107 protein-coding genes, 3 pseudogenes, 1 riboswitch and 3 other annotated features (2 of these 114 only partly in view) are annotated in these 115,343 nt (G+C 25.9%); of the genes and pseudogenes, 26 read left to right on the plus strand and 84 right to left on the minus strand.

The features are described 5' to 3' along the window. The 3 genes in view from BN1711_RS09095 to BN1711_RS09105 are tightly spaced (at most 12 nt apart) and all read left to right on the plus strand, a layout consistent with a single transcriptional unit that may run on beyond the window. Nucleotides 1-680, plus strand: the 3' portion of a protein-coding gene (locus tag BN1711_RS09095) for a COG1361 family protein (RefSeq protein WP_050607841.1). 139 nt of this gene lie to the left of the window's left edge; only the last 680 of its 819 coding nucleotides appear in the window; its start codon lies beyond the left edge, outside the window; it ends in the stop codon at nucleotides 678-680. A 1-nt stretch (nucleotide 681) separates the two neighbouring features. Next, a complete protein-coding gene (locus BN1711_RS09100) occupies nucleotides 682-1,962 on the plus strand; it encodes an ABC transporter permease (RefSeq protein WP_050607842.1) in 1,281 nt (426 codons plus the stop codon). A gap of 12 nt (nucleotides 1,963-1,974) precedes the next feature. Beyond that, on the plus strand, nucleotides 1,975-2,664 hold the full coding sequence (locus BN1711_RS09105; RefSeq protein WP_050607843.1) for a Yip1 family protein: 690 nt from the start codon (nucleotides 1,975-1,977) through the stop codon (nucleotides 2,662-2,664). Nucleotides 2,665-2,766: 102 nt separating this feature from the next. On the opposite strand, the gene BN1711_RS09110 is transcribed toward BN1711_RS09105, so the two are convergent. Beyond that, nucleotides 2,767-4,260 carry a BCCT family transporter gene (locus BN1711_RS09110; protein WP_050607844.1) on the minus strand — a complete coding sequence of 498 codons (1,494 nt, stop codon included), beginning with the start codon at nucleotides 4,258-4,260 and terminating at the stop codon, nucleotides 2,767-2,769. A 353-nt stretch (nucleotides 4,261-4,613) separates the two neighbouring features. Here BN1711_RS09110 and BN1711_RS09115 point away from each other — a divergent pair, with 353 nt between their 5' ends. After that, nucleotides 4,614-5,582, plus strand: coding sequence for a dipeptidase (locus BN1711_RS09115; protein ID WP_050607845.1), 969 nt, complete (start codon nucleotides 4,614-4,616; stop codon nucleotides 5,580-5,582). 78 nt (nucleotides 5,583-5,660) lie between these two features. Here the strand turns inward: BN1711_RS09115 and BN1711_RS09120 are convergent, their stop codons facing one another. From BN1711_RS09120 to BN1711_RS09150, 7 genes are all read right to left on the minus strand, one after another. After that, nucleotides 5,661-6,242 carry a 5' nucleotidase, NT5C type gene (locus BN1711_RS09120; protein ID WP_050607846.1) on the minus strand — a complete coding sequence of 194 codons (582 nt, stop codon included), beginning with the start codon at nucleotides 6,240-6,242 and terminating at the stop codon, nucleotides 5,661-5,663. 190 nt (nucleotides 6,243-6,432) lie between these two features. Next, nucleotides 6,433-7,323, minus strand: a complete 891-nt coding sequence (sdaAA, locus tag BN1711_RS09125) for an L-serine ammonia-lyase, iron-sulfur-dependent, subunit alpha (protein ID WP_050607847.1) — start codon at nucleotides 7,321-7,323, stop codon at nucleotides 6,433-6,435. Between the two features lie 14 nt (nucleotides 7,324-7,337). After that, a complete protein-coding gene (gene sdaAB, locus BN1711_RS09130; protein ID WP_050607848.1) occupies nucleotides 7,338-8,012 on the minus strand; it encodes an L-serine ammonia-lyase, iron-sulfur-dependent subunit beta in 675 nt (224 codons plus the stop codon). Nucleotides 8,013-8,238: 226 nt separating this feature from the next. Then, complete coding sequence (locus BN1711_RS09135; RefSeq protein WP_050607849.1) at nucleotides 8,239-9,495, minus strand: sensor domain-containing protein; 1,257 nt, start codon at nucleotides 9,493-9,495, stop codon at nucleotides 8,239-8,241. 140 nt (nucleotides 9,496-9,635) lie between these two features. Beyond that, on the minus strand, nucleotides 9,636-11,150 hold the full coding sequence (locus tag BN1711_RS09140) for a LysM peptidoglycan-binding domain-containing protein (protein ID WP_050607850.1): 1,515 nt from the start codon (nucleotides 11,148-11,150) through the stop codon (nucleotides 9,636-9,638). Nucleotides 11,151-11,226: 76 nt separating this feature from the next. Continuing rightward, nucleotides 11,227-12,597, minus strand: coding sequence for a hypothetical protein (locus BN1711_RS12600; protein ID WP_164995941.1), 1,371 nt, complete (start codon nucleotides 12,595-12,597; stop codon nucleotides 11,227-11,229). 64 nt (nucleotides 12,598-12,661) lie between these two features. Beyond that, nucleotides 12,662-13,489 carry a CsxC family protein gene (locus BN1711_RS09150; protein ID WP_279233076.1) on the minus strand — a complete coding sequence of 276 codons (828 nt, stop codon included), beginning with the start codon at nucleotides 13,487-13,489 and terminating at the stop codon, nucleotides 12,662-12,664. Between the two features lie 208 nt (nucleotides 13,490-13,697). On the opposite strand from BN1711_RS09150, the gene BN1711_RS09155 reads away from it, so the two are divergent. Together BN1711_RS09155 and BN1711_RS09160 are read left to right on the plus strand one after the other, a co-directional pair. Then, nucleotides 13,698-14,225, plus strand: coding sequence for a 2'-5' RNA ligase family protein (locus BN1711_RS09155; RefSeq protein ID WP_050607852.1), 528 nt, complete (start codon nucleotides 13,698-13,700; stop codon nucleotides 14,223-14,225). Between the two features lie 81 nt (nucleotides 14,226-14,306). After that, complete coding sequence (locus tag BN1711_RS09160; protein WP_050607853.1) at nucleotides 14,307-14,681, plus strand: hypothetical protein; 375 nt, start codon at nucleotides 14,307-14,309, stop codon at nucleotides 14,679-14,681. Between the two features lie 32 nt (nucleotides 14,682-14,713). On the opposite strand, the gene tyrS is transcribed toward BN1711_RS09160, so the two are convergent. The 21 genes and pseudogenes from tyrS to BN1711_RS09250 all read right to left on the minus strand — a co-directional run bounded on the left by tyrS (nucleotide 14,714) and on the right by BN1711_RS09250 (nucleotide 35,549). Then, complete coding sequence (gene tyrS, locus BN1711_RS09165; RefSeq protein WP_050607854.1) at nucleotides 14,714-15,913, minus strand: tyrosine--tRNA ligase; 1,200 nt, start codon at nucleotides 15,911-15,913, stop codon at nucleotides 14,714-14,716. Nucleotides 15,914-16,053: 140 nt separating this feature from the next. Next, nucleotides 16,054-16,319, minus strand: a binding site (T-box leader). Nucleotides 16,320-16,403: 84 nt separating this feature from the next. Further along, nucleotides 16,404-17,135 carry a hypothetical protein gene (locus tag BN1711_RS09170; protein WP_050607855.1) on the minus strand — a complete coding sequence of 244 codons (732 nt, stop codon included), beginning with the start codon at nucleotides 17,133-17,135 and terminating at the stop codon, nucleotides 16,404-16,406. Nucleotides 17,136-17,220: 85 nt separating this feature from the next. Beyond that, nucleotides 17,221-18,024 (minus strand): Cof-type HAD-IIB family hydrolase, encoded by an 804-nt coding sequence (locus BN1711_RS09175; protein ID WP_050607856.1) that lies wholly within the window; start codon nucleotides 18,022-18,024, stop codon nucleotides 17,221-17,223. 126 nt (nucleotides 18,025-18,150) lie between these two features. After that, nucleotides 18,151-18,294: a hypothetical protein gene (locus BN1711_RS12605; RefSeq protein ID WP_163249068.1), complete on the minus strand. Its 144-nt coding sequence runs from the start codon at nucleotides 18,292-18,294 to the stop codon at nucleotides 18,151-18,153. A 60-nt stretch (nucleotides 18,295-18,354) separates the two neighbouring features. Then, nucleotides 18,355-19,206: a bifunctional 5,10-methylenetetrahydrofolate dehydrogenase/5,10-methenyltetrahydrofolate cyclohydrolase gene (locus BN1711_RS09180; protein ID WP_050607857.1), complete on the minus strand. Its 852-nt coding sequence runs from the start codon at nucleotides 19,204-19,206 to the stop codon at nucleotides 18,355-18,357. Next, on the minus strand, nucleotides 19,206-19,838 hold the full coding sequence (locus tag BN1711_RS12445; RefSeq protein WP_050607858.1) for a cyclodeaminase/cyclohydrolase family protein: 633 nt from the start codon (nucleotides 19,836-19,838) through the stop codon (nucleotides 19,206-19,208). Before BN1711_RS12445 ends, BN1711_RS09180 begins: the two co-directional genes overlap by 1 nt. Nucleotides 19,839-19,889: 51 nt before the next feature. Continuing rightward, nucleotides 19,890-20,807 carry a ketopantoate reductase family protein gene (locus BN1711_RS12450; RefSeq protein ID WP_050607859.1) on the minus strand — a complete coding sequence of 306 codons (918 nt, stop codon included), beginning with the start codon at nucleotides 20,805-20,807 and terminating at the stop codon, nucleotides 19,890-19,892. A 144-nt stretch (nucleotides 20,808-20,951) separates the two neighbouring features. Beyond that, a pseudogene (locus BN1711_RS09195) lies at nucleotides 20,952-21,755 on the minus strand (pseudouridine-5'-phosphate glycosidase). Then, nucleotides 21,749-21,904 (minus strand): hypothetical protein, encoded by a 156-nt coding sequence (locus tag BN1711_RS12755; RefSeq protein ID WP_243128245.1) that lies wholly within the window; start codon nucleotides 21,902-21,904, stop codon nucleotides 21,749-21,751. The pseudogene BN1711_RS09195 and the gene BN1711_RS12755 overlap by 7 nt, the downstream one beginning before the upstream one ends. Before the next feature lie 255 nt (nucleotides 21,905-22,159). Continuing rightward, complete coding sequence (gene aspD, locus BN1711_RS09200; protein ID WP_050607860.1) at nucleotides 22,160-23,800, minus strand: aspartate 4-decarboxylase; 1,641 nt, start codon at nucleotides 23,798-23,800, stop codon at nucleotides 22,160-22,162. Nucleotides 23,801-24,194: 394 nt separating this feature from the next. Further along, on the minus strand, nucleotides 24,195-24,989 hold the full coding sequence (locus BN1711_RS09205) for an ABC transporter ATP-binding protein (protein WP_050607861.1): 795 nt from the start codon (nucleotides 24,987-24,989) through the stop codon (nucleotides 24,195-24,197). Then, nucleotides 24,952-25,854 (minus strand): ABC transporter permease, encoded by a 903-nt coding sequence (locus BN1711_RS09210; RefSeq protein WP_050607862.1) that lies wholly within the window; start codon nucleotides 25,852-25,854, stop codon nucleotides 24,952-24,954. Before BN1711_RS09210 ends, BN1711_RS09205 begins: the two co-directional genes overlap by 38 nt. Continuing rightward, on the minus strand, nucleotides 25,855-26,862 hold the full coding sequence (locus BN1711_RS09215; protein ID WP_050607863.1) for an ABC transporter substrate-binding protein: 1,008 nt from the start codon (nucleotides 26,860-26,862) through the stop codon (nucleotides 25,855-25,857). It abuts the gene before it with no gap. A gap of 374 nt (nucleotides 26,863-27,236) precedes the next feature. Beyond that, nucleotides 27,237-27,653, minus strand: coding sequence for a HutP family protein (locus BN1711_RS09220; RefSeq protein WP_050607864.1), 417 nt, complete (start codon nucleotides 27,651-27,653; stop codon nucleotides 27,237-27,239). Between the two features lie 234 nt (nucleotides 27,654-27,887). Next, nucleotides 27,888-28,202 (minus strand): annotated as a pseudogene (locus BN1711_RS12305) (cytosine deaminase); the annotation flags it as partial. 71 nt (nucleotides 28,203-28,273) lie between these two features. After that, nucleotides 28,274-28,405, minus strand: a complete 132-nt coding sequence (locus tag BN1711_RS12865; RefSeq protein ID WP_279233077.1) for a hypothetical protein — start codon at nucleotides 28,403-28,405, stop codon at nucleotides 28,274-28,276. A 230-nt stretch (nucleotides 28,406-28,635) separates the two neighbouring features. Continuing rightward, a complete protein-coding gene (gene rpsA / locus BN1711_RS09230; RefSeq protein ID WP_050607866.1) occupies nucleotides 28,636-29,799 on the minus strand; it encodes a 30S ribosomal protein S1 in 1,164 nt (387 codons plus the stop codon). 302 nt (nucleotides 29,800-30,101) lie between these two features. Continuing rightward, a complete protein-coding gene (locus BN1711_RS09235; RefSeq protein WP_050607867.1) occupies nucleotides 30,102-31,841 on the minus strand; it encodes a phosphoenolpyruvate carboxykinase in 1,740 nt (579 codons plus the stop codon). Nucleotides 31,842-32,037: 196 nt separating this feature from the next. Beyond that, the gene (locus BN1711_RS09240) at nucleotides 32,038-33,747 is read right to left on the minus strand and encodes a methyl-accepting chemotaxis protein (protein ID WP_050607868.1); all 1,710 of its coding nucleotides are present in this window, start codon (nucleotides 33,745-33,747) and stop codon (nucleotides 32,038-32,040) included. A 161-nt stretch (nucleotides 33,748-33,908) separates the two neighbouring features. After that, nucleotides 33,909-34,490: a DUF3867 family protein gene (locus BN1711_RS09245; protein WP_050607869.1), complete on the minus strand. Its 582-nt coding sequence runs from the start codon at nucleotides 34,488-34,490 to the stop codon at nucleotides 33,909-33,911. Nucleotides 34,491-34,628: 138 nt separating this feature from the next. Next, nucleotides 34,629-35,549 carry a tetratricopeptide repeat protein gene (locus BN1711_RS09250; RefSeq protein WP_050607870.1) on the minus strand — a complete coding sequence of 307 codons (921 nt, stop codon included), beginning with the start codon at nucleotides 35,547-35,549 and terminating at the stop codon, nucleotides 34,629-34,631. 189 nt (nucleotides 35,550-35,738) lie between these two features. On the opposite strand from BN1711_RS09250, the gene BN1711_RS09255 reads away from it, so the two are divergent. Further along, nucleotides 35,739-36,665 (plus strand): DMT family transporter, encoded by a 927-nt coding sequence (locus BN1711_RS09255; RefSeq protein WP_050607871.1) that lies wholly within the window; start codon nucleotides 35,739-35,741, stop codon nucleotides 36,663-36,665. Between the two features lie 30 nt (nucleotides 36,666-36,695). On the opposite strand, the gene BN1711_RS09260 is transcribed toward BN1711_RS09255, so the two are convergent. The 11 genes from BN1711_RS09260 to BN1711_RS09310 form a co-directional block, all read right to left on the minus strand. Further along, entirely contained in the window at nucleotides 36,696-37,169 is a 474-nt protein-coding gene (locus BN1711_RS09260; RefSeq protein ID WP_050607872.1) for a ferritin family protein, read from the minus strand. A gap of 173 nt (nucleotides 37,170-37,342) precedes the next feature. Further along, nucleotides 37,343-38,176 carry a methyl-accepting chemotaxis protein gene (locus BN1711_RS12870; protein WP_050607873.1) on the minus strand — a complete coding sequence of 278 codons (834 nt, stop codon included), beginning with the start codon at nucleotides 38,174-38,176 and terminating at the stop codon, nucleotides 37,343-37,345. Nucleotides 38,177-38,484: 308 nt separating this feature from the next. Continuing rightward, a complete protein-coding gene (locus BN1711_RS09270) occupies nucleotides 38,485-39,177 on the minus strand; it encodes a hypothetical protein (RefSeq protein WP_050607874.1) in 693 nt (230 codons plus the stop codon). Continuing rightward, on the minus strand, nucleotides 39,167-40,543 hold the full coding sequence (locus tag BN1711_RS09275; RefSeq protein WP_050607875.1) for an AAA family ATPase: 1,377 nt from the start codon (nucleotides 40,541-40,543) through the stop codon (nucleotides 39,167-39,169). Before BN1711_RS09275 ends, BN1711_RS09270 begins: the two co-directional genes overlap by 11 nt. 283 nt (nucleotides 40,544-40,826) lie before the next feature. Next, nucleotides 40,827-42,071: a DUF1015 domain-containing protein gene (locus BN1711_RS09280; RefSeq protein WP_050607876.1), complete on the minus strand. Its 1,245-nt coding sequence runs from the start codon at nucleotides 42,069-42,071 to the stop codon at nucleotides 40,827-40,829. Beyond that, a complete protein-coding gene (locus BN1711_RS09285) occupies nucleotides 42,049-42,993 on the minus strand; it encodes a D-2-hydroxyacid dehydrogenase (protein WP_050607877.1) in 945 nt (314 codons plus the stop codon). The genes BN1711_RS09280 and BN1711_RS09285 overlap by 23 nt, the downstream gene beginning before the upstream one ends. A 23-nt stretch (nucleotides 42,994-43,016) precedes the next feature. Next, nucleotides 43,017-44,087: a pyridoxal-phosphate-dependent aminotransferase family protein gene (locus tag BN1711_RS09290; protein WP_050607878.1), complete on the minus strand. Its 1,071-nt coding sequence runs from the start codon at nucleotides 44,085-44,087 to the stop codon at nucleotides 43,017-43,019. 211 nt (nucleotides 44,088-44,298) lie between these two features. Next, nucleotides 44,299-44,508: a binding site (T-box leader), on the minus strand. Nucleotides 44,509-44,605: 97 nt separating this feature from the next. Then, on the minus strand, nucleotides 44,606-45,937 hold the full coding sequence (gene mgtE, locus BN1711_RS09295) for a magnesium transporter (RefSeq protein WP_050607879.1): 1,332 nt from the start codon (nucleotides 45,935-45,937) through the stop codon (nucleotides 44,606-44,608). A gap of 265 nt (nucleotides 45,938-46,202) precedes the next feature. Then, nucleotides 46,203-47,027, minus strand: coding sequence for a hypothetical protein (locus BN1711_RS09300; protein ID WP_050607880.1), 825 nt, complete (start codon nucleotides 47,025-47,027; stop codon nucleotides 46,203-46,205). 238 nt (nucleotides 47,028-47,265) lie between these two features. Beyond that, entirely contained in the window at nucleotides 47,266-49,215 is a 1,950-nt protein-coding gene (locus BN1711_RS09305; RefSeq protein WP_050607881.1) for a sensor histidine kinase, read from the minus strand. Nucleotides 49,216-49,422: 207 nt separating this feature from the next. Beyond that, entirely contained in the window at nucleotides 49,423-49,833 is a 411-nt protein-coding gene (locus BN1711_RS09310; protein WP_050607882.1) for a CBS domain-containing protein, read from the minus strand. 237 nt (nucleotides 49,834-50,070) lie between these two features. On the opposite strand from BN1711_RS09310, the gene BN1711_RS09315 reads away from it, so the two are divergent. Then, nucleotides 50,071-51,057 (plus strand): biotin--[acetyl-CoA-carboxylase] ligase, encoded by a 987-nt coding sequence (locus BN1711_RS09315; protein ID WP_050607883.1) that lies wholly within the window; start codon nucleotides 50,071-50,073, stop codon nucleotides 51,055-51,057. Nucleotides 51,058-51,123: 66 nt separating this feature from the next. Further along, the gene (mscL, locus tag BN1711_RS09320; RefSeq protein WP_050607884.1) at nucleotides 51,124-51,579 is read left to right on the plus strand and encodes a large conductance mechanosensitive channel protein MscL; all 456 of its coding nucleotides are present in this window, start codon (nucleotides 51,124-51,126) and stop codon (nucleotides 51,577-51,579) included. Between the two features lie 173 nt (nucleotides 51,580-51,752). On the opposite strand, the gene BN1711_RS09325 is transcribed toward mscL, so the two are convergent. From BN1711_RS09325 to BN1711_RS09395, 15 genes are all read right to left on the minus strand, one after another. Continuing rightward, nucleotides 51,753-53,228, minus strand: coding sequence for a hypothetical protein (locus BN1711_RS09325; protein ID WP_129582154.1), 1,476 nt, complete (start codon nucleotides 53,226-53,228; stop codon nucleotides 51,753-51,755). 390 nt (nucleotides 53,229-53,618) lie between these two features. Then, nucleotides 53,619-54,326 carry a hypothetical protein gene (locus BN1711_RS09330; RefSeq protein WP_050607886.1) on the minus strand — a complete coding sequence of 236 codons (708 nt, stop codon included), beginning with the start codon at nucleotides 54,324-54,326 and terminating at the stop codon, nucleotides 53,619-53,621. Between the two features lie 34 nt (nucleotides 54,327-54,360). Next, nucleotides 54,361-55,257 carry an ABC transporter ATP-binding protein gene (locus BN1711_RS09335; protein WP_050607887.1) on the minus strand — a complete coding sequence of 299 codons (897 nt, stop codon included), beginning with the start codon at nucleotides 55,255-55,257 and terminating at the stop codon, nucleotides 54,361-54,363. 378 nt (nucleotides 55,258-55,635) lie between these two features. Next, nucleotides 55,636-56,232: a LysO family transporter gene (locus tag BN1711_RS09340; protein ID WP_050607888.1), complete on the minus strand. Its 597-nt coding sequence runs from the start codon at nucleotides 56,230-56,232 to the stop codon at nucleotides 55,636-55,638. Between the two features lies 1 nt (nucleotide 56,233). Then, complete coding sequence (locus tag BN1711_RS09345) at nucleotides 56,234-56,515, minus strand: LysO family transporter (RefSeq protein ID WP_050607889.1); 282 nt, start codon at nucleotides 56,513-56,515, stop codon at nucleotides 56,234-56,236. A gap of 73 nt (nucleotides 56,516-56,588) precedes the next feature. After that, nucleotides 56,589-56,909, minus strand: coding sequence for a thioredoxin family protein (locus tag BN1711_RS09350; protein ID WP_050607890.1), 321 nt, complete (start codon nucleotides 56,907-56,909; stop codon nucleotides 56,589-56,591). A 33-nt stretch (nucleotides 56,910-56,942) separates the two neighbouring features. Further along, nucleotides 56,943-57,962 carry an ABC transporter ATP-binding protein gene (locus BN1711_RS09355; protein WP_050607891.1) on the minus strand — a complete coding sequence of 340 codons (1,020 nt, stop codon included), beginning with the start codon at nucleotides 57,960-57,962 and terminating at the stop codon, nucleotides 56,943-56,945. An 11-nt stretch (nucleotides 57,963-57,973) separates the two neighbouring features. After that, nucleotides 57,974-58,780 carry an ABC transporter permease gene (locus BN1711_RS09360; RefSeq protein ID WP_050607892.1) on the minus strand — a complete coding sequence of 269 codons (807 nt, stop codon included), beginning with the start codon at nucleotides 58,778-58,780 and terminating at the stop codon, nucleotides 57,974-57,976. A 21-nt stretch (nucleotides 58,781-58,801) separates the two neighbouring features. Further along, nucleotides 58,802-59,662, minus strand: a complete 861-nt coding sequence (locus BN1711_RS09365; protein ID WP_050607893.1) for an ABC transporter permease — start codon at nucleotides 59,660-59,662, stop codon at nucleotides 58,802-58,804. Nucleotides 59,663-59,664: 2 nt separating this feature from the next. Next, the gene (locus BN1711_RS09370; RefSeq protein WP_423243710.1) at nucleotides 59,665-60,864 is read right to left on the minus strand and encodes an ABC transporter substrate-binding protein; all 1,200 of its coding nucleotides are present in this window, start codon (nucleotides 60,862-60,864) and stop codon (nucleotides 59,665-59,667) included. Between the two features lie 479 nt (nucleotides 60,865-61,343). Beyond that, nucleotides 61,344-61,754 carry a tetratricopeptide repeat protein gene (locus BN1711_RS09375; RefSeq protein ID WP_050607895.1) on the minus strand — a complete coding sequence of 137 codons (411 nt, stop codon included), beginning with the start codon at nucleotides 61,752-61,754 and terminating at the stop codon, nucleotides 61,344-61,346. A gap of 15 nt (nucleotides 61,755-61,769) precedes the next feature. Beyond that, nucleotides 61,770-62,765 carry a DUF2971 domain-containing protein gene (locus tag BN1711_RS09380; protein ID WP_082174100.1) on the minus strand — a complete coding sequence of 332 codons (996 nt, stop codon included), beginning with the start codon at nucleotides 62,763-62,765 and terminating at the stop codon, nucleotides 61,770-61,772. A 104-nt stretch (nucleotides 62,766-62,869) separates the two neighbouring features. After that, entirely contained in the window at nucleotides 62,870-63,394 is a 525-nt protein-coding gene (locus tag BN1711_RS09385) for a tetratricopeptide repeat protein (protein WP_082174101.1), read from the minus strand. A gap of 98 nt (nucleotides 63,395-63,492) precedes the next feature. After that, nucleotides 63,493-64,854, minus strand: coding sequence for an MATE family efflux transporter (locus tag BN1711_RS09390; protein WP_050607896.1), 1,362 nt, complete (start codon nucleotides 64,852-64,854; stop codon nucleotides 63,493-63,495). A 2-nt stretch (nucleotides 64,855-64,856) separates the two neighbouring features. Further along, the gene (locus BN1711_RS09395) at nucleotides 64,857-65,303 is read right to left on the minus strand and encodes a MarR family winged helix-turn-helix transcriptional regulator (RefSeq protein ID WP_050607897.1); all 447 of its coding nucleotides are present in this window, start codon (nucleotides 65,301-65,303) and stop codon (nucleotides 64,857-64,859) included. A gap of 375 nt (nucleotides 65,304-65,678) precedes the next feature. On the opposite strand from BN1711_RS09395, the gene BN1711_RS09400 reads away from it, so the two are divergent. Further along, nucleotides 65,679-67,064, plus strand: coding sequence for an alanine/glycine:cation symporter family protein (locus BN1711_RS09400; protein WP_050607898.1), 1,386 nt, complete (start codon nucleotides 65,679-65,681; stop codon nucleotides 67,062-67,064). 42 nt (nucleotides 67,065-67,106) lie between these two features. Here BN1711_RS09400 and BN1711_RS09405 read toward each other — a convergent pair whose 3' ends face one another. The 5 genes from BN1711_RS09405 to gap form a co-directional block, all read right to left on the minus strand. Beyond that, entirely contained in the window at nucleotides 67,107-68,177 is a 1,071-nt protein-coding gene (locus tag BN1711_RS09405; protein ID WP_050607899.1) for a glycoside hydrolase family 113, read from the minus strand. Between the two features lie 26 nt (nucleotides 68,178-68,203). After that, nucleotides 68,204-69,574: an aldehyde dehydrogenase gene (locus BN1711_RS09410; RefSeq protein ID WP_050607900.1), complete on the minus strand. Its 1,371-nt coding sequence runs from the start codon at nucleotides 69,572-69,574 to the stop codon at nucleotides 68,204-68,206. Nucleotides 69,575-69,607: 33 nt separating this feature from the next. Next, nucleotides 69,608-70,237, minus strand: coding sequence for an HD domain-containing protein (locus tag BN1711_RS09415; RefSeq protein ID WP_050607901.1), 630 nt, complete (start codon nucleotides 70,235-70,237; stop codon nucleotides 69,608-69,610). A gap of 71 nt (nucleotides 70,238-70,308) precedes the next feature. Continuing rightward, nucleotides 70,309-70,455 (minus strand): hypothetical protein, encoded by a 147-nt coding sequence (locus BN1711_RS12610; protein ID WP_163249102.1) that lies wholly within the window; start codon nucleotides 70,453-70,455, stop codon nucleotides 70,309-70,311. Nucleotides 70,456-70,776: 321 nt separating this feature from the next. Next, on the minus strand, nucleotides 70,777-71,793 hold the full coding sequence (gene gap, locus BN1711_RS09420) for a type I glyceraldehyde-3-phosphate dehydrogenase (RefSeq protein ID WP_050607902.1): 1,017 nt from the start codon (nucleotides 71,791-71,793) through the stop codon (nucleotides 70,777-70,779). A gap of 474 nt (nucleotides 71,794-72,267) precedes the next feature. On the opposite strand from gap, the gene gltX reads away from it, so the two are divergent. Next, on the plus strand, nucleotides 72,268-73,725 hold the full coding sequence (gene gltX / locus BN1711_RS09425; RefSeq protein WP_050607903.1) for a glutamate--tRNA ligase: 1,458 nt from the start codon (nucleotides 72,268-72,270) through the stop codon (nucleotides 73,723-73,725). Between the two features lie 181 nt (nucleotides 73,726-73,906). On the opposite strand, the gene BN1711_RS09430 is transcribed toward gltX, so the two are convergent. From BN1711_RS09430 to BN1711_RS09440, 3 genes are all read right to left on the minus strand, one after another. Then, complete coding sequence (locus BN1711_RS09430; protein ID WP_050607904.1) at nucleotides 73,907-74,122, minus strand: hypothetical protein; 216 nt, start codon at nucleotides 74,120-74,122, stop codon at nucleotides 73,907-73,909. Between the two features lie 158 nt (nucleotides 74,123-74,280). Beyond that, complete coding sequence (locus tag BN1711_RS09435) at nucleotides 74,281-75,156, minus strand: YitT family protein (RefSeq protein WP_050607905.1); 876 nt, start codon at nucleotides 75,154-75,156, stop codon at nucleotides 74,281-74,283. Between the two features lie 76 nt (nucleotides 75,157-75,232). Further along, entirely contained in the window at nucleotides 75,233-75,928 is a 696-nt protein-coding gene (locus tag BN1711_RS09440) for a FadR/GntR family transcriptional regulator (RefSeq protein WP_050607906.1), read from the minus strand. A gap of 141 nt (nucleotides 75,929-76,069) precedes the next feature. On the opposite strand from BN1711_RS09440, the gene BN1711_RS09445 reads away from it, so the two are divergent. After that, a complete protein-coding gene (locus BN1711_RS09445) occupies nucleotides 76,070-76,594 on the plus strand; it encodes a TetR/AcrR family transcriptional regulator (protein ID WP_050607907.1) in 525 nt (174 codons plus the stop codon). Between the two features lie 71 nt (nucleotides 76,595-76,665). Here BN1711_RS09445 and BN1711_RS09450 read toward each other — a convergent pair whose 3' ends face one another. After that, on the minus strand, nucleotides 76,666-77,295 hold the full coding sequence (locus BN1711_RS09450; RefSeq protein WP_243128306.1) for a ribonuclease H-like domain-containing protein: 630 nt from the start codon (nucleotides 77,293-77,295) through the stop codon (nucleotides 76,666-76,668). Between the two features lie 58 nt (nucleotides 77,296-77,353). Continuing rightward, the gene (locus tag BN1711_RS09455; RefSeq protein ID WP_050607909.1) at nucleotides 77,354-78,079 is read right to left on the minus strand and encodes an HAD-IB family hydrolase; all 726 of its coding nucleotides are present in this window, start codon (nucleotides 78,077-78,079) and stop codon (nucleotides 77,354-77,356) included. 290 nt (nucleotides 78,080-78,369) lie between these two features. Here BN1711_RS09455 and BN1711_RS09460 point away from each other — a divergent pair, with 290 nt between their 5' ends. The 3 genes from BN1711_RS09460 to BN1711_RS12310 are packed head-to-tail and all read left to right on the plus strand — an operon-like array spanning nucleotide 78,370 to nucleotide 80,566. Then, nucleotides 78,370-78,591, plus strand: a complete 222-nt coding sequence (locus BN1711_RS09460; RefSeq protein WP_050607910.1) for a FeoA family protein — start codon at nucleotides 78,370-78,372, stop codon at nucleotides 78,589-78,591. Nucleotides 78,592-78,605: 14 nt separating this feature from the next. Next, complete coding sequence (gene feoB / locus BN1711_RS09465) at nucleotides 78,606-80,375, plus strand: ferrous iron transport protein B (protein WP_050607911.1); 1,770 nt, start codon at nucleotides 78,606-78,608, stop codon at nucleotides 80,373-80,375. A 14-nt stretch (nucleotides 80,376-80,389) separates the two neighbouring features. Next, nucleotides 80,390-80,566, plus strand: a complete 177-nt coding sequence (locus BN1711_RS12310; RefSeq protein ID WP_082174102.1) for a FeoB-associated Cys-rich membrane protein — start codon at nucleotides 80,390-80,392, stop codon at nucleotides 80,564-80,566. Nucleotides 80,567-80,623: 57 nt separating this feature from the next. On the opposite strand, the gene BN1711_RS09470 is transcribed toward BN1711_RS12310, so the two are convergent. The 6 genes from BN1711_RS09470 to BN1711_RS09495 all read right to left on the minus strand — a co-directional run bounded on the left by BN1711_RS09470 (nucleotide 80,624) and on the right by BN1711_RS09495 (nucleotide 87,904). Then, nucleotides 80,624-81,019 carry a CBS domain-containing protein gene (locus tag BN1711_RS09470; RefSeq protein WP_050607912.1) on the minus strand — a complete coding sequence of 132 codons (396 nt, stop codon included), beginning with the start codon at nucleotides 81,017-81,019 and terminating at the stop codon, nucleotides 80,624-80,626. A 220-nt stretch (nucleotides 81,020-81,239) separates the two neighbouring features. Further along, complete coding sequence (gene argS / locus BN1711_RS09475; protein ID WP_050607913.1) at nucleotides 81,240-82,931, minus strand: arginine--tRNA ligase; 1,692 nt, start codon at nucleotides 82,929-82,931, stop codon at nucleotides 81,240-81,242. 58 nt (nucleotides 82,932-82,989) lie between these two features. Continuing rightward, nucleotides 82,990-83,201, minus strand: a binding site (T-box leader). A gap of 172 nt (nucleotides 83,202-83,373) precedes the next feature. Next, the gene (locus tag BN1711_RS09480) at nucleotides 83,374-83,742 is read right to left on the minus strand and encodes a DUF1667 domain-containing protein (RefSeq protein ID WP_050607914.1); all 369 of its coding nucleotides are present in this window, start codon (nucleotides 83,740-83,742) and stop codon (nucleotides 83,374-83,376) included. A 2-nt stretch (nucleotides 83,743-83,744) separates the two neighbouring features. Then, entirely contained in the window at nucleotides 83,745-85,001 is a 1,257-nt protein-coding gene (locus tag BN1711_RS09485) for an NAD(P)/FAD-dependent oxidoreductase (protein ID WP_050607915.1), read from the minus strand. A gap of 14 nt (nucleotides 85,002-85,015) precedes the next feature. Beyond that, entirely contained in the window at nucleotides 85,016-86,434 is a 1,419-nt protein-coding gene (locus tag BN1711_RS09490) for an NAD(P)/FAD-dependent oxidoreductase (protein WP_050607916.1), read from the minus strand. A 255-nt stretch (nucleotides 86,435-86,689) separates the two neighbouring features. After that, on the minus strand, nucleotides 86,690-87,904 hold the full coding sequence (locus BN1711_RS09495; protein WP_050607917.1) for a CD0519/CD1768 family membrane protein: 1,215 nt from the start codon (nucleotides 87,902-87,904) through the stop codon (nucleotides 86,690-86,692). A gap of 572 nt (nucleotides 87,905-88,476) precedes the next feature. Here BN1711_RS09495 and BN1711_RS09500 point away from each other — a divergent pair. Next, complete coding sequence (locus BN1711_RS09500; protein WP_050607918.1) at nucleotides 88,477-90,399, plus strand: ABC-F family ATP-binding cassette domain-containing protein; 1,923 nt, start codon at nucleotides 88,477-88,479, stop codon at nucleotides 90,397-90,399. Between the two features lie 98 nt (nucleotides 90,400-90,497). On the opposite strand, the gene BN1711_RS09505 is transcribed toward BN1711_RS09500, so the two are convergent. The 4 genes and pseudogenes from BN1711_RS09505 to BN1711_RS09515 form a co-directional block, all read right to left on the minus strand. Further along, a complete protein-coding gene (locus BN1711_RS09505; RefSeq protein ID WP_050607919.1) occupies nucleotides 90,498-91,082 on the minus strand; it encodes a protein kinase in 585 nt (194 codons plus the stop codon). A gap of 105 nt (nucleotides 91,083-91,187) precedes the next feature. Beyond that, nucleotides 91,188-93,248, minus strand: a pseudogene (locus BN1711_RS09510) (thioredoxin domain-containing protein). Between the two features lie 250 nt (nucleotides 93,249-93,498). Beyond that, complete coding sequence (locus tag BN1711_RS12875) at nucleotides 93,499-93,621, minus strand: hypothetical protein (RefSeq protein WP_279233078.1); 123 nt, start codon at nucleotides 93,619-93,621, stop codon at nucleotides 93,499-93,501. A 3-nt stretch (nucleotides 93,622-93,624) separates the two neighbouring features. Continuing rightward, nucleotides 93,625-93,960: a sulfurtransferase gene (locus BN1711_RS09515; RefSeq protein ID WP_050607920.1), complete on the minus strand. Its 336-nt coding sequence runs from the start codon at nucleotides 93,958-93,960 to the stop codon at nucleotides 93,625-93,627. 629 nt (nucleotides 93,961-94,589) lie between these two features. Between BN1711_RS09515 and BN1711_RS09520 the strand changes: the two genes are divergently transcribed. Then, nucleotides 94,590-96,476, plus strand: a complete 1,887-nt coding sequence (locus tag BN1711_RS09520; protein WP_243128246.1) for a methyl-accepting chemotaxis protein — start codon at nucleotides 94,590-94,592, stop codon at nucleotides 96,474-96,476. A gap of 98 nt (nucleotides 96,477-96,574) precedes the next feature. Here BN1711_RS09520 and BN1711_RS09525 read toward each other — a convergent pair whose 3' ends face one another. Then, nucleotides 96,575-97,099: a PepSY-associated TM helix domain-containing protein gene (locus BN1711_RS09525; RefSeq protein ID WP_050607922.1), complete on the minus strand. Its 525-nt coding sequence runs from the start codon at nucleotides 97,097-97,099 to the stop codon at nucleotides 96,575-96,577. 204 nt (nucleotides 97,100-97,303) lie between these two features. Beyond that, nucleotides 97,304-97,768, minus strand: coding sequence for a methylated-DNA--[protein]-cysteine S-methyltransferase (locus BN1711_RS09530; protein WP_050607923.1), 465 nt, complete (start codon nucleotides 97,766-97,768; stop codon nucleotides 97,304-97,306). A gap of 170 nt (nucleotides 97,769-97,938) precedes the next feature. On the opposite strand from BN1711_RS09530, the gene BN1711_RS09535 reads away from it, so the two are divergent. The 3 genes from BN1711_RS09535 (at nucleotide 97,939) to BN1711_RS09545 (ending at nucleotide 101,038) form a co-directional block, all read left to right on the plus strand. After that, complete coding sequence (locus tag BN1711_RS09535) at nucleotides 97,939-99,369, plus strand: TldD/PmbA family protein (protein WP_050607924.1); 1,431 nt, start codon at nucleotides 97,939-97,941, stop codon at nucleotides 99,367-99,369. Then, the gene (locus BN1711_RS09540) at nucleotides 99,369-100,667 is read left to right on the plus strand and encodes a metallopeptidase TldD-related protein (RefSeq protein ID WP_050607925.1); all 1,299 of its coding nucleotides are present in this window, start codon (nucleotides 99,369-99,371) and stop codon (nucleotides 100,665-100,667) included. The genes BN1711_RS09535 and BN1711_RS09540 overlap by 1 nt, the downstream gene beginning before the upstream one ends. A 137-nt stretch (nucleotides 100,668-100,804) precedes the next feature. Further along, complete coding sequence (locus tag BN1711_RS09545) at nucleotides 100,805-101,038, plus strand: alpha/beta-type small acid-soluble spore protein (protein WP_050607926.1); 234 nt, start codon at nucleotides 100,805-100,807, stop codon at nucleotides 101,036-101,038. Nucleotides 101,039-101,100: 62 nt separating this feature from the next. Here BN1711_RS09545 and BN1711_RS09550 read toward each other — a convergent pair whose 3' ends face one another. The 3 genes from BN1711_RS09550 to recQ all read right to left on the minus strand — a co-directional run bounded on the left by BN1711_RS09550 (nucleotide 101,101) and on the right by recQ (nucleotide 104,748). Then, nucleotides 101,101-101,871 carry a polysaccharide deacetylase family protein gene (locus BN1711_RS09550; RefSeq protein WP_050607927.1) on the minus strand — a complete coding sequence of 257 codons (771 nt, stop codon included), beginning with the start codon at nucleotides 101,869-101,871 and terminating at the stop codon, nucleotides 101,101-101,103. A 235-nt stretch (nucleotides 101,872-102,106) separates the two neighbouring features. Continuing rightward, the gene (locus BN1711_RS09555; RefSeq protein ID WP_050607928.1) at nucleotides 102,107-102,538 is read right to left on the minus strand and encodes a ferritin-like domain-containing protein; all 432 of its coding nucleotides are present in this window, start codon (nucleotides 102,536-102,538) and stop codon (nucleotides 102,107-102,109) included. A 71-nt stretch (nucleotides 102,539-102,609) separates the two neighbouring features. Continuing rightward, complete coding sequence (recQ, locus tag BN1711_RS09560) at nucleotides 102,610-104,748, minus strand: DNA helicase RecQ (RefSeq protein WP_050607929.1); 2,139 nt, start codon at nucleotides 104,746-104,748, stop codon at nucleotides 102,610-102,612. Nucleotides 104,749-104,958: 210 nt separating this feature from the next. On the opposite strand from recQ, the gene BN1711_RS09565 reads away from it, so the two are divergent. Continuing rightward, on the plus strand, nucleotides 104,959-105,165 hold the full coding sequence (locus BN1711_RS09565; RefSeq protein ID WP_050607930.1) for a DUF1657 domain-containing protein: 207 nt from the start codon (nucleotides 104,959-104,961) through the stop codon (nucleotides 105,163-105,165). Nucleotides 105,166-105,210: 45 nt separating this feature from the next. Here the strand turns inward: BN1711_RS09565 and BN1711_RS09570 are convergent, their stop codons facing one another. Continuing rightward, the gene (locus BN1711_RS09570; protein ID WP_050607931.1) at nucleotides 105,211-105,906 is read right to left on the minus strand and encodes a DUF421 domain-containing protein; all 696 of its coding nucleotides are present in this window, start codon (nucleotides 105,904-105,906) and stop codon (nucleotides 105,211-105,213) included. 210 nt (nucleotides 105,907-106,116) lie between these two features. Further along, a riboswitch (purine riboswitch) is annotated at nucleotides 106,117-106,220 on the plus strand. A 66-nt stretch (nucleotides 106,221-106,286) separates the two neighbouring features. On the opposite strand from BN1711_RS09570, the gene ade reads away from it, so the two are divergent. After that, entirely contained in the window at nucleotides 106,287-108,077 is a 1,791-nt protein-coding gene (ade, locus tag BN1711_RS09575) for an adenine deaminase (RefSeq protein WP_050607932.1), read from the plus strand. 214 nt (nucleotides 108,078-108,291) lie between these two features. Continuing rightward, nucleotides 108,292-108,996 (plus strand): tetratricopeptide repeat protein, encoded by a 705-nt coding sequence (locus BN1711_RS09580; RefSeq protein ID WP_050607933.1) that lies wholly within the window; start codon nucleotides 108,292-108,294, stop codon nucleotides 108,994-108,996. Nucleotides 108,997-109,079: 83 nt separating this feature from the next. On the opposite strand, the gene BN1711_RS09585 is transcribed toward BN1711_RS09580, so the two are convergent. Both BN1711_RS09585 and BN1711_RS09590 read right to left on the minus strand, forming a co-directional pair. Then, nucleotides 109,080-109,994, minus strand: a complete 915-nt coding sequence (locus BN1711_RS09585) for a patatin-like phospholipase family protein (RefSeq protein ID WP_050607934.1) — start codon at nucleotides 109,992-109,994, stop codon at nucleotides 109,080-109,082. 276 nt (nucleotides 109,995-110,270) lie between these two features. Next, nucleotides 110,271-110,573, minus strand: a complete 303-nt coding sequence (locus BN1711_RS09590) for a DUF3784 domain-containing protein (RefSeq protein ID WP_050607935.1) — start codon at nucleotides 110,571-110,573, stop codon at nucleotides 110,271-110,273. Nucleotides 110,574-111,324: 751 nt separating this feature from the next. On the opposite strand from BN1711_RS09590, the gene yfcE reads away from it, so the two are divergent. After that, nucleotides 111,325-111,867 (plus strand): phosphodiesterase, encoded by a 543-nt coding sequence (yfcE, locus tag BN1711_RS09595; RefSeq protein WP_050607936.1) that lies wholly within the window; start codon nucleotides 111,325-111,327, stop codon nucleotides 111,865-111,867. A gap of 71 nt (nucleotides 111,868-111,938) precedes the next feature. Here the strand turns inward: yfcE and BN1711_RS09600 are convergent, their stop codons facing one another. Further along, entirely contained in the window at nucleotides 111,939-113,393 is a 1,455-nt protein-coding gene (locus BN1711_RS09600) for a cell wall-binding repeat-containing protein (protein ID WP_050607937.1), read from the minus strand. 182 nt (nucleotides 113,394-113,575) lie between these two features. Here BN1711_RS09600 and BN1711_RS09605 point away from each other — a divergent pair, with 182 nt between their 5' ends. Further along, nucleotides 113,576-114,076, plus strand: a complete 501-nt coding sequence (locus tag BN1711_RS09605) for an amidase domain-containing protein (RefSeq protein ID WP_050607938.1) — start codon at nucleotides 113,576-113,578, stop codon at nucleotides 114,074-114,076. A gap of 338 nt (nucleotides 114,077-114,414) precedes the next feature. Further along, nucleotides 114,415-115,343, plus strand: partial view of an ABC transporter substrate-binding protein gene (locus BN1711_RS09610; RefSeq protein WP_050607939.1) — the 5' portion only. Its footprint extends 97 nt past the window's final position; 929 of the gene's 1,026 nt are visible here — the first part of the coding sequence; it begins with the start codon at nucleotides 114,415-114,417; the stop codon falls past the right edge of the window.

The following is a 115,343-nucleotide window of genomic DNA, read 5'->3' on the forward strand; positions in this document are numbered from 1 at the left end:
TTAAAATTAACTTTTCTATAAAAAATAATAAAGATTCTAAATTAAAAGACGTAATAATTACATTAGTAGGATTAGAAGGCAAAAATACTTTAACTGGATTTTCTCCTGTAGGAACCACTAATGAAATTTATGTGGGGGATATTTCAAATTACTCTACTAATAGTAATTCGATAAACATGATTTGTGATCCTTCTCTAAAAGCTGGTAGCTATAATCTTACAGTAAAAATTAGCTATAAACTTTATGGACAATATAATGAAGAAACTAGAGTTATAGGAATAGTTTTAGGTAATAAACCTAATTTAATTATAACTTCTGTTAATAATAAGGATTCCGATAATGGCAAAAAACTCAATGTGAACTTTATAAATAGTGGTAGAGGTACATTAAAAGATGTTATGGTAAATGTTACTGCAAAAGATAAACACTTTTCAAAATTCTTTGGAACTATGGAATCTGAGGATGAGAATGAATTCTCACAGGAATTAAATTTATCTGGTAATATTAATGGTAAAATTGAGATTTCTTATAAAGATGAATTAAATAAAGAAGGTAAAATAATTCAAGATTTTAATATCAAAGGTGAAAAAATTGATACTAATTCTAATAATAAAAATAAAAAAGGTGTTTTAAGCCACATTGGTTCTTTCTTTAAAGCTTTATTAGGAATAGGTGATTAATATGAAACTTAATGACCTTATAGAAATTATTTGGAATAATCTCTGGAAAAGAAAAGCTAGAACTTTACTAACTATGTTAGGTGTAGTTATTGGAAGTATAGCTATATATGTAATTATTTCTTTGGGAAATGGATTCCAAAAATACATGTCTAGTCAATTAAATTCTTTAGGAGATATAAACACTATAACAGTTTCTCCTTATAATGACTCTATGGCTATGTATGATAATTCTAAGGGTAAAAATAAGAAAAAAATTTTAAATAAAAAAAATATAACTGAATTAGAAAAATTAAATTATGTCAAATATGTAGTTCCTAAACTATCTGAAGATATATCTCTATCTTACAAAAAAAATGATATTAATTCTGCTATGCTTCAAGGTATGACTATGAAAAATTATAGTAAAGATCATGAATTGCTATTAGGAAAATTTCCTAAGGACTCAAAAAATGAAGTAGTTTTAGGATACAAAATTGCAGCTTATCTTTTAAATATTAAAGATACTAAAAACATAAAAAATGAAGACTTAGAAAAAATCCTTAGAAAAAAAATCAAAATTAAAGTTTCTACAGTAAATGACAAAGGTGAAGATGAATGGAAAACCTATTCTGTTAGGATAACTGGTATTTGCAAGGAAAACTTTTCTGATGACTTCAGTATAAAATCTCCTATAAACTTCGCCAAAAATATAGTAGAATACAAAAACAAGGATAATAATTTTCTTAAAAATAAAGGTTATAACAATATAGATTTAGTGCTTAAAAATCAAGATGATAGTTCTAAAGCTGAACAATATCTAAAGGACCATGGATATTTATACTCTTCATTTAAACAAATGCAAGATAGTATAGGAAAAACCCTAAATGGTATTAAATTAATACTAGGTGCTATCGGTGGTATATCTCTATTAGTTGCAGCCTTTGGAATAGCTAATACTATGAATATGTCTATATTAGAGCGAAGAAAAGAAATTGGTATTATGAAAGTCGTTGGTGCATCAATTGGAGATATAAAAAGAATTTTTATAGGAGAAGCTACTGCTATTGGTTTTATGGGTGGAATAATAGGCATAGTAATTGGAAGCCTAATAGGATTTATTATAAATCTTGCATTAAAATCTAAACTTTCATCATCTGGTGGAAGCGTAAAAGTAGCTGTTTCTAGTTTAGGACTAGTATTATTCGTTTTATTATTTTCATCTTTAGTTGGATTTTTATCAGGATTATATCCTGCCACTAAAGCTTCTAAATTAAATGTTATAAATTCTATAAAAGATGAATAGGAGGAATTTAAAATGGAAGAAAATCAAACTAATACTATAGAAAAATTAACTTTTAAAGAAAAGGTAACTTATTTCTTTAAATCACCATCAAAATTATTTAAGGCTACAGCAACTGAAAAGCCTAAAATTTGGCCATTACTTTTATTCGTATCTTTGTGTACTTTAATAAATGCTCTAGCCTTTTCCAGTACTTCAAAGACTGTTAGGGATGAACTAATAAAGAAAGGCACTAAAGGTATGGATATAAAAACGGCAGAAATAACTAAAAATATTATGACCAAAATTATGAGTCCTACTTATCATTGCATCTCCTCTTTAGTAGGAGTAATTATAGGTACATTCTTTATAGCATTCCTTATATTTATATTATTTAAAATTTGTAAGACTCATATAAATTATAAACAAACTGTATTTATATGTTTAGTATCTTCTGTAGCTACATCTATTGGGCTTGTATTTAAAGCTATATATATGTTCATATCCAAAAGACCTGTAGGGGTGGAAGCTATTACAAACCCTTCTGTTAAATCCGCTTTAATGAGTTCTTTAGATATATTTTCTATATGGTATTATGTCATTTTAGGAATAGGAATATATACTGTAGGAAAAACTTCTAAAAGGAAAGCTACAATTATAACTATAATATTAGCTGCGATTACTGTAGGTTTTACACTTTTATCTGTTAAATCTAAAATGCATTAATTAAACATATTTTAAATGAATAATAAGGTTCCCTTTTTAACAAATAAAAATGGGAACCTTTTATTAATAAACACAAAAAACTACTATATCTTTTATTGCATATTACAATGAAACATCTTCTTGCATTGAAATATCTTCTTCCATTAAACTTTTTCTAAAAGATATCATGGAAAGTATCATTATAAAAACAAATGGAAAAGCTGCTAATATAGACGCTGTTTGTATCATTTTTAATCCGCCTGCTAGTAAAAATGATATAGTTAAGCCCCCTTGTAATATTCCCCATACAAACTTTTTAGTATTTGGTGGATTTAAACTTCCATTTGATGATAACATAGCTAAAACAAAGGTTGCAGAATCTGCTGATGTTATAAAAAATATTAAAGATAAAATCATTATAAGAATATTTATCAATAATCCACAAGGATATTTACTCATAATAACAAAAAATGCTGTATCAACCTTTTGTATTGCAGTTAATATTGTGGCTTTATCCATATTAAATCCCATTGTCCCAAACATAGCAAACCATAAGAAAACCATTAGACTAGGAATTATTAAAACCCCTAGCAAAAATTCTCTTATAGTTCTTCCTTTTGAAATTCTAGCTATAAATATTCCGACTGGTGGAGTCCAAGCTATCCACCAACCCCAATAAAATAAAGTCCAGTCTTTATACCAATTACCATGCAAAAATATATTATTATTAGTTGTAACTAAATCTTTACTATAATATATAATCCCTTTAAATAGATTCTTAAAGATCTCTGATGTAGGTCCAACTATTAATACAAGTATTACAACAAAAATAGCAATAAATATGTTAAGATTAGATAAGGTTTGTATTCCTTTATCAATTCCTGACATAGCCGAACTCATATAACATATAGTTACTATTGATACTATAAGTAATTTAACTTTTATATTTTCAGGTATATTAAATAAATAATTTAATCCCGCATTTATTTGTAATGTCCCCATTCCAAGAGAAGTTATTATTCCTGCTACTGTAGCAAATATAGTAAAAATATCAACTATGCTACCTATTAATCCATTGGCTCTTTTTTCTCCTATAATAGGAATAAGTATACTACTCATTAAAGCTGGTTTCTTCTTTCGAAATTGCATATATGCTAGAACTAATGCTAATATGGCATAACAAGCCCATGCGGATATCCCCCAATGTAAGAACACCTTTTTTAAAGCAAACATTTTAGATTTTTCTGTAAAACCTTTTTCTCCTAAGGGATGTACATAATGAATTAATGGTTCTGCTACAGACCAAAATACTAGACCCATCCCCATGCCTGCACAAAACAACATTGATAACCATGATATAAAACTATACTTAGGTTTTTCATTATCATTACCTAATTTTATTTTTCCATATCTACCTAATGCAGCCCAAAGACAAAATATAAAAAATGAAAGTATTGCACCTGAATATAACCAATAAAAATTATCCAGCAAAAAATTAAGAACATTTGTTGTAATATATCCAAATGCCTTTACATTTAAAAATACAAATATCATTATAGCCATTAATACTATAGTAGATATTAGAAAAACCTTTTCACTTTTAAGCTTATTTATCATAAAACATCTCCCTTTAATATAACAACTTATTTATATAATGATATCAACAACCCTATTATAGCATTGAAGTTGTTAATTGTAAAATATTCCTTTCATATATTCTTTCATTTATAAAAACTCATCATAAACTAACATAAATTAAATAAGGCTTCCTTACTTAAATACAATATCTTTTACTAATAATATTTAGATTTTAAAATTCATATATATAATTACATTATAATGATTTATTTAAATAAACTATTTTTGTATAATTTGTTATAATTAACTGTAATAAGATATAGTAATATAAAAGTAATTGAGAAATTTATCTGTTATAATAATATAAATAAATTGAGAAGTGAGGAATTATAATGAATTTTATTGATTTACACTGTGATACAATTTATGCCCTTATGAATAAAAAAACTTGCCTAAATAAGTCTGTTACTATAAAGGAAGGGGAAACTTTATATGAAAATACTTTAGGTGTGGATTTAAAAAAACTAAATTCTGCTCATTCATTAGCTCAATTTTTTGCCCTTTTCATAGATAAAAGCGAAACTAAAACCCCTTTAAAAACTTGCCTTAAAATGTTAGACTTTTTTTATAATGAACTAGAGAAAAATAAAAACTATATCCGTATAGCCAAAAATTATCAAGATATTGTTAAAAACAATAATGATAATAAACTCTCCGCCTTATTAACCATTGAAGAGGGTGGAGTATTAGAAGGAGAACTATATAATTTAAGAAACTTTTATAGATTGGGAGTCCGACTTATAACTTTAACTTGGAATTTTCCAAATGAAATAGGGTTTCCAAACTGCAAACAAAAATACATGGATAAAGGCCTAAAACCTTTTGGTTTTAAAGTGATAGAAGAAATGAATAAATTAGGCATGTTAATAGATGTGTCTCATTTATCCGATGCTGGTTTTTGGGATGTAGCCAATAATAGTAAAAAGCCTTTTATAGCGTCACACTCTAATGCTAGATTTATAACTAATCACCCTAGAAATTTGACTGATCCTATGATAAAATCCTTATCTGAAAGAGGAGGAACTATAGGTATTAATTTTGAAAGAACATTTTTAGGTGAAAATGATTATGGTAAAATTGCAGATATGATAACTCATATAAAACATATAAAAAAAGTTGGTGGTATAAATTGCATATCCATTGGTTCGGATTTTGATGGTATAGAAGTTCCTAGTGAAGTAAAAAACTCCAGTAAAATATATAAACTAATAACTACGCTGCAAAAAGAAAATTTTACAGAAAATGAAATTGAAAAAATACTTTATAAGAACGCCTTAAGAGTTATACAAGAAATTTTATAAATTTAAAGCTACTATGTGGAAAACTTATATATAAATACATTTACACATAGTAGCTTTTATAATACTGTACTGAACCCTTTATATAGCTTTGTCTTCCATATAAATTTCTTTTACTATATTATAAACTTCCCTCCAATTATAAACCCTTATTATATTATAACCATGAATATTTTTATTGTAATTTGTATCTATCAAAATAACCTTGAATCCAGCCTCTGAAAGTTCCAAAGCATTATTAGGATTATCTTCAATAAATATATCACACTTCAATTCTATGGCCTTTTTTACTTTATAGTGACTACCCAAAACATAAAGTTCATTATAGTTTATTCCATTATTCTCTAGATAACATCTAGTTAACATTTCTAATGATTTATCTCTAGCTGTAACGAAATATATGTTATTGTATTCTTTCAAAATATTTAATACATCTTTTGCATCTTTTCTTACTTTTTCCTCTACAGTATGAATTCTTACTTTATGTTTTTCATAAAATTCATTATACTGCTCCTCCGTAATTCCCATAACCTCGTCTATATTATATTTAGTAACCTCAGAAGGTTTTATATTCTTTTTAAAATGTTTATTAAATATATTTAGCCAATAATAGGGTTCCGTAACAGTTCCATCGATATCTATACAAATATTTAATTTATCCACTATGCCATCCCCTTTCACTTTTGCCTTAACCTTTACTACATTCTATCATATTTAAAATATTGTATATAATCATTTTATTGTAATGTAATATTTATGATACCATAATAAATCATTTCATTCTATTAATAACAATTATTTTTTATATAATATATTTTTGGTATAAAAAAAGGAACTTATTATAAAGTTCCATCTATTTTTTACAATTTGCACATCCAAATACTTTTTCCTTAAGTTTAATGCCAGAACAAGTAGTTGCAACTCCTCCTAAAGCTGTTTCTCTTAAAGCCTCTGGAAGCTGTTTCCCCACTTTATACATAGCTTCTACCGCATCATCAAAGCATATATGACTTTTAACCCCTGCCATTACCAAATCTGCTGTAGTTAACGCACTTACTGTGCCTGCTATATTTCTTTTAGCACAAGGAACTTCTACAAGTCCTGCTACAGGATCACATACAAGACCTAGAACATTTTTAATAACTATGGCTGCTGCATCCAAAGCCTGATCTACTGTTCCTCCCATCATTTCTACTACAGCTGCTGATGCCATAGCCGCAGCTGATCCACATTCTGCTTGACATCCTCCTTCTGCTCCTGCTGTAGTAGCATTTTTTGTAATAAGTATACCAACTCCTGCTGCTGTGAATAATGCTTTTACTAACTCATCACTATCTTTTTTTAATTTTTCCCCTGCAGATATTATTACAGCCGGAAGTATACCTGAAGAACCTGCAGTAGGTGATGCTACAATCTTACCCATAGCTGCATTAACCTCTGATGTTGAAATAGCCCTTGCCATAGCCTTTACCATAAATTCTCCTGTTAATGTATTTTCATTTTTAGAATAAGTATAAAGTTTAACTCCATCTCCTCCAATTAATCCACTAACGGATTTAACCTCTTTTTCACAACCCACCTTAGAAGAATGTTTCATTACTTCAAGGCTTTTTTTCATAGAGTTAAATATTTCTTCTTTACTTAATCCATTATTTTCTGATTCTGTTTCTAAAGCATATTCCCATATATTACAATTTTTAATATTGCAAATATCTATAAGCTCTTTACCACTATTTACAAACATCCTATTTATCCTCCTTATTTAATTGGATTTATAACTTTTACATTTTGTATGTTAGGAATAGTTTTTATCTTATCTATTATACCTTTTGGTATAGGAGCATCCGTTTCAAAAGTCATAGTGGCCTGAAATCCCTTACTTTGTCTGAAAACCTTCATAGTAGCTATGTTTATCTCCTCTGCATACATCATAGTACTGATTTTAGATATAATTCCCGGCACATCTTTATGATGAGTTATAATTGTAGGGTTGTTTCCAGTAAATTCTATCGGTTGTCCATCTATTTCTGTTATTATTATATTTCCTCCACCTATAGAAGATCCTACAATTTCTGATATTTTTCCATCTTCTTTTTTTATTATAAATTTAACAGTATTAGGATGAACATCTCCTAAATCCGATTCTATAAATTCATATTTTAACCCACTATCTTTTGCTATACTAAAAGAATCTCGAAGTCTATCATCCCAAGGATCCATGTTTAATATACCTGCTATTAATGCCTTATCTGTACCATGACCTTTGTAAGTTTTGGCAAATGATCCATGAAGTAAAAATTTAACCTCTACAATCTTTTTATCTCCTACTATAGAACTTGCAACCTTAGCAAGCCTTGCAGCTCCTGCTGTATGAGAACTTGAAGGACCTATCATAACTGGACCTATTATATCAAATACACTATAGTCTTTCATATTTTCCTCCCATTCCTTAGATGTTTTATAATTTATTTTTATTATAAATATTATTCATATTAGTGATTAAAATTTCACTTTTTTGAATTCAATTCTTAATTTTAGTATACTGTATTTATATTTTTTTTCAATAAAATTTCTAAGTTATTATATAATTTTTTTAATGTAAAAAATAACAGTAGCTAAATGAAACTTACTACTGCATTATACCTATAGTATATTTTTGTTAATATAAAGTTTGATTTTTACTATAAATTACAAACTTATCTTTTCCTAATTTTTTAGCCTTATACATAGCCTTGTCTGCATTATCAATTAATGTCTTAATATCTTGTCCATCATCAGGAAAGAAACTTATGCCAATACTAATTTTAACATTTATATTTTCACCATCTAGGTTAATGTCTTCCTTAAAAGATTCTAAAATTTTTAAAACTACTTTTTTAACTTTACATTTATCTTTAATATTTTTTAATAAAATAATGAATTCATCTCCTCCAAATCTAGCTATTATATCTCCTTTTTTTAAAATATTCTTAATTCTGCTGGAAACTACACATAAAATTTTATCTCCTATACAATGACCATACATATCATTAATATTTTTAAATTTATCTAAATCTAAAAATATTATAGCAAAACACTTATTTTCTTTTAACTCATTATTAATCTCCCTATAAAATCTGTTTCTATTAGGTAAATCTGTAAGTCCATCAAAATAAGCCATATGACTTGTTTCATCTCTAAATTTTTTTATTTCAGTTATATCTTTTATATAGGATATTATGGCTACTTCCCCTTCCATATTTATAAACTTACATACTTCTTCTGTATAAAAATTTGTACCATCTTTTTTTCTATATACTTTCTCTAAAAACTTATCCTCTATAGGATAGTACATTTCTATATTTTCATTATAAGGTATAATATCTCTTACATTTAATCTTCTCATTTCCTCTTCAGTATATCCAAATAAATTACAAGCTGAATTATTAAAATACAAAAATCTCCCATATATATTTCTTATGATAACTGCATTACTACTAGATTCAACTATGGATTTATATATTTTTTCCTTACTTTTTAATACTATTTCTCTAATTTTATATTCACTTATATTATTAAGAATTAAGAAAAAATATTTTCTTTTATACTTTCTCAAATAAACTTTAATCCAGTTATTCTTTTCTATAAAATAATATTCAAATTCAGTGTCAGACAGTTTATTATTCCACATATTATTTAACTCTTTTAATATAAACTCTCTATAATTATCTAAATACCCTATTTCACTGGCCCTTCTATTTTCTATTTTTTCTTTTAATATACCTATGAATTTTTCAAAGCCTTTATTTATCTTAATAAAAATCCAATCACATATTTTTCTATTATCACTTAGAACAATTTTACAGTAACTATAAGCTATTCCCAACTCTTCTATTACATATAAATCAGCTTTATTCTCATAATTTTTATTTTCCAAAACCTACTCCTCCTCATCTATTGCTACATTATGGAGTATGTATTTTTAATTAAATTTAACCCAGGACATACGTACTGGGTAAATCTTTTATATCCTTATATAATTTTATTATATTTTAGTTTAAGTTATTAATAAAAAAACTAATATCTTTCCACTACTACATCATTTCTTATCATATTCCAAATCTCAGGATCCTCCATACCCAATCTCCAAAGTGCTACTCCTCTTATACCTTTTTGGAAAGCTAACTGTATTTTCGCGTATATACTATCCTTATCTTCAAACCACACCTCATGTTTATCTCCACTCTCACTTATATAACTAAACATAGGAGTCTTAGTTGTCTCATCAAATATAATTTCCTTATTATACTTTCTTGCCAAATCTACTGCCATTTCATAAGTTACATAAGTATTACCTCCTGTTGTTAAATTGAAATCAAATCCAAATACAGAAACAGCCCCTACTACTTTTTTTCTTGAAACTCTTGTTATAGTATAATTTAAAACCCTATTCATCCAACCTATAGATACTACAGGTCCTGGCCCACTTCCTGGCCATCCATGTTCATTGTATAGCATAACTATAAATTGATCTACAGTAGATCCTATCACACTATAATCAAAAGGATCAGAAAATGGATTAAAAGGTTCATCACTTACTCTAGCAGGTATAGATACTGAAAAATAATATCCATTTTTTCGTAATGCTGCACCTAATTCTAAATATAATAATGATAATTTTTCTCTATCTTCTATATGAACATCTTCTATATCAATATTTACACCATCAAAATTATATCTTCTAATTAATTCTATTATATTATTTATAAATATGGCTCTATTTTCTTTGGTGCTTACTAATTCTTTTACTAAATTTTTAGCAAAATTTACTCCTCCATTTTTATAGAGAAGATTATGAACTAAAGCTAACATTTTTAAATTATTTTTATGGGCTATATTAACTAAATTACTAATCTCATCATCTGTAAATTGTCCAAACTTTTCAATTTGTGTAGCATTATTTTCATCTATTCTAAAAATAAACATAGCTACTTCTGATAGGGAATTTATGTTATTAATAAAAGAATTATATGATGATGGTAGTGTAGGACCCTCTGATAAAGTATAAAATCCATCTATAGCTGATACTGGTTTCATAGTGCCATAAGTTTTAAATTCCGTCACTGTGGATGATACAAAAGCCTCATTTCCATTAAATAATCTCACTTTATACCATTGACCTTGCACTTTTAATATAGGCAATTTTGCACCCTTTACCATTCTGTATAAAATATCTGAATTCAAAGAATCTTCTCTTCTTATATTAGCTATATCACTTCTAACTATAGCTTCTGTATATAGTGGTATTTGCAATATTTGCCCTATATCTAGATTAGTAGATGGTAAATTATTTAATACTACCAGACTTTTTACAGTAGTATTAAATTTTTCTGCAATTAGATACAAACTATCTTGAGGCTTTACCATATATACTGATACCGGTATGAAAAGCTCTTGACCTATATATAATTCATTACTAGTAAGTCCATTATATTGTTTTAATTCTTCCACAGAAATACCATAACTTCTTCCAATATTAAATAAAGTATCTCCTTTTTTTACTCTATAAACTACGTTAGGTTGTCTCCACATAAATTTATCTCCTTTAAATCTATTGCTATAATTTATATTATTCTAATTAACACAAAAGTTGATTAATGCAGTAGATTTAATTTTTATATTCTGTATACTTATTTTGTAAAAAACTAATATTTAAATTTATAACCATGCTCTCCTTTAAACTATAAAATATATTTTCCCTTTTCAAATTACAACTAGCATCTTTATGTTCATATTTTAAATGGCATTTAACTGCAAACTTTTCCAATCTTCCATATAATATATTATTATGTTTAAAATCATTATTATCAAATACTATAGGTAGATATTTATCATTTTTATTAAATATATCTATATCAAATTTTAGATTACTAGTAATTTTAAAATCTTTATATGCTATTAAGCCTTTTTTACAGGTTAATATTTTATCTCCATCTATTGAATCTAAAATACTATACTCTATAAAACTTCTTACATAACCTTTTATAAAAACTGTAGAATTATTTTTATAACTTAACTTTACTAATGTTCCCTCCTCAACAAATACTCGATTTTCAACATTGTGAATTTCTATAAATCCATCTTTTATTTTAATATCATTAATTAAACTTATTTGTGTCTCTAAAGACTTAACAATAACTGGAACATTAATTATAATACTTTCATTTTTTTTATCTACTCTATCTTCTTTATCTATATTCTTTGCCTTAACTACTTCTTTTACTTTATCTATATTTTCTTCTTTATTTATAATCTTTTCTTTATCTACACATATTTTTTTGCCCATAACATATTCTTTATCTACATTCTCTACCTTACTTACTTCTTCTCTACTTATATTCTCTCCTTTGTTTATAGTTTTTTCTTTATCTATACGCTTTTTTTTATCCATAACATATTCTTCATCTACATTCTCTACATTACTTACCCCTTCTCTACTTATATTCTTTCCTTTGTTTATAGTTTTTTCTTTATCTATACGCTTTTTTTTATCTATAACATATTCTTCATCTACATTCTCTACCTTGCTTACTCCTCTTCTACTTATATTTTCTCCTTTATTTATAGTTTTTTCTTCATCTATACACTTTCTATTATCTATACTATTTTCTTTGGCTATATCTTCCAATTTATTTATACTTTTTTCTTTATGTATATTTTTTACTTTATCTATAACATTTTTTTTATGTGAATCTTCTCCTATATATATATCTTTACTCTTATCTATTATCTTTTTTTTATTTATATTCTTTTTATCATGGCACATTTTTTCTTTATTTGTAATATTATAATCTATTTCTTTTCCTTCTAAGGTCAAATTATTATTAACATCTTTTTTGATAATATTTTTGTGGTTGGTTTCTCTATTTTGTACATTTTGCACAAAATATAAAATCCATTGATTTTGCAAACTAATTTTTTCATTGTATAAAATTAAAAATAAAAAAAGTAGTCGTTGGAAATTCATCATATTTTTCACCTACAAATAATACTATGTAAATTATCCACACCTTACTTTTATATAAGGTGTGGATAATTAATATTTAACAGTCTATAGATACTTGTTGTACTTGTAATACTTTAATTCTTACATAAACTACCATTTTTTGTAACAGTTCATCATATTTTTTTACTCCTGCAAATTCGCAAGGTTCCTGCTGAATATCAGCTTGAAATATTCGAGATCCTTCTAATTCGCAATAAGGTTTTTCTGTAAATCTTACTTCATCTTCTAAATATTCTTCACAATCCATTTTACCTATTCTTTTTTTCTTACAATTTTCATTACATGGTCTATCATCACAATATAAATCCGTTCTATTTTGAGGTAATCTTTCAAATAATATTGGTGGATTTACATAATCAACTTCTGTAACACAATTAAATGGAATCTTTTCTGTAGTATGGTTTATATCTCCACTAACTGCATATTTACTAACACAATCAGCTGAAGCATATTCTATATTTTCTCTCACATAACCACTTATAAATAACTTTCCAGTAGTAGGAACTCCATTTTCCGTAATTCCTATATTTGGTATCAATTCACATTGAGTTAAATATACATCTTTTTTTATTCTTTTAATTTCATAATATTTTCTTTTTAATTTTAATCTAGCTTCTACATCTATTTGTACATTTTTTTCTGCTAAAACTACTGGTGTTTTTACAACCACAGGTCCATTTATTCCTTGTGGAGTAAGATTTGTTCCATTGGATAAACATAAAGTTTTACTACTTAATACCTTACCACAACCAAAATTGCATTTACCATTACCTGTATTAGGATTGTTATCTGTATTAGAAGTGCTATCTACACTAGAAGTATTATCTATTGTTTCGCAATTTTCATTATATTGTTCTATATCCAATTAAAATTCCCCCTGGTTTTTTTGTTTTATATTTTTTATTTTTTACTCTTTTGTTTTACACTTTTTTGTTTTTATTCTTTTGTTTTATACTATATAATATGGTGGACATACTATTTTGCTACTATAAATCAAAAATAAAATATTTTTAAATGATTAAAATATATTTATATTCATCTATATTATTAAAATACTGAAAGGGGATTTTACTATGGAACGTTATGTTATAGTTTGTTTAGTAAAAGGAGAAGCTTTAAAATTTCATGAAAGCTTAGTTGGAAATGTATGCTTTAAATTTAAAGTTAATAGACAAAAACTTCCTTGTCACTTTACTATAAAAGCTCCTTTTGAAACAGATAATATAAAAAAAGTAGAAAATTTAATAGAGGAATTCACTAAAGATAAGACTAAAGAAGACCTAAGAATTAAAGGCTTCAATCATTTTGGAAATAGAGTTGTATATATGGAAGTTAATCCTTCAAAAAATGCAATAGATCTCCATAATAATTTTATATATAAACTTAAAACTTTAAACGAAATCTCTTTTAAAGCAAATGAAAACAAAAATAAAGTTTTTCATTGTACTATTGTAACTAAATTTCCTCAAGAGAAATTTTCTCCTATATGGGAATATATAAATAATTTTTATCCTAATTTTAATACTTATTTTGATAATATATCTATACTTAAATGGAATAAAAATAAATGGATAACTTATAAAGAATTTAAATTAAAATAATACATTATTTAATTTAAAATATTAGCATTTATAAAATTTAAGAATAGTATGGTAATGTAATTACTTTTTAGGAGTTAAAAAATGTGTCCTTATCTTTATTATTTGCTCTACAATAACAATTATATGATGAGAGGTTATAGGCAAACCCCTATAGGACCTCCTCCTAGTTGGTCTCCAATGAATTCGCCTGGATCATCTGGGCCTCCAACTTCTCCTCCACCAAATATCACTCCTTCTAAATCAGAAAATGAACTTGGAGTTAAAGCTGTTGATCCTGGCTCCATAAGATTTTGCAGGTATAAATTTACTTATATCTGGCCAAGTAGAGGTAGACCTTTCTGGGCTTGGATTGTTTTTATAGGAAGACGTTCTATATCAGGTTGGAGATGGACTGGTTGGAGATGGGTATATTTTGGTATGGATCTTAGACAAATTGATAGTTTTACATGTTTTTAAAAATATAGAGCCTTTTAAAGGCTCTATATTTACTATTTTATTATTATTTTTATAAATTTTTTCTTTCCTACTTGAAGTATGTCTTCACTTTTTATTTCTGTATTATCATCTGATTTTTCACCATTTATTTTTACTGCATTTTGTTTTACAAGTCTTCTTGCTTCATTTCTACTTGGTGCAAAATTAGCCTTACATATTAAATTTACAAGATTAAGTTCATCTTGTGCTACTTCTAAAGTTTTTATATCTTCTGGAATATTTCCTTTTTGGAATATATTTTTAAAGTTATCTTCTGCTTTTCCTGCTTTTTCTTCTCCGTGATATAATCTAACAATTTCCTTAGCTAACTGCATTTTTATATCTCTTGGATTTATCTTATCACTTTCTAATTCCTCTTTTATCTTTTCAACTTCATCTGGATGTACATCTGTAGCTAATTCATAATATTTTATTATCATATTATCTGGTATAGACATAACCTTACCATATATATCATTAGCTTCCTCATTTATTCCTATATAGTTTCCTAGACTCTTACTCATTTTATCTTTTCCATCTGTACCTTCCAATAAAGGCATAAATATAGCTATCTGACTTTCTTGTTCATAATCTTTTTGAAGTGTTCTTCCCATAAGAACATTAAACTTTTGGTCTGTTCCCCCAAATTCTATATCAGCTTTTAAATGAACTGAATCATATGCTTGAAGTAATGGGTAAAAGAACTCATGTATTCCTATACTTGAATGATTTTGGAATCTCTTTTTAAAATCTTCTCTTTCAAGCATTCTTGCTACAGTGTATTTTGAAGTTAACTCTATAGTATCTCTTAAAGTTAATTTACTAAGCCATTCGCTATTAAATCTTAATTCTGTTTTTTCTCTATCTAATATTTTAAACATTTGCTCTTCATAAGTCTTAGCATTTGTTAATACTTGTTCACGTGTTAAAGGCTTTCTAGTTTTTGATTTTCCTGTAGGATCACCTATCATGCCTGTAAAATCTCCAATTAGTATAACTGCCTTATGACCTAAATCTTGAAGTTGCTTTATTTTTCTTAAAACTACTGCGTGACCTATATGGATATCTGGTGCTGTTGGATCCAATCCTAATTTAACTGTTAATGGTTTTCCTGTTTCTTTAGATTTTTCTAATTTCTTTTTTAAATCCTCTACGTCAATAATTTCGTCTGCTCCCTTAGCTATTATCTTTAATTGTTCTTCTACAGATTTCATAATTACTAATTCCTCCTTAATTTTTCTTTATAAATATAACTCGAGAAATGTACATTTTCATATTTTTAATTTTTTATTAAATAAAAGCTAGCTTTTTAATATTATCTATAATAAATAAAAAATCCCGTCTCTAGATAAATCTAGAGGACGGGAGTTATACTCACGCGGTACCACCTCGTTTTATTAAATACATTACTGTATTTAACCTTAGAAAGTACGATACTAAAAAGTATTTATACTTTAGCACTATAACGGGTGCAATTAACCGAAAACAGCCTACTACCTAAAAAGGGTTTGGTGATTAGCTCAGAGATGTATTCAAAATAGCTTTCTATACTCTTTTCCAGCAACTAGAGCTCTCTTTAAAAGAAAATCCATTTTTACTCTTTCTCTTCATAACTTTCAATTTAGTATTTTAGTGAATTATAGCATAGCATTTATATATTGTCAATTTGTTTATAATAATATTTTTGTAAAATTAGATAAATTATTATCTCCTAAAAATTTTATTTACGTTATTATAACCACTTAAACTTAAAAATATTTGGCTTGGAAGATAAAATATCCAAATTAAAGAATTACTTATATTTTCAAAACCATTATATTTTAATACTAAATAATCATCAATATTATATAGTGCTACATTAACATCACAAAATAAAAATAAGATTAATCCTAAAATTATTAGAATACATGTTTTCTTTGAAAAAAATTTCCTTTTAAAAGTACCTAAAGAAATTATTAAACTATGGATTAATATTAATCCATAAACTAATGAAATAGAAATTATAAAATTATTATCATGAAATAAATTTATATAATTTAACAACAGAAATAAAATTATATAAATCATTAATATAAAAAAATAATTATATGTTTTTATATTCTTTCCCCTATTGTGTCTTATTATATAAGTAAATTGTACTAAACAAAAAAATAATATACCTAGTACATAATTATTTATAATAAGAAAATTGAAATCTGCTATAATCGTAAATAATAACGCTATTCTAACAAGATTTTTATCTAAAGAATCATATTTGTCTTCCCCAATCAATAAGGTTATTATAAAACATATTAATATTCCTATATATTTTAATAAATTAGAACATCTCCATAAATTACTTTTATTAAAAAAATCTATAGTAATAAATGTGCAATAGTTTATAATATTTAACCATGTTAAAAATCTTATAAATTTATATTTATAATTTTCAATCACAAAAATTATCCTCCGAAGCTTTCAATATAATTTATTACTTATATTATTGCCAAAGCTTCTTAATAATCTTCGAGTTTCTCTTTTTTTATACAATCTGAAGCTTATTTATATAATCATTAATTACATTATAAACTCCATTGTTATTATTACTTTCAGCTATAAAATTAGCATTTTGTTTTACATCCTCTGGAGCATTTTCCATAGCATAGCTATAATAGGCCTTTTTAAACATAGCAATATCATTATAATAATCACCAAAAACCATGGTGTTTTTTTCAGAAATGTTAAATTTCTCTTGAAGTATTTTTATAGCATTTCCTTTACTTACTCCCTTGTTCATTATATCTATCCAACAATCGCCAGATACTACAAATTCCAAATTAGGACTTAAATTTTCTTCTAAATATTCAAGGGTTTCTTTTCTTACTTTTCTATGACAATAATATGTTAATTTATATATAGGTTCTTCTACCTCATTAAAACACTTTACTTTTTCTGACTCTACTTTAAAATAATTAAATCTTTCTAATAAATTATTAGAAGGTTTTACTGTATAAGCTTTGCTTTCTCCAGCTAAAAATAATTCCTCTTGAAATTGTAATTTTAAATTTTTTACGCTTTCTATATCTTCTTTACTTATAATACTTGAATACAATGTTTGTCCATCTTTATTATATTTTATAATAGCTCCATTATGAGCAATAAATATCATATTTTTATCAGCTTTATCAAAATTATTTACTAATTGGGAATAAAATCTCCCACTAGCAGCTACAAATTTTATATCCTTCTTATATAAAATATTTATTAAATTGAATATTTTTTCACATATTATTCCCTTATCATTTATTAAAGTTCCATCTAAATCTGTTGCTATAAGCTTTATCATTAAATTTCCTCCCTGTACTTATAATTACTACATTATAATAACATTTATTTTATAATTCTCCAACAAATTAAACATAAATAGAAAAGAAGCACATCAAAATGTTTTGAAATGCTTCTTTTTTGCGTATTAACACTTGTTTCTTGTACCCTGTCTTGCTGCTATTTTACTAGAATTTCCTGTATCCATAAAACCTGTTTTAGAATTTCTACTATTTTCAGTACTATCTATAGCCTTTTTGTTCTTATCTTCTATATTATACTTCCTACTCATAACTTCACCTCTTACTTTATAGTACATAAAGTATTATCTGCAAAATTTAAAATAATATTATTAATTATTTTGTTTTTCTGAAGCATCTACTATATGTTTCAATAAAAGAGAGGTAGTTACAGCTCCTATCCCCCTTGGCACAGGGGTTATAGCTTTTAATTTTGTATTTACATTATCAAAATCTACATCTCCACATAAGTTTCCTTCTTCATCCACATTAATGCTTACATCTACAACAATAGAATTTTCATTAAAATATTCTTCCCCTAACATTTTAGCCCTTCCTATAGCTGTAATTACTATATCTGCATTCTTTGTTATAGAAGATAAATTTTTTGTTTTTGAATGAGCTATAGTAACAGTAGCATCTTCAGACAAAAGCATCATACTTAATGGCTTTCCAACTACCATACTTCTATTTATTATAACTATATTACTTCCTCTAAGTTCTATATTGTAATATTTTAAGGTTTCAATGGCTGCTTCAGAAGTACACGGAATAAATCCATTTAACTTACCTTCAAATATTTTTTCTAAGTTTAGTGGATTCATACAATCCACATCTTTGCTTAATTCTATAGAAGAATTTATTACATCTTGATCTAAATGTTCTGGAAATGGCCTAAATACTAAAATACCATTAATTTTTCTATCCTTATTTAATTTTTGTATTAAACTTAAAACATCTCTTTGAAGTACATTGTCCTCTAATTCATATACATTAGTATCTATACCTAAACTAGTGCAATTTTTCATTATACTCTTTTCATAAGATATGTCATCTTCCTTATTTCCTATACGTACAATAGCAAGCATTGGGGTTATATGTTTTTTATTTAATTTTTGTACTTTTAATCTAATATTATTTTTTATATTTAAAGCTATATCTTTTCCATATAATATTTTAGTCATTATTTTCCCCCTTTTATTAAATTTTCTACATGCTCTTTTACATCTTCTGCTCTTTTTGAGTACTCTAAAACTAAATCATCTATCTGCTTTTCTAAAGCATTCTTCATATTTTTATTTTTCATCATATTAGTATTTATATAAACATTTAATCTTGAAGCTTCTAAAGCAGATTTACAAAATAAAACCCCTACTGCTACGTCGCTTATTGCAATTTTGGTTCCTTTTTTTGATAATTGTTCATGGAGTTCAATTGCTCTACAACAAGTTTTTGCAACTTCCAATGGTACTAGACTAGCCTTTTCCAATACCTCCTCCATAACCTTTTCTTTGTATTTTATTTCTGTATCAGTATTTTTAGGAAGTGAATACGCTTTTGATAATGGATAAAAAACATCTGCATCCTTTTGAACTAAAGTTTCTAATTTTTTTATTAGCTCTTCTCCTTCCTCTAATATAGATTTTATGTCCTTTTCCACATCTTTATATTTTTTCTTTCCTACTGTAAGATTTCCTACCATATTTCCAAGAGCCATACCTAAAGCTCCAACATAGGCACAAGCTCCTCCACCACCAGGTACTGGACTTTTTGAAGCTAATACATCTATAAAATCCTTACAACCTTTTTCTAACATAAAATACCTCCTAAAACTAATATATAAACATTACTTCATCTTTGCATATAATTATTTAAGTTTAAATTCTAAAGCTTTTACTAAATTAGTTAACATCTCATTTACTGGTGTAGGTATTAAATATTTTTTTCCTTCTTCTACTATAGATTTATTTATAGTATCTATTTCAGTTCTTCTTTTATGTAAAATGTCTTGTAACATTGATGATTCATTTTCACTAGTATTAAATGCTACTTCCTTTACTTTTTTTATACTATGTTTTAAATTAAAATTAAAACCTTTTGCATTGGCTACTTTGACCGCTTCTTCAACTGCCTTTTCCATAATATCTAATGCATATTGATTTTTTAACAAGTATCCATTTTTTATGTTTAATATAGCTGTTATAGCATTAATACCTACATTTATAACTAACTTATTCCAAATTATTTTTATAGGCTCTTCACAAATTTCTGTTTTAAATCCTGCCTCATTTAATATATTATAAATTTCATACAACTTGTCTTTATTTTTCTTATCTATAATTCCTATATGTGTATCCCCACATCCCCCATGCTTAATATAACCTGATTTAATTCTTGTACAGCCATGAGATGTAGTTCCAAAAATTATATTTTCTATAGACACATATTTATTTATTTTTTCTACATTACCATAACCATTTTGTAAGGTCAATACCATAGTATCTTTTCCTATTAAAGTTTTATTTTCTTTTATAACTCTCTCAGTATTTGTAGATTTTACAAATACAATAACTAAATCTGCAATACCTATACTATCCGAATTTAAAATAGCCTTAGGATAGGTTTTTACACAACCTGTATTTTCTTCAATTATTAAACCTTCTTCATTAATCTTATTTACATGCTCTATCCAAGGATCTATTAAATATACTTTTTTATTATTTTTAGATAAATATCCCCCATACAAACACCCCATGGCACCTGCACCAATTATAGCTATCTTCATAAAATTCTCTCCTCAATAATATAAATCTATTAACTACTATTTTACACCTTTAATAGAAATCCTTCCAAAAACAAAAATAAGCCTAACTTTTGAATAAAGTTAGGCTTATTTTTATTATGCAAATTACAAATTTTAACCTGTTAATTATAATCTAGCTAATTCTATAGCTAAATCAGATGCTACAGCTACATTATTATAAACTAATTTTATATTAGATTCAAGGCTTTTTCCTTTAGTTATTTCTTTTACTTTGGCAAGTAAAAATGGTGTAGTTTCTTTTCCCTTTATTCCTTTTTCATTAGCTTCATTTAAGGCATCTTCTATAGCTTTATTTATAACATCATAACTCATTTGATATTTTTATGGTATTGGATTTGCTACAACCATTCCCCCTTGTAGATTTAAATCCCATTTAACCTTTAATGCTTTTGCAAAATCTTTTGCTGTATCTATCCTATAGTCTACCTTAAATTCACTTTTTCTAGTATAGGAGGCTGGTAATTCCTCTGTTCCAAAACCTACCACAGGCACCCCTTGGGTTTCTAAATATTCTATCCTAAATCTAGTATAGATTTAGCACCTGCACAAACTACTGCTAAATTTGCAATAATCATAGTAGATGAAACTGTAGTTGCTCCATCTAAATTTTTTAGATATTATAAATGGTATATCTCTTCTACTTGTTTTAATAACTTCTGTTCCTTTTTTTCCTAGGTATTCTATTTCATCTTTTGTTAAGCCTACTTTTAATTTTCCATTTAATATAGCTATAGTTGCTAGTATTGCTCCCTTATCCCTTACTATTTTTTCTACACTTAAAGCCGTTTCTACATTTTGTGGATATGACATTCCATGGGATATTATAGTAGATTCTAATGCTACTACTGCTTTGTTTTCCTCTAGAGCTTTTTTAACTTCTTCATTAATTTCTAAATATTTTTCTAACATAATCCAATCTCCTTCATCTTATTATTTATATTCTCAACTGATATATTAGAATTAATAGTCTCTTCATGAGATAAAGCTAGTATAGAAGCTACCATTGAAAACTTTGTAATATTTTCTATAGAAAAATCATTTAAGTAACTATAAACCATTGAAAACGTCTCTTTTACTTTTTATAAAATCTAATGGTATTTTATCAAATATATCCATGTGAGCTATAGCCACTATCATATATCCTGTTTCATTTAATATAGATAGCTAGGTAGACGTAGCATTTTCTTGCATTATTATTTAATATTTCTTTTTTATAATAATCTAGCGTAATATAAAAAACTATCATCTACAATTTAAGTCTTGTAAATGATAGTTTTCTATTAATTTTTTGATTACTCGTTAATAATTTTAAGTTATTTTTTTGCGGAAGTATGAAGTTTCCATTCCTTTACATATTCTTCTAAAACAGTATGCAGTACAGTTCCTATTTTTGAATATGCCTCATCATTAAGATTTGCTAGTGATATTCTAATAGACCATTCTGGTCCATAGAATCCTCCACCACCTAATAAAACTATAGAAGATTTTTCGGCTAATCTTAATAATATATCTATAGGCTTATAATTTTTTTCTAAATAACTACTAAATTTCTCCCCATAATAGCAATTTGCCCACTCTAAAAGATCAAATTCAGTATAGTAGGATGCATCATATTTATCTTCTTCTAATTTTAATCCTAACCCCTCAAATAATAATCTTTTACGACGTCTACATATGTTCTTGGTTAGGTTTTTATATTTTTTTTCTTTATCTAACACATCAAATATTGAGAAAAAGGCCATCTGTACTTGTTGAGGGGTAGAGAGTCCCGCTGTATGATTTAAAGCCACCTGTCTACTATCTGCTACAATTCTATCTATAAAAGGAATATCTTCTGGATTAGTAGATAATGCTTCATAACGTTTCTTTAATGCTTCTTTTTTATCTGAAGGAAGTTCCTTTATCAATTTATCAAATACATTTTCTTCATAAAGAGCAATAGTACCAAGTCTCCATCCAGTTACACCAAAGTATTTTGAAAAGGAATAAACACCTATAGTATTAAAAGGTAAATCTGCTACTAAAGAAGTAAAACTATCTACAAAAGTTCCATATACATCGTCAGAAATTATCATTAAATTAGGATTATTATTCTTAACTATTTCAACTATCTTTTCTATGGATTCTGGCTTTATTGCAACAGATGGTGGATTACTTGGATTCACTAAGAATAAGGCTTTAATATCTGGATCTTTAAGCTTTTCAATTTCACTTTTGGGATATTGCCATGTATGTGTGCCATCCTCAGTGGTCTCTGATGCTCTAATTTTTACAACATTAAAATCATAACGAGGTATTAAAGGTATCTCTAAATAAGGTGTAAATATTGGTGTCATTAATGCAATTTTATCTCCTCGATTTAATAGTTCATTTGCAATTAATGAATCAAATATATAACACATAGCTGCAGTAGCTCCTTCTACAGCAAATAAATTGAAGTTACCTTTTAATTGTTTATTGTAACATATTTCCTCCATTAAATAATCTTGTACTACTTTTTCTATATGTGTAAGCATTCTATCTGGTACTGGATAGTTATCTCCTATAATAGCATCTGCTAATTCATATACCCAATCATCCTCATTAAACCCTTTAACCTTTATACCATAATTTATTATGTTATTTAAAAGTTCAATTGAAATTTCACCTTTATGTTTTTCTATATAATTATTAAACCTTTTATAAATACCATCTTTTTGAGGCATTCCAGCTAAATCTCCATCATTCCATACTCTACGAGATTCTTCTACTGCAAATTGACCAAATGAAAAAAAAGCTTCTCGAGGAGTTGCTGCAATCCAGTTGGGATTTCCTCTTCCTGCATCTAATAATACATGAGCACTTTTTTCTCTTGGTCCTTTTGCAAAACTTATTAATTTATTTTTTAATTCAAAAGGACTAACTTTTCCATAGATTTTTTCTAGTTCCATACGTTGAAGATTATACTTATCCATTATAAAAACTCCTCTCTAGTTATAAGAAGTTACTGTAATTATGAAAATTTTACATAATTTAAGTTTATGTTATGCAAGTCTTCTTAAAAATATTCTTACATTAACTTCTATCTTTTATATAATATTTTCCAGTTTCATTGTCTACTATTTCTTTTTAATTCTGAAAATAATCATACATTCTAAACTAAAAACAAAATTGTTTTAACTCTATAAATAATATATCAAAAAATACCAGTACATGTAACATCTTGTTATCAATTTTACATTTTTATAATATATATATAACTTAAAATAGATATATTAATAATAAACAAGCTATAATTTTCACAAAATAATAAATATAACCTCAATACTTTACCATTAAGTATCGAGGTTATATTTAAATTATATATAGTTAGGAAAATAGTACTCTATCGCTTAAATTATCACCTAATTTTATTTCTTCAAAACATTTAAATAATTTTTCTTTATTTAAATGCTCTTTACTTTCTCCATTTATGTCTAAAACTATGTTACCTTTGTGCATCATAATAAGTCTATTACCATAATTTATAGCTACATTTAAATCATGAGTTATCATTAATGCAGTCATTTTATGTTCTTTAACTATTTTATTGGTAAAATTCATTATTATTTTAGAAGTTTTAGGATCTAACGCAGCAGTGTGTTCATCAAGCAATAATAATTTTGGTTTTTTCATTACTGCCATTATTAAAGATAAGGCTTGCCTTTGGCCTCCTGATAATGAACCTACTTTTACATTTAATTTATCTTCTAGTCCTAAATTTATCTCCTTTAGCATTTCTATAAATAAAGATATATTTTTTTTGTCTATAGCTTTAGTAAGTCCAAATCTATGACCTTTATTATAAGCCATAGACATATTTTCTAATATAGTCATAGAAGGAGCAACTCCTTTTGATGGGTCTTGAAATACTCTTGCTATATACTTAGAATTTTCATATTCTTTATTAAAAGTTATATCTTTATTATCTAATAGTATCTTCCCTTTATCTAGTTTTATATTACCAGATATCATATTTAATATAGTAGACTTGCCTGCCCCATTACTACCTATTATGCTTATAAAATCTCCTTCATTTATATTTATATTAAAATCTTTAAATAACTTATTTTCATTTACTGTATCCCTATTGAATACCTTGCATAGATTGTTTATCTGTAACATTTAAATCCCCCTCTTTTCTAGCTTTTTTATGTGTTAGTGTAAAAGGTTTATTATTTATGCTTAAAGCTATAACTACAATAACTGCAGTAACTAGTTTTAAATCTGTAGGTGCTAATCCTACCACTAATGCAAAGGCTACAGCTAATTTATAAACTAAAGCTCCTAAAATTACTGTAGTAGTTTGTTTTAAGAATTTTATATCTTTAAATACAGATTCACCTATAATTACAGATGCAAGGCCCATTACTACTATACCAGTTCCCATACCTACATCACAAAATCCTTGATATTGAGCCATCAAAGCCCCTCCTAAAGCTACCATACCATTAGATATCATTAAGCCTAATATTTTTATCGCATCTTTATTAACCCCTAGAGATGTAACTAACTGTTCATTATCCCCTACCGCCTTTAATATAAATCCTGTGTTTGTACTTAAAAATAAGTCCATAGATATTTTAACTATTAAAAGAATAACTGTAATTATGATTATAGGATACATAGTCTTTGAAAATAAATGAGTTCTATCAAATAAAGGTATATTAGATTTTTTCATTATTCTTAAATTAACAGAATATAAACCCACCATAACTAATATGCCTGAAAGTAAGTTACTTATTTTAAACTTAACATGAAGTATTCCTGTAGCTAATCCTGCTATAGCCCCTCCAATTATAGCTAAAGCACATCCTATTATGGGATTCATTCCTTTAACTAAGCATATCCCTACTATAGCTGCTCCTAATGGGAAAGTTCCATCTACAGAAAGATCTGGAAAATCTAAAATTTTATAAGTTATATAAACTCCGAAACATACAATAGAAAATATAAATCCTTGTTCTAAAACACTTAATAATATATCCATCTATTTTACACCATCCTTAACTTTTTCTGATTTTTCCTCTATATTCTTAGGAATATTTATATTAAGTTTCTTAGCCATTTTTTCGTTTACTACAAGCTGAGTATTTTTCATGAACTTAATGTTCATATCCTTAGGATTTTCGCCATTTATTATTTTTAAAGCTAAATTAGCTGATTCCTCACCTAACTTATAATAATCTATACCACAAGTTGCTAAAGCTCCTCCTTGTACGTGTGCCTTTTCTGAGCCCATTATTGGTATATTTTTTTTAGTGCACTCACTACTTATAAACGGCATAGAAGATGCCACTGTATTATCTGTAGGTATAAACATTATATCTACTTTATTTAAAATTGAAGCTAAGGATTGGTGAATATCATTCACATTAGTTATACCTTGTTTAACAATTTTAAGTCCAAACCTTTTAGCAGATTTTTCTGCCTCTTTAACTTGAATCTCTGAATTTTTTTCACTGGTATTATATAAGATACCTATAGTCTTTTTCCCAGGCAATATTTCCTCAATAAGTTTAAAATTTTCATCTATAGATATTTTATCGGAAACTCCCACTACATTAGTTCCTGATTTATCCACAGATTTTACAATACCTGCCTGTACAGGATCTGTAACCGCAGTCATAACTATAGGAATATTCTTTGTTGAATTGAAAGCTGCTTGCGCAGATGGTGTGGCTATAGCAAAAATTATGTCTTTTCTTTTGGCTGAAAATGTTTGAGCTATAGTTTGAATTGTAGTCATATCTCCTTGTGCATTTTGAAAATCAATTTTTATATTTTCTCCATCTTTGTGACCTTTTTTATTTAAGGTATCTACAAAGCCTTTTCTTGCTAAGTCCAATGCAGGATGTTCTAAAATCTGCATTATACCTATATTAATTACTTTTTTATCCTTTAAATTTCTAGAGCTATTAATTTTTAAGCAAACTCCTAAAATTACTAAAGATAAAATTATAGATATAAAAATACCTATGTTTTTTCTTTCTACCATGCTACCATCCTCCTAATGTATTAAATTTTATATTTTGAAAGCTTAATAAATTTCAACCTTTAATTTAGACAATAAAAAATCTCTTCCTGTAGAAGAGTACAATTAATAAGCCTTTTAAATAAAGGTTAAAAAATATCTACTACCAAACTACCATGCTACAATTTTTCACTACCATACTACTTTTATAAATCAATACCAATTTGATTTATAACCACTATACTACTTTTAAATTTATAACTACTACACTACTATTTTAATCATCTTAAGTTTTAAATTATTATGCCAATAAAAAATATTTTAGAACTATTATACATATTCTCAAAATTTTTGTCAACTAATATTTAATTTTACAGTAATAAAATTAAATAAATACTTTATAAATCTGGAATAGAACGATGACCTAAACCTATTACAACTTCATTTAAATGTAAAAGTCCTATACTCATAAATATACAAACACTTAAATGTTCTCCTGATTTGGCTATACCTATCTTTCCACCTACATTTAATCCGTTAGCTTTTTCCATAACCTGAAATAGAGCCTCCCTTGTAGCTCCTGCTACAGCACCATCATGTACATGACATTCCTTGGTTAATCCTGATCTTTTAGCCGCTACTAAAGCTCTTTCTATTATTTTACTCATAGATACATTTATATTCCCACCTACATCCACAGCTGTTGTTAATATACCTTCTTTTTTATATTTATTCATTAATACTTTTTCTTCTTCTCTCGAAGATATGGACATTTTTACAGAAGCCTTAGCTACTTTTTCACTTTCTATTTTCAAAATAATACCTCCTATTATGTTTTATAAAAGAGATTTATCATAAAATTAAGCATTGCCCTGAAAATTCACAATTCACTTAAAATCAGTTTAATTATAACATATAAATATCAATATAAACATTTTTTATTTATAATAAAATGAAGGTAGTAAATTTACTACCCTCATTTCAAATAATTAATTTAATATTATTTATTAAATTGCACTATTTTTAGTTATTAAGTCTAAATATTTATTTATTTCATCATATCCCATAAGTTCCTTAATCCTTATTATACCTCTTCTTTTCGGATAAGTATCAAATCTTCCCTGAAGATGAGTATTAACCAGCGGATTAGCTACAAAATCTATTTTAGATATTTTTAAAAGTCTAAATTATTTATATGTATAGGCATTATTGTAAGAATGCATTGCTATAGTATAACTTGCTGTAACTCTTTCGCCAATGTTATTTTCATAGGCCCTTGTAGCTACTACTTCTATAAGTCTAGATTGTTCATCATCTATTTCATCACAATGTACATCTTTTAATGCTTCTTCTACAACTTCAAAACCACCCTTAAAATATAATATTTTTTCCACCTAGAACTGCTAAACAAATTGTTTAAAATTAAGCCCTATCCCTAAACTTCCTCCTGTCCACATACTTGCAGAGAAAAAGTAAATCCAAGCATTACCATAAGCATAGATAAAAATCCCCCTTTTATCTTTTTCACCCACTGCCTATAAAGAAAAATCGTGATCATAATTTTCATTTTTGTTTATAGTTTATCCTTCTCTTCTAGTTCAAAATTTTTGATTAGATAAACTAGTACTTAAAAAATAAAGGCTTTTGTCAATACTGACAAAAGCCTAAATCACTAATTAAATTTTAATATACCCATAATATTCATTCCACTTTGTCAGCCTCTCTGGACTAATTTAAAAGTACTAGCTATTCGATTTTTTCACTTAATTATTTTACAAAACTCAAATTATGTCAATGCTAGAATAAATCTTTAAGCTTATCTCCAAATAAATCACCTAAAGTTGTATTTTCCTCTTTAGAATCATCATATTTTGAAAAGTCTTGTGCTGGCTTCTCTATAGCTTCTTTTATGCTTAATGACATCCTCTTTTCTTCTGGATCTATTTCTAATACTTTTACCTTCACCTTATCTTGTAAATTTAATTTTTCTGAAGGTTTTGCTATATTCTCATTACTTATTTCTGAAATATGAACTAATCCCTCTATTCCCTTTTCTACTTCCACAAAAGCCCCAAAGTTTAATAGTTTAACTACTGTACCTTCTACTACATCTCCTTGTTTAAATTTATCTGCTACAGTATTCCATGGATTTTCCTTTATATTCTTTAAAGCTAAAGCAATTCTTTTAGTTTCCTTGTCAAAATCTAATATATAAACTTCTACTTCATCCCCTATTGAAACTACTTCTGATGGGTGATTTACTCTACCCCAAGATAATTGAGAGTTGTGTATTAATCCATCTACTCCTCCAATATCTACAAAAGCTCCAAACCTTTCTAATCTTCTTACAGTTCCTTTAACCTTTTCTCCCTTTTTTAAATTATCCCATAGCTTTTGAATTTTTATCTTTTCCTTTTCTTGTAATACTATTTTTCTTGACAATACAACTTTTCCTTTTTTTCTATCTAATTCTATTAATTTAACTTCTAATTTTTTACCTTTAAAATTCTCTAAGCTATCTATATATTTATTATCTATATGAGAAGCTGGTATAAAAGCTCTTATGCCATTTATATAAGCAGTAACTCCACCTTTTACTATATTTTCTACAGTAACTTCTAATATTTCTTGTGACTTAAAACTCTTAATTAATTCTTTCCAAGCATTTTCTTCATCAGCTTTTTTCTTAGACAACACTACATTACCTTCTCCATCATTTATATCTAGAACATAAACATAAACTTCATCATTTTCTTTTATAAAATCTTTAAGATTTTCTTCTTCATTATATAAAAATTCTTCTTTTTTAACTATTCCATCAGATATATAGCCTATATTAAGTACTACTTCTTTATCTGAAACTGAAATAACTCTTCCTTTTACTATATCTCCTCTATGTATTTTTTTCATGGTAGATTCAATATCACCCATTATATCCTTCATTGAGATTTCCTCTGTCATACAATAACAACCCCTTATTTATTTTTTATATTAATATAATTTTATCATAATTTAAAACATATATAAAAATAATATATGCTATATACCTATATATTATCAAATAATTATGAGTTATTTCTTAATTTTATTTAATAAAAAAAGGATGATATACTCATCCCTTTAATCTATACATACTTTTTCCATTTGTCATATTTCTTTATCTACTTTTTTGTATGGAATATATACCATGCTATCTAAAAAAATAACTCCCATTAATGCAGACAAATACTAAAACTATAATTACTATAAATATTTAAATCTTATTATAAATTTTTTATTTCATCTAATAACTCTGTAGCAGCTTTTTTAGGACCATCTTTTTCCATACCATCTATTCCTAATCTTGTTCTCAATTGACCTACTCGTACACCTGAATTAAAGAATTTATCAAAATAAACCTTTAAAAGTTCTTCTGTTTCTTCTCTTTTTTGAGCTGGTCCAAAAGGATTTGCAAAATAAGTTTTTACAAGACCTTTTTCTGTAGTAGTACCTTTTGCCATTCTAGCGCCTTCTCTAAACACATTCATTGCACTCTTTGCATCTTTAAAATATTCTAAATCTGCTCCATCTTTTTCATAATTGTTTGCATATAAGAATAAATCTACTGGATATCCTTTAGTTATTTCTTTATGAGTCGCTACTGGTATAACTAATCTTGCATTAACTTTATCTGGATTCATAAATATACTTCTATCAATTTGTTTAAAAGCATATCCTGTATCTAAATCATCTAATCTAACAAAAGCACCTATTTCTGTACCATAACCTAATGGTTTCCCATCTCCATTTAGTTTTACTACACCCATATCATCAAATATTATAGTCATATCGCTAATATAGTCTTCACTTAATTCTCTAAAGGCTTCTAAACTTTCTGACTTTCCTGCACCACTATCTCCCATTATAATTACATTAGCAGTCTTATTATTTTTAGTAACTATATTAACCATTGCACCATGTATAGGAAGATATCCCTCTTTTATCATTATTAAATTGTGTAAAGTTAAAGTCATTTTTTTCATATATCCAAAATAATCTATAGCATCATTATAATTTACATAACCTAACATAATGTTATTTTTCTTATCATTATAAAACACTGTTTTAATATCCTTATCATGGTCTCTTGCACCAAATACATAAACTATATCTGGATTTTTTTCCCTATATTCTTCTTCTCTAGCCATTTCAAATAAGTTACATAAAGTAATACCATGATCCATAAAATCTCTATGAAAATATATATAAGCTAAAAGTGACCCAACTTTTGCTGGATAACAAAACCAATGGTCTACATTTATTCTACAATTTTTTAATGGATTATCATCAGTTTCTGTAAACATACCGTCTCTTTTATTTTTCTTAGGATAAGTTATAAAAGGTGGATCTAACAATATAGATTCTATAAAAGGAACTTTCTTAAGAACCTCATATTCGTTAGGGGCATCCCAAGAAGAACTATTTAAAATAACCCCAGCATTTCCGCCAGCTGGAAGCTGTCTATATACATTAGGCTTATATCCTATAACATTTTCTTCTATTTTTCTGTAAGTTCTTAATATAAGATTAGAAAAACCATTATTGGCCTCAATAAAACTCACATTTTGAAATCCTTCCCTTTTTTTGTTGTTTTGTACTATGGTATATCTCTCGAGTTTTCTCCAAAAATTGTATAAATCTTCTATAAACATAACAAATTTATCTTTATCTTTTAAAATTTCTGCATACTTAGGTTTTAATTCTATAATCTCGTCAGCTTTTAAAATCATTAACATTTTAAATACATTAGTTATATCATCCAAAAAAGCTTCGGTATTTTTTTCTTCTAAATTATCCTCTATGTATTTATATATATTACTTTCTTTTCTCTTTATTTTATCTATGTATATTGATAAAACCTTTCTAAATCCATAACTATTAAATAAAGCTTCTGGAGTATCACAATATTTTGCTGTAAAATTTATCATAGCTTTTCCATTACTTAAAGAAAATTCTTTCTGCATAACAATAAAACCTCCAACCATGAAATTTAATTTAGTTAAATCCTTCATTTTAAATTACTAAGTACAATTATATCATATATTTTTGAAATTTATATACTTTTATTTATTCATTTTATATAAAAAATAAACACTATATAATTTAACTTTATAAATTATATAGTGTTCATTATATTCTGCGATAATATCAAAGCATTTATTATAACTTAAGCTTTTCAAGTTTAACTATAAGTGTTTTTGATACATCATTTAAATTTTCTGTTATATTAGATAAATACTTAACTGAAGTAATTTGTGATTCTATACTACTTGTAATTTCATCTGCTGATAAACTATTTTCTTTAGATACGTGAGCTAAATTTTCAATTTGTTCAGTTATACTCATAATGTTAGATGCCATTTCCTGCGAAGCTAAGGACACTTCTTCTATCATATTAGAAACCTCATTTATAGATATAACTATCTCTTCAAATTTAGAGTTGGCATTTTTGACAAAATTATTTTGTTCCAAAGTTTTTTGTGATACTTCCTTCATAGATTCACTTGCATCTTCTATACCTTTTCTTACCTCTTGAATCAAATTAAATATTTCTTCTGAGGAATTAGAAGATTCCTCTGCTAACTTCTTAACCTCTTCTGCTACAACTACAAATCCTTTTCCTTGTTCCCCTGCACGAGCAGCTTCTATAGAAGCATTAAGAGCTAACAAATTAGTTTGAGATGCAATAGCACCTATAGTATCTGCTATTCCATTTATTTGTTCTGACTTATCCCCAAGCCCTGTTACTAATATAGAAGTTTCTTCTACCACATTAGAAATTTCTTTAGAATGGTCTTGCAATTTTCCCATAAATTTATTTCCTTCTGTAGCATGCTCTGTTGTATTTATAGCATGTTGTGTTACTTTTTGTGAATTACTAGCTACTTGAGTTACTGCAGAATTTATTTGTTCAACCCTATTTGAAGTCTCTACAAGCCAAGAACTTTGTTCCTCTATTTTTTTACTTATATTTGTAGTAAGGAAATTTACATTTTTAAATTGTTTGGCTGCATCAGAAAAAGATTTACAAAACTCTTCATTATCCTTATCTAATGTATTTGAAACTTCTTTAACTTCCTTTAATATATTTTGAATTGCATCTAGCATTCTATTAGTATATAAAGCTAATTCTCCAATTTCATCATTACTATCTATATAAATTCTTTTTGTTAAATCTCCTTCTAAATTAGATATTTCCCTCATTTTATCAACTAAAATTACTATAGAATTAGTTTGTTTTTTAGCTATTCTTCCTACTATTAATCTTACAATTAACAAAGCTACTATTAGTAAAATAGCTAAAATGGCTAATAGTAAATATTTAGCCTTTATAATCATACTATTATTTAACCCTATACATATAGCTATATTTACATTATGATTTGCTTTTAAAGGTATAAATATATTTAAATCCTTAGTTCCATCTTTAACTTGTGGTTTATTTTCACTTACAGCTTTTTTTATATTTTCTAAATTACTCTCATTAGTGTAAGTTTGTCCAAATTTTTGTGGACTATTTTGTGTTTTGTCAATAATATATCTCCAACTTTTATCCGAATCATTTATAAGTATATATGCCCCATCAATTAAACCATTTGCCTTGGATATTAATAAATCCATTGATCTATTTATCTTTTTATAGATATCACTATTTTCCTTTTCAGTAGTTAAAGCCGTTAAGTCTTTTCCTTCTAATTCATGAGATACTATTGAAGATATTCCGGGACCTGCACTAACAGCTATTGTTTTTATAACTTTACTAATAAATATATAAGAACATATGCCAATAACTAAAAATAGAGAGATAATAAGACACATAATATTTTTTATCCATTTATTTTTAATAGTAGTTTTTTTAATTCTAATCATCCCCTTGTATAATTTTTGCATTTTAAATCATATATGTTAATTACAATAAATATTAGCATATATTATATATAGTTTGAAATTAATTTTTTGTAAATATCTTATATATTTATTAAATATATATATAAATAAAAACTTGTGAATTTGATTCACAAGTTTTTATTTTAATATTCGTAAACAGATACATTTTCGCATACTGTAACTTTTAATAATTTATCTTTAAAAAGCTTTTTATAAGAACATAGGAATTCATTTAACTCACTATCTTGCAAATTTATTTTTGACTTACTTTTTAACATAACATTATTATCATTAACTTCTATTGTTAAATCATTTAATTCATTTTTTATGTTATAATAAATTGTTTGTTTTATTTGAGGAGTTAAATTATATTTTTCATTAAAACTCATACTCTTTCTTATGGATTCATAATTTAAACTATCAAAATCTATACCCATATCTTTCATGTCTATACCTAATGATTTCATTTCACCTTTTATATCCTCTAAATTAAATCCATACATATTTGAATATTTTTCCATAAGTTTTTTTTGTATATTACTAAACTTCTCTTCAGATATGTTGTTTTTATTCATATAGTCTTTTATTTTAGTCATAAACTCTGACATATTTAAAGTTCCATCTGCTATTGACGCATATAAGCTATACACATATTGTTCAAATTTATCTAAATCCTTATCTGTAGCCTTATTTTTTAAATCATCAAAACTTATAATTTCACTCATAGTACTCTCTCCTTAAATACTAATTTTTATGACCTTAATATACATTTTAGCATATTTTTTATTATTTAAAATACTTTATGTTATTTTATCTTTTATCCAAAATTTAAATATTTATATAAAAACCTAGATTCACAAAACCTAGGTATTACTTTTAATTAATTCATAATAAGCCTTTATATTTTTCAGTGGATTTAATTCTTCATCTTCCACTATATATTTAATAAATTCAGGGTAAAGTTCTACTGCTTTATTTAAATCATTTAATGCTTTATCATACTCTTTTAAATTTACATAATAACAAGCTCTATTATAATATAAAAATCCCTCTTGTGGATTCTTATTTATTCCCTCACTTATTATCTCTATAGCCTTTTTATATTGATTGTTTTCCCTATATATAACAGCCAAATTAAGATAAGAATAAGGATAATTTTCATTATCTTCTATGGATAATTCATAAAATCTTTTTGCCTGTTCTAGTTCATTTAAATTATTTAATATAACAGCTTTATTAAATGCCGCCATATAATGATCAGGATATATTCTTAAGCTTTTTTCTATTATTTTAAGAGCTTTTTTATATTCACCTAACTCCTCGTATATAGAAGCTAAATTAGTATAACTCCAAAAATCATCCTCATCCATAGATATTACTTTTTCATAACATTTAATAGCTAAGTCTTTCTTATCTATATTATCATATACTCCTGCTAAAAAAAAATATGCTCTATTATAATTAGGATTTAGGTCTATAGCCTTTTCATAATATTCAATAGCCTTATTATAGTCTCCTTCATTATCATAAATAATAGCTAATCCATAATAGGCCCTCTCATCTTTAGGATTAATACTTAACACTTTATTATAAACCTTTTCTTCTTCAATATAATCATATAATTCATCATAAATTAATGCCATATCTAATAAAAGTTCTACATCCTTGTTTCCCCCTAAAGCATAAGCTTTTTTATAAAATTCCAATGCCTTTTCTACGTTCCTATTGATGTAAAAATTCTTACCTATAACCTTATAATTGTGCCACCTTTGATTATTATACATAATTATGCTCCTTTAAAATTTAGGTTGCCTTATTTATTTATTAAATAATATCACATTATATATACAATGTAAAAATATCGCTACTTAAACTTTCTTCGTTTTTTAATGTATTATTTAAAATCCTAATATTTTCAATTTATGATATACTATGTTTTATATATATAATTTATTATAAATAAGGAGAACATAATGAAAACAACAGAAATATTCTCTAAAAACCCTTATAAAACTATATTCGCCTCTATAAGTTGTATCTTATGGGGAAGTGCTTTTCCAGTACTTAAGATAAGCTATAGTGAACTTCAAATGTCTCAAAATGATATGATTGCAAGAATTCTTTTAGCAGGTATAAGATTCTTCTTAGCTTCTACTATTATTTTTTTGTTTATAACTTTTATACTAAAAAAATCTATAAAAATAAACAAAACTTACCTATTGAAACTTTTAATTATAGGAATACTTCAGACAAGCCTTTATTATTTCCTTTTTTATACTGGAGTAGCTAATACCAAAGGTATGAAAGCTGCTATTATTGGAGCAATGGAAATATTTTTTGTAATTATTATAGCTCATATCATCTATACCAATGATAAAATAAATAAAACTAAAATAATAGGCCTTATTCTAGGATTTTTAGGGATAATTATAGTAAACTGGGGAAGTTCTTTTAGACTAGATTTTAATTTCAAGGGAGAAGGATTTTTAATATTATCTTCTTTTATAGGTGCTATTTCTGCCATACTAGCTAAAAATTTAAGTAGAAAATTACATCCATCTTTAATAACTGCTTGGCAAATGTTTTTAGGATCTATAATTTTATTAGTATTTGGATATATAAATTTATCAAGTAATGCCATTGTATTCAACACTAAAGGCTCTTTACTTTTAATTTATTCAGCCTTTTTATCCGCTACAGCTTTTTCTATTTGGTATGCCTTATTAAAATACAACAAAGCTGGAGAAATAAGCTTATATAAGTTTATAACCCCTGTATCTGGTGCAATTTTGTCCTCTATATTTTTGCCTAACGAAAAATTCACCTTTAATATACTTATTTCTTTAATATTAGTAGTTTTAGGCATTATTTTAGTAAATATTAATTTAAATAGGGATTAATAAAAATAAGAATTAATAAGATTGATTTTATTAATTCTTATTTTTAATATAAGGAGTAAATAGTTCTACATGGTTTTTTTCTTCCTCTATTATTGTCAGCATTGTATTGTACGCTAATGTATTAGTATCTGATTCCCTTCTTACTAATTGTCCCTTTACATCTAATAATAATGCTAAATTATCCTCTTCAAGTTCTACAGCGAAATTTATAAGTTTATTTACATTATCTATATTAGGTATTACAAGCTTACTCTTAAATTGTTGTATTTTAGAAGATATTTTGTCATAAGCATAAAAATCTATATACTCCTGTAAATTTTCTTCTATATTATTCTTAATATCTTCATAATACCTTTTGTGCTTTTGCTCTTGCTTTGCAAAAGTATCTGCTAATACCTTCATTCTTATATCTTCAGTTGATTGTGATATTTTTTTAAACATTTCAAAACCTTTTTCTTCAATATATATAAGATTATTTATTATATCTATTATTGTATAAGACATGTATTTCCCTCCCCTTATCCTTTAAACATATTTTATAAAGTTTCATTATTTATTATATTATAATAAATTAATTTATATAATACATCATATTTACAAATATTTATTATTTGTAAATCAATTAAGAGTTTTCACAAAAGTGAAAACCCTTAGCTAATTTTAAATAATTTTATATTTTATTTGAAGTCTTGTACAAAATTATTAAGTTTTTTCACAGAGTCCCTTATACTATCTAATGTAGCAGATATCTCCTCCGTAGCTGCTGCTTGTTGTTCACTAATTGAACCGCTATTACTTATAGCTCCACTTATTTGTTTTACAGCTTCATTCATTTCTTGAATAATAGTTCTTATTTCTACGGCTGCTTCTTTGCTTTGATTTGAAAGTTTTCTAACCTCATTGGCAACTACAGCAAATCCCTTTCCTTGTTCTCCAGCTCTAGCTGATTCTATAGCTGCATTTAATCCTAATAAATTAGTTTGTGCTGCTATATTTTGAATTATCTCTAATGCTTTTGTTGTTTTTTCGGCCTTTTGTAAAGTATTATTAACAAGGTCTATAGCTTCTTGTCCTGATTTTGCTAAATCTGTAGCCCCCTCTGCTACTTGTTCTATACTTTCAGCTACTTGATCAGTAGATTCCATTAAACCTTTAATACTATTAACTAAATCTACGTTTTCCTCTACATCTACACAAGTACATAAACTTCCAACTATTTTACCATCGTAATTTCTAATTGGAGATACAATAGATTTTACAGCTACTCCAAAAGTTTCTTTAGACAATATTTTCTCCATTGATTTACCTAATTTTATACTCTCTGAAATTAAAGATGGTTGATGTATTTTGTCACCCACACTAATATTTAAATTAAATTTCTTAGCTGGAAAATAGTCTACATATTTTTCTAAATCTGAAATTATTATAGCACTGTCCTCTCTAAATACCTGTTGGCAATAAGGGGCTGCTTTACTTAATGAATTTAAAATGTCATTACTCATGTTTTCCATACTCTACACCTCTTCGTTTTCTTTTAGCATTTTTTAGTATCTATTAAAAATATTTATACTATATATGTAGTTTTTAAGATATATTTATATAACATTACATTTTAAAGAAATTATAATTTTATAATTATAATTTCTTTAAAATGTAAAAAAATCCTAACTATAAATATAATTATACCATTTATAGATAATACATACACGTTTTTTAATTCAAAAAACACTTATAATTTAAAATAAATATAATACAATACAACTTTAGTAATTAATTATAAAATAAAAAAAGCCCTACTGCAACTAGTAAGGTCAGCATATTATTCACTATAAAAACATTCATCAAAAAATAAATTAAAATTACAATATCTATTTAGTGAATTGTTATTTTGTTTTATAAAATTCCACGTATAATCATAATCTCCTTTTATAGAGAAATTACTATTTTTTATAAATCTAACAAATTCCATTTCATTATTATAGTATTTATCTATAAAATTATCTGAATAATCATCCTTCAAATCATCTTCTAAATTTTGATTATTGTGTAAAACATGCTCTAAATTACAAGAAAAGTAGTACATATGATAACTAGTCTTACTAATATTTTTAGTACTGTATAATTTATCCAACACTTTAGATTTCTTATTATTTCTTTCTATTATTCCATTTACATTAGAAGTTAAAATATTTTTATCTGTATATATAACTTTATCCACTTCTTCTTTTACTATTAAGTTTTTATCAATATAAGCTCCATCAGTGTCTATTAAATGTATTATTTTTAAAATATCTGACTTTTTATATCTATTAACATCTAAAAATTTTTTAATTTGGTCATTTACTTTTGCTATACAATTTTGAATAGTGGTATCTTTTCTTGAAGTAATATCCCCATTTACTACTTGAAATTCAATCTTATCATTTCTTAATAATCTGGACAAAATTAATGAAAGAGAATTCTTATCTGATATGCCCTCTACTATAAATAAAATAATCTTTTTACTTTTCATTTATTATTTTTCCCGCCTTTCTAAAGGCATAATTTATTTCAAAAGTATTGGTTTCCTCATAAACTTTTTCTTTTTGTCCTCCTAGATATATAGCTCTTAAATAAAAATCCCTTAAATTATTATTACTTTTTACATTAGTTAATCTTACATATCTATTCTTAGGATTTATTGTTGTAAATACAATAGACCCTTTACTTAATTTTTCTAAGGCTCGTAAATTATGGGAAGTAAAAACAAATTGTCCTTTTGCATTTTCTTCAAGTATATTTAGTATTTCTCCCAATAAATATTCAAATATTCCTGAATCTAGTTCATCTACAACTAAACATACGCCTCGATAATTATACATTGCAATTAATGCAGTTAAGATAGATATTATTTTTTTTATACCATTAGACTCATATCTTAATGGAATTCTTTTGTCTTCCCTAACAGATACTAACTCTACATTAATACTTTTATTTCCTTTTTTATCCAATTCACTACCATAGTCTGCAATATCAATATTTAATCCCGGAATGATAAATCTTATAACTGTATTAATCTGTTCTAATATTCTTTTTAGAATACCATAACCTTCTTCTGTAACTTTAGAACTTTCAAATAAGTTAACATGGTCCTCCAAAATAATATTTTTATTATTCTCTAATCTAACAGTAAACTTTGATAGATAATTTTTTATTATAAATAAATTAAATTCTGCAAAATGTCTTAGTGCGTTTATTATCTTAACATAATTCTTATTATCTCTAAAACCCCTATTAAATATTTCTAAACTTCTTTTATTAAAAATAAATGATTCTCCGCTTTCTTGAGCTAAAACCTTTGCAACAGCAATATTAATAAGAAGTTCCTTATTTCCACTAACTAATTCATTATATCTACATAATGGTTTAAAAATAGCATTGTCTTCCATGTTATAATCAATGACTTTGGTTTTTACCCTCCTTTTTTCATTTGTTAAAGGTGAATAACTTAAAACTTCCTTGCTTATTACAATCTCATTATTTTCTACATTTCTTTTTATTTCAATATCATAATAAACTAAAAGCTTTTCTTCATTATCTTCCATTAAAAATGTAAAACCTAAATTACACTTACTCCTATATTGGGTAATAAAATATTGTGCATCTTCTGTCAGTGGTTTTCCTAAAAGAACACTCTTTAAAAAGGCAATTATATCCACCAAAGCTGTTTTACCTGAACCATTTTGCCCATATATACCCAATATATCTGATTTCTTTTTATATGAACTATTTATATTTTTCTTCAAATTTATGTAACTTTTGAGAGAAACTTTTCCTTCTTCAATATTTTTAAAATTATTTATTCTTATTTCTTGCAAACGAATAATAGATTTTTTCATATACATTCCTCCTATTTTTGAATGTATCATTATAAATTATAAATTTCAATATCAAAAATAATTTTCATTACAAAATGTACCATTTATCCATTTTACATATATTATTATTCATTATTTATATATTTATTCAATAGAAATTTCATTGTTTTTAAATATATTATTCTAAAGAACAAAAGCATCTTAATTTTAATCTCCATTTTATAAAAAACAGTCTTATTATTTTAACTATATACTATAAAAAATCTTGGCATTTTAGATGCTTTTATTTTAATATAATTACTTACTAAAATTCATGAATAAACAATCCACTCCTTAATTTTGGTTCAAACCAAGTAGATTTAGGAGGCATAACTTCTCCTTCATCTGCTATTCCCATAAGTTCTTCTACTGAAGTTGGATACATGGAGAAGGCTACTCCTTTCCCTTGAGCATCTATAATTTTTTCAAGTTCTTTAAGCCCCCTTATTCCACCCACAAAATCTATTCTATTATCTTTCCTCGGATCTTGGATTTTTAAAATTGGATAAAGTAAATTATTCTGTAATATGGATACGTCTAAACTTCCAACTATATCTTCTTTATCAAAGGTTCCTTCCCTAGCCTTTAATTCATACCATTTATTATTTATATACATTCCAAAATAATGTTTTTTTTCAGGTTTATATGGCTTGTTTTCTTTATACAAATTTACATGAAATTTTTCTTTTATTTTTTCTATAAGTTCCTTTCCACTATAATTTAAAGTATCTTTTAATACCCTATTATAATCCATTACTTTTAAGCTATCATGAGGAAATAGTACTGCTAAAAAGAAATTGAATTCTTCCTCTCCTGTATAATTTTTTAATTCTTTTCTCTTATTTAATGCAACATTTACTGCTGAAGCTGCCCTATGATGGCCATCAGCTATATAAACCTCTGGTACATTTTCAAACTCTTTACATATTCTATATGTTAAATCTTCTTCATCTATTTTCCATATAGTATGTTTAACTTTATCCTCTGCTTGAAAATTATACAAAGGTTCATTTTTCTCACATTCTTTCATCATGTTATCTATGAAATTATTATATTTATAAGTTAGAAATATTGGACCTGTATGAGCTTTAACTATAGCTACATGATTAGTTCTATCTATTTCTTTTTCTTCTCTAGTTTTTTCGTGTTTTTTTATAACATTATTTAAATAATCATCTACAGATACACAACCTACAATACCTGTTTGAATAACTTCTCCCATCTGAATTTTATATATATATAAGCACTTCTTATCCTCTTTTATAAATATTTCTTTTTTTATCATATTTTCTAAGTTATCCTTAGCCTTTTCATAAACCATTCTATCATATAAATCCACATATTCTGGAAGATCTATTTCCGCCTTATCTATATGAAGAAAAGAATAGGGGTTTTTTACTACATTTTCTTTAGCTTCATAGCTATTTAAAACATCATAAGGAAGTGCTGCAACTTTATTCTCATATCCATTTTTAGGTCTTATAGCTTTAAATGATCTCAGTATTGTCATGTTCTTTTCCTCCCATTTCAAAGAAATTTTCTACTACCTCTATTATTTCCTCCCCAATTCTTCTTTGAGCCTCTTTAGTTGATGCTCCTATATGAGGAGTTACACTTACTCTTTCGTGATTTATAAGTTCCCTATTAGGATTAGGCTCTCTCTCAAATACATCTAGAGCCGCACCCTCTACTTTTCCTGAATTTAATGCTGTAAGCAAAGCCATCTCATCTAAAACCCCGCCTCTTGCACAATTTATTATATAAACCCCATCTTTCATCATTTCTAATTCTTCTTGTCCAATTAAATATTTCTTATCTTTATTTAAAGGTACATGAATAGATATATAATCGGAAACTTTTAATAAATCCTTAAAACTAAAATACTTAAATTCTTTAAATTCCGTACATTCTCCTAATAAGTCATAATAAATTACATTCATTCCTAATGCATTAGCTCTTTTAGCAACCTCCCTAGCTATTCTTCCAAAACCAACAAGACCTAGAGTCTTTCCATAAATTTCGGTACCCTTATATCTTTTTTTCTCCCACTTTCCTTCAATCATAGTAACATTAGATTCATTTATAAATCTACTTATACAAAATATGTGTCCCATGGTAAGTTCTGCTACAGATATACTACTAGCTTTAGGTGTATTTAAAACTCTTACACCTTTTTCTTTTGCATAATCTATATCAATGTTATCTACACCTACACCAGCTCTTACTACTAATTTTAAGTTTCCTTTTATTCCTTCATCTATTAAATCCTCAGTAATTTTAGTAGCTGATCTTACTATTACAGCATCAAAATTCTTAATTTTATTTTTAAGCTCCTCTTTCTCATAATGTTTGTCTACTACTAAGCATCCTTTATTTCTTAATATATCTATTGCATTTTTATCTATTCCATCGCAAACAAGTATATTTAACATAAAATTATCCTCCTTTAAATCTGTTAAAATCCTAAAATATCATCTATGTTATATAATAATCCTTTTATATCTGCTAAAGTACACTGACCCATATGAGCTATTCTAAAAGTTTTATCTTTTAATTTTCCATAACCATTAGATATTGTAAAACCTCTTTCCCCTAATTTATTATTTAAATCAGTTATATTTATATTTCTTATATTTTCTATATTAGTTAGTGTATTTGATAGATATTTTTCATCCCCATAAATTTTAAATCTATCTTTAGCCCACTTTCTAACATATGTGGCCATTTGTATATGCCTTTCATATCTATTCTCTAGGCCTTCGTCTAAAATTTTATCTAATCTATAATCTAAAGCATACATATGTGATATTGATGGCGTAGAAGGATATTGATAATTTTTCTTTTGCACATATTTATATAAAGAAAGTAAATCTAAATAGTATCCTCTATTAGGAATAGTTTCAGCTCTTTTTATAGCTTTTTGTGAAAAAGAGCACATAGCTATTCCTGGTGGCAGCGCTAGAGCTTTTTGACTAGAAGTTATACATATATCAATTCCTAATTTATCCACCTCTATTTTAGTTCCTGCCATAGAACTTACACAGTCTAGTGACCATACAATCTCAGGATATTTTTTAATTACCTCTGACATTTCTTCTATTGGATTCATAATTCCTGTTGATGTTTCGTTATGGGTTATAAATACTGCATCATATTTTCCTGTAGCTAAAATCCTATCTATTTCTGTTTTATCTATAGCTTCACCCCAAGGCACTTCATATAGATCTACAGGAACATTATTAGCTTTAGCTATTTCATACCACCTTTTGCCGAATGCCCCTATAGAAAAAACTATAGCTCTTTTAGCTGTAGTTGAGCGAATTGTCCCTTCTAAAAGTCCTGTACCTGAAGATGTAGACAATAGTATTTGTTCCTTTGTAAAAAATACTTTTTTTAATTTATCACTAATACTCTTTTGAAGTATAGATGCATCTTTAGTTCTATGACCTATCATTAAATTTGACATTTTTTCCAATACATCTTTTTCCACTTCTACTGGTCCTGGTATAAATAATTTTTTATGCATATTAATTCCTCCTGCTTATTTGTAATATTGTTATTTTTCTGATTTTTATTTCTATATTTTATTAAGTTAAATTTATAAAGTTATACCCTCATAAAGATTAAAATTTAAAAAATATATATTTTTTAAATTTATTTCACTGAACTTTATTACATATAAAAACTTTTCTTCATTTTTATGTAAGTATTCGACCAATAAAAAAGTCAATCGCCCTCTTAGGGACGATTGACTCGCGTTGCCACCCTTTTTAACCATACTATATTTACAAATAATATGATTCTCTCAATTATATAACGGTTTTATCCGAATTACTTATCGCAATTACCTCCAGGGTGGATTCACTAAAATATGAAGTATCAGCTTACAGCAAACACTGACTCTCTTTAACTTATATCCAAGTTACTATTCCTATCATTGGCAGCTATTAAATTTTTTCAAAACTCAATTTTAAATGTTGAGTTTATTATAAAATCAATAGGATTTACTGTCAACAACAAGATTCTGAAATTTTTTATAGTATTTTATATTCCAAGTAGCGTAGTTGCAATGGAAAAATAAATAAATAGTGCTACGGCATCTACTATAGTTGTAATTAATGGACTTGCCATTATCGCTGGATCTAACTTAAACTTCTTAGCTATTATAGGTAAAACTCCACCTACCACCTTTGCTAAAATCACTGTAAAGAATAAACTTGTACATACAGTAATAGATATTAAAAAGTTTACCCCTTCAAAATAATAAATTCTTAGGAAATTAAATATTGATAATACCAATCCTACTATAATACTAACTCTAAATTCTTTCCAAACTACTCTAAACATATCTTTTATCTTTATTTCTCCTAAAGCAAGACCTCTTATTATTAAGGTTGAAGATTGGGAGCCTGCATTACCACCTGTATCCATAAGCATAGGTATAAATGATGCTAAAATTACTACTGATTGAAGAGTGTCTTGATATCTTCTAATTATATTTCCTGTAAAAGTGGCAGACACCATAAGTACTAAAAGCCATATTATTCTATGCTTTGCTAAAGTCATAACTCCAGTATTTAAATATTCTTCTTCTGAAGGCTCCATAGCAGCCATTTTATGAAAATCCTCTGTATTTTCTTGATCTATTATATCAACTATATCATCTATAGTTATTATTCCTACTAATCTATGCTCTTTATCTACTACAGGCATAGATATTAAATCATATTTTTTAAATTGAGCTGCTACAAACTCTTGATCATCATAAGTATTAATATATATATAATTTCTAGTCATTATATTTTCTATTTTTTCACTTTTTTCACTAAGTATAAGCTTTCTTATAGATACAATTCCCTCTAATTTTCTACCATTATCTATAACATAACAAATATTTATTGTTTGCTTATCCACTCCAATTTTTCTTATACGTTCTAATGCTTGTTCTACAGTCATTTCTTTTTTTAAATCTACGTATTCTATTGTCATTAAGCTTCCTGCTGAATCTTCTTCATAATTTAAAAATTGATTAATAAGTTTTCTCTTATTTTCATCTGTATTTTTCAATATTTTTTTTACTATATTAGCAGGCATTTCTTCTAGTATATCTATTACATCATCAAAATATAATTCATCTAATATATTAACCTTTTCTTTATGTGTAATAGAGCTTATTATATATTTTTGTGCATAATTACTCATATAAGAAAATACATCTACTGCCCTGTCTTTTGGAAGTATTCTAAATAAAATCAACATTTTTTCTTGTTGAATTTCTTCTAATAAACTGGCAATATCAGCATTATTTAGCTTTATTAATTCATTTCTAGCCTCAACATATTTGCTGTCTTCTATAAGATCTAATATTCTTTCCATTTGTGGCCTCCTCCTTTTTATGCCACAAATTATACGAATAAATATAAAGATGGTATAATTGTGGCTTTACTATATTATTTTTTAAATTATAATTACAACCTTCAGGACTATAAGGTCCAGATTCCACAATCATCACCAACCTTTCACAATTTTATATATTTATATTAAAATTTTATAATTTTACTTACCTATTATAACACAAAATTATTAAAGAGGATGTATCTAATTAGTTTTAATACATCCTCTTTAATAAAACTTTATAATTTTAAGCTATGTTTTTTATAAAATTCGTAAAATTATTATATCCTATTTCCATATTTCCGCTATTTAACCTTATACAATTCTTTATTTCCCATATATTAATCTTATCCTTATATTTATCAAAATTATAATTTTCTCCTTGAGAATTTATTACTAATATATTTTTATAACCTCTATCTATTAATTGATTTATAGCTATTTCTCCATTTATCTCTGGTGTTATATAAGATTTACTTCTAACTTTCTTAGTAAATATCATAGGTTGCGCTATAACATTTAATAAAAGTGATTCTTTTTGTCTATATTCAAGTTTGTTAAATTCAAAACTCTTTTCAAACATAAATGGTAATGTGTAACAGCAAATCAAGCATTCCATGTTAAAATCATCACTATATAAAAGGTTTACATCACCATCATTAATTACTTTTAATAATGAATACCAAGAATATATACCGTCCTTACTTATTTTATTGCTCCAATTTTGGAAATTCTTTTTAAAAGATTTATTTATACAATGCATATCTAATAAATTTAAACATTCTTCTTTATTTAAAAATAATTTATCCTCTTGTGTTATCTTAAAAGTCATATTATCCATAGATTTATAATCTTTTCTAGCAAATAATATAGAGGTCAAGGCTCCTAATCCTATTCCTGTTGTTACAGTAAAATTTTCATAAAGCTTATTTTTCAATATAGCTTTAAATACCCCTGATTGATAAAATATATCATTCCCCAAAAAAACTATTGCTAAATCATTCTTCATGCTATCACCTCTATTAGTTTTATCTGTATATATTTTATCATATTTTTCTTTATATAAAAACATAATTTGTTATATAAATAACAATTTTTTCTTCAACTTATTTTTGACCATTACATTAATCTATAAACGAATGTATTTTTGTAACAGTTATAGTTATAATAATCAAACTTAATATATAAAATAAACCATTAAATCTTCTATCACTTTTATCCATAAGCTGTACCTCATTATTAATAAAATTCACCCTAATATATTGTATAAATTATCGGTATAAAGGTGCTTGTCTTAATATAATATATTCTTAAATTACATCGGAAAATTCAATATTAGCATTCTTTATGATGTAACTTTTTTCAAATTCATCTATTATATATTGTTCTTCACTGACTGTTTTAGATGGAATTTCTATTATAATTTCCGTTCCTTTATTTTCTTCACTTATTAAACCTATTTGCCCCTTATGAATATCTACCATTGATTTTACTAAAGATAATCCTATACCACTTCCCTGAGATTTTGATGTATTGTTAGGAGCTTGTACAAATCTTTTAAATATATCCTTTTGCAGACTAGAAGGTATGCCTATGCCATTATCTTTTACAGAAATGCTCACTTTATCTTTCTTATCTGTAATTTCCACCAAAATTTTTCCTAATCCATCTTTTTTATACTTAACAGAATTAGATATTAAATTTAATATTATTCTTTCCATCATATCTTTATCACAAGCTACTACCTTTTCTTCTACATCTGTGTCAAAAATTATATTGAGATTATTATCATACACATATGGACAAACAGATGTAACTACACTTTCAACTAATTCTACTATATTTATATTTTTCAAGTTAGGTTTATAATATCCCTCTTCTATCTTTGTAGAATCTATTAAATTATTTATAATTCTTAAGAGTCTATAGCAATTTTGTTTTATAATATTCATGTATTTTTTTAAAAAATCATCTTTTTTATTTTCTAAATTTATATCCATAACCTGTATAGCTGAATAAATAACATTTATAGGTGTTCTAAGCTCATGAGATAAATCAGCAAAAAACTCCATCTTAAACTTATTTTCTTCCTTTATATTTCTACACTCTTGTTCTAAGGTTTCTAATTTGTTTAAAACAGTATTATTCTTTATATAAATACACATATAGTTTTTTTCAGATAGCTCTATATTAAATATGGTTAAATCTACATCTAGACTAGTTCCATCTTCTAAAATCATAGTTTGATGTTTATAATTCATTATTTTTTGTTCGTTATTTTGTGAATTCATTAATTCACTTATAAAAATTTCATTATTACACTTATCCTCTGGAAAATATTTTAACATACTTCTATTTTTATTTATGAATTTACTACCATTTTTATTAACATAACATATTTCATCTTTTTTACTTATTATTAAAGGTATTTCTATACTATCAATAAATCTTTTACATTGTTCTTTTTCATCTTTAAATAAATTTATATTCTTAATATCTAAAATATAACTTTCATTTAAAAAATATTTATATATAATTAAATAGGAAAAATAGTTTAGCAAACTTATATACATAATAAATTTATAACTATTTACACTATAAGACCATAATATACTATTACAAAATAAATTTATTGTTGAAAAGCACATTAATATATCATATAAATTTTTATTCATTATTTTTTTAATTTTAACTAGATATAAAATTAATATTAAACTTAATAAAGTTAATACTACCCCATTAGAATTTATTATTTGATAAAATCTATAACTATTAGTGTTAATTTTTGATATATTTCTTGAAAAACTTATACATATGAAAAACAATGTAATAAAACTGTAGTTTAATAACATAACTTTATTATTTACATCTCTTCCAATAACTTTTATACAATATATAATAAATATAATTTTCATGTAACTCTCTATTACAATAAATAATAACTCAATTGATTTTTTGTAATATAAAAATTTATATATATATACCGTAGAAATAAATTTAAAAATCATAATAAATATTAAAGCTGCTCCTAAATATTTTAAGAATTTATCTTTTCTGTTTATTCTATTTGTAAAATAATCCATACTAATAGAAAGAAGTAATAATAGATTAATAATACTTATCCCTGTTTTATGATAACAATTGCAATTTAGACAATTAGCAATAACTCTAATTATAAGAATAATTGCCATCATCAAGAAAATTTTAAAATATAAGTCTTTTTCATTGTACATCTTACGTGAAAATGTAGAATTTTCCATATTTACAACCCCTTTAATACATAAGAATAACTATAAGTTAATTTTTAAATTTTTATATGTATTGTTTGTTATATCCTATTTCTTATATTCTACATAATATATAATTAACCTTTATTTTTTCCAAAAATTAACTTAATATTTCAAAAATATATTAATAAATAAAAAAGCTATGAAATTATACATTTTAAACTTCATAGCTTTAACCTTTTATTTATCTTCTTTTACAAATTTATAACAATAATTTATAATATCGCTTCTTTTTATTATACCTATAAAAACATTATTATCATCTACAACTGGTACAAAATTCTGATTTATAGATAAAGATATTAAATTTTCTATATGTGCATCTATACTAACAGGCTTATTAAAAGTATGTCTTGAAACTTCTTTTAATGGTATTTTACTTGTGTCCTTAAAATTCAAATCAGGAGAATTTTTCATTTTCCAAAGTAAATCTCCCTCTGTTAAAGTTCCTACATACTTTCCAGCATCATCTATTAAAGGAATGGCAGTATATCTATGATATTCCATTCTCTCTAATGCCTGCCTCATAGAAGCGTTTAAATTTTCATAAATTACGTCCGATTTTGGCGTAAGAAAAAAAGCTATATTCATATTTTTTCCCTTCCATAATTAATAATTATATTTATACTAATATTAATAAAGTTATTTTCTTTATTAATATTTATAATTCTATATTTTTTTCTAAATTCCTATTTTTATTTTATTTGTTCATCTATAATTTACTTTTTATTAACAATCTTTATTTTAATATAGTATAATTATATAATTATATTTGTCTATTATCTATAATATAACTATAATTATTTATTATCTAAGGAGGAAATCAATTTGAAGGAATCTATATTAAATATGTTAAAAGATAGTTCTGACACATTTATTTCAGGTCAATATATTAGTGAAAAATTAGGTGTTAGTAGAACTGCTATTTGGAAATATATAAATCAATTAAAGAACGATGGATATAAAATAGAATCTGTTTCTAAAAAGGGTTATAAACTAATTTATTCCCCTGATCTATTAACCTTTGAAGAAATCCACCCTTTACTAACCACGAGTTACATAGGTAATAGAATATTATATTTTGATTCTATTACTTCTACTAATGATAAAGCAAAAGAATTGGCCTTAAATAATTATCCTCATGGAAGTGTAATTATAGCTGAAGAACAAACTAACGGTAGAGGGCGACTTGGGCGTAGCTGGATTTCACCTAAATATAAAGGAATATGGATGTCCATAATTTTAAGACCTAATATAAATACTTTAGATGTGCCTAAGGTTACCCAAGTAACTGCTGCTGCTGTAGAAAAATCTTTATTAAATATGAATTTGAAAACTTACATAAAATGGCCTAATGACATAATACTTAATAGTAAAAAAATATGTGGAATATTAACAGAAATGAGTGGAGAAATAAATAACGTAAATTATGTAGTAGTGGGCATAGGTATAAATGCCAACTTAGATGTTGAGGATTTAGATGGTGATTTAAAAGAAAAAGCAACCTCTATAAAAATAGAAGAAAATAAATCTATAAAAAGAAAATTATTAGTAGCACATATTTTAAATAATTTTGAAACACTATACAATGATCTTATAAACTTTAATAATATAGAGAGTTCTATACATATATGTAAAGAAAACTCAATCCTTATAGGCAAAAATATAAAAATTATGAGTAGAAAAACTATAACTCTTGCTAAAGCATTGAGCTTAAATGAAAATGGTGAGCTTATAGTACAATATGAAAATGGTAAAATAGTTAAAGTTAATTCAGGCGAAGTATCTATAAGAGGAGAAAATGGTTATATATAAATAGAAGTATTAAGTTATATATTTTTAAAATATTAATTTTATTTAACACAAGAGAGGAGAACTAAAATGTGGGATGAATTTAAAAAATTTTCAATGAAAGGTAATGTAATTGATTTAGCTATTGGTGTTGTCATAGGTGGTGCTTTTGGTAAAATTGTATCTTCCCTTGTTAATGACATTATTATGCCTTTAGTAGGCAGACTTGTTGGAAAAGTTGATTTTTCTAATCTATACATAAATTTAAGTGGAACACATTATAATTCCCTTCAAGAAGCTAAAGCAGCTGGTGCAGCCACTATTAATTATGGTATATTTTTAAATAACGTAATTAATTTTTTGATTATATCTTTTTCAATATTTCTAGTAATAAAACAATTTACTAAAGTAAAAGAAATTACAGGAAAAAAAGAAGAACAAAAAACTCTAGTTAAGACTTGCCCTTACTGTTATACTGAAATTCATGTCGATGCCACTAGGTGTCCTAATTGTACTTCAGTTTTAAATGAAGAAATAACTCAATAAAATTAAAACTAACCTGTTAAATAAAAAGGTGGAAAATTAATAAATGCTAAAGTTGTAAACTAATTTTCCACTTTTAGTTTCTTAAAATTTTATATATTTTTTAATTACTAAATTAACCTTATTATTTTAGATACTCTCATATTTTAATATATATAAATGCTTTTCTGAATACTTTATCTTTTATTGAAATATTTCATCTGATCCTTTGCTATTTTTATTCCAACATATTTACTATATATTTTTTCTATCTCATTATTATCAATATAAGAATCTCTATTTATTATTTCTCTAATAAATTCCATTCTTTTATTGTTATTCTCTATTAAAAACAATATTTTACCTGACAAGTATATGTAATCATCCTCTGTAGTTAATTCTCTTTCCTCCTTAGTTTTCTGTTTCATAATTCTAATATACTCATTTCCAAAACTATTATCATTATATATTGAAGGATATATAATTACTTGATTGATAAACTCCATCCATCCATCTTTTAATCTATTATCTCGTATAAACTTAAATCCTTTTTCATCTAAATATTTCTTAGAAAACATATCTCTAACTTTATATTCTCTTTCTTGTTCTAAATCTAATAATAATTCTATTTTAAAAGGAATAAAATTTTCTTCTAATTTAATATTATCATCTCTTAAATAAACTTGAAAATGTTCCTTACAATTATCACACTTAATATTTTTATCAATAATTTTTTTTATTTTATACCACAAGCAAAATAATTTTTCTGAATCTTTTTTTTCAATGTTTCTATACAACATCTGAGCTTTATTATTCTTTTTTATTTTCCAACTATTACTTTGACATGTACTAACATCTTCAAAAAAATTATCTATATTAATATGTTTTGTATCATATATCTTAGTAGCCAGTATCATACCATTTTTTACAGCTACAAAACTACCTTGTTTTCCATTTAAAAGTACATCTAAATCTTTTCTATTTAATGACCTAGTTTCTATAAGTAAAATTTTATTTTCTTTATTTAATGGATTATTTAATAAAATTCTATAGGAACTAACATTATATATGCCATGATCTTCTAATATTAGATCTCTTTTGTCTAAGCCCATATTTAACTTTAATTTATCTTTTATATTATTTATTAATCTAGAATCATATTTTGATATTACTATAATATTTTTGTCTTTATATTTTTCCAAAGAAACATTATCCTCTGTTAAAAAACTTATATTTTTACTTTTACAATAAGAAAATAATCTCTCATTTTGCTTGTCTATTATATAAACTGTTTCTTTATTATTGCTTATAATTTTACTAACTAAAGCTGATTTTTTATAGTCAATATATTTATTTCTCAAAATTATAATACTAAATATGATTAATGCTAAACCCGTTATCTTTAAAACACATCTTTTTATTTTTTTCTCATTAGAAATATACAATAAATTTATTAAAAATAATATTATAGATATTATTATCATAAAATATAAATTATTTATTATAATATGTTCCTTCAGTGTTAAATTAAATGAAGTTGCTAATATAGGACAATACTTTCCTAAAATGAAGTTTCCCCCTACAATCTGAAAAATAAAATATCCCATGGATACTCCATATCCCGTAATAGTATTTTTTGTTATATTGCTTATTAACAAGCCCAAAAGCGTCAAGAATATAGAATATAAAAAAATAATGATATAATGCTTTAAAAAAAGATCTCCCTTTAGGTGATTAGTAATCCAAGCTATAAAAAATAATGCCAATATTGTTAATTGACTTATAAAAAAAGATATAAAATACCTTAAAAATACAATTCTATAAATGGGGGTTCCGCTTAGTATTACAATTCCCTCCATTTTATTATCATATTCTTGTGACAAAACATTAGTACATAAAGCAATGGGAATGATTACAGATGTCAATTCTACAAATTCCCATAAATCAGCAAAAAGAATTAAAAATACACAAGTAATATAATATTATAGAAAATATTAAAGATTTATTTTTAATTTTTATAGAATACTTAATTTTTAATAGAACATTCATATCTTTTCCCCTTTTTAATAATTATTTGGATTACAATAAAGATTTGTACTAATAACAATAAATATTATTGCTATAACAAAATATATACTATCTATTGTTATAAGGTTTCGAATAAATTTATAATTACCACTTATAAAGTTCATAGAATATGTCAAATAAGAAGTGCTTGAAAATAGAGAAATTTTATCCAATATAAAAAATATAAATAAAGGTATAATTATAGAAATAACTGAATGTCTAAAAATTATATTTATTAAATTACTTAAAGAAGTAAAAAAAACAACTCTTGGAAATGAAAATAATAAAAACGTAGTAATAAATGTGTATATTGAATAAATATCCTTATAGTAAAATACAGGTAAAATAATAGTTATACTACTGCCTAGTAAAATACATTGTAAATAAAAGCAAATTGCTGTAAAAAATTTGCCCAGTCTATACTGAAATACAGAAATAGGATTTGTATTTATTATGATAAGAACATCGCTTTCCTTATCATAATAATATATAGAAAATATTATTAAGGGAATTAAATACATTCCAAGCAAAAATGATGTATCAAAATACCTTATAGCCGCCAATCTACTATTTTGTAAATTATCTTTTAATACAAAAAAATTTATAACAATTGGTAATATAGAAATTAATATTATTCCTAAAAAAAATATAATGTTTTCATTTAATCTTTTAAGTTCTTTTCTTAATACAATAAAAGACTTCATAAAAATTTTCCTCCTCCATGAATATCTACTTATATCAATCCCGCTTTATATCTTGCATAACGTGTAAATATGCATCTTCTAAATTAGGATATGATGCGTTAATATGAGGAGTATCCTCTAATTCTTTGGAATGAGCTAAAAATCTCACAATAGCTTTACCACATGTTCTCTTAATTGAAATAATTACATATTTATTTTTTAAATCTAATAACTCCTTTTTATTATTGATAATTTTTTCCCACACATAGCCTTCTGTATTTTTTATAAATTCATCTGGAGATCCTATAAATTTTAAATTACCATCTATCAATAAGCCTATCTTTTCACAGGAAGCAGATATATCTTCTACAATATGAGTGGATAAAATAACAATTCTATCCTGACTTAGCTCTACTAGCATGGTTCTGAACTTAATTCTTTCTTCTGGATCTAATCCCGCTGTAGGTTCATCTACAACTAAAACATAAGGATTTTTTATTATTGCTTGAGCTATACCTAAACGTCTTTTCATTCCGCCTGAAAATTTTCCAATCTTTTTATTTTTACTATCTAAGAGATTAACTTTATCAAGAGTATTATAAATAGTCCTCTGCCTAATTTTTCTTGTATTAATATTATTTAACAAGGCTATATAGTCTAAAAATTCATAAGCAGTCATCTCAGGATATATATTAAATTCTTGGGGTAGAAATCCTACTATTTTTCTTATATCCATTTTATTTTTTTTGATATCTAATCCACAAATATTTATTGTTCCACCTTTATCTGGTTCAATTAAAGTAGTAATAATTTTCATTAATGTAGACTTTCCCGCTCCATTATGTCCTAAAAGACCAAACATACCATTTTCTATCTCTAGATTAATATTTTTTAATATTTTTTTCTTATTATGGGTTTTACTAATATTTTTTATTGAAATAAAATTTTTCATTCTTCCCCTCCTTCAATACTGTTAAAAACTTTAATTATTTAATACACTCATTGTGTATTAATACTATTATGTGTATTAGTACTATTAGTACACATAAATCATAACTTTTTGTCCAATAAATGTCAATAACATTTTAAAAAATGGAAAATTAATACATGCTAAAGTTGTAAACTAATTTTCCACTTTTAGTTTCTTAAAATTTTATATATTTTTTAATTACTAACTTAAATATACCTATTAAATATTTATATATCCACACATATAAATCCAGTTAAATCTACTAATATATGTACTGTAATAAACAAAACAAAAACACTTTTAGTTGAACAGTGCAAAAGAAAATCAAAATAATAATGATAATATAATCTTATGGAATTTTTATATTGCATATAAAAAAGATATAATTACTGGAACAAAAGAACTTAACATTACTCCACTAATAAAAGCTGCTATAGTAACTTTAGGTGATGTAGATTTAGATATTACAGGTAATGTTGTATCCATAGAAGTAGCCCCTGCTGGTGCAATTGCGGTATAATGATTAAGCTTCCTTGCAACAAATGGAATAATTAATAAAGCTGTAATTTCTCTAAATACATTTGTCAAAAAAGCTATAGTTCCTATCTCTGCATTTTCTAAATTTGTAAGCATTACGGCGGATAAACTATACCAACCAAATCCTGCAGAGATAGATATACCTGATTTCAATGACATAGAACATATAAATGATGCAACAATTCCACCTATAATGCTTCCTACCGCTATAGAAATCGGTATCAAAATTAACTTTATTCCATTTTCTTTTATATCTGATACAAGATTTTTATTACTTCCTACATCAATTCCAACAAAAAGTATCAAAAGATTTAAAGCTACTGTAGATATAGTTTCTACAGTATTTATACTACTTTGAGGTACAAAATAATAACCAAAAAATGATCCCAATATAACAGTTATTAACATTATTAATGTCATATTATTCTTCCTCCCCCTCTTTTAAAAACTTTTCAGAAACAAAATAAAGTACAAACACACTAAACACTATAGCACTTATAGCAAAAATTAATGAGGTCCTTCCTATAGTTTTTATATTTTTTAATACAGATTTATTAGCTCCTATAGATGCTCCCATAAAAAATAATAAGAAAATAACACCTATTTGTTGCATATATCCATTTATCTTTTTACCCTTCTCTGAGAACTCCTTAAAACGTCCAATTAATATACCTATAATTAAAAATAGTAATATAGCCCACATACTTATTCCCCCTCATTTTAAGTTCCAATATGATTATATCAAAAAAGCTTAGATATCTGTGTAAATCTAAGCTTTAATTATTTAATAAATTATAATACCTATTTATCTTTTTCCTTAATTCTAAAATACTTGTATATCTACCCTCTCTTACAGTTTCTCTTCCTTCTATAAATAATAATATAGTTGGAACAGTAAATACACTATAATAAGAAGATATTTTAGGCGATATATCTATATTTATATAAAGAGTTTTTATATTTTTATACTCTTTATCTATTTCTCTTATCTTATCTTTTAAAACACTACAAACACTACATTTTTCTCCAGAATAAAAGTATATTATTAGCATATTATTTTCTTTTATTTGTTGGATTACATAATTTAATTCTTCCATTATGTCACCTCATATTTATAAATTTAAATAGTTTTATTTCAAAAATTTAGCCTTATGAAAATTTATATAAAAATATACCTTATCTCCTTTTCTAAATAATTTTTTAGAATAATCCATAACACTTAAATCACTATTTTTATAATGAATAACATAGTAAGATCTATCCCCTAAATATTTTACATTTGAAATATAACCCAAATATCCTTTTTCCTCTTTATTTAGTATGCTTATGTCTTCTGGATTTATTATGGCCTCTACTTCCCCTATTTTTTCAGTTTCTACACTAAATTCTCCTAAATCGCTATAGAATTTATTTTCTTTAATTATACCCTTTATAAAATTTCTCTCTCCAAAAAAATTTGCTACCTCTTTTGAATTAGGATTTTCATATATATCTTTAGGTTTACCATATTGAGCTATTTTCCCGTTAAACATTAATGCTATATTATCTGCCATCATTAATGCCTCTTCTTTATCATGAGTTACTAGTATGGTTGTTATTCCTATCTTTTTTTGAATATCTAATACTAATTCTCTTATGGTATTTTTAACATTAATGTCTAAACTAGTAAAAGGTTCATCTAACAGAAGTATCTTAGGTTCTATAGCTAAGGCCCTTCCTATAGCTACCCTTTGCTTTTGACCCCCAGATAAGTTATGGGTATACTTATGTTCCAATCCTCCTAATCTTAATAGATTTGTTATTTTATATACCTTATCTTTTATATAATCTTTATTTTTTCTTCTCATCTTTAATCCAAAAGCAATATTTTCATATACATTTAAGTGAGGAAATAAAGAATACTCCTGAAAAACTATAACTGCTTCTCTTTTTTCTGGTGGTATAGATTTCATAGATTTACCCCCTAGATACACTTCACCTGAATCCTCTTTTAAAAGACCAGCTATTATTTTTAATGTAGTACTTTTACCACAACCTGATGGTCCTAAAAGGCACATAAGTTCTCCCTTATCTACACTAAAATTAATATTATCTAAAATCTTTTTTTCATTAAAATCTTTTTTTAATGCTCTCACTTCTATCTGTTTCATTGTTATCCACCTTATATATTTAAAAATTTATCCGTTTTATAAAATTTCTTAATAGCTTTCTCTATAATAAATAAAAAAATTAAAGAAGTAATAATAAATATAACACTATAACTTGCAGCTATAGTTCTATCCCCACTTTGTATAAAAGGAAACATTAGTATAGGATAGGTTACTACTTGGCCTCCACCTATTAAGAAAGTTAAAAAATATTGACTAAAGGATATTATAAATACCATAAAACTTGCAGACATAATTCCTGGGGATATAATAGGTAGTGTAACATAAAAAAAACATTGAATTTTATTAGCACCTAATATACGTGCTTGCTGCTCCATAGAATTTCCTATTAATTCAAAAACATCTGTAAGTATTGTAACTGCATAAGGTATACAAGGAATTAAATGAATAATAACTACTCCTATAAATGTATTTGCAATATTTAATTTTATAAAAGCTACATGTATTCCTAGGGCTATAGAAATAGGTGGTATTATTATTGGTAATAAAATTATTAATTTTATTAAATTTTTCCCTTTAAACTGGTAAATCCCTAAAGCCTTAGCTGCAGGGATACTTATGTCAATGGTAATAAATGTAACTAAAACAGCTATTAAAACACTCCTAAGTAATACTTGTAAAGACCCACCTGTGGGATCTAACACATATTTGAAACCTCTTAGTCCTAAGTTCTTAGGAACTACATAAGGCCAACTCCAATTTTTTGCAAAACTCCATATAAATAATACCATTATAGGAAATACTACAAAAAATATAAAGGTATAAATAATTATAGAAAATACTAAATTATTTTTTTTCATACTAATTTGCCTTTCTGTTTTTTAACTATGTTTTTTAAAATAATAATAACATTTACTATACAAAAGTATTAAAAAAGAACATATTATTATTAATATCATATTTATAACCATAGCATAAGGTCTATTAACTAAATCTGGATTACTATATTCTATATAAGCTTTAACTGGTAAGGCTTTAGGTTTTGTAGATCCTAATAAATAAGGAACTTCAAATGCCCCAAAAGAAAATGAAAAAATTATAATAAAAGATGAAAGTATACTTGGCATTAACATAGGTAATATTACATAGAAAAAGGTTTGAAACTTACTTGCCCCTAAATTTAAAGCTGTCTCCCAAATTTTCTTATCTATATTACATATAACTGAGTAAACCACTAAAATAATAAACGGTATTTCTTTCCACATATATGTTAATATTATACCCACGCCATCTTTATCCATAATTAAATTAGGAAAAGAATTTTGAGATTTAATTAATCCCATGGAATATAAAATTCTTGGTACTATTCCATTTCTAGATAAAGTATTTATTATAAGAATAACTGCTATAGTGTGTGGTATTATTATTGGTATTTTGTATAATAAATTAACTATTCTATTTTTATTTTCCTTCTTATAAATGCAATAGGCTAAAATCACACCTAAAATTGTTGCAATTACTGATGAAACAATTGATATGTATAAACTAAAATTTAAGGAGGTTATAAACTCCGGAGACTTTATAACCTCTTTATAATATTTAAAAGTAATCTTCTCTAAACCAACTACAGGAAAATATCCTAAACTTTGAAGGAGACAAGATGTTATCCCTACAAATACAATAGAAATTATAACTATCAATACTGGAAGTAATAATATATATGGTTTAATTTTATTTTTCACTTTTAATTCTCCCCTGGTATATTTTCTTCCCATATTTTTTCTATTATAGGCACTAAACTAGCAGGCATTTCAGGTAATCTATGTTTAAATAATTCCTCTTGTGATAATGCACCCTTGCCAATTTTTATAGATTCTATTTCCTTCTTTTCTTTATCGCTTAATTTTTCATTACCAAATACAGGTAAATCACCCCAATTTTTAGGGTCATATTTTGATTTTTGCATTTCAAAACTTATAATAGTATTTATAGCAATCATGGCTCCAGGCTTATTTTGTGAATTAAATGGTATAGCTACAAAATGAGTATTACCTATATCCCCTTTATCAAATAAAGCTGTATAAGTATTTTTAGGGAACTGACCATTTTCTATCCTTTCACTTACTGAATTAGGATTATAAGTCATAGTATTTAAAACTTGTTTATCTGAATACATATTATCTAAAGCTGCAATATTAGCAGGATAAGTTTTTCCGTCATTTAAAAGATAAGGCTTTAATTCTTTTAAATAATCTATAGCTGGTTTTATTTCCTTTTCAACCAGTCCCTTATCTGGCTTCATATTTACGAATTTTTCATAACCTACTATATCATATATTATATTTCTTACAAATGCACTTCCTGTAAAATCTGGTGGTGCTGGATATGTAAATTTTCCTGGGTTCTTTTTTACAAACTCTAACAATTCTTTATGGTTTTTAGGAGCACTCGGCACTCTGTCTTTATCATATACCATAACAAATTGAGCTTTTCCATAAGGTACCTCATACCCATCTATGGAAACTCCAAAATCATATTTTACTTCTGGATCATCATTATTTATATATTTTTTCATATTAGGTAATTTGTTTGAAAAAGGACCGTATAATAACTTATTCTTTTTAGCAGTATAGAAGTTTTCACCATTTATCCAAACTACATCTATAGTTCCCTTTTCATTAGAAGCTTGCTTCTCTCCTACTAATTTATTTAATATATCATCTATATCCATAGGCACTCTTTTTAATGTAATATTATACTTTTGTTTAAGTTCTTTAGCTAGGTAATTATCAATCCACTTGTTAGTCTGCTCACTTCCACCCCATCCATAAAAATTAACAGTACTACCTTTAGCTTCTTCAACTATATGATTCCAATCTTGCTTTGTTAAATCATTTGAATTTAGATTTTCCTTTTTCCCACATGCTGTAAGTGACAACATCATAACTAGAAAAATAAAAAAAGATAAAATTTTTTTCAAATATATCACTCCTTTTAACAAAATCTTCAATTCAGTTTAGTATTATAACATATCTTTTCTTTATTCTCTATAAAAAGCATTATTTAATAATATTATATATAATCAATATTATATTACAGTATATTATTTGACACATCCTTAATATTTTATATGTAGATTAAATAAGCAAAATATATATTACTTAAATTTATTCTATTGACAAAATAATCAGAATATTTTATAATTTATTATGTGCTTTATATTTTACAAGGTACCTTATAAATTTAATAAGGACTTTAGTAAAACTTATATTATATTTTAGTAAAGATAGATTTTGAATCAAAACTTTTTAAGTTTGGTTACTAAATACTCTTTACTATTTTACTAAGATAACTTTAACGCATCCTAAAAATTATACAGAAAAAACAATCAGTAATTCTTACGAATTACTGATTATTTTTATATTATCTTTGCATATTACAAAGTCTTGTACACTCTTCTATTTCATTTTTAGCATTAAGATATCTTTTTTTATCCTTATCATATACTTTCTTAAACATATCTACAGCTTCTTTATATTTACCTTCCTTTTTAAAGCTTATTCCTGTACTATAAAACTTTTTAGAATCTTTTATTTTTATTATGTCTTGAACTTTAGTATATATTTCAGAATTATTTTTATATCTTAATCCCTCTTTATAAAATTTAATTGCTTCCTCATACTCTTCTGCATTAACACATTGATTTCCCTTTATTATATTTTCCTTAAAGCTTTTATTTATATAATAGTAATAAGTTAAAAACAAAGATAACATACCTGATATAATTATCCCCAAAATATAAAATATAGTATTATTTCTTTTATTTTTTGTCATAAAAACGTCTCCCTACTAATATCTTAATGGAATTTTTGACTTACATATATCAAAATTTTTGTATCCTTCACTATTTAAAAAAGAAGTTAAGCCTATTTCTGCTATATCTAAGTTATTCTTAGGACCTATAGTTACTCTAAGACACCCCTTATTCTCATGTAAGTAATTACCTATATCCTCAAAGCTTATTTCTATGTAAGGTATAAATACTCTATTACAAATTCTATGTTTAACTACTTTATTTTTTATATTTTCATTAGTAATCCTAAAAACTACCCTATATTCTTGTTCCTGTTCAAAACCAGGATCTTTAAAAAAAGCTGAAATATAGGCTATATTATATATTACATAACTTACTAATAGTTTAAATTCTTTACACTCTATAAAATCATAATATTTCTTATATAAATTATATAAAAATATTATTCTCTCTATTAATATTTCTCTTTGTATTTTTTCATCATATATAACAGCTCCAAAATCACAGAGAAAATCTTCTTCCTTAAATATAGTTTTATCTTTATTGTTTTTATCTTTTAATACATATCTATTTGATAAGAACATATCTTTAAAAACTTCATAATTTGTTCCTATATTATATCCATCATAATTAGAATAATTGGACCATAAAGCCAAGGAATCTCTATTTTCTGTAAGTGATAATATATAAGTATCTTCCATTTCCTTATCTATAAAATTTAAAAGTTTATCTATATTTTTTTTAAACAACCTATCTAAATCATTACTTTCATCTAAAAACTCATTACATATATTATAAATTAATGTATTGGTATAATTTATTTCTGTACTATCGTTTAAATATTTACTATTAGATAACCATAATGTCTTATTTTTAAATATGTTTTCAAGAACAGTAATTTTAGTATAATAATATAATGCATCTATACTTTTACCTTCATAAGAAGATAGAGTATGACGGAAAAACTCATTATTTTTTTTCAAATCCTCTACATATTTTCGTATACAATTAAATTTACTTAAATTTTCCATATATATCCCTCATTTAAAAAATATAAATAAAAGCTACGGCACTACCACAGCTTTTATCTATATATTTTCCTTATATTAATTAATTTATTTATAATTAATATAAGCTATGAAATTATTTTTTTCTTTAATCGTATAGCTTTTTCATTATCTGAATCTATCTTTAATATATTATTTAAATACTTTTCAGCTTCTTTAAAATTTAAATCATTTATGTACTTTTGAGCTTGTTCCATATTTTCTTCCACATACTTATTCACACATTCATTAAGCTTATTTTGAGAATTTTCATATCTTATTGTATCTTTATTAAATACCATTTGAAAACAATTAATGGCTTCCAAATAATTTTTCTTTTTATAATTTATAATACCTCTATTATATGCAGTCTTAGAACGTTCCATAGTTTCAGCTAATTTTAACATATTTTCTGTATTATTATTTTTATTATATTTCAGTGCCTCTCTATAGATTGCTATAGCTTCTTTATATTGGCTTTTGTTCATATAAATATTACCATCTTCTATAAGATTTTTTGAAACAATATTTCTACTACAAACATAGGTTACGGTTGTTACAAATACCATTAAAATTAAAAACAGTATACAAACCATTTTTTTATTTAAAGTCACATGTTCACCCCCATAAAGCCAAAATGTAAACAAATCATTAACTCTATTATACTACATTTAAAATAAAATTCATATTTTATATTCATGTTAATAACTATCTATTTTTCCCTAGCATTATGAGCTTTGTCTAATTTTTTCATTTCTCTAAGTAGGAATACAGCTGTAACTATAGATGAAACTAAATCTGCTACAGGTGCACTCATCCACACACCATTAAGTCCAAAAATCTTAGGCAATATTAATAACATAGGTATAAGTATTATAACCTGCCTTAATAAGCTTAAAACTACAGCAATTTTAGCTTTTCCTATAGCTTGGAAATAATTTGAGCTAACTATTTGGAATCCAATTATAGGCAACATACATAAGAATGTTTTCAATCCATTAGTTCCCACTTTAATCATTTCAGCATCCCCATTAAATATTCTAATAATATATGTTGGGAAAATTCTAATTATACAAAATCCCAATGTAACAATTACTGTAGCACTACATATTGCAATTATAAGAGTTTCCTTAACTCTTTTATATTGTTTAGCACCATAGTTATATCCAATTATAGGCTGAGCTCCTTGATTTATACCAAATATAGGCATTAAGAATACTAATGATACACTATTTACAATGGTCATAGCTCCAATAGCTAAATCTCCTCCGGTAGCTTTAAGAGCATTATTAGAAATTACTGTAACTACACTAGCTGCTAACTGTACTGCAAAAGGCGCCATTCCTATAGATATAATTTCTAAAAATATTTTCTTTTCTAGCTTAAAGTTTTCCTTTTTTAACTTCAAACTACTTCTAGAGCCTGTAAAATACCTAAGAACCCAAATAGTATTAGCTGTTTGAGATATTACTGTAGCTATAGCCGCTCCTTTTATCCCCATATTAAGTGTAAAAATAAATATAGGATCTAAAATTAAGTTTAATATTGCACCTAAAAGCATAGTTACCATAGCCATTTTAGGATTTCCTTCTGCTCTAATACAATTATTTAATCCAAAACCTAAAGCATTAGTTATGGAACCTAATAATATAATGGTTATATATTCCTTAGCAAAATTAAAAGTAACCTCACTAGATCCAAAAGATCTTAATATAGGATTTATAAACATTAAACCTATTATAGTAATTAAAATCATTATTATACATAATAATATAAACGCATTTCCTAATATTTTTTCTGCATCTTCCTTTTTATGTTGACCAAGCTTTATAGAAATAATAGCAGCCGCACCTAATCCTATAAGCATACCAAAAGCCATAATTATAGTCATTATAGGTAAAGTTAATCCAACACCTGTTATAGCTAAAGAACCTACTCCCTTTATATGACCTATATAAGCTCTATCTATAATATTATAAAATGCATTAACTAGCATTCCTGTTATTGCAGGTATAGAAAACTTAATTAATAACTTTTGTACTTTTTCCGTTTCTAACTGTTTTTGTCTATCCAAAATTACTCTTCCTTTCTATTTTTGTTAAACTGACAATTGCATACTACTTTTTCTAAAAGATTTAAAAATAATTCTTTTTCCTCTTTTTTTAAATTTCCGTAAATAATATTATTCCAATCTTGTAGAATTTTATATATATCCATTTTAATATCTATAGTTTTTTCAGTAATATATATATGTTGCATTCTTTTGTCAACTTCATCCACTTTTTTTAAAATATATCCCTCTTTTTCTAACTTTTTTATGGCTCTTGCAGTAGTACCCTTATCTATATATAAATCTCTACTAATTTCTTCTTGGGTTTTGCCATTATTTAAAAATAAATATAACAAAAATATATATTGGCCACTGCCTATATTGTATTCAGACAATCTCTTATTTATATAAGCACTTCCACTTCTATATAAAATAGATATGTACTTACCAGCACACTTTGATTTTTTCTCCAATTTTAGACCTCCTTCTACTGTATCTATAAAAATATAACATAACAAAGTTGCAAACGCAACTTATTTTTGAACCTAAAATGGTTATCTTTAATCTTGTTAAACTTAAAACAAAAGATTTTATTTTAAAATTCTTCAAGTAATATTATCCTTATTTCTAATTATTTATTTTTTACAATTTATTTCATTTTTATTGTTTTTTTATTCTCTGCATTTAGTAGGATTTTATGGAAAAATGTATTATTTCTAATCATTTATTAGAATATTTTAAATTTCTCGAAATTATTTATATTGAAAATTCTGTTAACATATGATATAATTTTAACATATTAATGTAATCATTATCATTGTTTATTTTTTTTAAAAGGAGGAGCATTAATGGAATCTTTTATGGAAATTATAGGTAAAATATCTAACTGGATTTGGGGACCACCAATGCTTATATTACTTGTTGGTGGAGGAATTATTCTTACTTTTACTTTGGATTTCTTCCAAATAAAATACTTACCTTATATTATGAAACAAACTTTTGGTAAAATGTTTAGTAAACCTGCAGAAGGTGAAGGAACTATTACCCCTTTCCAAGCAGCGTGTTCTGCACTTGCCTCTACAGTAGGTGCTGCTAATATAATCGGTGTACCTGTCGCTATCGCTTTTGGTGGTCCTGGTGCTATCTTCTGGATGTGGATAGTTGCAATTCTTGGACAGGCTACTAAATTTTCTGAAATAATTCTTGGAATAAAATATAGAGAAAAGAATGAACAAGGTGAATATGTTGGAGGACCTGTATATTATTTAAAAAAAGGTTTAAAAGCTCCATTCTTAGCTACAATGTGTTCTTTCTGCTTTATGCTAGAAATTATTCCTTCTATTTCAACTCAATCCCTCTCCGTATGCCAAACTGCTCAAACTATAGGTTTACCTAAGTTAGTTACAGCTATAATCGTAACGATTTTAGTTGGTTTAGTTGTATATGGTGGAATTAAAAGAATCGGTCAAGTTACCGAAAAATTAGTTCCTATAATGGCTTTGGTTTTCATCATTTGTTCACTAATAATTATTATGTTTAATATAGACAAACTACCTCATGCTTTTTCACTTATATTTAAGGGAGCTTTCAGTACCCAAGCTGCTGCTGGTGGTTTTGGAGGTGCAACAATTGCTCAAACTTTAAGATGGGGTACTGCTAGGGGTACTTATTCTAACGAAGCAGGTATGGGTAGTGCACCTATAGCTCACTCTGCTGCTGTTACAGATCACCCAGTTCGTCAAGCTTTCTGGGGAGTATTTGAAATTCTTGTTGATACTATAATTATCTGTACACTAACTGCTCTTGTAGTTATAACTACAGGAATATGGCAAAAAGTTCCAAGCGGAGAAGCAGCTTCAATGCCATCTATGGCTTTCCAACATGTATTTGGTAATAATGTGGGTGGTACTATAGTTTCTATAAGTTTATTACTATTTGTTTTATCAACTATAATAGTTATAGTTTTCTATTGTGAAAAACAAGCTGAAGCTTTATTTGGTTTAAAATTTGCAAAAGTAATAAGATTTATATGCTTACTTGCAATTATATACGGTGCTGTAGGTGAACTTAAATTCTTATTCTCATTACTTGACATACTACTTGCTTTAGTTGCTATACCTAATATGATTGGTGTAATTGCTATGAGAAAAGAAGTTAAAGAATTAAAAGAAGATTTCTTCTCTGATCCTAAATACTACCCACCTGCAGCAAAAGGCCTAAAAAACAAAATTTAAATTAATATAAAAATAGGAGCAATTATTTATTGCTCCTATTTTTTATTCTTCATACCAATTTTTTATAATGGTACTACTTGATTTTCCAGGATAATAATTCTTATCCTTATCATCATTTCCTATAGCAAATACTGAAAATCCTAAATTCCACTTTTCCTTTTTAAAGACCTTATTGTAAGCTTCAAAACAAACCGCTTGTTCTTTTTCACTTTGAACATTAGTAGGTTCTGGATTCCAAGGACTTATAGCCGCTCCCTCTCTTCGTGGAAAGCCTAACTCACCAAAAAAAATAGGTTTATTCCACTTCTTGCTAAGTTGTTTTAATTCTCCATAAATATTTTGATTTCTATTGTAAACTTTAGAAGAATATATACATTCTTTTATATATTCCATATTGTTAGTCTTTTTATCAGATAATTCAAAATAAGCTGCTACAGAAATAAAATCTAATTTTGAAAATAACTTATTGTTTAATTTCTTATTAAAGTTTTCATAGGACAAAGCATCTTCTTTAGAAGTATACCACCAATTAGTTCTGTATGTAATCAATCCTTTATATTTATACACCTTTCTTACATTATCTATTATATTACACCATCTATTCTCTTTGGATTCCATATTTATAAGGTTTGAAGCTACATTAAATGCGTATACATTATAAGGAATTGCAACCTCTTTTAAAAGCTTTTTAATAACTTTATTTTCCCAGTTATAAAAAAACTTATCTATATTTTCTGGATTCCATTGTGTCTCGTAAAGTTCTCCATTTTTTATCCAGGGAAAAGGCTCTAATATTACATTTATCCCTTTTCTATTTAATATTTTTATAAGCTTTATAGCCTTATTTTTGCTTATTTCATCTATTGTCATGTCATTGGAGCTAAGTGATTGTATATTTACTATAATAGGCACATTTAAAGTGTTTAATCTTAATTTGTCTACATCTTCTAGTGCTTTATCTACATCATAATCTGTAGACAAATTACCTGACTTTATTTTTTCCCCCCATGGTGTTTCTATTCTATTCATATGATGTCTTATAGTTGGTATAGATAAATTAAAGCCTATTATAACTAATATTATAATTAAACTTATAATTTTAAATTTTTTCATATGATTAAAATTTACCTCCTAAAAATCTACTTCATTAGTTTTCTTAATATTTTTATTTTATCTTTATAGGGAGCATATCTTACTTTTACATCTATAATATTACTCTTTTTAAGTACACTTTTTTTATGAGAAAATGTATTAAAACTCTCCTCACCATGATAACCTCCCATTCCGCTATTTCCCACTCCCCCAAAAGGAAGATGAGGAGTAGCTAAATGCATTATTGTATCATTTATACAACCTCCACCAAAGGAAACACTATTAATTACTAAATCTTGTATTTCTTTATTTTTAGAGAAGAAATATAACGCTAATGGTTTAGGTCTTTTATTTATAATTTTTATAACATTATCTAAATCTTCATATTCCATTATAGGAAATAAAGGCCCAAATATTTCCTCCTGCATTATTTTACTATTCCAATCCACACTATCTATAATAGTTGGTTCTATATACAAGTCTCTAATGTCACTTCTTCCCCCAATTAATATTCTTCCCTCTTTTAAATAATTTTCTAACCTTTTAAAATGTTTCTCATTTATTATTCTAGGATAATCTGAACTTTTTGAAGGATCTGATCCAAAAAATTCTTTTATATATTCCTTCATATAAATTACAAATTTTTTCTTTACATCTTTATGTATTAAAATATAATCTGGAGCTACACATGTTTGTCCAGCATTTAAGAATTTGCCCCAGGTTATTCTCTTTGCTGCTAATTTAATGTCTACATCCCTATCTATAATACATGGACTTTTTCCTCCTAATTCTAAAGTTACGGGAGTTAAATTTTCGCTAGCAGATTTCATAACTATTTTACCTATATTAGGAGCACCTGTAAAAAATATATAATCAAATTTTTCTTTTAATAAAATAGTATTAATTTCTACTCCTCCAGTTACTACATTTATATAACCTTGTTCAAAAGTTTCTTTTATTATTTTAACTATAACCTTTTCAGTTTCTGTTGCTATTTCTGAAGGTTTCAATATAGCACAATTACCAGCTTCTATAGCTCCAACTAATGGAGCCATTAAAAGTTGGAAAGGATAATTCCAAGGGGAAATTATTAAAACTACACCGTAAGGCTCCTTATATATATAACTAGAAGATAGAAAATTAGTTATGGGTGTTTTTACTCTTTTAGGCTTTGACCATTTATTTATATTTTTTATAGCTAAATTTATTTCATCATACACTATTCCAATTTCTGTTGAATACGTTTCAAATTCTGATTTATTTAAATCCTTTTTTAAAGCCATAAATATGTTTTGTTCATTATTTTTAATAGCACTTTTTAATTCTTTTAATGCTTTTATTCTAAATTCTATATTTTTAGTGTTCCCCTTACTAAAAAATTCTCTTTGGTTTTTTATTATAGTTTTTATATTCTCCATTTAATTATCCCCCTATTATTTTTTAGTACAAATTTACTTATTACAGCTTTTACACTTATAAAGAAAATTTCTAATATTTTCTTTTTCTTCTTTTATTTTTTCTTCTGTCATGCCTCCCCTTCCAAGTCTATCACATAAAGAAATTAATGCTACTTCTTTTATAGGAACCTCTTTTTTCATACTTTCTATATTTTTAAATGATAAATTTTTATTTACATACAAAGGTTGCATATGCCATCTTACAAGCATACTTACCCTTTTTATAAACTCCTCATCTTGTGTAAAATTACTTAAAAATTCTTTAGCTAACTTTTCTCCCTCTATATCATGATTATATGATGTTATTCTTCCTTTTCTAATCTTTGTAGTAGTAGATTTCCCTATATCATGTAAAAGTACTGCCCACATAAAAACTTTTATATCACAAGATCTATTTTTCTTTAAAGCCGCATTATCTAAAACCAACATAATATGATTCCAAACACTACCTTCTGGATGATATTTAGGAGATTGTTCTATAGATTTTAAACTACTTATCATATTAAATGGATATCTTTCTAACTCACCTTTTTCATATAAATAATTTAAATAATTAGATGGTTTCTCATCTTCCATAATATGTTTACTTATATTATTAAATAATTCCTTTATATTATTATCCATAATATAACTTCCTCCAAAGTTTTTATTTAGAATATGATTTCACTTGTAAAATAATTATAATACAAAATACACTAAGGTACTAAATTATTTAAAGCATATCCTATTTTAACTCCCAATTTATAAGCTATATCTGCCATAAATAATACAAATATAGCAATTATATAACAATTTAACACAAACTTTTTTTTAAAAAAGCTTGTAACTTTATTTTTTATCATAAAATTTCCTCCCAGTATTACCTTATTTAAAAACATATTATTTATTCTATGAGAAACCAAATTTAATATGCAGAAAAAAATATTGATTAAATTTTTTAAATATTCATGTAAAACCAAACATAATATTGTTGTTTTAATAAGGGCTATTATAAAAAAAGGAATGGATTAATCCATTCCTTTTTAATACTATATCTATTATTATATATATAACTTAATTTAAACTGCATAATAAACTTTATATAATAATTTAAATAATTAAATTTATAAAAGAGGTACTTAGCTTTTATATTAAAAAATATATAAATTTTAATATAATCTATTTTACTTCATAAATTTAGATACATATTTAACTAAATCCACTGTTCTACATGAATAACCCCATTCATTATCATACCAGGCAACAACTTTAACTAGGTTATCCCCTATAACCATAGTAGACAATCCATCAACTATTGAAGATCTTTCATCTCCCCTATAGTCTACTGATACTAAAGGTTCTTCTGAATACCCCAATATTCCTTTCATTGAACCCTCTGATGCATCTTTAAATGCCTTATTTATTTCTTCCTTTGTTGCTTTCTTTTCAATTTCACATACTAAGTCTGTTAAGGATACTGTTGGTGTAGGTACTCTTACTGCAAATCCATTTAATCTACCTTCAAGATCTGGTAAAACCTTAGCAACAGCTTTAGCTGCTCCTGTAGTTGTAGGTATTATAGATTCTGCTGCTGCTCTAGCCCTTCTTAAATCTTTATGAGTTTTATCTAATATTCTTTGATCATTTGTATAAGAATGTATTGTTGTCATTAATCCTTTAACTATTTTGAATTTATCATTTAACACTTTAGCAAAAGGTGCTAAGCAATTAGTAGTACAAGATGCGTTAGATATAATATTATGCTTATCAGGATTATATTTTTCGTCATTTACCCCAACTACTATAGTTACATCCTCGTTTTTTCCTGGGGATGTAATTATAACCTTTTTAGCTCCTGCTTCTATGTGTTTCATTGCCCCTTCTCTGTCTTTAAATTTACCCGTAGATTCTATAACTATATCTATACCCAATTCTTTCCATGGAAGATTTGCAGGATCCGCTTCTCTAAATATCTTTATTTCCTTACCATTTATTATCATCTTGTCTTCCCCAGCAACTTCTGCAGTACCGTTAAATCTTCCATAACAAGAATCATATTTAAACAAATGTACAAGTGTTTCAGTATTTGCTCTAGCATTCATGGCAACGATTTCAATATTTTCATCAAAACTATCTTGAGCAATTCTTAAAACAGATCTCCCTATTCTTCCAAAACCATTTAAAGCTACCTTAATAGACATTATAGTTCCCCCTATACTATTTTTTTAATAACTAATATAATTCTAATTCTTTTCTTTAATTATATTTATGTTATATAACATAATATTATATTTGTTATTATATGTACTATTTAATTATATGTGCTATATTATTTATAACAATATTACGATTATATGTCAATATATTTATAAGTTTATAAATATATTATATTATTTATATATTTATAAATATCTCCCTAATCCTTTAGTTTTCTTTTTATTTTATTTTTAGAGTAATATTTTTACTTTTTATAGCTTATTAAGTTAACTTTCATAAAATAACTTAATATTTATAATAGTTAAAAACTTGATAAATAAACCAATTCACCTAGCTTTCCTATTGACATTAAATAATCATTGATATAAAATTTACTTATGTAGAATTTTCTAACCTTTCGTCTTATTGATGAAAGGTTTTATTTATAAAATAGACTAAATAAAATAGGAGTGAAAAATATGGCAAACAAAGTTAGAACAAGATTTGCACCAAGTCCAACAGGATATATGCATGTTGGTAACTTAAGAACTGCCTTATATGCTTATTTAATAGCAAAGCATGAAAATGGTGATTTTATATTAAGAATTGAGGATACAGATCAAGGTAGATTAGTAGAAGGTGCTACAGATATCATATATAATACATTAAAAGTAACTGGTCTAAAGCATGATGAAGGTCCAGATATAGGTGGTCCTGTAGGTCCTTACGTACAAAGTGAAAGAAAAAATATATACATTGAATATGCTAAAAAATTAATAAAAAAAGGAGAAGCTTATTACTGCTTCTGTACTAAAGAAAGACTAGATATGTTAAGAAGTAACTCTGAAGCATTAAAAAGACCTTTTAAATATGATAAACATTGTGTTAAACTTTCTGAAGAAGAAATTCAAAAAAATTTAGATAATGGTATTCCTTATGTTATAAGGCAAAAAAATCCAACTACCGGAAATACTACTTTCCATGATGAAATATATGGAGATATATCTGTTGATAACTCAGAATTAGATGACATGATATTAATAAAATCCGATGGACTTCCTACATATAACTTTGCTAATGTAGTTGATGACCATATCATGGGTATAACTCATGTTGTTCGTGGAAGTGAATATTTATCTTCTTCTCCTAAATATAATAGATTGTATGAAGCTTTCGGTTGGGATATTCCTATATATGTTCACTGCCCACCAATAATGAAAGATCAACAACATAAATTAAGTAAGAGAAATGGCGATGCATCTTTCGAAGATTTAATAAACAAAGGATATTTAAAAGATGCAGTATTAAATTATATTTCTTTACTTGGATGGAATCCTGGCACAGATGATGAAATATTCTCTTTAGAACAATTAGTAGAAGTTTTTGATTATAGAAATATAAACAGATCACCTGCTGTTTTTGATACAATTAAATTAAAATGGATGAACGGAGAGTATATTAAGAGATTATCTTTAGATGAATTCCACGATTATGCATTACCTTATTACAAAGAAGTTATTACTAAGGATATAGATCTTAAGAAAATAAGTGAATTATTACATACTAGAATAGAAGTATTTAGTGAAATTCCTGAACAAGTAGATTTCTTCAATGAAATTCCTGATTATAATATAGAAATGTATAAACATAAAAAAATGAAAACTAATTTTGAAAATTCTTTAACTAGCTTAGAAAAAGTTTTACCTAAACTAGAAGCTTTAAATGATTGGACTTTTGATAACATAAAAGATATTTGTATGAATTTAGTTAAAGAACTTGAAGTAAAAAATGGTATAGTACTATGGCCAATAAGAACAGCCGTATCAGGAAAACAATTTACTCCAGGCGGTGCTTTTGAAATAGCTGATATACTAGGTAAAGAAGAAACTATAAAAAGAATTAAAATTGGAATAGAAAAATTAAAAGAAGCTCAATAAAACTTTAAAAAGGAAAATTAATCACAAATAATAATTTAAAAATTTGTTATTATTTAGTGGTAATTTTCCTTTTTTATTTATAGCTATATATTTTTCATAATTATATTTTTTATATAAATAAATATTTAATTTTGTGAAATAATATAAAATATACAATATTCATATAATTATATTTCTTCATTTATAATTTTTTAATATTTAAGTTATAAACTTCCTTTTCAGGCCTTAATTTCACTCTTTTTTGTTTATGACTTTTGTTATCTTCTTCTATATTATTTTGCATAACATCAACACTCTTTTGATAGTTATATTCATTATAATGCATATAATTTTTACAGGAAGATGTTATTAATAAACTTACTAAAGCTAACTTTCCGACAAACTTAAATGTACTCATAATATCACCTCTTAATTTTATTATGGCACATTTAAAACTTATTTATATTATGGAACTTGGTGAATTTCAGTGAATTTTTTCAATAACTCATAATAATTTTAAAATATATCAAATTTATTTTTTTATTAAATGTATATTTAAAATTTTAATTTATTATCTTAAAAAATTCCTTTTTTAAAACCTCTTCCCTCAACTTCAGATGCATCCAATATAGAAATAAAAGCCTCACCATCTATTTCCTTTATTATATATTTTAATTTTGGAACTTCTTTTAAAGATACAGCACAGTATAATACCTTTTTCTCTTGTTTTTTGTATGCTCCTTTTGCATATAAAAAAGTTACTCCTCTTTTTAATCCACTCATTATACTTTCACTTACTTCTTCCTCTTTTTCTGTAATTATAAGTATAAGCTTTTGTCTATTAAATCCTTTTATGACTTTATCCATTAAATATGAAGTTATATACATGGAAACTAAAGTATATAATGCACTAGTTAACCCAAATATAGTTGCTGCAATACCTACTATTAAAAAATTAACTACAAAAGTTATAGTACCAATCTCAAAATTTTCATATTTCTTTTTTATAAGAGCTGAAATTATATCCAATCCTCCACTGGATCCATGATTACTAAATATAACACCAAGTCCTATGCCATTTAGCACTCCTCCATAAATACCTAATAACAATATATCATTAACTCCTACAAAGTTTTTAAGAGGTTCAGTAAGAATAAGAGCCACTGAAAGAACTATTGTCCCTATAAAAGATAAAAATGTAAATCTTTTATTTACCTTTTTATAACTTAAAAAGAATAACGGTATATTTAATATTAAAATAGAATAACCTGCTGGAAATCCAGTTAAATATTGAATCATAAGTGTTATTCCTGAAAGACCACCACTTAACAAATTAGCATGAACAAGAAACATATTTATTCCTAGCGCAGCTATAATAGCTCCTATTGTTACCATAATCATATCTTTAATCATATCTTTAATCATATCTTTGTTTAATAACTTAGAAATCATAATTATTGCGCCTCCTAATTAAAAATTTAAAAGTCAAATATCTAATAAAGTATTTGATTTTTACAATAATAATAGTCTAATTATAAAACATAACTTTATTCGTTAAATCTATATGTTCCTCCATAAGCTTAGAGGCTTTTAAAGAATTACCTTCTTTAAGTGCATTATAAATTTGTTCGTGTTGATTTATGAGTTTATATTTATTTTCTTCATTCATTAATATTTTCTTTCTTGCATCTTTTATTATAGTATTTATCAGACTAGAACAAGAGTTTATTATGTTTAATAATATAAAATTTTTTGAAGCTTGAGCTACTTTATAATGAAAAATCTTGTCTAAATCTACATTTAAATCCTCGTCAGAAGAATTCTTAATTTTATATATTAATTCGCCTAAATCTTTTACTTCTTCTTCTGTAATTCTTTGTGCTGCTAACGATGCAGCTCCTACTTCTATTATTCTTCTAATTTCTATTATATCTTTAGGATTGCTTTTTTGTAGCATAAATATTATTGATAAAGGTTCAAAAAAAGTATTTTCAAAATTTTCTTTTATAAAATTTCCTTCTCCTTGCCTACATTCTAATAATCCTATTATTTCCAAAGCCCTAAAAGCCTCTCTTATAGAAGTTCTACTTACTTTTAACTGTTCTACTAATTCTCTTTCTGAAGGCAACTTATCTCCTTTTTTTAACTTTCCTAATATAATCATTTTTTTTATTTGATTAATAACTTGTTCATATACCTTGTAGCTTTTTATTGGAGTAAACATTATATTATTCCTTTCTATATAAAATACACTAAAATTAGTATATCACATTATTTCAAACCTATAAAAACATTTACAAATATTGATTTAAAATTACATAAGTATTATAATATGAATAAAAATCCATATAAGGAGTATGTATATATGCCAAAACTAATCAAAAATGTACAAGAAAATATATTGTGTGAAGGAAAAAAGGTTCTTATAAAAAAAGGATACGATAAATTAAATATAAGAGAAATTTGCAAGAATTGTAATATAGCCACTGGCACCTTTTATAATTATTTTTCAAGTAAAGAAGATCTAGCAAGACAAATTTTTATATCTGATTGGAATAAATCCATAAAAGTCATAGACAAGATTAAGACTTCTCCTAAAAGCTTAAAAGAAAAACTTAGGGCATTATACATTGAATTGGATAAATTCATAAGTAATTATATGTCGACTTTTTATGAATTATCTATGAGAAAAGGCAAAAGAAACTGTAAAAGCCATTCTAAGGTATATAGTGAAATTGAAAAATTTATAGATTATGAAAAAGAAAGAGGAACTATAAACTCAACAATTTCTTCAAAACAGATAGCAGAATTTATAGTTCATAATTTTGTATGTTTAAGTAATACACATTATCTAACTTTTGATGAGTTTTATTCTATATTAAATATATAATAAATATTATATATTACAGTTAATGCCCTATATACTAAGTTAAAATAAAAAAATTTATTTTTTATAAACTATTAATTAAGCTTTTCATTCCAATTAACATATATATGAAACAAACTTACTACATCTTGTTCATTATATAAAAGTATTTTTTCTTTTTTTTCCTGGGGCATTCTTTTTATGTAATCCTCATCTTTTACAATTTTAGCAAAAGTTTTAGCTAAATTTTGACCACTTATTATTTCTTTTTCATCCCTTATTATATTAAAACACTTTTCTAAATTTTTAAGTCCTATAGACGTTTTCTTTTCTTTTTCGTATTCTCTTTGCAAATCTACTTTCAAAAAATATTCATTTATATCAAAATTGATATTATATCTATCAAATAAATAATTTATAACAGTAAAATCATTATTTCCGGAAAATGTTATTATATATTTTTTATTTTTTTCTCTATGAATATTTTTAAAATATTTTTTAGCTAATAACAATATTGATTTTACATCTTTCTTATTTTCTATCATATATTGAGTAACTTTTATATTGTTTTTATTAACATCATAATAACAACATCCAAATACACCAATACAAATTGGTTTTTTATATACATAATGTTCTAAATCAAAAAATATAGCTTTCTTATACAAGTCCTTATTACCATCTATTGTCAAAGCATATCTATCTTCAAACTCACCTAAAGTTATCTCATTTTTTCTAACTATCACCTTATCACTCTTTCTAACTATATAATTGTTAATATACTTATAATAAATCTACATATTCTGGCTTTAAATTATAAACTACATCTTTTCTCTCTACTGTAATTTTTATTCTCTCTTTCATACATTTATCTTCTACAACTTTACCTATAAGTTCCCTTGTAGGATTAACACAAACAGGGTTACTAACCATTTTAAACATAGAAAAATCTCCAGAAGTATCTCCATAAGCATAACTTTTATTTAAATCTATATTATATTTTTCTACCATTTCTAATATGGCCATTCTCTTACTTTTACTATCCCACATAGGCATTACTTCTCCTGTATATATATTATCTTCATTTAACAAATATTTTGCACCCTTAAAATCATTAAATCCATATTTTTGTGCCATTTCTCTTACTAATTCATAAGGGCTTCCTGATATAGTTATTAATTTGTGTCCCTGTTGCTTGTGCCATTTTATCCTATCTCTAGTAAAAGTATATACTCTATCACCTTTTTGTTTCACTACCTTTTTAGCTATAAATTCTACTTGAGATTTATGAAGTCCTTTTATAGCTTCTGTATATATGTCTGCTATTTTTAAAAGATAATCATCATAATTCCCTTGTCTTTTATCCCATTTAATGTATTTAGGTCTAACTTCATTATACCACCTTTTTCCTTCAATTATTTCGTATTTTACTAACTTTTTAAATACTTCCGTAATAAGTCCTTCTCTATATAAAGTTCCATCAATATCAAAAAAAGCTGCTATATTCATAAACCTACCTCCAAAATTAAACTCTTGTTTTTATATATTATATGTCTTAAATAAAAAAAGAAAAAGGGGGAGATACCTTATAATAAAAAACTATTATTTTCTATTAAAACATCATCTTATAATAATCTATATATATTGATAGTAATTTTTATATTATTATACCATTTTTTTATCTTTTAAGCTTAATTTACACTAATAAAAATTTATAAATTAAATTGACTTTCATTTTTAATAATGGTATTATATTTATAAAGATAATTGATAACTATTTTCAACAAGGAGTGAATATTATGAGCATTTATGAATTAAAACCTGGTGAAAAAGCCACAATTTCCAATGTATGTGGAAATGATAAACTTGTTAAAAGACTATTAGCACTTGGTTGTATTGAAGGTACAGAAGTATCTTTTAAAAAGAAAGCTCCTTTAGGTGACCCTATAATAATAAATTTAAGAGGGTTTGATTTAGCTATAAGGAAAGATGATGCTAAACATATATATATAAACAAATAGACTGGAGGACAAGTATGATAACAGCCGCATTATTAGGTAACCCCAATGTGGGTAAAACATCTCTATTTAATAACCTTACAGGTTCCAATCAATACGTTGGCAACTGGGCTGGTGTTACCGTAGAAAAAAAAGAAGGTTTCATAGGAAAATCTGTCAAAATAGTAGATTTACCTGGCATATATGCTATGGATACTTTCTCTAATGAAGAAATAATTTCTAAGGATTTTCTTATAAATGGACAAGTAGATGTTATATTGAATATAGTAGACGCTTCAAATTTAGATAGAAATTTATACCTAACTACTCAATTAAAACAATTTAATAAACCTATAATTCTTATACTTAATATGATTGATGTAGCTAACTCTAAAGGTATAAAAATAGATTATGATACTTTATCAAAGGAACTTAATGTAGCTGTAATACCTATAGTTGCTTCAAAAGGTAAAGGCATTGATAAAGTAAAAGAATATATACTTAATGAAAAATTTATAAATTATGTAGATAATAATGAATATAATTTTAAAAATGAAAAAGAAACTTATAATTTTATAAGTAAAGTTTTGAGTAAATCTATAACAAATATAGATTTAGAAAAAAAAGTATCTATAACAGATAAAATAGATAGAATTGTACTTAACCAATTTCTAGCTTATCCTTTATTCCTACTCATGTTATTTTTAATATTTATGTTCACATTTAATTGGGTTGGTACTCCTTTATCCGATTTAATTGATGGTGGCTTAAATGATAAATTAATACCTATGCTAAAAGAAGCTTTATCTAATACAAGCCCTTGGTTTAGTTCTTTACTACTAGATGGTATTGTAACGGGAGTAGGTTCCGTAATAGTGTTCTTACCAGTAATACTTACATTATTTCTAGGTATATCTATACTTGAGGATAGCGGATATATGGCTAGAGCTGCCTTTATAATGGATAAGCTAATGAGAAAAATGGGACTATCGGGAAAAGCTTTCATACCTTTAATAGTAGGCTTTGGTTGTTCTGTACCAGGTGTCATGTCTGCTAGAACTTTGGAAAGTGAAAGAGATCGGAAACTTACTGCTCTTTTAGTACCTTTAATGTCGTGCAATGCAAGATTACCGGTTTATGCTTTATTTGCATCGGTATTTTTCCCAGGACATGAAACTTTAATAGCCTTTTCATTATATATGTTAGGTATATTGATAGCTTTTATAATAGGATTGTTATTTAAAAATACATTATTTAAAAAAGATGAGGAACCTTTTATAATAGAACTTCCCGAATATAAATTACCTGAACCTAGAAATCTTATAATTCATACTTGGGATAAAGGTAAAGGGTTTTTAAAGAAAGCTGGTACTATAATATTCTCTATGTCTGTTTTAATTTGGTTTTTATCTAATTTTAATTTTTTAGGTATGTCGGAAATAAATGAAAGCTTTTTAGCTTCTATTGGTAAAGTTATAACTCCTATATTTAAGCCTTTAGGCTTTAGTTCTTGGCAAACTTCTGTTTCACTTTTAGCAGGACTTATGGCAAAAGAAGTTATAGTTGGAACTATGGGGGTAATCTATGGAGGAAATTTAGCTGTTACATTAACAAATCATTTTACACCATTGTCCGCCTATGCTTTCTTAGTGTTTGTATTACTATATACTCCTTGTATATCCGTAGTAGCCACTATGAAAAAAGAATATGGACATAAAATGGCTGTATTTTCAACTATATACCAAGTAACATTAGCGTGGATGGTTTCTTTCCTAGTATATAATTTAGGCACCTTAATCATTAAATAAAGAAGGTGAATACTTTGATATCACAAATAATAATTACTATCCTTATAATAGCTTTAGCAACATTTTTGCTTGTAAGAAGCTTCAAGAAAAAGACTGCTGGACAATGCGATTGTTCATCATGCTCTGGAAATTGCGGTTGCTGTAGCAGTAATTCAAAAGATACTACTAATAAAAAAAGTGCCCTTAAATAATATTTATATATTTAAAAAGGTAAATGAAATTTTTATAATTTCATTTACCTTTTCCATTTATAGTTTCTTACATTTATTTAATTTTTCTATACAATACATTAATATATCTTCTATACAAACTATTCCTTGTATTTTGTTTTTATCATCTATTACAGGAATTGCAACTATATCATTTTGTAATAATCTTCCGGCTACATCTATAATATGTTCTTTTTCTTTAGCAGTAATTACTTCTTTGCTCATAACCCAATCTACAGGACAAGTATCGTAATGGCCCTCTTCCATTAAAAATCTATATATGTCCGCTTTTACTATCATACCAGATAATTTTCCTTCACTATCTACTACTGGAGCACCATTTATCTTTGTTTGACTCATTAGATTCAAAGCTTTTCTTATATTATCTTTCCCTTCTAGAGTAATAACATGTTTTTTCATAATGTCTCCAATCATACCTTAATCCCCCTTTATGGATTATTTTTAATTTATTAATTTACATAATTTTGCATTTATTCTAAAAATCCATATATCCTAAAATTGTTCTCTATTACATAATATATTATCATATTTTTTGTAATACTTGCAATAGTATACTAAATTTAGAAAATTCGCATATTAAAAAACACTTATAATTTCTCTATAAAAAGAAATTATAAGTGTTTTATTAGTAAAATTACATTTGCTCTACTACATCTATACCTATTAAATTAAGAGCATTTTTTATTACTTGACAACTAACTTCTACAAGTTTTAATCTAGCTTCTTTAACTTCATCGTCTTCAGCATTTAATATACCGTGAGCATTATAAAATTTATTAAATGCTTTTGCAACTTCGACTACATATCTTGTTACCATAGAAGGTTCTAATTTATCTATGGCATTTAAAATTGATTTATTAAAGTTACCTAGAAGTTTAACAAGTTCAAATTCTTCTTTAGAAGATAACTTACTATAGTTTATATTACTATCGAATTCCCCTGCTTTTCTTAATATACTCTTTCCTCTAGCGTAACTATATTGTACATATGGACCTGTTTCTCCATCAAATGAAAGTATTTCTTTCCAATCAAATACTATATCTCTTTCTCTATTATTCTTTAGGTAAGTAAATACTACAGCACCTATTCCTACCTTTTTAGCTACTTCTTCTTTATTCGGTAAATCTGCATTTTTTTCATTTATTATTTTTAATGTTTCATTTATAGATTCATTTAATAAATCTTCTAAGAATATTACATCACCGTTTCTTGTAGATAACTTTTTATGTGCAAATTTAACAAGACCGAATCCTACATGTTTACAGTCATTTGCCCATTCATGTCCCATAAGGTTTAATGTAGTAAATACTTGTTTAAAATGTAATGCTTGAGGAGTTCCAACTACATATATACATTTATGAAAATCATAAGTTTTCTTTCTGTACATAGCTGCTGCTAAATCACGAGTAGCATAAATAGTTGCTCCATCAGATTTCTTAATTATACAAGGTGGCATATTATATTCATCAAGCATAACTACTTTTGCACCGTTACTATCTACTAGAATTCCCTTTTTGTCTATTTCATCTACTACTGCATCCATTTTATCACTATAAAAACTTTCTCCAGCATAAGAATCAAAACCTACCCCTAGCATATCATAGACTTTTTTAAATTCTTTCAAGCTTAAATCCTTAAATCTATTCCAAAGTTTAGTCTCTTCCTTCGAACCTTCTTCCAATCTTTTAAAGTTTAATCTAGCCTCTTTTTCTAAAGATGGATCCTTTTCAGCTTCTTCATGGAATTTTACATATATTCTTAGTAATTCTTTTATAGGATCTTTTTCTAAGGCCTCCTCATCAATCCATCTTCTATAAGCCGAAATAAGCTTTCCAAATTGAGTACCCCAATCACCTAAATGATTTATTCTTATACAATTATAACCTTCAAAAGATAATATTTTATATAATGCATTACCTATTGATGTACTAAATAAATGTCCTACATGAAATGGTTTTGCAATATTAGGTGAAGAATATTCTACTACTACATTTTTTCCTTCTCCTATTTTTGATGCACCATAATTGTCTTTTTCTTTTGATATCTTTTCTATAGTATCTTTAATTAATACTGTTTTATCTACGAAAAAGTTTAAATAAGGTCCTACTACTTCTATACTTTCAAATCCTTCTTTATTTATAGATTCTTTTAACTCTGCTGCTATCATATTTGGTGCTTTTCTAAAAGTTTTAGCTAATTGAAAACAAGGAAACGCAAAATCACCCATTTCTGATTTCGGTGGTATTTCTATAAGTTTTTCTATAAGTTCTATATCTAATTCTGTTTTTTCTTTTATTCTTTCGGCTACTAATTTCTTGTAATCCATTTTCCACTCCTCCAATATAATATTTATTTACATAATATAAAAAACCCATCTCTACAAATGCAGAGACGGGTAATATTCCGCGGTACCACTCTAATTGACCTAAAAGTCCTCTTAAAACTTTAACGCAGTTAACGGCTTATTTTATGGACATAAATCCTTTCTTAATAAGCTTCTCCAAGGCTCTCTTCTTTTTTAACTAGTTACAGGCTTCCACCCTCCCTGCTCGCTTTAAACCTTATTAAAAAATACTCTCCTTATCACCGAATATAATTAAGTTTAAATTTATAATATATTATAGGTCTTATTTATTATTATTGTCAAGGTATAAATCTATTATACTTTATATAGCTGTATATAAGCTAAAATTTAACTCATCATCTATTACTATAACCATAATATAGCCTTAATAAAGGATAGCCAAAAATGGCTATCCTTTAAGTTTTTAATTCTTAGCTTTTAAACACTTTGTTGCTATAACATTTACTCCACTACCTAATATATTTTCTAAAACTATATCTCCAATATTAATTGGAGCTTTTACTTCAATGGATTTTAATACCTCAACAGCCTCAATTATCTTATCCTTTGGAATATCTTTTTCTGTTTTAACACAAACTACATCTTCTTCTCCATTTTCTACCTTAATAGATATAGTTAATATTCTTGTAGGGTTTGTACACTCTTTTTCTGCATATATTTTTCCTCTCGGACAAGTATTTCCTGTAACTTCTACAACCTTGCTACCATCCATTTTTACTTCTAATCCACATCCAAGGGGACATCCTATACATGTTAATTCTCTTATCTCCATAATTATTCACCTTCCACTTTAACAGTAATCTTTTTACAATTTGGGTGTTTCTCAAACATTTCTTTAGTTAGTTTTACTGTTTCCATTTCACCTGGAGCTATAACTTTTTTCTTTCTGTGTATTTCTCTTTCATCATCAAAATATATAGATATATAACTATCCTTAAATACACCTCTTACTCTAAATCTTACATCTACCGAAGCTTCTATATTTTCTTCATGTATTGTTTTTGGTACAGTATATCCTACTCCATTTTCTGCAATAAGATCTATTTTATTACCTTGAACCTTTTTACCTTTTATATAATCTGCAGCATTTTTACCTGCATTATAACTTTCCTGAGTAACAAAATCTACTAAATCATGTACATGAAGTACATTTCCACAAGCAAAAATTCCATCTATATTAGTTTGCATAGTTTCATCTACTTCTGGGCCTCCGGTTACTCCTAATTTTACTTCTGCTTTTCTTGATAGCTCATTTTCTGGCAATAATCCTACTGATAAAAGAAGCGTATCGCATTTTATATACTCTTCTGTACCTTTTATAGGTTTTAATTTTTCATCTACTTTTGCTATAGTAACTCCCGTTACTCTATCTTTTCCTTCTATATTAGTTATAGTGTGAGCAAGTTTTAATGGAATACCATAATCATCTAAACATTGAACTATGTTTCTCTTTAACCCTCCAGAATAAGGCATAAGTTCTACCACTGCTTTAACCTTAGCCCCTTCTAAAGTCATTCTTCTTGCCATTATAAGTCCTATATCCCCAGATCCTAAAATAACTACTTCTCTACCTGGCATTTCACCTTCAACATTTACAAATTTTTGTGCTGTTCCTGCTGTGTATATTCCTGCACATCTGCTTCCTGGAATGCTTATAGCACCCCTTGGTCTTTCTCTACATCCCATAGCCAATATTATAGATTTAGCTTGTATTTCTATTAATCCATCTTCTCCATTTACTGCAGTAATAACTTTTCTATTATTTAGGTCAATTACCATAGTATCTAATTTATAATCTATTTTTAATTCCTCTACTTTATCTACAAATCTTTGAGCATATTCCGGTCCTGTAAGTTCTTCCTTAAATGTATGAAGCCCAAATCCATTATGAATACACTGATTTAATATTCCACCTAATCTTTTATCTCTTTCAAGTATTAAAATACTATCTATGCCTTCTTCTTTAGCCTTTATAGCAGATGCAAGACCCGCTGGACCTCCACCGACTATAACCATATCATATTGTTGCATACTAAGCCCTCCAATTAACATAAAATATTTGAATGTCCACCAAATTTAGTAACTTCTTTTCTTTTTATTTCTAATTCTTCTGCTAAAATTTCAACTATTCTATTAGAACAAAATCCTGATTGACATCTTCCCATTCCTGCTCTTGTTCTTCTTTTTACACCATCTAAAGTTGTAGCACCTAGAGTTCTCCTTATAGCATTTCTTATTTCACCCTCAGTAACTGTTTCACATCTACAAACTATTTTTCCGTAATTTGCATCTTTAGCTATAAGATCCTTTCTTTCTTCATTAGTCATTTCTCTAAATCTAGGTATATCTTTTCTAATAGGATTAAAGTTTTCATTCTTTAAAGGGTTTAATTTTTCAACTACCATTTGTGCTACATATTCTCCAATAGCAGGTGCGCTGGTTAAACCTGGTGATTCTATTCCTATAACATTTATAAAATTTTGTGAGTCCTTAGCTTCTCCTATAATAAAATCTCCATTTTTCTCGTGAGCTCTAAGTCCTGCAAAAGATGTTATTACTTGTCTCATAGGGATTTCATTTATACTAAGCTTGGCTTTTTTCATTATAGTATCTAATCCTTCTCTTGTTGTCGATACATTCTCTTTATCATCTATATCTAAAGAAGTTGGTCCTAAAAGTAAGTTTCCATCTACTGTCGGCGTAACTAATATTCCTTTACCCATTTTTGTTGGTAATTGGAATATGGTTCTTGAAACTGTATTACCAACAGCCTTATCAAATAATAAATATTCTCCTTTTCTAGCTGTTATTTTATATTTTTCTTCACTTACCATATTATTTATTTTATCTCCAAATACCCCTGCAGCATTTATTATAATTTTAGTTTTTACATCTTCCTTATTAGTTTTTATTATATATTTGTCTTCAGATTTTTCTATATTTAATACTTCTGTTCCTAGTTTAAATTCTACTCCATTCATAGCTGCATTTTCTGCAAGAGCAATATTAAATTCATAAGGACATACTATAGCTCCAGTTGGAAGTCTCAAAGCTGCTACTACTTTATCTGATAAGTTTGGTTCTAATTTTAAAGTTTCTTCTCTATTTAATATTTCCATTGTATCTGGAACACCATTTTCAATGCCTCTTAATCTTAATCGTTCTAGTTTACCTATATCCCCTTCATCAAAACATAAAACTAAAGATTCATTTCTTTTAAAAGGGAAATCCAATTCCTCTTGTAATTTATCAAATATTTTGTTTCCTCTAACATTCATCTTAGCTTTTAGTGTTCCTGGAAATGGATCTTCTCCAGCATGAACTATACCACTATTAGCTTTACTTGTTCCACAAGCTACATCTATTTCTTTTTCAATAACACAAGTTTTTAAATTATATTTTGATAACTCTCTTGCAATTGCACTTCCTGTAACCCCTGAACCTATAATTGTAACATCAAACATATTACTCCTCCTTATAAACAAAAAAAGAGCCTTAATCTAAAAAGATATAATAATCTCTTAGATAAAGGCTCTCTCTCTTCTCTTCGCCTAAATTTATATAAAAATTTCATCTTCTAATTACATTTTTTATTTTAGCATATCGTTTACAAGCTTTCAACTATATTTTAAAAAAAACTAAAATTTATACATTAAATAAGTATGGGGTATAAAACTAAAGCCATAAAATTTTTTAATTTTATGGCTTTAAAAAAACTATTACAGTAAACTTACTAATGCAAAGATTATATGAGCTGCTATTCCGGCTACTAATCCTCCAAATGTATGACTTATTATAGCTTTACCAGTTAGCTTTCTACAATTCAAGCTGTCCATCATAGCTATATGAGTACTTAAATATCCACTCCAACACATACCCATAGCTGTAAATACTGCTATTTCGTTGCCACCAATTAAATTTTTAGCTAAAAATTGAGGCACTAAACTCATGGCTGCTCCAACTGCACCTAATGAAGTTATTGGAAATGCTATTGCTTCTGGATGCTTGAATCCAAATAATGGATTTAATATAAAACTTAATTTTCCACCAAGCCAAGGAAAAAATGCTATACCTTCATAAGCCGCACCTGTATATCCCTTTGGTGATGGTCCATTAGTTAACATTAATACTAAAGTACAAATTATTACAACTCCAGGAATTATAGCAAGTCCAAGTTCAACTCCTGACTTACCTCCTTCAAGTAATGATTCAAGCAATCTCGCTCCTACATTACCTTCCCTAACTTCCCTATATTTTAAGAAATCATAGCCTTCACCTTCACTTGAATAAACCATATCATCTGCATGCTCACCATACTCTTTTCTAGTATGTCTAACCATTAATCTAACACTTACAATACTACCTATAAATGCTCCAATATTTCCTATTACAGCAGCTGATATAAAGTTTTCTCCTGATGGAGATTTTTGTGCAATCATAAATGTAGTTAAAATTAGTCCCATTCCAAAAGATGTTCCTAAATTAGTTAATGCAGGAACTTGAAATTTTTTAAAGTATTTTAAAAAGCCTTCATCTTTAGCCAAACTTATAATAGCAGGGTTATCTGATAAATAAGTTGTAACAACACCCAATGCCGCAGCCCCTGGTAAATTATACAAAGGCTTCATTAATGGGGATAATATTTTATTAATTAAAGAAATAACTCCAAACTCAGATAACAAACCCGATATAGCTCCTGCAAGTACCGCTATAGCCATAATATAAAAAACTGTTTCCATAAGAAGTTGATATCCTGTCTTCATTAAAGTATTAAACATATTTACTGTTCCCATTTTACTGCCTAGTACAATAAAGAACCCTAAAAATAAGATTAGACATACAATTCCTTCTGGGCCTATTACTGGCTTAAGATTTTTTTTGACTATGCTCTTATTTTTAATTTCTTCATTTTTTATGGAATTTATAGTTTCCATAAAATTACACCTCCTAGATTTTAAATATATTTAAATAAGTCAACATGAATAATCCCACTAGATAATTATTCATGTTTGGGAAAATTCAAAAATTATATCATAGACTAATTCTTATATTACATTGTATATTGCTTAACAATTATGATACTTTTTTAACTATACTTAATTTAAATTTCATCTTACTATATATAATATCATATAATTTATAAAATTTATAGTATAAATGCAAATTTTCTTGCAAAAAAATACTTTATAATATAACATAAATAAAGTATTTTATGTATATATTTATTTTATTCTACTATTTATTTACATGAAATATACTATTTTGTTCCATTTTATTTCCGCTTTTTTTCCGTTTTTATGCATACCTTGTTTTATTTGTAATACCCCCTAGCAAAACATTAAATTATCAATGATGAAATTTGAAAGTTTTATTTCTTTGTATAAGATTTATTTTTTAGCTTCATATAAACTTAAAGTATTTTACTATATATAGTTTTTATAATAAAATATATGTCATAAGCTATATTTATAAGCTATATTTTATTTAATAAAAAAGGATGATATTAATGACTATATTAACAGTTGAAAATATATGCAAAAGTTATGGAGAAAAAATATTATTTAAAGATGTCTCTTTTACTATAAGTGAGGAGGACAAAATAGGCTTAATTGGAGTTAATGGAACTGGTAAATCATCATTATTAAGAATTATTGCAGGTAAAGATAATTGTGATAGTGGAGATATTACGATTCCTAAAAAGGTAACTATAGAATATTTAAATCAAAACCCTGATTTAGACCTAGAAGCTACAGTTTTAGAACAAATATTTAAAGCTGATTCAAAAATTATGCATTTAATAGGTGAATATGAAAATACCTTAGATGAAATTTCTAAATCACCTACAAATGAAAAAATTCAAAAACACTTATTAAATTTAACAACTGAAATGGATAGTTTAAATGCTTGGGATCTTGAAAGTAAAGTAAAAACTATTCTTACTAAACTTAATATAACTTATTTTAATAAAAAAATAAAAGAATTATCTGGTGGACAAAAAAAAAGAGTAGCTCTTTGTTCTAAACTAATAAGTCCTTGCGATCTACTTATACTAGATGAGCCCACAAACCACATGGATAATGATACTATAGTTTGGCTTGAAAATTTTCTTGAAAATAGAAAAGGTGCTCTTCTTATGGTAACACACGACAGATACTTTTTAGATAGAGTAGTAAATAAAACATTAGAGTTAGATTTTGGAACTATGTATACTTATAACTGCAATTATTCACAATTTGTAGAAAAAAAAGCTGAAAGAATAGATCTTCAGAATTCCTTAGAACAGAAAAGACAACGTCTTTATAAAAAAGAATTAGAATGGATTAGGGCTGGAGTGCAAGCACGGGGTACAAAGCAAAAGGCAAGAATAAAAAGATTTGAAGAATTATCCGAAACTAAATATAATTTTGATAGTAATGATTTGGATATTTCTGTAGCTCATTCAAGATTAGGTAAAAAAATAATTAATATTGAAAATCTGTGCAAAAATTTTAATAATAAAAACATTATAAAAAATTTTAATTATATAATTCTTAAAAATGATCGTATTGGTGTTGTGGGAAATAATGGCATAGGCAAATCCACACTTTTAAATTTAATTACAAATAAAATTAATTTAGATAGTGGTATTATTGATATTGGTTCTACCGTAAATATTGGCTATTTTTCACAACACTCTGAAGATATGAATCCTAATTTACGAGCAATAGAGTATATAAGAGAAACTGCTGAATTTATAACTACAGAAGATGGCAATAAAATAAGTGCTTCTGAAATGATGGAAAAATTTCTATTTACAGATGATATGCAGTGGTGCTATATTTCTAAATTATCTGGTGGAGAAAAAAGAAGACTCTATCTTTTAAAAATATTAATGAACTCTCCTAATGTATTAATCTTAGACGAGCCTACTAATGATCTAGATATAGATACCTTGAAGGTTTTAGAAAATTATATTGATGAATTCAATGGTCCTGTTATAACAGTATCCCATGATAGATTCTTTTTAGATAGAATTTGTAATAAAATATTCTCATTCGATGGAAATGGTAAAATTTCTAAATATGTTGGAAATTATTCTGATTTCGTAGATAAGAAAAAAGAATTTAGTAGTTCTTTATCTTCTAAAAAAATTAATACTCCTAAAAAAACATCTTCTATTTCTAATGATATAACTAAATCCAAAAAATTAAAACTATCGTATAAAGAAAGTTTAGAATATGAAAAAATAGACAGTGAAATAGAAAATTTAGAAAACAAGCTTTCAAAATTAGATAGTGATATAGAGAAAAACTCTACAGATTTTATGAAATTAGAAGATCTTTTAAAAGAAAAAGAGTGCATAGAAGAAGAACTTCTACTTAAAATGGAAAGACAAGAATATTTGAATAATTTAGTTGAAGAAATAAAGAAAAACAAAAAAAATCTATAGAGCATCTTGTAAAATATTTTTCTTAAAAATATATAATATTAAAACCACAGTTTTTTTAAAACTGTGGTTTTAATATTTATTAATAATAATTTTTTAAATCATTTAATTCCTTTTTGTAAGTATCTTTTTATTCTAACATTCCACTGTTTATAATATTTTTTATTTTCTTTTTTTACTTGGTTTAAAAACTTATCTAGCACTCCTAGTTTATTTAATCCCTTCATTAAATGTCTAGGATACTCCACTGTTTTTGAATAATTATTTTTAGGATCTATTATTTTTAATTTATAATTTGAGGTTATATAAATATCTTTACATCTCATATCTAGTTTTTTAAAATCTAGCCTTTCAAATTCTTTTATAAGCTTAATAATGCTATGGGTTATCCTTCTATTAAAACCGCGTTTTTTGATAAAATGATCCAATCTGTCTCCTGCTACATACTCTCTTAGAATAAAATAATCACCATAATCATAAACCTTAGGAAAATATTTACTTCCCCTAGTCTTTTCTAAAATCATCCTTTCCTTTTCACAAACTCTAGTATCTTTAAATATTTTAAGTACTTTTTTGTGAGGCAACATATATACTATGCCATTATGTCCAGCTCCTAAAAATTGTCCTTGCCTAAGCATCTTTTCAGCCTTTTCATCTAGGTCTATATAATATTCTTCACTGTTCATACCAACCTCTTATTTATTGATTATAGTATATTATATGAAAATAGTTAAAAATGGCAACAAAACTAGTTTCTAAAAAACTTTTTTAAAAACTAGTTTTGTATATTGTTATTTATTTAATATTTTTTTAAGTTCTTCTAATGTTACTATAGGATCTTTACAACTATAATCTTCACAAACATAAATAGTGATTTTATCATTTATACTTTCCTTGAATTTTATATTGGGATTTATTTTATCCAATTCACCACTATTATCATTTAATATAACTATAGAAAATGGTCTATATTCCTTATTTATTTCATTTATATATTTTTCAAGTTCTACTTTATTTTTTTTATAAGATAATGTAATTTCCTTTAAAGGGAAAATATTATACATATAAGCTACTATTGAGAATAAATGATACATAGGAGATGATTTTATAATTTCTCCGAAGGTTTTAAACTGCTTATCTACCAAATCCCTATAACTTTCATTTCCTGTTATATAATAAAGTAATATTAAATTTAAAGTAGCTACAGAATTTCCAGAAGGTATTGCTCCATCAAATATTTCTTTAGGCCTTACTATAAGTTTTTCACTATTTTTGCTATATAAATAGAATCCACCTTTATTATAATCCCAAAATAAATCTATCATTTTATTTGTAATTTCTATAGATTTTTCTAAATAATAAGTATTAAAAGTAGTTTCATAAAGATCTATAAGTGCTAAAGATAAAAAAGCATAATCTTCTATAAATCCCTCATTGCCTTTTTCTTCTTGCCTAAATCTTGTATATACTGTTCCTTCATTATCCATTAGATTTTTAAATATAAAATTACAAGCCTTTATTGATATATCTTTATAATTTTCATTATTAAAAGTTCTAGCTGCCTTTGAAAAAGCTATTATCATTAAAGCATTCCAAGAGGTTAGTATCTTATCGTCTTTATATGGATGTATTCTCTTACTTCTATACTGAAATAATTTTTCTCTCATTTCTTCTAATTTTTCTTTATTATTCTCTACAATACTTAAATGAGTTTCTATAAGATTAGGTATACTTTTACCCTCAAAATTTCCTTTTGGATTTATCTCATAAATTCTACAATAAAGTTCTCCATAATCTTTACCTAAAACATCTATTATCTCTTCTTCATCCCATAAATAAAATTTTCCTTCTACTCCCTCTGAATCTGCATCTTCAGCTGAATAAAATCCCCCTTCTTCTGATAACATCTCTCTCTTTATATAAGCTAATATCTTTTCCGTTACTTCCTTGTATAAGGGATTTTTAGTGATTTTATAAGCTTCTGTATAAGCTATAGACAATAGCGCATTATCATATAACATCTTTTCAAAATGCGGAACTAACCACTTTTTATCTGTAGAATATCTTGAAAAACCAAAACCTATATGATCAAAAATTCCACCCTTATACATAGAAATTAAAGTTTTATTTATCATATCTAAAACTTTTTCATCCATATTAAGATAATAATATCTTAATAAAAATAATATATAATGAGGTGTTGGAAATTTGGGGGCGTTACTAAAACCTCCATATTCTTTTTCAAAGCTTTTCTTTAAATTCTCTAAAGCCTTATAAATTATGCTTTCATCTAGTTCATATTCATTATTATAGCCTTCAAAAGATTGAATTTCTTTCAGTATTCTATCACTAGATTCTAAAACTTTAGACTTATCTTCCTTCCAAAGTTTATTTATAGAATTTAGAACTTCCATAAATCCTGGCATATTATATCTTCTATGTTTAGGAAAATAAGTACCTGCAAAAAATGGTTTCTTATCTGGTGTCATAATTATGGTAAGTGGCCATCCTCCACTTCCCGTATAAGCCTGACAAAAACTCATATAGATACTGTCTATATCAAGTCTTTCCTCTCTATCCACCTTTATGGATATAAAATTTTCATTTAAAAAAGATGCTACTTCTTCATCTTCGAAAGATTCTCTTTCCATTACATGACACCAATGACACGTACTTTTTTATAAACCAATTCAGCTATACCCAATAGATAAAAATACAAGCTTATCTTCTAGCTTTGCCTTATTAAATGCTTCTTTTCCCCATGCAAACCAGTTAACAGGATTATATGCATGTTGTAATAAGTATGGAGATTTTTCATTTATCAATCTATTGGGTTTTCTCATTAGGTTCATGTAATCACCTCCTTAAAACTCAATAATAAAGATATTGTAGGTAACTATATATACTTTAAATTTACACATTACCTATTATCCTTTATTTAATTATATATTTATCTTTAAAATAATTTTTATTCAAACATTAACATATATAAAACAATATAATAAATTAAATATAACTCTCCTCACATTAAAACATTAATTTATTATAAAAAATAAGATGGCAAATAAGCTACCTTATTAAAAGTTTATTTTTAATTGAATTTTACTTTTCCATAGGCATTTTTGAATCTCCGCCCCATTCATAAATTGAGGCCTCATAGTTTTTAACTTTTTCAAAGCCAACTGCTTTGAGAATCATGGATGCATATCCAGATCTTATACCCATAGTTCAGTAAACCACAAATTCATCTTCTAGTTTAACACCTAAGTTTCCCATTATTTTATTTATCTTATCTGCTGATTTAGGAGTACCATCTTTATTTAATAACTCTGTCCATACTAGATTAACAGCTCCTTTTATATGACCTCCTCTTGGTTCTCCAACTTTTTGAGAGCCTTTAAATTCGCCCTTTGTTCTTACATCTATAATAACTTTTTTTCCTAAATTTTTATAAACATAATCTTTATTAGGAGAATTTGTTAGGTCATAATCTTTTACTTCTACTGCTGATGTTGCTATTGGTTTGGTAGTTTTATCAGTAACCTCATGACCAAGTTTTTCCAATATGTAAGTCCCCTGCCATTAACTTAACATTATTTAAACCTGCCATTTTTAATTGCCAAACAGCTCTTCCATCTGCTCCAGGACCCTTAAACACATTTGAATAGAATATTACAGTTTTTTTATTATCTATTCCTAATTTATCTAAGGTTTTTTCAAGTCTTCCTTTTTACGTATAACACCCCAACCTGGATCTCCTGGCTTACCTGCCTTATCTGAAAAAGCATGTAATCCTATATTTATAGCTCCATCGATATGCTCCTTAGCATAAAAATCTGGTTTGTTACAATCTAAGGATATATATTGATTTATAACTTATGCATGCATTCAATAACTTTATTTGTAAAATTATTAATTTATTGACTAATATTTAAATTTTTACAACTAATAATGTTATATTTTTTCGCTGTTTTTTAAAATATATACATATATTATACATATTTTGTTCATATTTACTGTACTTTTTTATTATAAAACTGTATAATTTTATATGTTTTTTCAAAATTATTTATTGGAGGTAAAGTATAGTGACAAAAAACTTTAAAAAAAATCTATTAATGAAATGTATTTTTTCATTAATAATTACACTTTCCATATGCACTTTTATTTTTATATTATTACATATTAACTATATGAAAAAAACCAGTACTTATTATTTACAACAGACTTCTGGGGATTGTGAAAAATTAATTCTAAATTCTATAGGCTCCGTTAAAAGTTCTACAGATTTACTAGCTAACAATTTATCAATTCTCCCTAATCTACAAGATCCTAAAAATCAAAATATGATTGAGAGTTTAGTATCTACAAATAAATTTATTAAAAGAGTATTTATAACAGATATTAACGGAATGCAAATAGCCAAATATCCAAGTATAGGGAATATAAATATTTCTCATAGGAACTATTTTAAAAAAGCCATGGAAGGAATGGGGTCATATTCGGATATAATTATTTCTCCTTTAACAGGAGAATCTATCATAATTTATTGTACTCCTATAAAAACTAACAATAAAATCATAGGTACAGTATCTTCAATATTTGAAATTAAAAGCCTAAGTAATCTATTGGCCTGTAGCACTAAAGATTTAAATTGCACCTTTGGTATTTTAGATAATAAGGGATCCTTGTTATTAACTAACAAACGAAATTCTCTACTTAATAGTAAGCCTTCATCAAGTAATAAAATTGTTAATTTATCAAATTTAGAACCTGTAAAAAAATTAATACATAATGAATCTGGTAGCGGAAAATTTATTTTAAATAATACTAAAACTTTAGTTAACTATAGATGTTTTAAAAATTCTAAACTAAATTTAATTATTGCTATTCCCTACCGTTTAATAAGTAGCAGTATATTAATTTATACATTAATCGGCATTGCAATATTAATTATTATTTTATTTTTTTCTGTAATAATGATTAATAACTTTACAAATGAATTAGCTAAACCTATAATCAGTTTATCTGAAATTTTCAAAAAATTATCCCAAGGCAATTTAAATATACAGGTAGATAAAGATTTATTAAATAGAAAAGATGAATTTTCAGATCTAGGAAAAAACTTTAAAATATTTTTAAATAAAATAAAGTTAATAATACAACCTTTACAAGAAAACGCTCAGGTTTTAAATAAACATTCTAATAATTTAGTTTCTCTTATACAAGATAATAAAGATATTCAATTGTATATATCTGATAAATTAATTGATGTTAATACTAAAATGGATATAAATTTAAATTCTTTAAAAGATAGTTTATTTATATTACAGCAATTTTCTGATGGAATTAATAATATCTCTTTTAATTTAGAAAATTTAAATGAGGTAGTTCATATTGCTACAAACTCTGCATTGGAAGGAAGTAATCATGCAAATAATATAGAATTAACTCTTGATGATTCTTTAAATTCTTTAAAAAATATTAATAAAAAAATGAGTTATTTAACTAATACTTCTAATGAAATTAATTCTTTAGTAGAAATTATAAATAATTTGGCTAAACAAACAAATTTACTTGCTATTAATGCAGCTATAGAAGCTTCCAGGGCTGGTGAGTCCGGCAAAGGCTTTTCAGTAGTAGCTGAACAAATAAAAAAACTGGCTAATAAAAGTGCCATATCTTCTAAAAACATTAATAGTTTATTAAAAAACATTCAATCAGAAATATTCAATACTTCAAAGATTGTAAATATTATGAATGTAAAATTTAAAAATTTAATTAATAATACTAAAATTACTACAAAACTTATGGAAGATATAAAAAATAAATCAATAAATTCTCAAACCTCTGTAGAAGAAATCATAGCTATAATTGAGGAACAAACTGCTAGTATAGAAGAAAATACTTCTTCTTTAACTGCTGTTGTCGACTATATCAATGAAACTGTACAAATTTCTCATTCTGTTGATATAAAGCTAAAAGAACAAGCTGAAAGTTTACGTTCCTTATCAGAAGTATCATCTTCATTAAACGATATGAGTTCTACTATAAAAACTAATATAGACTTCTTTAAATAACATAATTGTATTATTTTTATAAGAATTATTTATGAATTGCATAGGTTAAATCATCAATAATAAATAGATAGGGGTCTTCCTATCTACTTATTATTGATTTATTTTATTATCAGCTTTTTTTTCTTTAAAATAGGGAATATAAACAAATATATCCCTGTTATGGTTACTATTACTAAAGATAACGCAGAACCTGCAATTATGTACTTTTCAAACCACTCTCCAAAAAAACTTCCAGTATGAAGTGCTAACAATATTGAACCAATATTTTTCTCAGCACTTAATACTTTTCCTGTACTCATATCAATTTGAATATCATAACCCTTTTTAGATCTAACCCTATATACATTTCTATTTGGATAAAATTCAATTTTCTTTATGTCCTTTGCACTTAATATTTCTTTTTTGTTTACTTTAAAAGATATTTCCTCAACTTGTTTCATTGAAATTGAATTAGAAACTTCGTTTTTAACTCCTTTTTGGCTTTTAGGAACCAAAGATAAACTTTTTCCATAAATAAGTAATATTCCTGTTATAGAAACTAATAAAAATATTATTGCTGGTATTATTCCAAACCATACATGCAATTTTTTATTATATTTTATTGCTGATTTATTACTGAACATTTTACTCCTCCTATGTATGATATTGATAATCAATTTTAATTACTAAAATTATTATATTATTAAAGATAAACTTTGTAAATATTTTTTTATAAAATTAATTATAATTAATACATAATCTTATTTTTTTACTTAATTATCCATTATATTTACCTATAATAAAGTAATTTTGTGTAAATTTATAAACTATATACCTTTATAAACTAATTAGATATGATGTTTCTCCATATTCAATAAATAATTTTTAAGTTTTAATCCCCCTAAATATCCTGTCAGATTTCCACTGCTTCCTATAATCCTATGGCACGGAATAAAAATAGGTATGGGATTTTTATTACAAGCAAATCCAACTGCACGAGCTGCTTTAGGATTTCCTACTTTCTCAGCCACTTGTTTATATGTTAAAGTTCGGCCATATGGAATTTCACATAAAACTTCCCACACTTTTTTTGAAAAATCTGTACCTTCTATATATAATGGAAGTGAAAATTTTTTTAGTTTTCCATTTAAATAGTTTTTAAGTTGAATTCCAGCATTTTTTAATATATATGTTTCTTTAATCTCTATTTCACCAGGTATATTTTGCCCCTGAAAATATAATCTAAATATTTTATTTTCTTTTTCTTCTATTCCTATATTACCTATAATTGTTTCATAAAAAAATATTGACATTATTATTTATTCTCCTACTCTATTATTATATTAATATTGACCAAATATATTTTGTACTAAAAATATGTTAACTTTATTATTATATAATTTCAACTTTTAATATTTATTTGATTTTTATAAATTTAAATGATAAATTATTTTTATAATATATGGAAAAAGGAGGTACATTAATGGAGATAAAAACATCTAAGTTTTTAACTGAAAATAAAACGACTTTAAAAAAATTAGTTTCTATCCTTTCAAGAAAATACAAATATGTGTCTATATTAGGAACAGACTCTTTGGGTAAATCCTATACTGTCCAAAAAACAGGCATAAGTTTAGGAGACTCCTTTTGGAATGAGCGAGGTTTCGTTTTAAGAGTATACAACGATATTAACTACTCTGAATTTTCCTTTAATGAAATAGATAAAAATAATATTGAAATTTTTGCGGAAAATATAATAAATAAAATAGATAATCAATTAAAAGATCTAAATACCCTTAAAAATTCACATACAAAATACCCTATAATTGAGGAAGATTTTTTAGAAAAAAATTTTTATGGAAAAGTACAAAGTTTATCTACCCCTATAAATCATAAAGAAATACTTGAGAAACTTACCCAAATGAAAAACAAAGCTTTAGATATTTCTAATCTTCTAGTTGATTTTGTAACTAATGTTCAAACAGTTCATGTATCTAAAATATTTATCTCTCCAAATAGAAATTTAGAACAATCTTATGTATGGAGCGAATCCTATTTAATTAGTACGGTAAGAAGAGATTCTAATATAAAATCTCTTTATAAATCTTTCTCAGGACTTAAAGGATTTGAAATATTAAATGAAATGGAAAATTCCATAAAAGATTTAGTAAATAACTCTATAGCACTTTTAGATTCAAATCCTGTTATTCCAGGCGAATATGATGTAATTTGTTCTCCTGATGTTTCTGGGCTTATAGCTCATGAGGCCTTTGGTCACGGGGTAGAAATGGATATGTTTACAAAAAATCGTGCTAAAGCTAAAGAATATATAAACAAAAAAGTTGCTTCAAATCTAGTATCTATGCGTGATGGTGCTCAAAGTTATAACCATGTTTCTTCTTATTTATTTGATGATGAAGGAAACCTAGGTAGCGATACACTTGTTATAGATAAAGGTATATTAGTAAATGGATTCTCTGATACATTATCAGCTTTAAGTCTTAATATTAAACCTACAGGAAATGGAAAAAGAGAATCTTTTGAAAGAAAGGCTTATGCAAGAATGACCAATACTTTTTTTGAAGCTGGAAAAGATACTTTAGAAGATATGATAGCTTCTATAAAATACGGATATTTACTTGAATGTCCAAGTAGTGGTATGGAGGATCCTAAAAATTGGGGAATTCAATGTATGGTTGATATAGGTCGAGAAATCAAAGACGGTAAATTTACTGGCAGAATAGTATCTCCTGTAATATTAACAGGTTATGTACCAGATGTACTAAATTCTATTTCTATGGTTTCTAACAAACTTCATCTAGACGGCTCGGGAGCTTGTGGTAAAGGTTATAAAGAATACGTAAAAGTATCTTCTGGCGGTCCATATATTAAAGCGAAAGTGAGGTTAGGCTAATGATAGATACTATAAAAAGTTTATTAAGAACTAAAGATATAAATGGTTATAAAATAGTAGAAACTAAAACTGAATCTATAGAATTATTTTTTATAAAGAAGAATTTAGATATGGACAGAAGCAAAAAAGTTCACTACTTCTCTGTAACCGTATATAAGGATTTCCAGGAAGGTGGTAATAAATTTAAAGGGTCTTCCACTTGTAACATATATCCTACTATGAATAATGAAGAAATAAATAAAATTTTAAGTGATGCTGTATTAGCTTCTAATTTTGTAAAAAATGAATTTTATACTTTACCAACACCCTCAAATAAAAAACCTAGCTATTTAAATTCTAAGTTTTCGCTAAAACCTATCTCTCATTGGATACCTGAACTTACTAAAGCTATATACAAATATGATACTTACGAAAATGGAGGTATAAATTCCTGCGAATTATTTTTAAGTAAATGCTATATTCATATTATTAATTCTGAAGGCATTGATGTTAGCTATGAAAAATATAAAGGCCAATTAGAATTTATAGTTAATTTTATGGGATCTACAGAAGAAGTAGAATTATATAAGTTCTTAGAGTTTTCAGATTTTGATACAGATTATATATCAGAAAATGTTAAAGAAATGCTTAATTTAGCTAAAGAAAAAGCCTTAGCAAACACTACTTTAAAATCATCTAAATATACTATACTTTTAAGTGGATTCGCATTAAAAGAGTTTTTTAGTTACTATATTAGTAAATCCAATGTATCTAACGTTTACAGCAATATATCCCAATTAAAAGTTGGCGATAGGATTCAGGGACAAAATATATATGGAGATCTTATAAACATATCTCTTGACCCTACTATGAAAAATTCTACTCACTCTGTACCTTATGATATGGATGGTATAACTTTAAGTAAAATAAATTTATTTGAAAATGGTGTATTAAAACAATATCACGGATCTAGTAGGTACAGCTACTATCTTAATGTAGAACCTACTGGAAACATATTAAACATAGATGTAAAACCTGGTTCTAAAAGTATAAAAGAACTAAAAAACTCTCCATACGTAGAGTTAATATCTTTTTCTGACTTCCAATTAAATCCTGTAACTGGAGATTTTGGTGGAGAAATAAGACTTGGGCGGTACTATGATGGAAAGGACACAATTCCTATAACAGGTGGATCCGTTTCTGGAAATATAAATAATATCCAAAAACATATGTATTTATCTAAAGAAATACAACAATGTAATGGATTTAAAGCTCCTAAAACAGTTCAAATGTTTAATGTTTCCATATCTGGATTATAATTTATATTTAAATCCTAATAATATCCCTGGCAATTAATTATAAAAATAATCATTTTATTTTTAGGGTCAATATGCCAGGGATATTATTAATTAATTTAGGGAAACTAAAGTTATTATATAAAGAAAGGAGTTTATTTATGTCAAGAAAAAAACCTTTAGTAAGAGGAAAAGAAAAAGAGTTAGAAGAATTTAAAATAGAAGTTGCAAAAGATATGATTATGGAGAACAGAAATCTTAGCAAAGAACTTTCTATGGGAAATACTTCTTCAAAGGCCATAAATGAAATGTCTACTGCTGGAAATATAGGTGGTCAGATGGTAAAAAAAATGATTAAAGATATTGAAAATAAAATGGCAGATAAATATAAATAAATTTAATAAAAAGTACCTATTTTAAGGTACTTTATTTAAAATAAATTTTAATATTTAATTATTTAAATTTCACTATTTAAGGATTTCCTAAATCCGTTTAATTTTGTGTATCCACTAACATTGATTCTATTTAATTTATAAAAGTCGCTTTTTATAGATGCATAGCTACTTCTAGTAGTTACGGCCATTTTATATCCGGATGCTTTAACATCCTCTATAACTTTTTTATTGTATCTACCATAGGGATAGGCTATATATCTAACTTCTTTTCCTAATAAGTTTTCCAAATAATTTTTTGATTCTTTTAATGTTTTATGTCTTTCCTCTTCTTTAAGCTGATTAAGTTTAGAATGATTTGTAGTATGACTTTGTACATCCATATTATTAAAATTAATTTCTTTTAATTCATTAGAATTCATATAATAAGTTCCTTTATCTACTGTATTCGTAATAACAAATACGGTAGCTTTTAATCCAAATTGTTTTAATATAGGATACGCATTTACATAATTATCTCTATATCCATCATCAAAAGTTATAACTACTGATTTTTGTGGGAATTTCTTTTCGTCTTTAATATATTGGTAAACTTCATCTAAAGATAATGTTTTATAACCATTATCTTTTAAATACTTCATTTGCTTATAAAAAGAATCTTTATTAACTTTAAAAAGATTTTCTCCATCCTTACTAATTGAATGATACATTAGTATAGGTATTGATTGTCCATTTTTTACTTTATTTCTATTTAAGATTCTAATAGGTAATTGTGTTGCAATTAATAAAATAGCTATTAAACATAGAATTATAGACACCTTAAATTTTCTTTTCATATAAGCCCTACTTTCTTTAGTAAACATTTTACTTATATTAATTTATATGTTTTGATTAACAAATTTATAATCAAAAGTACACTATATTCTATGATAATTTAATAAAAATTTCAACTCAACTTTGTTTTTATATTATTACTTATAAATCAAAATTTCATCTATAATGAAAAATTTATTTTAAATAAATATATAAAAATAGCTCTAGATTTTCATCTAGAGCTACTTTCATAAAATTTTATTTAAAATATCTATCTAATAATCCCTTTAACATTTTTGCATGCCTTGCCTCATCTCTTGATGCTTCATCTATAAAATCATGTACTTCATCTAAATTTTCCTCTTTAGCCTTCTTTGCTAAATCTTTTTTCATCTTATTTGAACCAATCTCTCCTCTTAACATTTGTTCTAAGTTGGCTTTTGTGGAAGTTGAAATCTTTCCATTAATCTCTGCATATCTTGCAGCATGTTGTGCTTCTTCAAAAGCAATTTTTTCTAAAATTTCTCCAATTTCAGCATACCCTTCTCTTTGAGCTACCCTTGCCATAGCAAGATATAAACCAATCTCTCCTGTCTCTCCTTTGAACTGTGCTTCTAAACTATTTTTAATATCTTCATGACCATTAGTTATACCTAATTGATTTTCATTTATTAAACCTAATTCATCCATGAAAGGCTCTCCCTTCTATAAATATATGTTTATATTAGTTAGTCTTTCAAAAAGAACTAAATTTATGCCATTTATACTATATCTTTATATTTATACCATACGGATTTTATAGACATATAATCTACTTCTTTAGGTAAAGCTTCTTTTATCGGCTTTAGTTTATTCCCTCCGATGCTCTTAATAGCATCTAATATTAATTTTTCATAATCCTTTTGAATAAAATCATCTAAATTAATTTCCATACCTTCATCTAAACATTTAAATAAATGTTGTTGTATAGTAATAAAACTTAAATTTCTCTCTTTTGAAATTTCCATTACAGTTTTACCTTGTCTATATAAATTATAACTTAATATATGAGTTTTTATTTTTGTATCATTTTCTTTTTTATCTTTTAAAATTTTATTTTTTTCTTTTATATCTTCATGCTCTATATTTTTTTCTTTCATATATTCTAAAATTATATTTATAATTTTTTCTCCATAAACTTCAGCTTTTCTCTCACCTATACCTTTTATCAAACGCAGAGAATCTAAGTCTATAGGCATATACTCACTAAGTTCTTTTAAGGTAGAATCTGTAAGAACCATAAAAGGAGGTATTCTTTCCTCTTTAGATATTTCTTTTCTTAAATGTTTTAAAATTTCAAATAGTTCATTGTCATGTTTAACCATCTTTTTAATATTAGATAATTTAATATATATATCTTTTTTACCTTTTAAAACCTCATAAGATTTTTCTTTTAATTTTACTACTGGATATTTGTCATCTGTAGTCCACATATAATCATCTGCTACTAATTTATTCATTAAAGATACTATATCTTTTTTTCTAAATTCACTCATTATTCCGTATGTGGAAAGCATTTGTAAATTTGAATTTAGTACTTTTTTATTTTTAGATCCCATAAGTACATCTGCTACCATATTTATTCCAAATCTCTCTTTCATTCTGTAAACACAAGAAAATATTTTTTGAGCTTCTATTGTAATATTTTTTTCTTCTCTTTCATCATTACAATTACTACAATTATCACATTTATCCATTATATTTTTATCCCCAAAATAATTTAATATATATGATCTTAAACATTTTGAGGTGTAGCAATAATCTACCATAATCCTTAACTTATTATACTCATTATTCTTTCTTTCTTGTGATAAATAACTCTCATCTATAAAGTATTTTTGTATTTGTATATCCTTAGGTGAAAACAAAAGTATACATTCACTAGGCTCTCCATCTCTTCCAGCACGACCAGCTTCTTGATAATAAGCTTCCATGTTTTTTGGTATATTATAATGTATAACAAATCTCACATTAGATTTATCTATACCCATACCAAAAGCATTAGTTGCAACTATTATATCAACATTATCAAACGCAAAATCTTCTTGAGCTTTTTTTCTATCCCCATCACTTAATCCTGCGTGATAAACTCTTGCTTTATATTGTTTGTAAATAAGCTTATTATATAAAGATTCAGCTTCTTTTCTTGTAGATGTATATATTATTCCAACCTTACCCTCATTATTATTTAAATAATCAAATATAAATTTTTCTTTATCTTCTCCTTTTATAACTTCAAATTTTAAATTTTCTCTATCAAACCCTGTTACAAACACCTTAGGACTTTTTAATATTAATAGACTTAAAATATCTTTTCTTACAGTTTCCGTAGCTGTTGCAGTAAACGCTGATACTATTGGCCTTTTATTAAGTTTATTAATAAATATACTTATTCTAGTATAACTAGGTCTAAAGTCATGTCCCCATTGAGATACACAATGAGCTTCATCTACCGCAACTAATGAAATATTTAAATCATTTAAATTGTTTATAAAGTTTTCCGAATCTAGTCTCTCTGGTGCTATATAAATTAATTTATATAGTCCCATTTTCGCATTAAAAATTCTCTCTTGTACTTCTATTCCAGTTAATGAACTGTTAATGTATGTAGCATCTACCCCTATTTCTTTTAATGAATCAACCTGATCTTTCATAAGAGATATAAGTGGAGATATAACTATAGTTATTCCTTCTAAAAGCATAGCAGGTAGTTGATAGCAAATAGATTTTCCTGCTCCTGTTGGCATAATAGCTACAGTATCATTTTTATGTAGAATACTTTTTATAACACTTTCTTGAGATTTTCTAAATTCATTATATCCAAAATATTTTTTTAAAACCTTTTTTGCTTCTTCTAACATTATTTAAAACTCACCTTCTTAAATTAATATACTTTAATTTTAACATATAAAACTTTTCAATATATTTTTATAATTTTATTTAATAATTGTATATTTATTGAAAAATAACCATTTAACTTTATCCTATATGGGTTTATTATTAGCATAATATATTTAAAAAAGGTAAAACTAGTATTGTAAAAATAATTCTTAATTAGGAGGGTACTAAATATGACAGTAGGAAGTAAGGTTCAACAAACAATAGCAAGTGCTGAAGGAGTTTTAGCAAATCTTAAATCTTTTGCTCTTGATACCAATGATCAAAATGCAAAACAAATGTTTAATTCATTAGCTCAAACACAAAAAACTATAGTTGATGAATTAAATGGAAGGTTACAATACATTCAAAACGAAGAACCTCAATATAAAGAACTATAATACTTAATTTTAGCGTTTAAACATAGAAAATAATGGGGAGTTTAACTACATCCCATTATTTTTTTCATAAATATCTATATATATATTTCCTCCATCATCTACTTGAGCTATAAACACATCCTTTATTTCATATATATTTTTATAAGCAAGTTTATTCATAAGCCACGCTTTAGATATACCTAAACTTTTCATTTTTTTCTCTAAAAGTACACCATCTTCTATAACAGTTTTAGGCAGTCCCTTATAAGGATTTTGTATATTTAAATCTGATGGGGTTATAGATTGCTTATCTTGCCTAAATAAAACACTAATCTCTCCATTTGCTTCCAAAATAGCATAGTCAATTTCATCTATATTAAACGCCCCTTTTTCCCTAAGCTTCATTATAAGATCTTCTATATTAAGTTTATTTTTAGCTAAGTTTTTTCTTATTACTTCTCCACTTTTAATAATAACTGTAGGTTCCCCATCTATCATTTTTCTAAATGGTATATTTTTCAAAGCTAAAAATCCTAATAATATAGGCAAGATTGACCAAACTAACAATGAAATAATGCCTTCGTCAAGTAAAACACTATTATCAACAGAAACTTCTGCCGCAATGCTTCCTATAGTTATTCCTACAATGTAGTCAAAAAAAGTTAATTGTGACATTTGTTTTTTTCCCATTAATCTTGTTACAAATAATAGTATTATAAAGGAGATAATGGATCTTACTAAAATATTTATATAATTATTCATTAAACTCACCTCATATGGATATAAAACTTTATTTACTATACCTTTTAAATTTATTATTAACCAATATTTTTCAATATATCCATATAATTTATTTAAATTATTTAAGTCATTATACTTATAAAATATAGTATTTTATGAAAATAAATAATATTAACAAAAATTTTGTCGCATTTAATTGAAAATATTCGTAATATATGTTATTATTTGCTTAATAATATGAATATTTGCTCTCATATAAATCTGATAATAAGGTTCAGATGTTTCTACCGAATAACCGTAAATTATTTTCGACTATGGGGGATTCTCTAAATTACAAATATAAATGTAATTGCATAGTCTCCTTTTTAGTTTATGAGAGTAAACATAAGGAGGATTTTTTTATGAAAAAAACATATGAATTATGGGAAGTAACTGAGGAATTAGTAGCTGTAGCTACAGGGACAAAACCTGCTGAACTTGTGATTAAAAAAGGTAAATTAGTTAATGTAAATACAGGAGAAATCATAAATGATACCGATGTAGCTATAACTCATGGAAGAATAGCCTTAGTAGGAGATGCCTCTCATACTATTGGAAAAAACACAGAAATTATAGATGCTAAAGGTTATTACATTACTCCTGGCTTTATGGATGGTCATATTCATGTAGAGAGTAGCATGGTATCTGTAAGAGAATATGCTAAAAGTGTTATTCCTTGCGGAACTACTACAATATATATGGATCCTCACGAAATTGCCAATGTTTTAGGTATAAATGGAGTAAATTTAATGATTGAGGACGGAAAAAATGTGCCTCTTAGGGTATATACTGCTATGCCATCTTGTGTTCCAGCAGCTCCAGGTTTTGAGGATAATGGAGCAACCCTTGGACCAAAAGAAATAAAAGAAGCCATGGCTTTAAATGAGGTAGCTGGTTTAGGAGAAATGATGAACTTTCCTGGAGTAATCTACGGTGATTCTAACATGCATAAAGAGCTTCAAGCCACTTTAATTTCCAATAAGACTATAACAGGCCACTATTCAATGCCTGAAACTGGAGCCAATCTTAATGCCTATGTAGCATCTGGAATTAGATGTTGTCATGAATCTGTACGATCAGAAGATGCTCTAGCTAAAATGCGACTTGGTATGTATGCTCAACTAAGAGAAGGTTCTGCATGGCATGATGTACATGAAACTGTAAAAAGTATAACTGAAAATAATATAGATACTAGATTTGCAACTTTAGTTAGTGATGACACCCATCCTGATACTTTAATTACTAAAGGGCATCTAAATCATATTGTAAAAAGAGCTATAGAAGAAGGTGTAAATCCTATAACTGCCATTCAAATGGTAACTATAAATGTAGCTGATTGCTTTAATATGAATAAAGACTTGGGAAGTATATCTCCTGGAAAATTAGCGGACATCCTATTAATTAGTAATTTAACAGAAGTAAGCGTAGAGAAAGTTTTAATAAATGGTGAACTAGTTGCCAATAATGGTAAAATGTTAACACAAATTTCTAAAGCTTCCTATCCTGACTTTGCTAAAAAATCAGTGCATTTACCTAAAAAACTAGAAGCTAAGGATTTTATTATAAAAGCTCCTAAGAAAAATATGAACAAAGCTCTTGTTCGTGTAATGGAAATTATAGAAGCTAAGGTTGGCACTTACGCTAAAGAATGTGAAATTCCTATTAAAAATGATATTGCCCAAATAAATTTAGAAGAGGATATTATAAAAGCTACAGTTATTGAAAGACATAAAGGTACTGGAACTATGGGAAAAGGATTTGTAAAAGGCTTTCATTTAAAAGAAGGGGCTGTAGCCTCTACTGTAGCCCATGATTCACATAATTTATTAATTGTAGGTACAAATGATGAAGACATGGCTTTAGCTGGAAACACATTAGCTAAAGTTGGTGGAGGAATGGCAGCTGTACAAAATGGTAAAATATTAGCTTTACTTCCTCTTCCTATCGCTGGTTTAATGTCTGATAAACCTATTGAAGAAGTAGCAGAATTAGTACATGAATTAGAGAGTGCATGGAAAAAACTTGGTTGTAATTTAGTTTCACCTTTTATGACTATGGCACTACTTGCATTAGCAGTTTTACCAGAATTAAGATTAACTAATAGGGGCTTGGTAGATACAGTTAAATTTAAATTTGTAGATTTATTCATATAATAGTTTTAAAGAGAGAGATATAATCTCTCTCTTTAAGTTATGGTATGAATTTATTACTAATTTAAAATACAGGCTTTATTTAAATTAATAATTATAAATTGAAAATAATATGGTATAATTTATTGATATAAATCAACATACAACTTATATAAGTATATTTATGTAATAACTTGTAAATACTCCTAATAGTACTTATCTATAAAGGAGATTTTTTATGGAAAATTATATTAAGGTTAATTCCAGAGAGGAAAAAGTTAAAAAGCTTTTAAATAAAGGTATTAAACTTTTTAAAAATAATAAAATTGATGAGGCTTTCAAAAATTTTGATTGTGCATTAAAACTAGATAAAAATCACGCTAATACATATTTAATAAAAGGGGAAGCCCATTTAGATATGAATGAAATAGAAGATGCAAAAAAGTATATTAAAACCTATTTAAAATTTATTCCTAACAGTAAAAAAGCCTATCTAGATTTAATAAAAATATACGATATAGAGGGATCTTTTGAAAAATCAATTTACTGTTGCAATAGACTTATAGAACTAGATCCTAAAAATGATGACTTTTACTTTAAAAAAGCTAATTTTTTAAACATGTGCTTTAATTTTCATGCTTCCCTAATATACTGCAATATGTGTCTTAGTATAAATCCTAATCACTATGATGCTCTTTGTCTTAAAGGCGCGCTATTATTTTCTTTAGATAAACCTAAAGAATCTTTAAATATATACTCTAAAGCAATAAAAATAAACATTAATAACGCTAAAGCTTATGTGGAAAAAGCTCTAGTATATAAAAATATAGGCAACTATAGGGCTGCTTTAAAATTTGCAAAAAAAGCTTATGAAATAAATCCTAAAGATGAATTTTGTAAATGCCAATATATAATATTAAAAAATTTATGTAGTTTTTATTAAATATTATAAAAAGGAGCTGTCTTACAATGCATAAAATGCAATATGAGAAGCCCCTTCTATGTTTTATGGCAAAAGCTATTATTTTACCTTCTATATTTTCTTATATAGTTTTCAAAGTTCCATGACTTTAAGAATTTATCTGCCCTTTCATATCCGATATTAAATAAATCTTCTTTCTTACTTAAATCAATATGAAAATCTGTACTTTTAACTCCTAACGTTGGTATAGATATAGTTCTTACTTTGTCCTTATCATTTAAATATGTCTCATCATAACATTCTATAACCGTGTCTGCTACATCATAAACATAAGAGAGAAAATCTGCTTTACCGCATATAATTTTTTCTTTACTTTTCTTAAGTTTAAATCCTAAAGTTGGCCATCTTGGTACACTTTCTACGTCAAATATCCATATAGGATAATTACTTGTAAGACCTCCGTCAACTATATAAACATCTTGTCCCATATAATTAAGCTTTACAGGAGTGAATACGAAAGGTATGCTTATACTCATTCTAACAGCTTTAGATATTTCAAACTCCATAGGATCTATACCATAGTCTTTTATATCATCAGGTAAAACTAATAATTTTTTATTAGTTACATCTGTAGCAATTATTTTTAATCTGGACTGCCCATTTATACTTATATCCTTAAATTTTAATTTATCTTTTTTCTTGTATAAGTATATAAGATATTTTTCTATAGAATCTGTACTTAAAATCCCTTTTTCTATAAGAAGTTCTAATGGCTTACCAACTAGGGGTATATTCTGCAGTAATGATTTTTCCTCTAACTTCTTATAATCTATATTGTAGATTATTTCTTTTAGTTCTCTTCCTGTATATCCCACAGCTAAAAGAGATGCTACTATAGCTCCAGCAGAAGTTCCTGCAAGTCTTTTCCAAATAATATTCTCCTCTTCTAATCTATAAATAGCACCTATAAAGCCTATAGCTTTTACTCCTCCTCCTTGAAAAACAGCATCTGCCTTCAAATTAATAACTCCTAATTAATGCTTTCTTAGTATACATATGAATTTTACAATTTTTATGTTACACAAGTTAAATTTAACTTAGTTAAAAATTATATTCATAAATTAATCTATAAAAATATAAAGAGGTTATTACAAAATTTTATTTTGTAACAGCCTCTTTTAAAAATGAAAAGAATGAAAAACCATAGCTTAATACGTGTATAAGGAGAAGTAATTGCAATTTCTATTATTTGTTTTTAAATTATTTTTAATTAAGTATTTTAAGTCGCAATATTTTCAATTAGCAATATAAATTAATGGCACAATCATTATAAAAAATATTATTACTTCTCCCATTATGGCTACAGAAGTAAAATAAACAGGATTTAACAATTTTGAAAATGCAATTATAATAAATATGCTTGAAAGAATAAGAAGTACATTACTTACTAATTTACGTAATTTTTTCTCATCATCTTTCTCTTTCTCACATCTTGATATTTCCCCGTAATTCGATACCACTAAACTAAGCTTTCCAATTTTCATAATTATACCTAATATGGCTAAAATAGCAGGCCCTATAAAAACAACTATATTCATAATGACACCACCTTAGTAAATTTTTTATATTTGTCAATTTATATTTTAAAATACAATGTTATATATTTAACGTTTTAATACAAAGATTGTTTAATTAATAACTAACTTTCTATCCTCATTGTAACACTATTTCATAAATAAAAACAACATCCTTTTCCAAATAAAAAAAGAGTTTAACTAATTTAACTAGTTTAAACTTCATTTTCCTTATTTATTCATTAATATTCACAATTTATAAATGTATATTTAAATTTAATTTATAGTTAATTTTCTTAATTTTAAATTTATTATTTTATAAATACATATTTAATTTAAAGACACAATTTTGATAAATTATTAGCATTATTTTTACCAATTATTAAAAATCCCTCTAGTATATTAAACAGTATATAAACTTTTATGATAATTGTTATACATATTGAATGTTTATATTAAATTTATAATATTTTATATAATAAAAAAGTATTCTATAAAATTTATAGAATACCTTTTTGAAGGGTAATTATAAAATAATGAAATTATTAGATTTTTATAGCTTCATATATTATGTCATAGAAATTTTATGCCATTAAAAATTAGCATTAATTATTAAAATGTACTAAAAAAATTTCAATTTGATTTAATATTTGTCTCATGTTGATATAATAGTCGATATGAGACATTTTCATATGATTTATTTTATAAAAATTTATTATAGTGTATAATAAAATTAATAATACAAAATTATATAGAAAGGAGCCTTATGTTATTTATGAAATTATTTTTTATTTCTGATATCCATGGTTCAGCTTATTATTTAAGCAAAGCTTTAGACATATATGCAAAAGAAAATGCTGATTATATAGTTATATTAGGAGATGCCCTTTATCATGGGGCTAGAAATCCACTTCCTAAAGAATATAATCCTAAGAAAGTTGCAGAACTTCTAAATACATATAAAAATAATATCATAGCTGTAAGGGGTAATTGTGATAGCGAAGTAGACCAAATGGTTCTTAATTACCCACTTATGAGTGAATATTCTACCATATTATATAATGGTAAAAGATTATTCTTAACTCATGGACACATCTATAATAAGAATAACTTACCTAACATAAATAGTGGTGATATATTGATATCTGGACATACTCATATACCAGTAATTGAAAAATTAAACAATATTCTATTTATAAATCCAGGTTCAATCACTTTCCCAAAAGAAAATACTCCTCATTGCTATGGAATTCTTTGTGAAAATTTATTTAAAATAAAAACTTTAGAAGGTGAAATTTTTAAAGAGATAAATATTTAATATAACTTATTATATAAAAAAGATACTCTTAATCTAGAGTATCTTTTTAAACATAATATTTAAATATATTATTAAGGTCTATATTGTTGTTCTATTTCTGTTACTAGTCCATTTTTGATTTTGATTCTATATATAGGTCTTTTATTTTTATAATTGTTTGTAAATTTTCCAAAGTCAACTTTTGTTATAATTTTGTTTCCATCATTATCAAAAGCTAATGTCTTTATAATAGCGCTATCACTTACTGTTAATTTTATTTTATCACTTATTGGAGTATCTACTCCGCCATCCTCTAGAAAATATTCCCCATTATAATTAGGTACAGATATACTTCCTAAAATATTTTGATATTCCAAAGCTTCATCTACATTTGTAATAAATTTATCCATTCTTCCTTCAATATATTTCATCCTATCTTTTTCATAAGTTCCTTCTATATAAAATAAATGTTCTTCTTTCCCTCTTAATATATTCTCTACACCTTCACCTATGCAAAATTTACTTCCTAATAGAATCATATTAGAAATTTTATTTTCATCTATATATTTCTTTTGAGTTAATATATTACTTCCATCTGTAAGAAGTATTGGTGCTTTTAATTTACTTGCTAATGCGCCACCAGATAATGCATCTGGGAAATTACTTCCTATAGCTATTACTGCATATTTATTATCTAATTCATTTTTAAAATACTTAAATATATTTAATGATGTTTCATATCTATCTTCACCATATAATCTTAATATATTTTTAGATTGAATCTCTGGAACTAAATTATTAACTTCATTAACTATGTTATCTCCAAGTACACCCTCTGAGCCAATTAAAAATACTTTAGAAGGTTGTATATCTTTAATTGTATCTTTCATAATTTCTGGTAAACTATTTTTTTTAGACATTAATATGGGATATCCTTTGATAGCTGCCACACTAGATACACTTAAAGCATCAGGAAAATTCTCCCCAGTTACAATTACAACTGGTGTACCCTTTTCTACTTTCATATTATCTACTATTATTTTATTTGTATCAAATCTGTCATTTCCACCTAATCTTTTTATATTTTTATATCCTTTTTTATTAAAATAACTTATAAATTCGTCTTCAACTACATCCTTACTACCTAAAATAAATATTGTTCCATCTTTAGATAAATTACTTTCTATATATTTTATAGAATTCTTGCTTCCATTTAAAGTCTTATCTACTAATAAAATAGGTGCATTTAATTTTTTAGAAAGCACACTTCCTGTAAGGGCATCAGGAAAATTATTTCCGTTAGCTATAATTACATTGGATATATGCTCTTTAGCAAATTGTTCGCATATTTTTTGGGATGTTTCAAATCTATCTTTTCCACCTAATCTTTGTACTTTAATATTAGGATTGGATTTAAAATTATATTCTGGAGATATCTTACCTATATTCTCCTTTGCATATACATTATGCGAAACTGAACCATAGAATGTTATTAATAAAAATGAACTTAATAGAATGCCTATCAATTTTTTCTTGTTTTTTAACATGCTGATTCCCTCCATTAAACTCTATTTAATATAATTATACCTATTATGTAAATAAAAAACAATAAGTATAATATATTCCTTAATACCTTATATTTCTTTTAATTTTATTAATTAATAAAATTAACATCTTTCTTAATATTACATAAATATATAATGATATTAATTTTATTGGATAATTTTTTATGAGTATTTATTTAAGGAAAGAAGCTGTAAAATACGCTATGCAATATGCCTTAATTCCAAATCCTAATTATAAATATTTTGAAGTACATGAAGGCGTTGGTGGTGATTGTACAAATTTTACTTCCCAATGCTTAAAAGCAGGCGGTGCTCCCTTGGTTTATAATTTTATTAATCCATGGTGGTACAATAATAAAAATGGTATTGTGTGTTGGACCTTATCTTGGACTGTAGCTCATTCCCTTTATTGGCGCTTAATAATAAATAATGAATATAATTTAAATGGTCCTAAAGGCATAGAAACTGAAAATATAGATGATCTCGAAATAGGAGATTTAATATTTTATGAGGATATTAATGGTTTAATCTATCACTCAGCAATAATTACATCTTTCTTTTATGGTGAACCTTTAATATCCCAACATACTTTTAATGCATTAAATATACCCTATCCAAAACCTTATAGAGCTGTAAAAAATCATTTCTTAAAAATATATGTATAAATTAAACATTTCTGAACTGAAATAAACATATATCTCATTATTTTTATAAATATCATTGATATAATTTTATCATATTAAAATTATAAATTTAAATCTATAATTTTTTTAAATAAATAAATTCATTCATCTTTATAAAAATGAATGAATTTATTCAAATTTCTGTTTACTATACTGTATAAACTCCCTCTTATCTAATAAACTAATAACTTGTAGAAATGTTTCGTATATGATAATATTATCACATATGAAATATTTGTATCTTATTGAAATAATTATTTATAAATTTATTCATAAGTACATAAAATTATTAATTTTAAACATTTAAAGGGGGATTTTTTATGAATAAAAAATTAATAGCTTTGACACTATCTACACTTGTATTAATGGGAGGTATAACTGGTTGTGCAAATTCCCAAAATACTAGTAAATCAAAGGAGCCTACTAAAACTGAACAATCAAATAAAAAACCATTAAAAGTAGATTTTGTACAAACTAGTAGACATGATGATAGTGTAAACAAATTCTCACAAACATACGATAAAAAACCTAAAAAAGCCTTAGCTATAACAAATTGTATGATAGAAATGATGTTATCTATGGGACTAGAAGACCAAATGGCTGGTACTGCCTATGCTGATGGTGAAATTTTACCTTCTTTAAAGCCTGCTTACGATAAAATACCTATAATGAGTAAAACTCATCCTTCTAAAGAAGAATTATTATCAAAGGGAGTAGACTTTATCATAGGTTGGGGTAGCAGTTTCAATGATAAAGGTGTAGGTACTGTAAATTGGTTAAATGAAAATAATATAAAAGTATACATACCAAAATCTTCTGATGCAGATGCAAAAATAGATTCTATGTATGAAGATTTTACGAATTTAGGAATAATTTTTGGTAAAGAAGATAAGGCCCAAAAAGTAAATGATAAAATTAAATCTGAGTTAAAAGAAACTACAGATAAAATTAAAGGTATAGATAAAAAAGTAAAAGTTTTAGGATATGATTCTGGAACAGATAAAGCAGTGGTTGTTGGAACAGGTATAAGTAATGAAATAATAAAACTTGCTCAAGGTGAAAATATATTTGCTGATGTAAAGAAAACCTACCCTGAAGTATCTTATGAAGAAATAGTAAAAAGAAATCCTGATGTAATAATGGTACTAGAGTACTCTATAGGAAATGGTGGCGAAACTTTTGAAAATAAAGTTAAAGCACTTAAAGCAAATCCTGCTTTAAAAGATGTAAATGCAATAAAAAATAATAA

This window comes from Clostridium niameyense, assembly GCF_001243045.1.
In the GTDB taxonomy this organism is placed as follows: Bacteria; Bacillota; Clostridia; order Clostridiales; family Clostridiaceae; genus Clostridium_F; species Clostridium_F niameyense.

Excerpts from the sequence above, each read along its gene's own strand:
- BN1711_RS09100 (WP_050607842.1), top strand. The coding sequence starts at position 682 with ATGAAACTTAATGACCTTATAGAAATTATTTGGAATAATCTCTGGAAA.
- BN1711_RS09105 (WP_050607843.1), top strand. The coding sequence starts at position 1,975 with ATGGAAGAAAATCAAACTAATACTATAGAAAAATTAACTTTTAAAGAA.
- BN1711_RS09110 (WP_050607844.1), bottom strand. The coding sequence starts at position 4,260 with ATGATAAATAAGCTTAAAAGTGAAAAGGTTTTTCTAATATCTACTATA.
- BN1711_RS09115 (WP_050607845.1), top strand. The coding sequence starts at position 4,614 with ATGAATTTTATTGATTTACACTGTGATACAATTTATGCCCTTATGAAT.
- sdaAA (WP_050607847.1), bottom strand. The coding sequence starts at position 7,323 with ATGTTTGTAAATAGTGGTAAAGAGCTTATAGATATTTGCAATATTAAA.
- sdaAB (WP_050607848.1), bottom strand. The coding sequence starts at position 8,012 with ATGAAAGACTATAGTGTATTTGATATAATAGGTCCAGTTATGATAGGT.
- BN1711_RS09140 (WP_050607850.1), bottom strand. The coding sequence starts at position 11,150 with ATGTGGAGACAACCTAACGTAGTTTATAGAGTAAAAAAAGGAGATACT.
- BN1711_RS09155 (WP_050607852.1), top strand. The coding sequence starts at position 13,698 with ATGGAACGTTATGTTATAGTTTGTTTAGTAAAAGGAGAAGCTTTAAAA.
- BN1711_RS09160 (WP_050607853.1), top strand. The coding sequence starts at position 14,307 with ATGTGTCCTTATCTTTATTATTTGCTCTACAATAACAATTATATGATG.
- tyrS (WP_050607854.1), bottom strand. The coding sequence starts at position 15,913 with ATGAAATCTGTAGAAGAACAATTAAAGATAATAGCTAAGGGAGCAGAC.
- BN1711_RS09175 (WP_050607856.1), bottom strand. The coding sequence starts at position 18,024 with ATGATAAAGCTTATAGCAACAGATTTAGATGGAACTTTAATAAATGAT.
- BN1711_RS12605 (WP_163249068.1), bottom strand. The coding sequence starts at position 18,294 with ATGAGTAGGAAGTATAATATAGAAGATAAGAACAAAAAGGCTATAGAT.
- BN1711_RS09180 (WP_050607857.1), bottom strand. The coding sequence starts at position 19,206 with ATGACTAAAATATTATATGGAAAAGATATAGCTTTAAATATAAAAAAT.
- BN1711_RS12445 (WP_050607858.1), bottom strand. The coding sequence starts at position 19,838 with ATGTTAGAAAAAGGTTGTAAGGATTTTATAGATGTATTAGCTTCAAAA.
- BN1711_RS12450 (WP_050607859.1), bottom strand. The coding sequence starts at position 20,807 with ATGAAGATAGCTATAATTGGTGCAGGTGCCATGGGGTGTTTGTATGGG.
- BN1711_RS12755 (WP_243128245.1), bottom strand. The coding sequence starts at position 21,904 with ATGGTTTATAGTTACTTAAATGATTTTTCTATAGAAAATATTACAAAG.
- aspD (WP_050607860.1), bottom strand. The coding sequence starts at position 23,800 with ATGGATAAGTATAATCTTCAACGTATGGAACTAGAAAAAATCTATGGA.
- BN1711_RS09205 (WP_050607861.1), bottom strand. The coding sequence starts at position 24,989 with ATGTTACAGATAAACAATCTATGCAAGGTATTCAATAGGGATACAGTA.
- BN1711_RS09210 (WP_050607862.1), bottom strand. The coding sequence starts at position 25,854 with ATGGATATATTATTAAGTGTTTTAGAACAAGGATTTATATTTTCTATT.
- BN1711_RS09215 (WP_050607863.1), bottom strand. The coding sequence starts at position 26,862 with ATGGTAGAAAGAAAAAACATAGGTATTTTTATATCTATAATTTTATCT.
- BN1711_RS12865 (WP_279233077.1), bottom strand. The coding sequence starts at position 28,405 with ATGAAAATTATGATCACGATTTTTCTTTATAGGCAGTGGGTGAAAAAG.
- rpsA (WP_050607866.1), bottom strand. The coding sequence starts at position 29,799 with ATGACAGAGGAAATCTCAATGAAGGATATAATGGGTGATATTGAATCT.
- BN1711_RS09235 (WP_050607867.1), bottom strand. The coding sequence starts at position 31,841 with ATGCAGAAAGAATTTTCTTTAAGTAATGGAAAAGCTATGATAAATTTT.
- BN1711_RS09240 (WP_050607868.1), bottom strand. The coding sequence starts at position 33,747 with ATGATTAGAATTAAAAAAACTACTATTAAAAATAAATGGATAAAAAAT.
- BN1711_RS09245 (WP_050607869.1), bottom strand. The coding sequence starts at position 34,490 with ATGAGTGAAATTATAAGTTTTGATGATTTAAAAAATAAGGCTACAGAT.
- BN1711_RS09250 (WP_050607870.1), bottom strand. The coding sequence starts at position 35,549 with ATGTATAATAATCAAAGGTGGCACAATTATAAGGTTATAGGTAAGAAT.
- BN1711_RS09255 (WP_050607871.1), top strand. The coding sequence starts at position 35,739 with ATGAAAACAACAGAAATATTCTCTAAAAACCCTTATAAAACTATATTC.
- BN1711_RS09260 (WP_050607872.1), bottom strand. The coding sequence starts at position 37,169 with ATGTCTTATACAATAATAGATATAATAAATAATCTTATATATATTGAA.
- BN1711_RS12870 (WP_050607873.1), bottom strand. The coding sequence starts at position 38,176 with ATGGAAAACATGAGTAATGACATTTTAAATTCATTAAGTAAAGCAGCC.
- BN1711_RS09270 (WP_050607874.1), bottom strand. The coding sequence starts at position 39,177 with ATGAAAAGTAAAAAGATTATTTTATTTATAGTAGAGGGCATATCAGAT.
- BN1711_RS09275 (WP_050607875.1), bottom strand. The coding sequence starts at position 40,543 with ATGAAAAAATCTATTATTCGTTTGCAAGAAATAAGAATAAATAATTTT.
- BN1711_RS09280 (WP_050607876.1), bottom strand. The coding sequence starts at position 42,071 with ATGACAATACTGAGATCATTTAAAGCTATAAGACCTAAAAATGGATAT.
- BN1711_RS09285 (WP_050607877.1), bottom strand. The coding sequence starts at position 42,993 with ATGTTAAATATACTTGTTTGCGATGGAATAGATAAAAATGCAATAGAT.
- BN1711_RS09290 (WP_050607878.1), bottom strand. The coding sequence starts at position 44,087 with ATGCATAAAAAATTATTTATACCAGGACCAGTAGAAGTGGAAAAAGAT.
- mgtE (WP_050607879.1), bottom strand. The coding sequence starts at position 45,937 with ATGGAAAGAATATTAGATCTTATAGAAGACAGCAAATATGTTGAGGCT.
- BN1711_RS09300 (WP_050607880.1), bottom strand. The coding sequence starts at position 47,027 with ATGTTTTTATATAAAGAAAAATATGATAAAATATATACAGATAAAACT.
- BN1711_RS09305 (WP_050607881.1), bottom strand. The coding sequence starts at position 49,215 with ATGGAAAATTCTACATTTTCACGTAAGATGTACAATGAAAAAGACTTA.
- BN1711_RS09310 (WP_050607882.1), bottom strand. The coding sequence starts at position 49,833 with ATGAATATAGCTTTTTTTCTTACGCCAAAATCGGACGTAATTTATGAA.
- mscL (WP_050607884.1), top strand. The coding sequence starts at position 51,124 with ATGTGGGATGAATTTAAAAAATTTTCAATGAAAGGTAATGTAATTGAT.
- BN1711_RS09330 (WP_050607886.1), bottom strand. The coding sequence starts at position 54,326 with ATGAAGTCTTTTATTGTATTAAGAAAAGAACTTAAAAGATTAAATGAA.
- BN1711_RS09335 (WP_050607887.1), bottom strand. The coding sequence starts at position 55,257 with ATGAAAAATTTTATTTCAATAAAAAATATTAGTAAAACCCATAATAAG.
- BN1711_RS09340 (WP_050607888.1), bottom strand. The coding sequence starts at position 56,232 with ATGACATTAATAATGTTAATAACTGTTATATTGGGATCATTTTTTGGT.
- BN1711_RS09345 (WP_050607889.1), bottom strand. The coding sequence starts at position 56,515 with ATGTGGGCTATATTACTATTTTTAATTATAGGTATATTAATTGGACGT.
- BN1711_RS09350 (WP_050607890.1), bottom strand. The coding sequence starts at position 56,909 with ATGGAAGAATTAAATTATGTAATCCAACAAATAAAAGAAAATAATATG.
- BN1711_RS09355 (WP_050607891.1), bottom strand. The coding sequence starts at position 57,962 with ATGAAACAGATAGAAGTGAGAGCATTAAAAAAAGATTTTAATGAAAAA.
- BN1711_RS09360 (WP_050607892.1), bottom strand. The coding sequence starts at position 58,780 with ATGAAAAAAAATAATTTAGTATTTTCTATAATTATTTATACCTTTATA.
- BN1711_RS09370 (WP_423243710.1), bottom strand. The coding sequence starts at position 60,864 with ATGATGTTGTCACTTACAGCATGTGGGAAAAAGGAAAATCTAAATTCA.
- BN1711_RS09375 (WP_050607895.1), bottom strand. The coding sequence starts at position 61,754 with ATGACAAAAAATAAAAGAAATAATACTATATTTTATATTTTGGGGATA.
- BN1711_RS09380 (WP_082174100.1), bottom strand. The coding sequence starts at position 62,765 with ATGGAAAATTTAAGTAAATTTAATTGTATACGAAAATATGTAGAGGAT.
- BN1711_RS09400 (WP_050607898.1), top strand. The coding sequence starts at position 65,679 with ATGGAATCTTTTATGGAAATTATAGGTAAAATATCTAACTGGATTTGG.
- BN1711_RS09405 (WP_050607899.1), bottom strand. The coding sequence starts at position 68,177 with ATGAAAAAATTTAAAATTATAAGTTTAATTATAATATTAGTTATAATA.
- BN1711_RS09410 (WP_050607900.1), bottom strand. The coding sequence starts at position 69,574 with ATGGAGAATATAAAAACTATAATAAAAAACCAAAGAGAATTTTTTAGT.
- BN1711_RS09415 (WP_050607901.1), bottom strand. The coding sequence starts at position 70,237 with ATGGATAATAATATAAAGGAATTATTTAATAATATAAGTAAACATATT.
- BN1711_RS12610 (WP_163249102.1), bottom strand. The coding sequence starts at position 70,455 with ATGATAAAAAATAAAGTTACAAGCTTTTTTAAAAAAAAGTTTGTGTTA.
- gap (WP_050607902.1), bottom strand. The coding sequence starts at position 71,793 with ATGTCTATTAAGGTAGCTTTAAATGGTTTTGGAAGAATAGGGAGATCT.
- gltX (WP_050607903.1), top strand. The coding sequence starts at position 72,268 with ATGGCAAACAAAGTTAGAACAAGATTTGCACCAAGTCCAACAGGATAT.
- BN1711_RS09430 (WP_050607904.1), bottom strand. The coding sequence starts at position 74,122 with ATGAGTACATTTAAGTTTGTCGGAAAGTTAGCTTTAGTAAGTTTATTA.
- BN1711_RS09435 (WP_050607905.1), bottom strand. The coding sequence starts at position 75,156 with ATGATTTCTAAGTTATTAAACAAAGATATGATTAAAGATATGATTAAA.
- BN1711_RS09440 (WP_050607906.1), bottom strand. The coding sequence starts at position 75,928 with ATGTTTACTCCAATAAAAAGCTACAAGGTATATGAACAAGTTATTAAT.
- BN1711_RS09445 (WP_050607907.1), top strand. The coding sequence starts at position 76,070 with ATGCCAAAACTAATCAAAAATGTACAAGAAAATATATTGTGTGAAGGA.
- BN1711_RS09455 (WP_050607909.1), bottom strand. The coding sequence starts at position 78,079 with ATGAATATAGCAGCTTTTTTTGATATTGATGGAACTTTATATAGAGAA.
- BN1711_RS09460 (WP_050607910.1), top strand. The coding sequence starts at position 78,370 with ATGAGCATTTATGAATTAAAACCTGGTGAAAAAGCCACAATTTCCAAT.
- feoB (WP_050607911.1), top strand. The coding sequence starts at position 78,606 with ATGATAACAGCCGCATTATTAGGTAACCCCAATGTGGGTAAAACATCT.
- BN1711_RS09470 (WP_050607912.1), bottom strand. The coding sequence starts at position 81,019 with ATGATTGGAGACATTATGAAAAAACATGTTATTACTCTAGAAGGGAAA.
- argS (WP_050607913.1), bottom strand. The coding sequence starts at position 82,931 with ATGGATTACAAGAAATTAGTAGCCGAAAGAATAAAAGAAAAAACAGAA.
- BN1711_RS09480 (WP_050607914.1), bottom strand. The coding sequence starts at position 83,742 with ATGGAGATAAGAGAATTAACATGTATAGGATGTCCCCTTGGATGTGGA.
- BN1711_RS09485 (WP_050607915.1), bottom strand. The coding sequence starts at position 85,001 with ATGCAACAATATGATATGGTTATAGTCGGTGGAGGTCCAGCGGGTCTT.
- BN1711_RS09490 (WP_050607916.1), bottom strand. The coding sequence starts at position 86,434 with ATGTTTGATGTTACAATTATAGGTTCAGGGGTTACAGGAAGTGCAATT.
- BN1711_RS09495 (WP_050607917.1), bottom strand. The coding sequence starts at position 87,904 with ATGGAAACTATAAATTCCATAAAAAATGAAGAAATTAAAAATAAGAGC.
- BN1711_RS09500 (WP_050607918.1), top strand. The coding sequence starts at position 88,477 with ATGACTATATTAACAGTTGAAAATATATGCAAAAGTTATGGAGAAAAA.
- BN1711_RS09505 (WP_050607919.1), bottom strand. The coding sequence starts at position 91,082 with ATGAACAGTGAAGAATATTATATAGACCTAGATGAAAAGGCTGAAAAG.
- BN1711_RS12875 (WP_279233078.1), bottom strand. The coding sequence starts at position 93,621 with ATGGGTATAAGATCTGGATATGCATCCATGATTCTCAAAGCAGTTGGC.
- BN1711_RS09520 (WP_243128246.1), top strand. The coding sequence starts at position 94,590 with ATGAAAAAAACCAGTACTTATTATTTACAACAGACTTCTGGGGATTGT.
- BN1711_RS09525 (WP_050607922.1), bottom strand. The coding sequence starts at position 97,099 with ATGTTCAGTAATAAATCAGCAATAAAATATAATAAAAAATTGCATGTA.
- BN1711_RS09530 (WP_050607923.1), bottom strand. The coding sequence starts at position 97,768 with ATGTCAATATTTTTTTATGAAACAATTATAGGTAATATAGGAATAGAA.
- BN1711_RS09535 (WP_050607924.1), top strand. The coding sequence starts at position 97,939 with ATGGAGATAAAAACATCTAAGTTTTTAACTGAAAATAAAACGACTTTA.
- BN1711_RS09540 (WP_050607925.1), top strand. The coding sequence starts at position 99,369 with ATGATAGATACTATAAAAAGTTTATTAAGAACTAAAGATATAAATGGT.
- BN1711_RS09545 (WP_050607926.1), top strand. The coding sequence starts at position 100,805 with ATGTCAAGAAAAAAACCTTTAGTAAGAGGAAAAGAAAAAGAGTTAGAA.
- BN1711_RS09550 (WP_050607927.1), bottom strand. The coding sequence starts at position 101,871 with ATGAAAAGAAAATTTAAGGTGTCTATAATTCTATGTTTAATAGCTATT.
- BN1711_RS09555 (WP_050607928.1), bottom strand. The coding sequence starts at position 102,538 with ATGGATGAATTAGGTTTAATAAATGAAAATCAATTAGGTATAACTAAT.
- recQ (WP_050607929.1), bottom strand. The coding sequence starts at position 104,748 with ATGTTAGAAGAAGCAAAAAAGGTTTTAAAAAAATATTTTGGATATAAT.
- BN1711_RS09565 (WP_050607930.1), top strand. The coding sequence starts at position 104,959 with ATGACAGTAGGAAGTAAGGTTCAACAAACAATAGCAAGTGCTGAAGGA.
- BN1711_RS09570 (WP_050607931.1), bottom strand. The coding sequence starts at position 105,906 with ATGAATAATTATATAAATATTTTAGTAAGATCCATTATCTCCTTTATA.
- ade (WP_050607932.1), top strand. The coding sequence starts at position 106,287 with ATGAAAAAAACATATGAATTATGGGAAGTAACTGAGGAATTAGTAGCT.
- BN1711_RS09580 (WP_050607933.1), top strand. The coding sequence starts at position 108,292 with ATGGAAAATTATATTAAGGTTAATTCCAGAGAGGAAAAAGTTAAAAAG.
- BN1711_RS09590 (WP_050607935.1), bottom strand. The coding sequence starts at position 110,573 with ATGAATATAGTTGTTTTTATAGGGCCTGCTATTTTAGCCATATTAGGT.
- yfcE (WP_050607936.1), top strand. The coding sequence starts at position 111,325 with ATGAAATTATTTTTTATTTCTGATATCCATGGTTCAGCTTATTATTTA.
- BN1711_RS09600 (WP_050607937.1), bottom strand. The coding sequence starts at position 113,393 with ATGTTAAAAAACAAGAAAAAATTGATAGGCATTCTATTAAGTTCATTT.
- BN1711_RS09605 (WP_050607938.1), top strand. The coding sequence starts at position 113,576 with ATGAGTATTTATTTAAGGAAAGAAGCTGTAAAATACGCTATGCAATAT.